We start from the raw sequence: 110256 nt of genomic DNA on the forward strand, positions 1-110256 counted from the left end.
CTTGCGCCGGGCGGGCCGGGCGGCGGGGACGGGGGGGGGGGGCCGCCGGGTGGGCCGGGCGGGGGGGGGGGGGCCGGGGGTGGTGGCCCCCCGGCCCCACCACGTCGACCCGGGCGGCCACTTCTCCGAGCATCCCGACTACCGGGACTCCTTCCCGGTGCACTGCGTGGCCGGCACCGAGGGCGGCGAGTTCCACCCCGACTTCCTGCCCGCCGTCGAGGCCGGCGCGGTCGACGAGGTCTTCTACAAGGGCGCCCGCTCCGCCTCCAAGAGCGGCTTCGAGGGCTTCACCGCCGACGGCACCCCGCTCGCCGACTGGCTGCACGACTGCGGCGTGGACGCCGTCGACGTCGTCGGCATCGCCACCGACCACTGCGTCAAGGCCACCGCGCTGGACGCCCGCCGGGCCGGCTTCGACGCCCGCGTCCTGCTCGACTACACGGCCGGCGTCGCCCCCGACACCACCGATGCCGCGCTCACCGAACTCCGCGACGCCGGGGTCGACCTCACCGGCGCCCCGGTGGTCCGCTCCTGACCCGCCGGCGCTCATAACGGAACGGTTGCGGAGCCCGCCCTTCGCTGCGCCAGGGGTTGACGGCGCGGGGAGGGCGGGCGTTTGCTGTGTTCCGCTCGTGCGAATCTGTTGAGTTGTGGTCTGTTTTGTTGTTTTGAACGTTCAAACTTGGCCGCCGAGCTCCACCACCCCCATGCCCCGCCTCCGTCCAGAGCCACCCATCGGGAGGAATGCAATGTCACACCTTTCCCGCCGCGACCTGCTCCGCGCCTCCGGCGCCGGCCTGCTGGTCCTCACGGCCGGCGGAGCCCTCGCGGCCTGCGGCGACCCGGGCTCGGGGAGCGCCTCCGGCGGGGACGCCGACACCGGCAAGGTCACCGTCTGGTCGTGGGCCACCGCGGCCGTCGCGCTGCGCGCCGTCGTCCCGGCCTTCGAGAAGGACAACCCGGGCATCACGGTGGACGTCCAGGACATCGGCAACCCCGCCATCTGGGACAAGATCACCGTCGGCCTGGCGGCCGGCGGCCAGGGCCTCGGCGACGTCCTGCACATCGGCTGCGACTACCTGCCCGGCTACCTGGAGAAGTTCCCCGGCGGCCTCGCCGACCTCTCGGCCTTCGGCGCCGACGCGCACAAGGAGAAGTTCGCCAAGGGCCTGTGGCCGGTCGTCACCGGCAAGGACGGCCACGCCTACGCCCTGCCCTGGGAGGCCAACCCGCTCGGCTTCTTCTACCGCAAGGACTACTTCGACAGGGCCGGCCTCGACCCCGCCTCCTTCGCCACCTGGGACGACCTCACGGCGGCCGCCGACCGCTTCAAGGCCGCCAACCCCGGCATCTCGCTGATCGGCATCAACAAGGCCGCCAACCCCAGCCCCGACCTGGACTTCGTGCAGTCCCTGATGCAGCTCCAGGGCGCCTTCTACTTCGACCTCGGGGGCCGGATCACCCTCGGCTCCGAGCCGGACGTCCGCGCCCTGGCCACCCTCAAGCACCTGGACGACGCCGGGCTGGTCGCCGACGCCCCCGGCGACCAGGGCTGGGCCACCCTGATGAAGGCCGGCAAGCTCGCCGTCGCCCCGATGCCCGCCTGGGCCGCGCACTACCTGGAGGCCAAGTTCGCCGACCAGCACGGCAACTGGCGCCTCGCCAAACCCCCGGCCGTCACCCCCGGCGGCAAGCGCACCGCCCTGGTGAACTCCACCCACCTCACCGTCGCCGCCTCCAGCCCGCGCCGCCGCGCCGCCTGGAAGTTCGTCGAGTACGCGCTCACCCGCCCCGCCTCGGTGAACGCCATGTTCGACGCCGGCGGGGTCTTCCCCGCACTCCTCGACGCCTACGGCGACCCGCTGTACGCCAGGCCCAGCGACTACTACGGCGGCCAGTCCCCGCTGCGGACCTTCGCCGACCTGGCCACCGACGGCGGCGACCCCACCAACTACTCCGGCGACTACGCCCGCGCCCTCAAGCTCGCGAGCGACGCCCAGACCAAGGTCCTCCTCAAGGGCGGCGACCCGGCCGGCGTCCTCCGGGCCGCCGCCCAGCAGCTCGCCCAGCAGACCGGACGCACCGTCGCATGACCGCCGCCACCGCACCCCCCGCCACCGGACGGACCCGCCCCGGCCGCCCCGCCGGCCCCGTCGGCCCGGCCGCGCGCGCCCACCGCCGGGCCCGGCTGCGCCGCACCGCCCTGCCGTACCTGCTGCTCGCCCCCGCCCTGATCACCTTCGGCGTGTTCAAGGCCTACCCGATCGTCGACTCGCTGCTGCTCTCCTTCACCACCGGCTCCGGCCCCGCCGCCCGCCCCGTCGGCCTCGCCAACTACCGGCGTCTGCTGGACGATCCGCTGTTCTGGACGGCCCTGCGCAACACCGGCGAGATCCTCGTCGTACAGGTCCCGCTGATGCTCGGGCTGGCCCTGCTGCTGGCCGTCGGCATCAACTCCACCCTGGTGCGCTGGCGGGCCGTCTGGCGGCTCGGCGTCTTCATGCCCGCCGTCACCGGCCTGGTCGCCACCGGCGTGATGTTCGCCTTCCTGCTCAAGCGCGACGACGGCGCGGTCAACTGGCTGCTGCACGCCGTCGGCCTGCCCGCCGTCGACTGGCTGGGGCAGCCGTTCTGGGCCCGGATGTCCGTCGTCCTGGTGCTGACCTGGCACTACACCGGCTACAACGCCGTCATCTACCTGGCCGGCCTGCAGTCCGTCCCGAAGGAGCTGTACGAGGCCGCGATGCTCGACGGCGCCGGTGCCGTCCGCCGCTTCACCGCGATCACCGTCCCGGCCCTGCGCCCGCTGCTGCTGTTCACCGTCGTGCTCTCCACCATCGGCACCCTCCAGCTCTTCGACGAGCCGTACGTGCTGACCGGCGGCGGCCCGGACAACGCGAGCCTGACCGTCTCCATGTACCTGTACCAGAACGGCTTCCGCTACTTCGACTTCGGCTACGCCTCCGCCATCGCCTACGCGCTCACCCTGCTGGTGGCCGTGCTGGGCGCGGTCCAGATGCGCCTGATGGGGGAGAAGGACGGATGAACCCCAGGAACCTCCGCGGCTGGCCGCTGACCTTCCTCCTGGCGGGCCTCACCGGCTTCTCGGTCGCCCCCTTCTACTGGCTGCTGGTCTCCGTCACCCGCAAGGACACCGAGATCTTCGACTGGCCGCCGCACCTGCTGCCCGGCGGGGGCCTCGGCGACAACCTCCACCGGCTGGACCAGCGGATCGGCCTGCTCCGGGTGCTCGGTAACTCCCTGCTGGTGGCCGGGATCCAGACCCTCGGCGCCCTGGTCGTCGCCCTGCTGGCCGGCTACGCCTTCGCCAAGTTCCGCTTCCGCGGCCGCACCCTGCTGTTCGCGCTGCTGCTCTCCACCCTGGTGGTGCCCGAACAGGTCATGCTGGTACCGCTGTTCACGATGATGACGGACTTCGGCCTGCTCGACTCCTACCAGGCGATCATCCTGCCCGGGCTGTGCGTGCCCTTCGCGGTCTTCCTGATGCGCCAGTCGCTGAGCAGCCTGCCGGACGAACTCCTGGACGCCGCCAGGGTCGACGGCGCGGGCGAGTTCCGGGTGCTGTGGAACGTCGTCGTCCCGGTGATGCGGCCGGTGCTCGCCGCGCTCTCGATCTTCCTCTTCCTGGGCTCCTGGAACCAGTTCGTCTGGCCGCTGATCGCCCTGCGCAGCCCCGGCATGCACACCCTGCCGGTCGCCCTGGCGACCCTGTACGGCAACCAGAGCACCACCGACTACGGCGCGATCCTCTCCGGGACCGCGCTCTCCACCCTGCCGATGATGGTCCTCTTCCTGGTCCTCCAACGGCAGTTCATCTCCGGCCTGCTGGCCGGCGCGACGAAGGGCTGAGCGGCATGACCGAGACCGACACCGCAGCGGGGACCGCGGCCGACACCGCAGCGGGGACTACGGCCGGGAGCACGGCCGAGGTCTGGGAGCCGCACGCCCCCGCCCCCGGAGCGCTCCACCCGCTGCCCCACGCCCGGGGCCTGGACCTGCGGGCGAGCGGCACCGCCACCGTCCGGGAGGTCGCCGACGGCGTGGTCGAGGTGAGCGCCGAGGGCCCGGCCGAGGTCCGGATCGAGTGGCGGGTGCCCTGCGTGGACGTCACCTCCTTCTGGACCCCGGAACCGCGCGGCACCGGCTGGCTGCCCGCCGCCTGGAGCGCCCCGCGCCGCACCGGCCCCGCCGCCGGCGCCCCGATCGCCGCGCTGGTCGGCACCGGGGACACCGCGGTCTGCGCCTTCGCGGCCGAGCAGACCGAGGTGCTGGTCGGGGCCGGAGTGGTCGAGGAGACCGGTGACTTCCGCTGCTGGGCCCAGGCCGCCGGCCGGATCACCGTCCGGATCGACACCTCGGGCCGGCACTTCGCCCGCTGCCTGGCCGACCTGACCGCCTGGTGGGGCGAGGGCCGTACCGTCGTCGTCCCGGAGGACGCCCGCCGCCCCGCCTACTCCACCTGGTACGCGATGCACCAGGACGTCTCGCCCGAGCGGATCGAGGCCCAGGCCGCGCTCGGCAAGGCCCTCGGGCTGGACGTGATCATCGTCGACGACGGCTGGATGACCGCCGACCGCACCCGCGGCTACGCCCACTGCGGCGACTGGGAGCCCGTCTCGCTGCCCGACACCGCCGAGCACGTCCGGCGCGTCCACGACCTCGGCGTCCGCTACCTGCTCTGGTACGCGCTGCCGTTCATCGGCAAGGACAGCGCCGCCTACCGGAAGATCGGCCGGCACGCCCTCGCCGACGTCCCCCACCTGGGCGCGGTGGTCGCCGACCCGCGCTACCCCGAGGTCCGCGAGTTCCTCACCGACCGGCTGGCCCGGGCCGTCGAGGAGTGGGGCATGGACGGGCTCAAGGTCGACTTCGTCGACTCCTTCGCCCGCGCCGCCGAGCGCCCCGACGCCCCCGGGCCCGGCCCCGAGGCGGACTGCGCCGAGGTGGCCGAGGGCGTGGAGCGGCTGCTCGCCGCGATCCGGGCCCGGACCACCGCCGCCCACCCGGACGCGATGATCGAGCACCGGCAGCCGTACGTCAGCCCCGCCCTGTGGCCGTACGCCACCATGATCCGGGCCACCGACTGCCCGCTCAGCCCGCAGGAGAACCGGCAGCGCACCGTCGACGTGCGGCTGGCCGCCGGGCCGGTGCCGGTGCACGCGGACATGCTGATGTGGCACCCGGCCGAGCCGCCCGAGCAGATCGCCTGCCACCTGGTCAACGTGCTCTTCTCGGTGCCCCAGATCTCCGTCGACCTCGCCGCGCAGGACCCCGGGCAGCGCGAGGCGATCGCCTTCTGGCTGGGGGTGTTCCGCGAGCACCTCGACACCCTGCAGCGCGGCGAACTGCTCCCCAGCCGGCCCGACCTCGGATACCCGCTGGTCACCGCCCGCGGGGAGGGGACGGTCGTGGTCGCCCGGTACGCGGCGCTCCCGGTGGACGTCTCGGCGGACGACTGGCACACCCTGCTGGTGGCCAACGCCGACGCCGACCCGGACGTCCGGCTGGTGGGCGGCAGCGGCAGGGCCACCGCCACCGTCCAGGACGCCCGGGGGCGTATCGTCCGGCAGGACGAGATCGACCTCGACTGGACGGACACCCTCGCGGTGCCGCGCGGCGGGCTGCTGTCGCTGCGCCGCCCCTGACCCAACGACCGGAGGACCCGCATGCCCGAGGGAGCGCGCCGACCGCGCCGTGGCGCCACCACCATCGAGGAGGTCGCCCGCGCGGCCGGGGTCTCCCGGCAGACCGTCTCCAACGCGCTCAACGCCCCGCACCGGGTCCGCGCCGAGACGCTGACCAGGGTCAGCACGGCGATCCGCGAACTCGGCTACCAGCCCGACCAGTCGGCCCGGTCGCTGCGCAGCGGCGCCCGGCGCACCATCGGCTACCTCGCGCCGGTGGACGACCCGCTCGACCCCAACCCGCTGATGGCCGGCTTCCTGGAGGCCCTGGTCGACGCGGCCGGGGAACGCGGGCAGCGGGTGCTGCTGTTCCGGCCCGCCCCGCCCGCGGCGGACCCGGTGGCGGCCATCGACGAACTGGTGGCGGCCCGGCAGGTCGACGGGCTGGTGCTGGCGGACGTCCTGACCGAGGACCGGCGGATCGCCCACGTCGCCGGGCTGGGCGTGCCCTTCGTCAGCTTCGGCCGGACCGGACCGGGCGAGCCGCAGCACTGGGCGGACATCGCCAACGACGCGGCGATGGCCGCGGTGGTGCGGCACCTCGCGGCGCGGGGTCACCGCCGGATCGGCTACCTCGGCGCCGCCGAGGACCTGCCCTGGATGGCGGCTCGGCGGGCGGGCTTCCTCGCCGAGACGCGCCGACTGGGCCTGACGGCGGTCGCCCCGTCGGAGGCGGCGCCGACGGCCGGGCCGGTGGCGGCCGTGCGGGAGCTGCTGCGCGGGCCCGACCGGCCGACGGCCGTCGCCGCGGGCAGCGACCTGCTGGCGCTGGACGCGTACGAGGCGATCCGGGCCGAGGGGTCGGCGGTCGGGCCCGCCGGGGTGGCGGTCACCGGGTTCTACGACTCACCGCTCTGCCGCCACCTGCACCCGCCGCTGACCTCGGTCCGGCTGCCGCTGCGGGCCCTGGCGGCCGGGCTGGTCACCCGGCTGCTGGACCAGGTGCACGGCGGGGCCGCGCCGACGGGCGGCCTGGAGCTGCCCACCGAACTGGTGGTGCGGGCGAGTTCGGCCTGACCGGCGGAGCCCTGAGCGGCGGAGCCCTGACCGGCGGGGCCCTGCCGACGGAGCCCTGAGCGGCCGGGCCCCGCTGCGGTGCCTCAGGCCCGGTGCGCCTCCGGGCGCTCCGGGGACGCCTCCGCGAGCGCCCGGGTGACCGCCGCCACCCCGGCGCGCAGCCCGTACACCGGCGTGGCCGGCTGCTGGCGCCAGGACTCGTCGATGCCGCCGGCGTCCACGGTGTCGAAGCCCAACTCGTCGACCAGCGCCCGCACCACGGCCTTCGCCGCCTCGTCGTCCGAGGAGACCGGCACGGCGAGGCGCTCCGGGTCGCCCGCCGGGCGCGGGCGGTCCAGCAGGTCCTGCGCGTAGGTGCCGTTGAACACCTTCACCACCGGGTGGCCCAGGTGCTGCTCCGTCCAGCGGCTCTCCGTCAGCCCGCCGTCCTCGATCGCGTCGATCCGGCCGTCGCGCTCCTTCGGGTAGTAGTTGCCGGTGTCGATCACCGCGAGCCCCTCGGCGGCGCCGTCGAACAGCCCCGCGGGCAGGCCCGGTACGTTTTTCAACGGCACCGTCACCACCACGACCTGGGCGCCGTGCGCCGCCTCCGCGGCCGTCACCGCCTTCGCGCCCGTCTCCTCGACCAGCGCCCGCAACGACTCCGGCCCGCGCGAGTTCGCCACCGAGACCTCGTGCCCGAGAGCCGTCAGCCGCCGCGTGAGGTTACCGCCGATGTTGCCCGCGCCGATGATGCCGATCTTCATGGGTAAGCCCCTTCGCGAGTGCCGTCCTTGGCCGTCGCCCTGCCCCAACCACACGCCGATCGGATCTGTTCCCCCACACCCGGGGTGGCCCTGCGCAACCCCGGGCCGACGCGTGCCTGGTCCAGCCCGGCCGAAACGCACCCACGCCCGTCCCGGCGGACCTGTTGAATGGCGGCCATGACGGACGGCACCGCACTGCAGCACCTGGTCACCGGTCTCCCCGAGGCGTTCTCGACCGCCCCGCGGCCGAGCCGCATCGACGCCTGCCCCTGCTGCGCCTCCCGGGCCGGGCTGGACCGCCTCCTGCGCACGCCCCGCGCGCAGTTGACGCCCGAGGAACTGGGACCCTACGCCGCCTCCGTGCTGAACACCGTCGGCTCGCCCGCCGACCTGCGCTACTTCGCGCCGCGCATCCTCCAGCTCGTCCTGACCGGCGAACTCGCCTGGCCCGACGTGCCGTTGGTCTGCCGCAAGCTGGCGCAGGCCGGCTGGCAGGACTGGCCGGAGGCGCCGTACCTGCGCCGGCTCCTCGACGCCCTGTGGCCGGACGTCCTGCACGACGCCCGGCAGTGCGGGGACACCGAGGCCGTGCTCAGTGGCCTGGGGGCCGCCGATCCGGACGGGACCGGCGGCCGGAGAGGGCCTAACAGAATGGGCCCGGCTCGCGAGCCCCGTGGCCGTGGAGCGCCTGTACGAGTTCGCCCTCGGCGGTGAGCTCGAACCGCGGGACGCCCTTTGGGACGAACGGGGAGCCGCGTACCGGACCTTCGCGGCCTGGCTGCGCGGGCCCGAGCTCCAACTGGCCGTCGAGGCGGCCTTCCTGCGGATCGATGACCCCACCCAACTCGATCAACTCATCACCGTCCATGACATCCTGGCGGCATGACCCACGACATGGTGCCGCCACTGCTCGCAGTCGCACTGCTCCTGCTCGTCATCAAACTGGCCCGTGAGCGGCGAAACGGCAAGCCCTCGCCGCTGATTCCGCAGTCGACTGCGGGGCGGGCGACGGCGCTGGCGGTCGCCGCCCTGGTGGCGGCCTCCGGGCCGGCGGGTGGTCAGCCGTGGGACGCGTCGCTGATCCCGGCGATCGCCCTCGGTGGGCTGGTGGGCTCGTTCGTGGACCTCCGCCACCGCTGAGCCGGGGGCAGCCGGGCGGCCGGGCCCCCCGGCCCCGGCCGCCGGGCCCTCACTCGAAGCGCGCGGTGTCGCCGGCCCCCCGGCGGGTGATCTCGGCCTCGCCGCTGGAGAAGTCGATGACCGTGGTCGGCTCGGTGCCGCAGTCGCCGGAGTCCACCACGGCGTCCAGCACGTGGTCGAGGCGTTCCTTGATCTCCCAGCCCTGGGTCATCGGCTCGTCCTCGCCGGGGAGGATCAGGGTGCTGGAGAGGAGGGGCTCGCCCAGTTCGGCGAGCAGCGCCCGGGTGACGGCGTGGTCGGGGATCCGCACCCCCACGGTCTTCTTCTTGGGGTGCATCAGCCGGCGCGGCACCTCCTTGGTGGCGGGGAGGATGAAGGTGTAGCTGCCCGGCGTCGCGGCCTTGACGGCCCGGAAGACGTTGTTGTCGAGCTGGACGAACTGCCCCAGCTGAGCGAAGTCCTCGCACACCAGGGTGAAGTGGTGGCGGTCGTCGAGGCGCCGGATGGACCGGATCCGCTCCAGCCCGTCGCGGTTGTCCAGGCGGCAGCCGAGCGCGAAGCAGGAGTCGGTCGGGTACGCGATGAGGGCTCCGGAGCGGAGGCTGTCGGCCACGGTGCTGATGGTGCGCGGCTGGGGGGATTCGGGGTGCACGTCGAAGTACTTGGCCATTGGCCGACCTTACGGGATCCCACCGGTTGATCGCCGCAACCGCGACGCAGTACGGTCGGTCACCGTGGCACTGGACCAGGCGCGGGTGAACCGGATCTTCCTGCCCGGGACGTACGCCGAGGGCGTTCCGTACGGGCTGTTCCGCGAGCTGCGGGCCGAGGCCCCGGTCTGCTGGGTGGAGGAGCCGGCGGTGGGGGACTGGCCGGCCGGGCCGGGCTACTGGGCGGTGCTGCGGCACGCGGACGTGAAGCACGTGCTGCGCAGCCCGGAGCTGTTCTCCTCACACCTCGGGGCGACCCAGATCCGCGACCCGGACACCCCCGCCGACCTGGCCTTCGTCCGCACCATGATGCTCAACCAGGACCCGCCGGACCACGCCCGGCTGCGCCGGATCGTCACCGCCGCGTTCACCCCGCGGGCGCTGCACCGGCTGACCGCCGCCATCGAGGGGCGCGCGGCCGAACTGGTCGCCGCGATCCGCCCCCTGGGCGAAGCCGACTTCGTGCCGCTCGCCGCCGATCTGCCCGTGTGGACGCTGGCCCTGGTCCTGGGCGTGCCCGAGCAGGACCGGCAGCTGCTGGTCGACTGGTCGAACCGGGTGATCGGCTACCAGGACCCGGAGTACGCCCGGTCCAGTACCGCCGACCCGTCCCGGCTCACCGCCGTGGGCCGCGCCGCGCTCGACCACCAGCCGACCACTCCCACGGCCCCTGACGCCCGCCCGCTCAACCCGCGCTCCCGCGCGGCCCTCGCCGACATGTTCGCCTACGCCCACGCGCTCGCCCGACAGCCGCCGCCGGGCAGCATCGTCGCCCGCATGCGGGACGCCGGCCTGAGCGCCGCCGAGTTCGAGACGATGTTCTTCCTCTTCGCCGTCGCCGGGAACGAGACCGTGCGCAACGGCCTGCCGGGCGGCCTGCACACCCTGCTCAGCCATCCGGACCAGTACCGACTCCTGTGCGAGCGGCCGGAGTTGGTCCCGTCGGCGGTGGAGGAGATGCTGCGCTGCTGGCCGCCCGTGGTGCACTTCCGCCGCACCGCGACCCGGGACACCCGGATCGCCGGGCAGCCGGTCCGCCGGGGCGACAAGGTGGTGGTCCACCACGCCTCGGCGAACCGGGACGAGGCCGTGTTCCCGGAGCCGGACCGCTTCGACGTCTCCCGCACCCCGAACGACCACGTGAGCTTCGGGTACGGCCCGCACTTCTGCGTCGGCGCCCGGCTCGCCCGCCTGCAGCTGCGGTCCGCCCTGCGCCACCTGCTCGACCGCCTCCCGGACCTGGAGCTCGACCCGGACCGGCCGCCGCGGCGCCTGGTGTCCAACTTCCAGAACGGCCTCAAGAGCCTGCCGGTGCGCTGGACGGTTCCGGGGTGACGGCGCGCTCCGCCGGTGGGCCGGCTCAGCCCGCGCAGGCCGGGCAGAGGCCCCGGTAGGTGACCTCGGCGCCCGAGACGGCGAAGCCGAACCGCTGCTCCGCCGGGAGGTCGGCGAGCGGGTCGCCCAGGGGGTGGACGTCCCGGATGGCGCCGCAGCCGGTGCAGACCAGGTGCTGGTGCGGGTGGTGGGCGTTGGGGTCGTAGCGCTTGGCGCGCCCGTCCGTGGACACCTCGATGACCTCACCGAGGGTGACCAGCTCGCCGAGGGTGTTGTACACCGTCGCGCGGGAGATCTCCGGGAGGCGCTCGGCCGCGCGGGCGTGCACCTCGTCGGCGGTCAGGTGCACGTGCTCGCCGTCCAGGACCTCGGCCACGACACGCCGCTGGGAGGTGAGGCGCCAGCCGCGCTCGCGCAGCCGCTCCAGCAGGTCACTCATCACGGTTCACCTATTCAGGTCATGGGGGAAGACCGGAGTTTACCAATGCCGGTCCTGAGGCCTCCGACCTCGGCCGGACGGGGGTTTGGTGTCTTTCTTGACTTGGACTACGTCCATCGTAGGATCGGCTCCGGCGCTAGCCTGGGTAACGGCAGTGCCGAATAGCAGCAGTAGGTGCCGTAGGTAGCAGATAGACACCGTGATCCGCCTTGTACGGAAGGATTCCCATGTCTGAGAACCACGATGCAACCGGTGTAGAGGCGAGCGCGGGCGGCTGCCCGGTCAACCACGGGCGCGCGCTCCACCCCACCCAGGGCGGCGGGAACCGCCAGTGGTGGCCGGAGCGGCTGAACCTCAAGATCCTCGCCAAGAACCCCGCCGTCGCCAACCCGCTCGGCGCGGACTTCGACTACGCCGCGGCGTTCAGCGCCCTGGACCTCGCCGCCGTCAAGCGGGACATCCAGGAGGTGCTCACCACCTCGCAGCCCTGGTGGCCGGCCGACTTCGGCCACTACGGTCCGTTCATGATCCGGATGGCCTGGCACAGCGCCGGCACCTACCGGATCAGCGACGGCCGCGGCGGCGCCGGCGGCGGCCAGCAGCGCTTCGCCCCGCTGAACAGCTGGCCGGACAACGCCAGCCTGGACAAGGCCCGCCGACTGCTGTGGCCGGTGAAGAAGAAGTACGGGCGCAGCCTGTCCTGGGCCGACCTGATCGTCCTGACCGGCAACGTCGCGCTGGAGGGCATGGGCTTCGAGACCTTCGGCTTCGGCGGCGGCCGGGTCGACGAGTGGGAGCCCGACGAGGACGTCTACTGGGGCCCCGAGACCACCTGGCTCGGCGACGAGCGCTACACCGGCGACCGCGAGCTGGAGAGCCCGCTGGCCGCCGTCCAGATGGGCCTGATCTACGTCAACCCCGAGGGCCCCAACGGCAACCCGGACCCGATCGCCGCCGCCCGCGACATCCGCGAGACCTTCTACCGGATGGCGATGAACGACGAGGAGACCGTCGCGCTGATCGCCGGCGGCCACACCTTCGGCAAGACCCACGGCGCCGGCCCGGCGGACAACGTCGGCCCGGACCCGGAGGCCGCGCCGATGGAGCAGCAGGGCCTCGGCTGGAAGAGCGGCTACGGCACCGGCGTCGGCGCCGACGCCATCACCAGCGGTCTCGAGGGCATCTGGACGGCCACCCCGATCACCTGGGACAACAGCTTCTTCGAGACCCTGTTCGGCTACGAGTGGGAGCTCACCGAGAGCCCGGCCGGCGCCCACCAGTGGAAGCCGAAGGATGGCGCCGGCGAGGGCACCGTGCCGGACGCCCACGACCCGGCCAAGCGGCACACCCCGATCATGCTCACCACCGACCTGTCGCTGCGCTTCGACCCGGTGTACGAGCCGATCTCGCGCCGCTTCCTGGAGAACCCGGCGGAGTTCGCCGACGCCTTCGCCCGCGCCTGGTACAAGCTGACCCACCGCGACATGGGCCCGGTCGTGCGCTACCTCGGCCCGGAGGTCCCGGCCGAGCACCTGCTCTGGCAGGACCCGCTGCCGGCCGTCTCGTACCAGCAGGTCGGTGCCGCGGACGTCGCCGACCTCAAGCGGCGGATCGCCGGGACCGGCCTGTCGGTCTCCGAGCTGGTCTCCGCGGCCTGGGCCGCGGCCTCCTCGTTCCGCGGCAGCGACAAGCGCGGCGGTGCCAACGGCGGCCGGATCCGGCTGCAGCCGCAGGCCGGCTGGGAGGTCAACGAGCCGGACCGGCTGGCCGGTGTCCTGCGGGCGCTGGAAGGCGTGCAGCGGGACTTCAACGCGCAGGCCGGCGACAAGCAGGTCTCGCTGGCCGACCTGGTGGTGCTGGGCGGCGGCGTCGGCGTCGAGCAGGCGGCCAAGGCGGCCGGGCTGGCCGTCGAGGTGCCGTTCGCGGCCGGCCGGGTGGACGCCCCGCAGGAGCTCACCGACACCGAGTCCTTCGCCGCGCTGGAGCCCAAGGCGGACGGCTTCCGCAACTGGGTCGGCAAGGGCAACCGGCTGCCGGCCGAGTTCCTGCTGCTGGACAAGGCGAACCTGCTGGGCCTGAGCGCGCCCGAACTGACCGTGCTGGTCGGCGGTCTGCGCGTGCTGGGCGCCAACCACCAGCAGTCCGCGCACGGTGTGCTGACCGAGACCCCGGGCGTGCTGACGAACGACTTCTTCGTCAACCTGCTGGACCTGGGCACCAGTTGGTCCTCCGCCTCGGGGGACGCCCACACCTTCGAGGGCCGGGACGCCTCCGGTGCGGTCAAGTGGACCGGCACCCGCGCCGACCTGGTGTTCGGCTCGAACTCCGAACTGCGCGCCATCGCCGAGGTGTACGCGGCCGACGACGCCAAGGAGAAGTTCGTGGAGGACTTCGTCGCGGCCTGGGTCAAGGTCATGAACGCGGACCGCTTCGACCTGGTGTGACGCGGTAGCCGATGACGGCGGGAGCCCGGGGGTTGTCAACCAACTCCCGGTCTCCCGTGCGTCGTTGCGGCGTTCCCCTCCGCCCCTACGCCCCTCCGCCCCTACGCCCTTCCGCCCTTACGGCGCGCCCGCGCTGACCAGCCCGGTCTCGTACGCCGCGACCACCACCTGGGCCCGGTCCCGCAGCCCCAACTTGCCCAGGATCCGGGCCACATGGGTCTTCACCGTCGCCTCGGAGAGCTGGAGCCGGCCGGCCAGCTCGGCGTTGCTGAGGCCACGGGCCAGCAGCCCCATCACCTCCAGCTCGCGCGGGGTGAGGGTGGCCAGTTCACGGTGCGGGGCGGCCGCCTCGGGGGCGGCCGGGCGGGCGAAGCGCTCGACCAGCCGGCGGGTGATCGCCGGGGCGAGCAGGGCGTCCCCGGTGCGGACCAGCCGGACGGCGGCGGCCAGGTGCTCCGGGGTGACGTCCTTGAGCAGGAAGCCGCTGGCCCCGGCGGCCATCGCGGCGTAGACGTAGTGGTCCAGGTCGAAGGTGGTCAGCATGATGATCCGCGGCGCGTCGGCGGCGCGGTCCGCCGGCCGGCCGGCCAGGATCCGCCGGGTGGCCTCCAGGCCGTCCAGGCCGGGCATCCGGATGTCCATCAGCACCACGTCCGGCCGGGTGCGGCGGACGGCGGCGACGGCCTGCTCGCCGTCCTCGGCCTCGGCGGCCACCTCGATCCCCTCGGACTCCAGGATCAGCCGGAAGCCGATCCGGACCAGGGCCTGGTCGTCGGCGACCACCACGCGGATCGGGTGCTGCTCCACGGTGTCAGTCAACTCTCAACTCTCCAGCGGTATCGAGGCCTTGACGCGGTAGCCACCGCGCGGCCGGGGGCCGGTGTGCAGGGTGCCGCCGTAGACGGCGAGGCGTTCGCGCAGACCGAGCAGGCCGCGCCCGTTGCCGGTGGCGGCGGCGCCGGTGGGGCGGCCGCCGGTGTCGGTGACCTCCACCGTGAGGTGGTCGGCGGCGTAGTCGACGGTCACCGCGGCGGCGGCGCCGCCCGCGTGCTTGACGGTGTTGGTGAGCGCCTCCTGGACGACCCGGTAGGCGGCCAGTTCGACCCCGGGCGGGACGGTCCGGCGCTCCCCGCGCACCATCAGCTCCACCGGCAGGCCGGCCCGGCGCACGCCCTCCACCAGGGAGTCGAGCCGGCCGAGGCCGGGCTGCGGGCTGAGGTCGGCGGTGGTCGCGGGATCGCCGCCGGTCTCCGAGTCGATGGTCAACAGCCCCATCACCTGGCGCAGTTCGGTCATCGCCGCGCGCCCGCCGGCCTCCACCGCGGCCATCGCCTCGCGGGCCCTGTCCGGAGCGGTGTCCAGGATCTTGCGGGCGGCCCCGGCCTGGATCGTCATCATGCTCACGTTGTGGGTGACCACGTCGTGCAACTCCCGGGCGATGCGGGCCCGTTCCAGGTCCACCGCGCGGTCCAGCGCGGTCAGCTGCTCGCGCTCCAGGGCGGTCAGCCGCTCCCGGCCCTCCTCCACCCGGCGCCGCCACATCCGCAGTTCGTAGGCGACGGCCAGCACCGGCACCAGCACCAGCACGGCGATCACCCAGTTCTGGAAGTGCGGCAGCAGGGCGTGGTCGAAGAGCACCACCAGGGCCGCGGTGGCGGCCGCCAGGCCGAGCAGCACGGCCTTCGGGCGGCGCCCGTAGGCGGCCGCGCCGTAAGCGGCGACGATCACCACCACGCCCGCCCAGAACGCGATGTCCTCGTGCTGCGACCGCACCAGCAGGGCGGCCGCCAGCACCGTCCACAGCACCGCCAGCGGGTGGCGCCGGCGCAGCACCAGCGGCAGCGGGACGACGGGGACCAGCAGCAGCATCCCGTGCCAGGGCGATCCGTGCCCGCCCGGACCGTACTGGCCGTGCGCGTGGGCCGCGACGACGGCGTAGCGGCCGCAGACGGAGGCCAGGAACAGGGCCAGGGCGAGGTCGAAGGCCTGGCCGCGCCGGGTGGGCCGGGGCGGGGGCGGCGCGTCGTCGGCGCCGCCGTCCAGCAGCCGCCGCACGGTGGGGTGGTTGATCACCGGGTCATTGTGGCGGTCGGCCGCCGTCGGGGACAGCCCCGCGAGCGGCGGCAGCCGCTGCACCTGACGACTACCCCGCAAGGATGACGCCGGAGCCCGTACGCCCGGCGCGGTACGGAAGTTGCGGCGGGCGGCGGACGCGCTGCGGGCGGAGTGAGCCCCCGGGCGGGCCGGGGGGCTCAGGACTCCTCGTCCGCCCGGCCCTCCTCGGCCTTCCGGCTCTCCTCGGCCTTCCGCTCCGCAGCCCGGACCTGCTCGGTGAAGGCGTGCTCGTCGATCCGCTCGACGCTCGCCCCGTGCTTCGCGGCCAGCTCGTCCGCCGGGCCGGGCGAGGCCTCCCGCACCTCCACGGCGACCAGCGCCCCGCCGTCCGGCACCCGGGGCGACAGCACGATCAGCGCGGCGCCGCCCTCCGAGGCCGCGCGCTCCTCGGCCGCGTTGCCGAGCGCCGCGCCCGCCGCGAAGCCGAGCAGCACGCCCACGGGCCCGCCGAGCAGCCCCACCAGGCCGCCCAGCACCCCCGACCCGACCGTGGCCACCCCGGCTCCCCGGGTGAAGGTGTCCTTGATCTCCAGCAGGCCGTCGGCACTGCGCTCCATCGCCGCCGCGTACCGCAGCCCCGGCAGGTGCTGCGCCTCGTCGAACGCGGGACGCCAGGCGCCGCCGTCGGGAAAGGTCAGCAGGACGACGTTGTGCTGCTCGCTCATCGCACTCCGATCGGGCTGGGGGCGGCTCGGGCCTCCATCGTGACCTTCGGCGCGCCACCCGGCCACAGGAAGCGTCCCGCCGACCCGGAGCGGGTGGGGTGGCCGTCCGATGAGCGGATGAGCCGCCGCCGGTCCGCCCGAGCCCGCCGCGAATCGAACATCGCGGAGCGTCCCGGTGATCGACATCCACCAACTCGCCGTCGCCGACACGGAATCGCCCGGATCGGGTGAGAGCGGGCGGGACACGCCGGACGGGCCCATCGGCCGCTGCCAGGATCGGGGTCCGCACCGGCAGCCCGACCTCCGCAGCGTGCCCTCCGGCACCGCTGCCGACCCACCGCGCCCACCCCGCGGTGAGGGCTGCCCGCGTGCGGGACCGCTGCGGCCGTCGGCCGCCGTACCTGGGAGGAACACCGTGTCGAAACAGGTCGTGAAGCCCACGAAGCCCCTGGCCGAGAAGTCCCCGGCCGGGGCCGAGCACGACGAGGAGCTGCACCTGCGCTTCCCCGGCGACCGCCGCGCCGAGGCGGGCGCGTCGATGTCCACCGGCGCGATGCTGCGCCGCCTGCCCCACCTGGTCCGCCGGGCGCTGGCGCTGGCCTGGGCGGCGGACCGCACGTCCACCGTGCTGCTGCTGGTCTGCCAGGCGCTGGCCGGGGTGGCGGGGGCGCTCGCGCTGTACGCCACCACCGGCACCCTGGGCGCCCTGCTCGTGCCCGGGCCGGTGGCCGAGCACCTGCGCACCGCCACGCCCTCCCTGCTCCTGCTGACCGCCTCGGCCGGGCTGCGGGCCGTCCTGGGCATCGCGGTGGTGGGCCTGTCCGGCCGGGTGTCGCCCCGGATCACCCGGGAGGCGGAGCTGGCGCTGATCGCCGCCGGGTGCGCCGCCGAGCTGGAGGCGTACGACGAACCCGCCTACAACGAGCAGTGGGAGGCCGCCGACCGGGGCGCCTCGACCACGCCCGACCTGCTCTCCAACGCCCAGGACGTGATCGCCTCCACCGTCTCGCTGGCCGCCGCCGCGGGCGTGCTGGCGACGCTGCACCCCTGGCTGGTGCCGCTGCTGCTGCTCGGTTCGGTGCCGACCGCCGTCGCCGCCGTGCGCACCGCCCGGATCCACTACCTGGCCGCGGTGGTCACCAACGAGGACCGCGGCGCGCTGCGCGTCTACCGCTGGTTCCTGATCGACAAGACCCGCGCCGACCAGGTCCGTTCGGACCAGGTCACGCCCTTCCTGATGGCCAAGTACCGCCGCGCCGAGGCCAAGATCGTCGCCGCCACCGACCGGGCCACCCGGCAGGCGGCCAAGGTCTCGCTGCTGGCCGCGCTCGGCACCGGGGCCGGCAGCGCGCTGATCTGGGGCACCCTGCTCTACCTGGTGGCCTCCGGCCGGATCGACCTGGCCGCCGCCGGCACCGCCACCTTCGCGCTGCGCACCGCCTCCTCCGGGCTGCAGGGCCTGGTCGGCAACGGCGCCCGGCTGTACCGGATGGGCCTCTACCTGGACGACTACTTCACCTTCCTGGACGAGGCCGGCGGCCACCGCATCGACCGCGGCGAACTGGTGCCGGGAGCACCGCAGTTGGTCGAGGTGACCGGGCTGAGCCACGCCTACCCGGGCGAGTAGCAGGAGCCGGCCCTGCGCGGGGTCAGCCTGACCCTGCGGGCCGGCGAGGTGGTGGCCGTGATCGGGCAGAACGGCAGCGGCAAGTCGACCCTGCTCAAGCTGCTCTCCGGCCTCTACCTGCCGCAGTCCGGCCGGATCACCTGGGACGGCGTGCCGGTGGAGGAGTTGGACGCGGACGGCATGTGGTCCCGGGTCGCCCGGGTGCCGCAGGAGTTCGCCCGCTGGCCGCTCGGCGCCGCCGAGAACGTCCACCTGGGCCACCTCACCGAGCGGTGGATGGCGGACGTGGTGGAGGCCGCGGCCCGGACCGGCTTCGACGAGACGGTCGGCCGGCTGCGTTCGGGCTGGCGCACCCTGCTCGCCCAGGGGTGGTGGGGCGGCGCCGAGCTGTCCGGCGGCGGCTGGCAGCGCGCGGCCGTCGCCCGGGCCCTGTACCGCACGGTGCGCAGCCCCGGGCTGCTGATCCTGGACGAGCCCACCTCGGACCTCGACCCGCGCGCCGAGCACCGCATCCTGCACGCCCTGCGCGGCCTCGCCGAGGGCCGGATCACCCTGCTGGTGACCCACAACATCGCCAACGCGGCGGTCGCCGACCGGGTGATCGTGATGGACCAGGGCAGCATCGTCCAGACCGGCACCTGGGCCGAACTCGCCGCCCGCCCGGACGGCCTGTTCCGCGAGCTGCTGGACCTCCAGCGCGACCGCGCCGTCCCCGCCCAGCGGTCGGCGGCGGACCGGCCCCGGCCGGCCGGGGGCCGGGCCGGGGCGTGACCCCGGGACCGGGCCGGGGCCCGGCCCGGTGACCCCGTCGGGCGGGCGGCTGCCCACCGCCCGCCCGGCGGGCCGGAATTCGGGCGACGGACGGGCCCGGATGCACGACGATGACGGCATGCTGAACAACGGGGAACCCGAACCGGACGCGACGGACGAGGACGAGCTGCTGCAGCTCCTGGTCGGCGAAGTGTGGGTGAACGTCTACCGGTTCGGCGGCATGGGCGTCGTCGACTTCGGCGGGACGGTCTCCTGGCCGCGGGGCGACGGCGGGGAGGTGTCGACGGGCAGCCGGTACGCCGTGCACGCCCAGTGCCCGTTCCGGATCGTCCAGTGCGGGGAGGTGTACCTCGGCTCCGACGACCTGGTGCCGGCCGGGGGCGGCGACCGCCTCGCCTACGACGCCGGGGCCGACGCGCTGCGGGAGTTCCTGGAGCGGCGCTCGCCCCGGGTGCTGGCGGTGGAGCGGGCGCCGGAGGGCGACCTGCGGATCACCCTGGAGCACGAGCTCAGGATCGACGTCCTGCCGACGAGCGCGAAGGTCGAGGAGTGCTGGCGGTTCCTGGTCCGGGACGGGGAGCACCTCGTCTTCCCGCCCGTCGACTGACCTGCCGGGCCACCAAAACGGCCCGGCAGGTCGGCGCCGATCCCAGGCCGCGGGGCTGGCCCCGCAGGTCGGCCGACGGCTCAGCGCCCGTTGCGGGCCACGGCCCGCAGCCGCCGCCAGGTGCGCCCGGCCGGCCCGCCCGCGGGGGCCTCGTCCGCCCAGTCCCGGGCCGTCCCGGCGAAGCTGTCGGTGCCCGTCGCGGCCGGTGGCCGGGCCCGGCCCGTCCGGGCGGCGCGCAGCAGCTGCTCCGAGGTGATGCCGCCGAGCCGGGCCCGGGCGTGGTCCAGCAGGGTGGCGCCGGCGGCGGCGATCGCGGGCTCGCCCAGCGGGCGGGTCGGCAGCGCCAGCCCTTCGGCGAGCAGCTGGTCCAGGGCCGTGCGCAGGTCCGGGACGGAGAGGTCGCGAACGGTCAGCGACAGGTGGCCGGACAGTCCCTCGGCGCCCACCGCGCGGTGGGCGAAGGCGCGCGGGACGTAGAGCACGTCGCCGGGCCCGAGGACGGTGTGCAGGCGCTGCGCCGAGCGTTCGTCGTCGGGGAGTTCGCCCAGCGACCACTCGGCGGCGGCCGGCGCGTCGTGGACGTACCAGGTCTTGCGTCCGGCGACCTGGAGGACGAACACGTCGGCGTCGTCGCGGTGCACCGCGAGGCCCTGGCCGCCGACCGGGGTGAGGAAGAAGAACGCTTCCACCCGCCGGTCCAGTTCCTCGGAGAGCCGGGCCACCAGGTCCCCGGTCGGGCCGTGCCACTGGTCGACGCAGCGAAGCAGCAGCGTCGCCCCGGTGCGCAGCAGGGCGAGCACCTTGGCGCGGTCGGCGAAGCCGTGGTGGGTGGTGCCGTTGACGGTGCGGGAGGTGGTGAAGGCCTCGGCCGGGAGGACCACCTTGTCGGAGCGGACCATCTCCAGGTACGGGGTGCGCAGCAGCCCGCTGTCGAAGGCGGCGTCCAGCGCGTCGAGGTCGAACGGCGAGGCGGGCCGGGCGGGGGTGAAGACGGCGGGTTCGCGCTGCCACCGGTGGTCGGCGAAGCCTGCGAGGTCGCCGACCCAGTCGGCGAGCGTGGGCGATTCCATGGTGTGTCCAGTGCTGTCGGGAGGGCCGGCCGGTTCAGCTGCCGACGGAGGCCTCGAACCGTACGGAGAGCAGGGAGCGCAGCGGGACGGGCGCGTCCTGCCGGGGGCCGCGGATGGTGAGGCCGTGGTCGAGGGCGACGGTGAGCAGGCGTTCGGCCAGCGGGACGACCAGGTGCTTGGCCCAGCAGCGGGCGCCGTCGAAGCCGAACGGCATGAACCCGGGGGTCTTCTCCGGGTCGGCGACCGCCTCCCACCGCTGCGGCCGGAACTCCAGCGGGTCGGCCCAGTAGTCCGGGTGGCGGTGCATCAGCAGGGGGAGCAGCGCGACGTTGTCCTCGGGGCGGATCTCCGGGTGCAGTCCGGCGTAGGCGTCCCCGCCGTTGCGGTAGAGCATCCACGCGGGCGGGAGCAGGCGCAGGGTCTCCCACAGGACGGTGGTGAGGTCCTGGTGCGGTTCGGGCGCCGTCCGCATCAGCCACAGGGCGTTGCCGGCCAGGGCGGCCACGCCGTCGCAGAGGGTGGCGGAGGCGCGCCGGTACATGGCGACGGCCTGCTTGCGTTCCAGTGGGTCGTCGGCGCCGCGGATCAGTCCGGCCATGGCGGTGGGCGTTCCGGGACCGTTCCCGTTCCGGTTCCCGTTCCCGTTCCCGCCCGCGCCGCCCGGCCAGGTGGTGACGGCCCGGTCGACGAGCCGGGAGAGGGTGTCGGAGCGGGTGATGCCGCGCTTGGCCAGCAGGGAGACCGGCAGCGGGTCGGATCCGAACAGCCACCGGCGCAGGTAGGAGGTGGGCGCGTACGGCCAGGCGCCGTTCAGCCCGCGGGCCGGGGGCGGTGGCGTGCGGATGCCCGCCATGACGTCCTGCCCCAGGGCGCGGATCGTCCGGGTCGCGCTGTCGTGGGGGATGTCGGCGCCCGCGGCGGGCTTGTAGACGGAGCGCTCGGTCTGGAGCACCGGGCGGGCCGCCACGATCTCGGCCATCAGGCGGGCGTCGGAGACGCCGACGGTGCGGGCGTCGACGCGGAACACCTTCGCGTCCCGGGCCAATAGGTCCTGAATTCGCGGGGCGTAGACGACGGAATGTTCGCGGACCGTTTCCGGCGCCATTTCTTGCACGAGGATCCCGCCTCCGTGGGAATACCGATGAAATACGGCGCCGGTGGGGCGGCGGTACCGCCGCCGCCCCACCGGCCGTGGTGCGTCAGATGACGTGCAGCACCCACGCGTGGTTGGCGAGGTCCTCGTCACGCTTGAACTTCTTCACGATCGCCTTGATCATCTTCATGGTTTTCCCCTTTCCGGGAATACGGGTGCGACGAATAGGTGTGGCCGCACCGGTGATGAGGTCCGGCATTCCGGTCCGGAAGGCCGAACTGCTCAACTGACTCAGGACCTTAACCGAACGGCGGCGATCATGACACCCCTTCGACAACCGGAGTTCGATTTCTACGGGGTATTGACAGCCCATTCGAATGCCGAATCGTTATAACCTTTTCCGGTGGGGGCATTCGCTCCCGCATTCGCCGGTCAGTTGTACGTGGTGGTGACGGTCACGCCGTCGAAGCCCTGCTGGGCGTACAGGCTGAAGTACACCCAGCCGGACGGCGGGTCGGCGACGGTCAGGGTCTCGCCGTTCCCGGCGGCGGTGGACTTCGCCCGGTACGACGAAGTGGTCGCCCAGGAAGGGCCGTTGTAGTACAGGTCGGCGTTGCCGGTGCCGCCGGCGGTGGTGATGGTCAGCTGCTTCACCCCGGCCGGCAGGTACAGGAAGCTGTAGCCGTAGTTGCCGGTGGTGGCGGCCACGCCGTCGCGGCGGCAGTTCCGGTCGTACTGCCGGGTGTCGGCGGCCGCGCACAGCGGGGCCCGGTCGGCGGGCAGGCTGCCGCAGTCGTCGGCGGCGCAGGCCTTGAGCCAGGTCGCGAAGTCGGCGTCGTAGCGGGTGCCGATGGTGGTCTTGAGCAGGGTGCGGGCGCCGTTCCAGTCACCGGTGCGGTACGCGGCGAGCAGGGCGTCGACGTCCTGGGGGTGCGACTGGAGCATGTAACGCACCGCCAGGTAGCCCCAGTTGTAGACCCGGGTGGAGTCGGCGTTGTCGTAGGTGGTGTCGAAGAGCGTGCTCAGCGGGTAGCTGCCCTTGCCGGCCTGGGTGACGGCGTCGTCGTAGTGGACGCCCCGGTAGCCGTACGAGACGTACTCGGCCAGGCCCTCGACCCACCAGACGGTCGGGGTGGTCATGCCCGCCTCGAAGTCGCCGTACATGTCGTAGCGGCCGTCGAGGTAGTGGGTGTACTCGTGGTTGAGGTTCCAGATCTGGAAGCTCGGGCGCAGCCAGTCGGCCTGGTGGGCGATGAAGCGGGCCTGGTTGCCGGGGGTGGCCGGGTTGCCCTCCTCGTACATGCCGCCGTTGTCGACGGCGATGTGGTACATCTCCCAGGCGTAGAGGCTGTAGTTGTAGTAGTCGTCGAAGACGACGACCTCCAGGCCGGTGTTGTGGTCGTCGGCGACCGGGCCGTTGTCCTTGGCCACCCGGTGGAAGTACGCGTCCTGGCCGACCAGGCTGGTGCAGGTGTCGGCGTTCTGCCGGTCGGTCATGCTCTGGGAGCGGATCCGCAGGTTCGGGTTGCAGGTGTGGTCGCTCCTGAGCACCAGCGGGACGAGCTTGGCGGGCACGTCGCAGGTGCCGTAGTAGGAGCAGTTGCCGGCGTCCTTCTGCTCCGCGAACCAGAGCAGGTTCATGGTGAGCGGGGCGGTGGCGCCGACCAGCGGGTAGCGGTTGACCAGGTCCTTGACGATCGGCCGGCCCTGCGCCCGGAGGCCGTCGACGGCGACCAGGTTGCCGATCTGGATGCCGATCCGGGTCACCGGGTCGGAGCCGGTGAGCTGGGCGCTGTTGCGGGTGACGAAGGAGGCCATGGTGGTGGCGAAGGACGGGTCGGCCTGGAGGGCGGCGGTGAACTCGGGGAGCTCGAAGCCGCGTTCGACGACGGTCCCGGTGTTGCCGACGGCGGCGGCCATCGAGCCGGTCCACCCGCCGGTGTAACCGTCGAGCAGGCGCTTGACCACGCCGGTGTAGCGGGCGTTCTCCCGGGCGCTGTCGATCAGCGTGACGGCCTCGGCCAGGGTGGCGCCGTTGGCCTCGGTGACGTCCTTGCTGTGCGGGGCGGCGAAGAAGGCGTCCAGCGCGCCGCGGATCGCGGTCCGCAGGCCGTCGCCGTACGGGCCGACGGCGTCGGGGTGGTACCACTGCACGTAGTAGCCGGCGCGCAGGAACAGCACCAACTGCCCGGCGGAGGTGGAGTTGTCGCCCGGGTAGCCGGCGGCGGCGGTGTCGCGCAGGGCGTCGGCGACGGTCACCATCTTGGCCTCGGCGAAGGCGCCCTTGGCGTCGTCGCCGGTGAGAGTGAACAGTGTGTTGACGCAGTCGAGGCCGGCCGCCTTGACCCGCTGGACCAGCGGGGCGCCGGACGTGCCGGTGAACGCCGCGGTGTCGCAGGCGGTCAGCTGCCGAGCCGTCCGGCCGGTGCCGACGGCACCGGCCGCGGTCGGGGCGGTGGGCCTGCCGTGGCTCTCGGCGGCGAGCGGGCGGGGGTCCTGGGGCGTGTCGGGCGACTTCGGCACCGGGATCGCGCGCGGGGCGACGGGTGCGGCGACGCGTGGGGCGGCCGGGTGGGCGGCCGGTGCGGCCGCCGGTGCGGTCGGCGTCGGGGTGCGGTCGGCCGCGTGCGCCTGCGGGGTGAACAGGCCGGCTGCGAGGAGGAAGGCGACGCCGAGCGCGGGCAGTCTGCGCGCGTTCGCCTTCGATATCCGGAAGGGACGCATGGGGTGGGGGCCTCCGGGACCGTGAGGGGGCCGTGCGGTGGGGGCGCACGGACGGGGTCTGATGTGTGACATGTAAAATGGCACACTCATTCAGGTAAAGGGAAGACCCGGGAGCCGGGGTTCCGGTCGACGAGACCGAACCGTGCCCTTCCGTGCGCCGCGCCTCGCCTGACGGTCCGTCAGACCAGCGACCGTGCCCGGGGGGTGAGCGCCGCGAACTCCAGCGGCGCCGACGGGTCCACCGACACGTCCGCCGGGGCCGGCTCGGCCCCGGCCCGGACGAGGAGGTCGCCGACGGCCGCGACCATCGCGCCGTTGTCCGTGCACAGCCGCAGCGGCGGCACCCGCAGGGCGATCCCGGCCTCGGCGCACCGCTCCTCGGCGAGCGCCCGCACCCGCGAGTTGGCGGCGACCCCGCCGACCACCACCAGGGTGTCGATCCCGTGGTCGGTGCAGGCCCGCACCGCCTTGCGGGTGAGCACGTCCGCGATCGCCTCCTGGAGGGCGGCCGCCGCGTCCGGGACGTGCGGCTTGCCGCCGGCCGTGCGCCGTGCCTCGACCCAGCGGGCGGCGGCGGTCTTGAGGCCGGAGAAGGAGAAGGCGTACGGGTCGTCCCGCGGCCCGGTCAGCGGGCGCGGCAGCCGTACCGCCGCCGGGTCCCCGTCGCGCGCGGCGCGGTCGACGGCCGGCCCGCCGGGGTAGGGCAGGCCCAGGATCCGGGCGACCTTGTCGAAGCACTCGCCGGCCGCGTCGTCCAGGGTGTCGCCGAGGTGGACGATCCGGCCCCGGGCGAGGTCGCGGACCAGCAGCAGCGAGGTGTGCCCGCCGGAGACGATCAGCACGATGCACGGGTCGGGCAGCGGCCCGCCGTCCAGGGTCGCGGCGGCGACGTGCCCGGCGAGGTGGTGCACCCCGTACAGCGGGACGCCGAGCGAGAAGGCGTACCCCTTGGCGGCGGCGACCCCGACCTGGAGGGCGCCGGACAGGCCGGGGCCGGTGGTGACGGCGACGGCCCCCACGTCCCGCAGCGTCAGCCCGGCGCGGTCCAGGGCCTCCTGCACCACCGGGGCCATCGCGTGGACGTGGGCCCGGGCGGCGATCTCCGGCACCACCCCGCCGTAGCGGGCGTGCTCGTCCATCGAGGAGGCCACCGCCTGCCCGAGTAGCACGCCGTCCCGGACCAGACCGGCACCGGTCTCGTCGCAGGAGGACTCGATGCCCAGCACGACCACCGGCGACCCTGTCACAGTCACTCACCCTCTTCACTCATTACACGTGCGGGTGACCATTGTGCCCGATGTGAACGGTGGAATAAGCAGGAGCCCATGCTTCGTTCCTGCAACTCATACGCAATAGTGTTGTCCCGGCACGATCGTCATCGCTCAACCCGCCGAAAGGGGCCGTGTCCTGATGGGCACCTACTCGCTTCCCGACCTGCCGTACGACTACTCCGCGCTCGAGCGGGCCATGTCCGCCGAGATCCTGGAGCTGCACCACTCCAAGCACCACGCCGCCTACGTGAAGGGGGCGAACGACACCCTGGAGCAGCTCGCCGAGGCGCGCGACAAGGAGCAGTTCGGCGGCCTGGTCGGCCTGCAGAAGACCTTCGCCTTCCACCTCTCCGGCCACGTGCTGCACTCGCTGTTCTGGCAGAACCTGTCCCCGGAGGGCGGCGACCGCCCCGAGGGCGAGCTGGCCGACGCCATCACCGAGCACTTCGGCAGCTTCGAGGCCTTCAAGAAGCAGCTCACCACCGCCACCACCGGCGTCCAGGGCTCCGGTTGGGGCATCCTGTCCTGGGAGCCGCTCGGGCAGCGCCTGATCGTCGAGCAGGTCTACGACCACCACGGCAACGTCGGGCAGAACACCACCCCGCTGCTGGCCTTCGACGCCTGGGAGCACGCCTACTACCTGCAGTACCGCAACGTCCGCCCCGACTACGTCACCCGTCTGTGGGACGTCGTCAACTGGCAGGACGTCTCCTCCCGCTTCGCCGCCGTCAAGGGCGCCTGAGCACCGAGCGAGCAGGAGGGCCCCGGACCGGTCGGGCGGTCCGGGGCCCTCCCCCTGTTCTCCCCCCGTGTTCCCCCTGTTCCCGCCGTGGTTCCCCGCCACGGCCGTCGACCCCCGTCACGTCAGCCACACCGAACCGAACGCCCTCCGCCACCCGTTGTTCGCCCGTGAACGGCGCGCGGTCGCTACGCTCGGGACACCGCCGGTCACCGGCGGTCGGCGGCCGACCGGCCGACCGGCCCGTCCGCTCCTGAGCGAAAGGCCGTCCGATGGCCCCTCGTCTGTCCGTCGTCGTCCCGATCTACAACGTCGAGCGCTACCTCGCGGAGTGCCTGGACTCGATCGCGGCCCAGACCTTCACGGACTTCGAGTGCGTGCTGGTCGACGACGGCTCGACCGACGACGGCCCGATGATCGCCAAGGAGTACGCCGCCCGGGACCGGCGCTTCCGGCTGGTCCAGCAGGAGAACAAGGGCCTCGGCGCCGCCCGCAACACCGGCTGGCGCCACCTCGCCCCCGGCACCCAGTACCTGACCTTCGTCGACAGCGACGACACCCTGCCGCCGCACGCCTACCAGTTGATGATCAGCACGCTCGACCAGACCGGTTCCGACTTCGCCACCGGCAACGCGATGCGCCTGCGCACCACCGGCCTCACCCCCTCGCACGCCCACCGCCGCCCCTTCCGCGAGACCCGGCTGCGCACCCACGTCAGCGAACTGCCCGCCCTGGTCACCGACCGCACCGCCTGGAACAAGGTCTACCGGCGCACCTTCTTCGACGCCGCGGGCATCCGCTACCCCGAGGGCATCCTGTACGAGGACGCCCCGGTCAGCGTCCCCCACCACTTCCTCGCCGAACGGGTCGACGTGCTCTCCGAGCCGATCTACCACTGGCGGGTCCGCGAGGACGGCAACCTCTCCATCACCCAGAAGAAGACCGACCCGCGCGGACTGATCGACCGGGTCCGCTCGATGGAACTCGTCCGGGAATGGCTGCTCGCCCGCCCCGAAGCCCTCTTCGCCGAGCAGTACCTGCGCGCCTACGACCGGAACTGCCTGGCCGAGGAGATCCCGATGTTCTTCTGGTCCATCCCGGACGGCGACCGCAACTACTGGGAGGTCTACCAGCGGCACGTCAGCCGCCTGCTGCAGGCCATCGGCCCCGAGCGGATCGCCGGCCTCAACGGCCAGTTGCGGCTCAAGTACCGCCTCACCCAGGCCGACGCGATGAACCGCTTCATCGCCGTCCAGCGCGTCCACCGCACCGTCCGGCGCGCCCGCCAGGCCGCCCAGGCCGTGCGCCGGGGCTGACCGGGGGTCGGCGGCGGCGGGCGCCGTCAGCCGACCGCAGGTGCCGTCAGCCGGCGGACCAGGGTGACCAGGGCCGCCCGGTCCGTCGTCCGGTCCGCCGTACCGGCGAGCAGCAGGCGGACCATCTGCGGCAGCGTGAACCACGCGTTCACCAGGCCGATCACCGCGAACATCAGCCGTGCCGGATCCACCTCCCCGGCCACCCCGCCGCTGCGCTGCGCGGCGGCGACGGCGGCGACCTTCTCCGCGTAGTGCGCGGTGCGCTCCGGCCCGGCCGCCAACTCCTCGGCGTCCGAGCCGCGTTGCAGTCCCTCCCAGGCCAGCAGCCGGGAGAGGTGCGGGTGGGCCGAGTGGTAGTCGAAGACCCGGCCGGCGTAGTCGCCGAGGTCCAGTTCCGCCTCCGGGGCGAGCGGTACCGCCTCGGCGAGCTTGCCGAGCTCGGACGTCAGCACGGCGGAGAAGAGCTGCTCCTTGTTGCCGAAGTACTGGTAGATCCGCTCCTTGTTCACCCCGGCCCGGGTCGCCACCCGGGCGATCCGGGCCCCGTCCGGGCCGAACTCGGCGAACTCCTCGACCGCGGCGTCGAGGAGGAGCTGCTGCGTGCGTGCGGTGTCCCAGGCCATGGCCCAAGGGTATCCCAAATTTCCAACCCAATGGTTGGACTTCCGCGTCCGCGCGTGCCAAACTCCAACCGAAGGGTTGGAGATGAGGTCTCCGCCCGATCACCAAGGGGAGGACCCGCGCCATGACCACCGACACCATCACCCCAGCAGCCCCCGCCACCGTTCGGGCCACCGTCGCCCCGGCCACCCCCGCGGCCCCCTCGGTCCCGTCGGTCCACCGCCGCGCCGTGCTCACCTGGCTCGCCGTCTACCCGACCATCACCACCGCCTTCCTCCTCCTCGGCCCCCACCTCGGCAGCCTCCCCGTGCCGCTGCGCACCCTGGTGATGACCGCCCTCGTCGTCCCCGTCGTCGTCTACGCCCTGATGCCGCTCCTCCTCAAGGCGGAGACCAGGCTCGCCCGCCGGGCCGACGGCCGGAAGTAGCGGGCGACCCGGCCCCGGCCCTCCGTCGGCCGGGCGGAACCTACCGTCGGATCGAACTCTTAACGTGGATAGGGCGGTTGGGATGATTCTCTTCAACCAGAGTCGCCGTCGCCGCAGCTGCCGTAGCGCTGGCCCTCGTGGGCGCGACGGCCTCCACGGGGCAGGCGGCGGCCAGTGGCCACCGGCAGCTGTCCCAGAACGTCCGGTTCTACAACGCGGCGGTGGACGGGAACCTGGACGGCAAAGCCAACGGGACGTATCCCCTCACCTACCCGTCCAACGGCAGCCCCGTTCAGACCTGGACCCTGACCCCGACCGCCCAGGGGGCGTTCCAGATCATGAACGTCTACAAGAACCTCTGCCTCCAGGCGCCTGCCACCACCGGGGACCCGATCCCCCTGATCCGGTGCAACATCAGCAACCCGGCCCAGTGGTGGGACCTCGACGAGAGCGACAACAAGGTCGTCATCACCGAGTACCTCGACGGGGACTACGCCATCCAGTCCAACGGGAACTACACCACCGTGCTGAGCGCGTTCTCCGACCACAACAAGCTCCAGGAATGGGACGTGTTGCCCGCGTAGGGGAGCAGGCCCGTCGAGCCCCTGCCGCCCCCTCGGGCCGCAGGGGCTCGACGGGTCCGGCGTCCTGCCGGTGCGGGCCCCGGCACCGAACTCACCGCCGCCGCATCGGGGTGAAGCGGACCGGGGTGCCCGGGGCGGCCTGGGCGGCGGCGGCCAGCGCGGCGGCGGGGACGACGCCGATGACGGGGTAGCCGCCGGTGGTGGGGTGGTCCGCGAGGAAGACCACCGGGCGGCCGTCCGGCGGGACCTGGACGGAGCCCAGGACCATGCCCTCGCTGGGGAGTTCGCCTTCGCGGGCGCGCTCCAGGGGCGGGCCGTCCAGGCGCAGGCCGATCCGGTTGCTGGTGGGGGAGACGCGGTAGCCGGAAGCGGTCAGGACGGCGAGCGAGCCGGCCGTGAACCAGTCGTCGCGCGGGCCGAACAGCACCGGCAGGAGCAGCGGATCGGGCGGCGCCGGCGTCGGCACCACGTCCGCCCGGGCGGCCGGGCCGACCGGCTCGCCGAGTGGCAGGGCGTCACCCGGTGCCAGCGGAGCGGGGCCCAGCCCCGACAGCAGATCGGTCGAGCGGCTGCCGAGGACCGGGGCGGCGGCGACCCCGCCCGCGAAGGCCAGGTAGCTGCGCACGCCCCGCGTCGCGGGGCCCACGTCCAGCAGCGCCCCGGCGGGCAGCCGCACCGGGGCGCCCCAGGCGGCGGGCCGCCCGTCGACCCGTACGGCGCACGGTGCTCCGGTCACGGCGACCGTCACCGCGCGGTCCACGCGCAGCGCGCAGCCGAGCACGGTGGTCTCCAGGGTGGCCGCCGTCGCGGGGTTGCCGACCAGCCGGTTGGCCAGCCGGTGGGCGGGCTGGTCCAGCGCGCCGGACCGCGGCACGCCCAGGTGCGCGTGCCCGGGGCGGCCCAGGTCCTGGACGGTCGTCAGCAGGCCGGAGCGGGTGATGGTGACGGTCATGCTTCCTCCCTCCTGTTCCCTCGCTGATACGTCCCCGCTGAGGTTTCCCGGCTCATGCTTCCCGCTCATGCTTCCTCGATCACGAAGCGGACCCGGGCACCCGGGCTGAGCAGGGCCGCCGGTTCGCGGGACGGGTCCCACAGCACGGCGTCGGTGTGCCCGATCAGCTGCCAGCCGCCGGGGGAGGAGCGCGGGTAGGCGCCGGTGTAGCCGCCGGCGAGGGCGATCGCCCCGGGCGGGACGGCGGGACGCGGCGCGGCCCGCCGCGGCACCCGGTACCGCTCGGGCAGGCCGGTCAGGTAGCCGAAGCCGGGGGAGAAGCCGCTGAACGCGACCCGGAACTCGGTCGCGGAGTGGATCCGCGCGACCTCCCGCTCGGCGACGCCCCACAGCGCGGCGACCTCCGCCACGTCGGCGCCGTCGTAGCGCACCGGGACGGTCACGGTCGCGTCGGCGCTCGTCCGCAGCGGCGGGACGCGCCAGCCGGGCAGTTCGGCGGCCAGGGCGTCCGGATCGGCCACGCCGTCGAGCAGGACGGTGCGTTCGGCCGGCACGACCTCCGCGACGGACGGGAACCCGGACGCCGCGCGGCGGCGCTGGAGTTCGGCGTGGAAGGCGAACGTCTCGTCGGCGCCGTCGAGTTCGACCAGCAGCGCGTCCGGGCCGACCCGTAGGACTCGCAGGTTCATCCCGTTCATCTCGTAGCTCCGCCCGCCCGCTCCGGTACGGGCGTGAACGCCTCGACCCGGACCCCGGCCCGCCACAGCGCGGTCCGCACCCGCTGGGCCAGCTCGGCGGCCCCCGGGGTGTCGCCGTGCACGCACAGCGAGCGGGCCCGCAGCCGGATCCGTTCGCCGGTGCGGGCGGTGACCTCGCCGTCCCGGGCGATGGCGACCGAGCGGTCGACGACCGCGTCGGGATCGTGGACGACGGCGTCGGGTTCGCGGCGCGGCACGAGCGTGCCGTGCGCGGTGTAGGCGCGGTCGGCGAACGCCTCGGCGACCGCGGGCAGTCCGGCCCGCCGGGCCGCCTCGTGCAGCCGTGAACCGGGCAGCCCGAGCACGGGCAGGTCCTGCTCCCGGGTGGCGAGGCGGACGCCCCGGACGACCGCCTCCGCCTGCTCCTCGTCGTGCACCGTCCGGTTGTACAGCGCGCCGTGCGGTTTGACGTACGCCACGTCCGCTCCGGCCGCCCGGGCGAACACCTGCAACGCCCCGATCTGGTAGGCGACTTCGTGGGCCAGCTCGTCGGGCGGGACGTCCATCGCCCGGCGGCCGAACCCGGCGAGGTCCCGGTAGGAGACCTGGGCGCCGATCCGTACGCCCCGGGCCGCGGCCAGCTCGCAGACCCGCTGCATGGTGCTCGGGTCCCCGGCGTGGAAGCCGCAGGCGACGTTGGCGCTGGTGACCACGGACAGCAGGGCGTCGTCGTCGGTGAGCGTCCAGCGGCCGAAGCCCTCGCCGAGGTCGGCGTTGAGGTCGACGACCGTCGTGGGGGCGCCCTCGGTGCCTGCGGTGCCTGCGGTGGCTGCGGTGCCTTCGGTGGCTGCGGTGGCTTCGATGCCTTCGGTGCTTCCGGGCGGTGTCACGCCGCGCCGTCCGTCATCGCGCGGACGATCACCGCGCGCGCGTCGTTCAGGTACCTGGTCAGTTCCACCTCGGCGTCGTCGATCTCGCCCGCCTCCAGCAGCCCGGCGAGCGTCTGGTTGCGGCGCAGGAACGGCTCGTGGAGCCCGCTGGCCGAGGGGACGGCGGCGAAGGCCAGGCGCAGCTCGGCCATCAGCCGGGCCATGCACTCGTCGATCCGCCGGCTGCCGGCGAGCCCCGCGATGGCCTGGTGGAAGTGCAGGTCGGCGGTGCCGACGGTGACCCAGTCGCCGAACGCCTCGGCGTCCTCCGCGCGGGCCAGCGCGGTCCGCACCGCGGCCAGGCGCTCGGGCGTCGCGGCCCGCAGGGCCCGTACCCCGGCCGTCTCCAGCGCGAGGCGCAGGGTGTAGATGTCGGCGACGTCGGCCGGTTCGAGGATGCGGACGAACACGCCGCGGTTGAGCTCGTGCACGACCAGCCGCTGGTCGGCCAGCAGCCGGAACGCCTCGCGGAGCGTGTTGCGCGAGACGGTGAGCGCCTCGCCGAGCGCCTCCTCGGAGAGCCGGGTGCCCGGGGCGAGCCGGCCCTCGGTGATGTGCTCGCGCAGCACCTCGGCCACGCGTTGGGCGGCGCTGGCGCGTTCGATGCGACCCCGGTCGGCCGCGAGCGCGTCGAAAACTCCGGTCACGTTCCACCTCCTGAACTCTTGTCGGATTGTTCCACAATCCCCTAGCCTCTCGGCAACCCCCGAACGGTCGCGGTCCACCCAATCGCGACCGCCTCGGCCCCGGGGTGCCCAGGCGGCCACCCGTAGGGCGGAGGTCCTCTGAAAGGCGGTCAGGAACATGATCGTTCTTGTCGGCATCCTCGTCGTGGTGGCCGGGTTCGCCACCCGGCGCAATCCACTCCTCGTCGTCGGCGCCGCCGGCATCCTCACCGGACTGCTGGGCGGGATGAGCCCGCTGAAGGTCCTGGAGGCCTTCGGCACCGGCTTCGCCTCCAGCCGCTCGGTGACCCTCTTCGCGATCACCCTGCCGGTGATCGGCCTGCTGGAGCGCCACGGCCTCCAGGAGCAGGCGCGCACCCTGATGAACAAGCTCGCCAAGGCCAGTGCCGGACGCGTCCTCGCCGTCTACCTGGTGGTACGCCAGCTCACCGCCGCCTTCGGCCTCACCGGACTCGGCGGACCGGCCCAGGCGGTGCGCCCGATGGTCGCGCCGATGGCCGAGGCCGCCGCCGAACGCCGCCACGGCACCCTGACCGACAAGGCCCGCGAACGCCTGCGCTCCTTCGCCGCCAGCGCCGACAACGTCGGCCTGTTCTTCGGCGAGGACTGCTTCCTCGCCGTCGGCTCGATCCTCCTGATCACCGGCTTCGTCGACGCGACGTACCACACCGACCTGGAGCCGGTGCAGCTCGCGCTCTGGGCCATCCCCACCGCGGTCTGCGCCACCCTCATCCACGGCGCGCGCCTGCTGCGCCTGGACCGCACCCTCGCCCGGGACCTGCCCGCCGGGCCCTCCGCCGCTGCCGTCACCGCGCCTGTCGCCACCATCGCCACTGCGCCCGTCGCTACCACCGCCACCACGGCGCCCGCCGCTACCACCGCGCCCGCCACCACCGCCGACCGCACCGAGGAGACGACCAAGTGATCAAGGTCGAGTGGCTGTACTGGCTGGTCGGAGCCGTCTTCCTCGCGATGGCCGCGCAGATGGCCGCGGACCGCGGCAACCCCAAGCGCTACGGCAGCGCCGCCTTCTGGGGCCTGCTCGGCGCGAGCTTCGTCTACGGCTCCTGGGTCGCCGACAAGTCCGCCCCCGCCGCGCCGCTGGGCGTCGCCGTCCTGGCGATGATCTGCCTGGCCGGCTTCGGTTTCACCGGCCGCGGCACCCCCACGGCCGCCGCCCCCGAGCAGCGGGCCGCCTCCGCCGCACGCCTGGGCAACCGGCTGTTCATCCCGGCGCTGGCGCTCCCGCTGGTCGCGCTGGCCTGCGGCACGCTCCTCAAGGGCGTGCACCTGGGCGGCGGGGTGCTGCTGCAGACCGGCAGCGAGACGCTCCTCGGGCTCGGCATCGCCTCGCTCGTCGCCCTGGGCCTCGCCCTGCTGCTCACCCGCGAACGCAACCCCGCCGTCGCCCTGCGCTCGGGCCGCGGGCTGCTGGAGGCCATGGGCTGGGCCCTGCTGCTGCCCCAACTCCTCGCCGTCCTGGGCTCGATCTTCCAGAGCGCCGGCGTCGGCACCCAGGTGGGCAGGATCACCACCCACTTCCTCCCGGACGGCAGCAAGTACGCGGCGGTGGCGGTCTACTGCCTGGGCATGGCCCTGTTCACGATCATCATGGGCAACGCCTTCGCCGCCTTCCCGGTGATGACCGCGGCGATCGGCTGGCCGGTCCTGATCACCCAACTGCACGGCAGCCCGGGCGTCGTCCTGGCCGTCGGCATGCTGGCCGGCTTCTGCGGCACCCTGGTCACCCCGATGGCGGCCAACTTCAACCTCGTCCCGGCGGCCCTGCTCGAACTCAAGGACCAGTACGGGCCGATCAAGGCCCAACTCCCCACCGCGGGAGCACTGTTGGTCTGCAACATCGCCATCATGTCGCTCTTCGCGTTCTGACCCCTCCCGGAAAGGCAGCCCCCGTGACCAGAGTCCTGCTCACCGGCTTCGAACCGTTCGACGGCGCCGACGTCAACCCCTCCTGGGAGGTCGCCCGCCTCGTCGCCGACAACCCGCCCGACGGGCTCCTGGTCACCGCCACCCGGCTGAGCTGCGTCTTCGGACGGGCGGCCGAGGAACTGCGCACAGCGATCGCGGACTGCGCCCCCGACCTGGTCGTCTGCCTCGGCCAGGCGATCGGCCGACCGGACGTCACCGTCGAGCGCGTCGCCGTCAACGTGGACGACGCCCGCATCCCCGACAACGCCGGCCGACAGCCGGTCGACCGGCCCGTCGTCCCCGGCGGCCCCGCGGCCTACTTCGCCACCCTGCCCGTCAAGGCCTGCGTGGCCGCCGTCCGGGAGGCGGGCGCGCCGGCCTCCCTCTCCCACACCGCGGGGACCTTCGTCTGCAACCACGTCTTCTACGCCCTGATGCACACGCTCGCCACCGAACACCCCACCGCCAGCGGCGGGTTCGTGCACATCCCCGCCCTGCCCGAGCAGGTCCTCGACGGCTCCGCCCCCGCCCTGCCGGCCGACCTCGTCGCCCACGCGCTGCGCGCCCTGCTCACCACGGCCGCCACCCGTACGGTGGACCTCCGCGTCCCGGAGGGGGCGACCCACTGAGGCCGCCCGGACCCGCTGCGCCCCGCACTGCCCCGCCCCGCCCCGCCCTGCCCCGCCCCGGCGGACCGGCGGTGACGGCGGGCCGGCGACTCAGGCGTCGAGCACCTGACCGGGGCGCTTGACCACCGGGTCCTGCGCCGACCACGGGAACTCGATCCAGTCGTCGGTCCGCTTCCACACGTACTCGCACTTCACCAGGGAGTGCGACTTCTCGTAGATCACCGCGGACCGGACCTCGGCGACGTGGTCGAGGCAGAAGTCGTGCACCAGCTTCAAGGTCTTGCCGGTGTCGGCGACGTCGTCGGCGATCAGCACCTTCTTGTCGGTGAAGTCGATCGCGGCGGGGACGGGCGCCAGCATCACGGGCATGTCGAGGGTGGTGCCCACGCCCGTGTAGAACTCGACGTTCACCAGGTGGATGTTCTTGCAGTCCAGCGCATACGCCAGCCCACCCGCCACGAACACGCCACCCCGGGCGATGCTCAGGACGAGGTCGGGCTCGAACCCGTCGTCGGCGATCGTCTGCGCCAGCTCGCGCACCGCCCGGCCGAAGGTCTGGTAGTCCAGGATCTCTCGCACATCAGTCACGCTGTTCAGTTTCCTCGACACTCGGTCGGGCGGCGAATCCGGCCCCCTGGGCAGCCCACCGCGCGGACGGCGGCCACGCTCTCTCAGCGGCGCAGCAGCGCCTCCCGGTGCCCCCAGGCAAGCCGGAGCAGCGCCGCACCGGCGGGTTGCATCGGCTCGGTGGTGGTGAGGCGGTCCACCTGCTCGGCGGTGAACGGGATGCCGACCGAGCGGCCGGTCGCGTCGTCCAGGCCGACGCGGCGGCCCTCGTCGTTGGTGGAGACGATCCGCCGGAAGACCTCGTCGAACAGCTCGGCGTCGAAGACGGCCACCGTGAGCAGGTCGGTGACGTAGGTCAGCGGGTCCATCCCGAGGCCCAGCCAGAACATCCGCAGACTGCCGTCCTCCCGCGCTGCTCCGAGCGTCCGGTGCAGCGGCCAGGCCTCGTAGTCGATGGGTGCCTTGCTACTCCCGTACTCCTCACTGCCGCCGAGGAGCTCCTCGCTCAGCTCCCGCAGGACAGCCCGCCAGAGGTCGAAGTCGTTGGCCTCGTTCCAGGGCGCGTCGTGGGAGGCCTGGAACATCCCCACCGGCATCACCTGGAAGAGCCCGCCGCCGCTGGCCACCTTCGCGGGGTCGCGCCAGTGCAGCAGGAACTCGGCGTCGCCGGTGCGGCGATCGTGCCGGACGGTCAGCGTGGTGACGGCCGCCATGACCGGGCGGCGGGCGAGGTCGGTCGGATCGCCGACGGCGTCCCGGAACGGCGTGCGCCCGTCCGGGCCCGCCAGGACGGAGGCGGCGTACTCGTGGGCCGCCGCCTCGCAGATGTTGATCACATCGAAGTACCGCCCGCGCCCGAAGGTCAACGTCGGACCGGCCTCCGACACCTCCAACAGCCGGTAGCAGCCCCGGTCCTCGAACAGCCGGGGCCTGGCGAGCTCGCCGACCGCATCGGAGTAGTACCGGAACGCGGTGCCGTCCTCCCGCCGCGCCCGGACGTGATCGAGCTCGGGCTCCCCGCCGTCCAGCGCGGCCGGGGGCGTGTCCGCCTGCCACCGCAACCGGACCCGCTCCAGCGGCACCGGCTGCCCCGGAATCCAGTGCGGACGGGCCAACAGGGGCAACCCCGGGACCAGCCGCCCGGATGCGCCTTCGGCCAGCAGCTGCCCGGTCAACGCGAAGCGATGGTCATTCAGGAACGTCCGGACCCGCCGCCACTGCTCATCTGCCACCGGCTCACCCTAACGCCGCGCCCTCCGGCTCATCCCGAGGACCACGAGTTCGAGGGATCGTCGAGCCAGGCCCACTGGCCCTCGGGCGTCACGGTGAGGCCGAGGCGGTCCGGCCCCGGGCGATCGTTGTCGAGCCACCACCGGTGCGCGGCCTCGACCTCGGCCCAGAGCCGGCGGGGGCCGTGCTGCCACACGGTGTAGTGGTCGGCGCTGTCATTGCCGTCCCAGTCGACGGCGGCCCAGGAGCCGCCATCGGCCGTGGCCACCCAGAGGCGCGTGTCCACACCCTCGACGCCGGGGTCGTGGTCCCACGCGTACCAGAGGTCGCCGAGGCGGTGGCCCAGGGCGAACTGGGTCTCGATCGGGGAGTCGGCGACGGTCCACGGGTCGAGGGCGGTGGTGGACTCGGCCGGGACGTGGTCGTCCATGACCACGTCCCGGAAGAGCCGGAGACCGAGGCGCTGGGTTCGCATCAGCATGAACGCACTGTCGGCCGAGTAGCGGCCCGTGGCGGTTCCGTCGTCGTTCACCGTGAGGCGAAGCAGCCCGCAGTGGGTCCAGTCGTCGCACCAGGGAGTGAGGATGACGCCGCCGGGCCTCGACTGTTCGACCCAGGCGTAGGGAACCCGCCTCACCGCGCAGGTGGCCACCACCCGGTCGTACGGCGCCTGGGCGCCCCAGCCGAGGGCTCCGTCGCCGCAGACGACAGTGGGGGAGTAGCCCGTGGCCTTGAGGGCGTCGCGGGCGAGCTCGGCCACCGCGGGGTCGATCTCGATCGTGGTCACGTTGACGTCGCCCAGCCGGTGCGAGAGGAGTGCGGCGTTGTACCCGGTGCCCGCACCGATCTCCAGGACGCGCATTCCCGGTGCGAGGTCCAGGAGTTCGAGCATCCGGAAGACGATGGAGGGCGCGGAGGCGGAGGAGGACGGCAAGGCCTCGGAGAGGTCCGCCGGCTCCTGCCCGTCATTGACCTGAGTCACGACCGGTACGTCGCTGTAGGCCGCGGCGAACCACCGCTCGGGCTCACACTCGCGGTCACAGGCTGCCAGGACCTCGTCGTCACCGGAGAGCCAGACCCGGTCCGGAAGGAACCGGTGGCGCGGCGCCGCCTCGGCGGCCCCGCGCCACTCGGGGGCCACGTCATGGCCGAGGTACTGGGAGACGGTTTGGAGCAGACCGTCCACGGCGCTCTGCTCCAAGCCGGGCTGGTGAGTTGTCACTTGCTCTTGTCGCCGTCCTTGCCGTGCTTGCCGCTGGACTTTCCGGACTGGTGATCCTGGTTCTGCGGGGACTGGCCGAAGTCCTTCTTCCCCGCGTGCTTACCCTGTCCGCCGTCGTTGGATCCGCCGCTGCCGCCGGAGCTCCCGCCCTTGCCGGTACCCCATCCCATGGAGTTCTCCCACTTGATCGTGATGCTCGTCGTGGTGTCGGGGGCGCGCCGCTCACCGGGATCATCGGCCCGTCCCCGGCGGTTCCTTGGCCGGTTAGCGGGCGATCGAGCGGAATCGGGCGACGGCCACGTGTCCAGAATGAGGTGACTGACAGTCAATGCCGATATCCAGTCGGTAATCTCACTGTGGGATCGACCGACAAGGGGCGCGCCGCATGGGTACTGCACTCGAACCGATCAAACTGCCCGACCTTGCCTGGCAGAACGAGGAGGTCCGTCGTGCGTTGGGGGAGCGTGATGTCGCCGCTGTCTTCCGGTACGTGCAACACCACAGTGGGGCCAGCCAGGCTCGGATCGCTGTGCAGGTGGGAATGACTCAAGGCCGCGTCAACGAGATCATCAACGGTCGTCGGCTCGTGACGAAGATCGACGTCTTCGAACGCATCGCGGACGGGCTCAACCTTCCCGATGGGGCCCGACGTCTTCTCGGGCTGGCCCCGAGGTCGGACTGTCGCATGTCTGGATCGGCCTTCGACCTGGCGGCGTTCCCCGAGATCGTGCGCGTATACAGCGACCAGGCATCGGCTGCTGCCGAGATCCAACGGGCAGCAAGGTCGGCCGCAGAGCTGGACATCCTTGCCGTACGCGGGCTTGGGCTCCTGGCTCTGCGTGACTCGCTGCTGCGCCAGCACATGGACCGGGACGGAGATACCGCCCCGCGTCTGCGCGTGTTGCTCCTCGACCCGAACTCGCCGGCTGCCGAGTGGCGGGCTGCTGAGATCGGAGAGTCGACGGAGTCGCTGGCGGGCGGCATTCGGCTTGCGGAGGCTCGGTTGCGAGAACTTGCCAAGCACCGGCAGGTGGAGGTCTACCGGTACAGCACGGTGCCGGTGTGGCGGATCATCAGGCTGGATCGGACCGTCTTTGTCGGGTCCTTCGACGTGGATTGGGAAGGACACGAGTCGGCAACCTATAAGGTTCTGGCCACCCCGCACGGTCCCCTGTACCGGGGCTGGCGTCGACAGTTCGATGTGATGGTGGAAGACGCTGAGCGCGTGATCTGACGGAGGGAACAGGATGGCGATCGAGGCTGAGCTCAAGGCGGTCGTGCGCGACCCGGAAGGCGTGCTCAAGCAGCTGGAGGCGCGGTGCGGCGCCGGCCGGGCCGAGGTCTACCGCGACACGTACTACGACGCGCCGGACGGCAGCCTGATGGGTGCCGACCGGGAGTTGCGGATCCGCACCGTGCACGGCCCGGATGACACGCGGAGCGTCCTGACCTACAAGGGTGCGCGGGTGGACGAGGCCTCCGGCTCGAAGCCGGAGGCCGAGACCAGGGTCGAGGATGTCGCTGCCGCGCACGAGATCGTCCGGGGCTTGGGTTTCGTTCCGCGCATCGCGTTCGAGAAGCGATGCCGTAACTACGGGTTCGAGCGCGATGGCCGGCGGGTGCTGGTCACGCTCGTGCGCGTTCCCGAGCTGGACGACGCCACGTTCATCGAGGTCGAGACGATGGCGGCAACGGAGCACGAGCTAGGGTCGGCACTCGCTTTCGTCCGCGCCGTACTTGCGGAACTGGGGATCGGAGAGAGCGACTTGACCACGGACCTGTACACCGATGCGGTCGCGGCGGCGCGACCGGTGTGATCCGGACGGTTCAGCGGGCCCGCTGGCTCATCGCCGTGCTCCCTGTGGCCAGAGCACGACGACCGGCACGCTCCGGTGCCGTGCGTAGGCGACGACGTCGGCCGTGCCGCCGTAGCCGCGTGCCACTCGGCGACCGTGATCTCGCCCGCCTGGTGGGCATCGTCGATCGGCGCCAGATCTCGCCGGCCTCGCTCCTTCGCGCTTGCGATGTCCTCGGCGTCGTGACCGCCCGGAGGGCGCGCGATGGAGTCCATGTGCGCTCCTTCCCTGTTCGTCAACTCTGTTGCTGGTCCATGGTCCACCTGACGAAGCCGGGGTCCGTGACCTGCGGCGGGGTAACCCCAGTCAGCCCACATGCCCGGTCAGCGAGGAGAGGGGCAAGTTCTGGGTAGTACCCCCGATCAACAGCCTGGAGCATCTCTGCGAGAGCGATCAGCTGACCGACACGCCCGGCAGGAGTGTCGAGGATGTCGGCGAACTCCACGCGGACGCGGTCCGCGACCTCGGGCACGAGGAGGCTGCTGACCCACAGGACTGCGGGGTCGTAGCCGATCGGCACCAGGCCCCAGCGTTCCCAGTCGAGGATCTTGAGCGGCCCGGTGGTCAGGTTGGCCCACTGGAGGTCACCGTGCCCGGTGGTCCGCTCGACTTCGGCCGGGGCCGGGATGCCGAGGTACTTCGGGAAGACCTGTTCGACCCACGTCCGGCGCAGAGTGATCTTCGCGCTGGGTGCTTCCGCGATGCCGGCCAGCGCGTCCTTCAGTGCGCTCCACCAGCCGTCGTCCAGGCCAGGATCGTCGCGAAGATCCGGCGTGGAGGAGACCGCGGGACCTACCAGGTCGAAGACGTCGGCCTGGTAGAACCAGCCGGTCTCGGTCCAGTCCGCGATGTTGTGGAGCCGGGGTCGCGGGACGGAGGCGGGGATGAGCTGTTCCGCGCCGAGGGCTCCCTGACCGGTCGGCCGGGGCGCCCGGTGGCGGCTGCTTCTGGAGACGCGGAGCCAGATGCTCTCGGCTCGCCGGCCGATGGTGGTTCCGGAGGTGCCGAGGACCGCCGGTCCGGTGCACACGAGGCCGAGGAAGGCCGCCGCCTTTTCGTGCGCTGCCATCAGGTTGCGCCGGGTGTCATCATCCGGCTGAAAGGACATCGAGCACCGTCCTGAGTCGCTTGTCGGGGATCGGTTCGGCGAGGGCCGCTCTCGCATCGTCCCAGTGCCGGCGGGTGCTGGTCGAGGTGAGGACGACGTCCAGTGCCGGGCACGCTCCGATGACCTGGAACGCGGTGGCGTGCGGGGTCGATCCCGGCGCGAGGAGGTTCACCAGTTCGGGGGTCATCAGGCCCGGCAGTTCTGTTTCCGCGATTCGTGCCGTGTTGGCTGAACTCGGAATCGAGGAAGATGACTTGACCACCGAGCTGTACACCGACGCGGTTGCGGCAGTCCGCCCGGCATTGCCTCATCGGTGACATGCGGGAGACCAACTGCAGGAGGGACGGAGCCCGTTTGGTTACGCCAGTGCGCCGCCGCCCTCCACGAGAGGGCGGCGGCGACCCTATCCCCGAGCCCGGTAACCGAGGTCACCCTGTGGCATTTGCGCGCTTGGCGAGTTTCACCAGTTCCGCTGGTGCGCCACGGCCGGCGATGAGGATGAGTTCACGGATCGCCGTCCGGGCCGCTACGTGGGTTCGGACGCTCTCCGGCGCCACTTCCTCGGCGCGAAGGAGGCAATCGAGAGCTTCCCCGAGATTTCGTCGTTGAGCGTGAGCTCGTCCGAGGTCGATGAGGAGCCGGGACCTTCGCTCGGGCGAGAGCTGCGCGGCATCGATCCGTTGGCCCAGTTCCAGGGCCTCGCCCGCATCGCCGAGTTCGAGGGCGGTGGAGACCGCTTGAATCTCGACATTCGTCGGGCCGAACTCCAGATTGAAGTCGTTTCGGTCCGCTCCGAGCTGTGCGGCTATGTCTCGGGCGCAGCCGATTTCTTTCCGGGCCTGCTCGCGTTGACCGGCGCGAGCGGCGGTCAACGCGAGAACCAGGTGGAGCGATCCGAGGACTGACAGTGCTTCCGGCGACCGGTTGCTGGTCGAGGTGTGCACTCGCAGGGCGGAGACTGCACTCTGCGCCACGTGTTCTGCCTGGTCCAGCCGCTGTAGCCGGACGAACGCATGAGCCATCCGGAAGATGCCAGCGAACACGTGCAGTGGCTGGCCGGACTGCTCGGCGGCTCGAATGGAGCGATCGGCGGCAACCCAGGCCGCATCGGCTTCATCCTGCCGAACAAAGGCAGCTGCGAGTGCCTGGTAAGCCTGGCTGAGAAGCAGGTGGACCTTGCCGCGATCGTCCGTGTCAGCGGTCCGTGCAGCTCGCTCCAACCTTGGCAGAACGTCGGCGATGGCAGTACTCAGTTCGGCGAACTGATTGCTGTGGGTCAGTTGCCACAGCCGTTCGACGGCGTTGGCCAGTTCGGCAGGATCATCGGTGACCATTAGGTCCTGATCGGCGAGCAACCCATCGAGAGCTGGATGCCCCGAGAGCGACAGCCGGGCCAGGTCGAGGTCGTTGGGCTGATCCGAGGTTGCGGGTGTCGTGACAGCGGGAGACGGAGCATCAGGTCGCAGGGTTTGAACGGAAACGCCGAGGCCGTTCGCCAGCAGTTGGAGAACATCTAGGCGGACAACCGGCTGGACGCCCCGTTCGACCTGTGACACCCAGCTGGCGGTCCGGTTGATGGCCGCGGCAAGTTCATCCTGCCTCATACCGCGGCTCTTTCGGAGCTGAGCGACCCGAGCGCCGAAGGCCCGCCGTTCCTCTGGGCTCACTGGAGGGCCTGGGCGGCAGAGCCGCCCTTGCCGGAGATCTCATCCAGGAACGTGACCTCGAAGGAGTCGAGGTACTGGCCGCGTTCGGCTAGGAACCGGCGGACATGAGGCTGGCGCTCGTGCTCCTCGAAAGCTTCGCGGTCCGCGTACAGCTCGTAGAAGACCCGGACGCACGGTTCGTCCGCCACGGCGTGGTTGACGTAGACGAGAGTGCCGGGTTCCTTCGCGCGGATGCCGTTGAGCGCATCCTCTGCCAGAACATCGAAGGCTTGAGCGGCAGTTGCGTCGTGGGCGACGAAGCGAACGACAAGACCGAATCCCATGGTTCTCCCCTTCCTGGTTGGTTGAGTCTTGCATGACTCGGTGAAGAACTGCGAGTGGCAGAGCTTCTTGACTCGCAGAAACTCTGCGACTACTTTCAGTGTTGCCAGCGTGGCGGAGAGCTACGCATGGATCCCCTTTCGCTGCCGTCTGACTGTGACGGTCACTGCTTGCGGGTTGAGCCGGGTGTCGACTTCGGCCATTCGTCCACTCGCAGGGATGGAGGAGCAATGGCGTCGGATCTGATCGTCAGCCCACTCAACACCGCCCGGTTCCCGGTGCCTCTGGAGTGGGGTGTGCCGCCGGGGGCCGAGGCCGTGCCGGCGGCTCGGCGGCTGGTGGGGGCGATCCTGCGTGAGTGGGCGGTGCTGTTGACCGAAGACGGGTTCCAGGAGGTGGAGTTGTGTGCGAGCGAGGTCATCGCGAATGCGCTTCTGCACACGGGGGAGCGGTGTGTCGTGTCCGTCTACCGGCGTAGTGGGCGGGTGCGGGTGGAGGTTGCCGATCGGGGTGCGGAGCTTCCGTATCGGGAGCGGGATCCCGAAGCGACCACCGGGCGTGGGTTGTTGCTCGTCCAGGCTCTCGCCCACGCGTGGGGGTGGCGCCCGGCGGAGCGGGGCAAGGTGGTGTGGTTCGAGTACCAGGAGGATGCCGAAGCGCCGTGCCCCACGCACGGGTGGGGCACGGCGAACGACCTCCGCTCGCTCCGCGAGGTGGCGTGATGCCCGGGCGCTTCTGTCTGGTGCGTCTCGTGTGGTGGTCGCTCTTCTCCGCCGTCGTTGTGGCAGGGTTCGTGGCGGGCCGCCGCAAGCGGTGATCATCGATTCGGGGCGCCGTGCGGCGACAACCCTCGGGGCTCCTTCGATTGCCGGGGGAGTGGGCCGCCGACCTTCTTGCGGGAGGAACACCTTGACCGTCACGGACACCGACCGGGCCGCCGAGCTGCGGCGTCGGCTCGCTCGCCGACTCGCCGCCGCGGGGCACCTTCCGGATCCGCGCTGGCGTGAGGTCTTCGAACGTGTGCCCCGCCATGCGTTCGTTCCCGAGTTCTGGCAGGGCCCCGATCGTCGGGTCAGTCCCGCCGACCGGGACTGGCTCGACCTCGTCTACGCCGACGACGTCCTGGTCACTCAACTCACCGGCGGGGCAGCCACCTCCTCCTCCACCGCGCCCGCCCTGATGCTCGACATGCTGCACGCGCTGGATGTGCACGACGGCAACCGGGTGTTCGAGGTCGCGGCAGGAACGGGCTACAACCTCGCACTGCTCGCCGAGCGCCTCGGCCCCCGAAACGTCTCGGGGATCGAGGTGGACCGCTCCCTGGCCGGACTCGCCAGGGAGCGGTTGGAGGAGTGCGGCTACCCCGTCACCGTGTACGCGGGGGACGGCAGGGCCGGGCACCCCGGCGGGGAGATGTGTGACCGGTTGATCGCCACCTGTGGGTTCGCGTCCATCCCGGCGGCGTGGCTGCGACAGGTCCGGCCCGGCGGGGTCATCGTCGCGCCGATCGGGTGGGGAACCGTCCGCCTGGTCGTCGGCGAGGGAGGGGGCGCCTCGGGTCGGTTCCTGCCGTTCGCCTCGTACTTCATGACGGTTCGCGAGGAGGGGGCCAGCGGCACTCCCGCCTACCCCGGAACTCCGGCCGGCACCACCGGCCGGGCGGCCGACGTGGATCCGGGTGCCATCGGGAACGACTCGTTCCGGCACCTGCTGTCGATCGTTCTCCCGGGCTCGGGGCAGTCCACCGAGTGCGACAGCCAACAGCACATCACCGCATGCCAGTTGTGGGCCGACGACGGCTCCTGGGCCCGTGTCGAGGCGGGCACGGTCCGGCAGTGCGGCCCGCGACGGCTGTGGGACACGGTGGAAGAGGCCTACGCGGTCTGGGTCGAGCAGGACCGACCGGGTCGCGACCGGTACGGCATCACCGTGACGCCGGACAGCCAGCGGGTCTGGATCGGCGACCCGGGCGGGCCGAGCTGGCTCCTTCCTGCTGCGTAGCCAGGTGTGACCGTCAGCCGGCTTCCAAGGTCGCCTTCATGACCTGGGCGCCGCGGCTGACCCGCAGACGGACTTGTTCGGCCATCTCGTGAGGGAGCACGTCCGTCGTCCACAGCAGGCGGCAGCGGCCGTCGGCCACCGGGAGTACCTGGAAGGAGGCGTGGTGGTGGGTCAGCGGGAGCTTGAATCCCTCGACGGCGGAGTAGGCCAGCCTCCGCAGGCCGTCGTCCACGCTGACGATCAGCTCCCGGATCACCGCACCGCCGGGCATGGTCAGGTACCGGACGTCACCGTCCATCCGGGTGTCGAGGACGTAGCCCGGGATGAGGCGCTCGTGCACGGCGCCTACGTCCCGTACGGCGTCCCAGACGTGTTCGGCGTCGGCCTCGATCACGACGTCCTCGACGATGGTGGCGATGCCTCTCAACTCCCTCAAGCAGTACCGAAGAAGCTGTCCAGGATCCGTTGCGCGGCCAGCCCCGCCGGCAGCGTACCGGCCCGCACCTGCGCCTCCAGTTCCGGGGTGAGCCGCCGTACCTCCGGGTGCTCGTGCAGCCGCGCGTACAGCTGGTCGTGGACCATCGACCACGTCCACTCGACCTGCTGCTCCCGCCGCTTCGCGGCCAGCCCGCCCGTCGCGTCCAGTATCTTGCGGTGCTGCTGCAACCGCTCCCACAGGACGTCCAGGCCCGCCCCGTCGAGCCCGCTGCAGGTCAGCACCGGCGGCGTCCACGCCGCGTCCGGTGCCTGCAACAGCCGAAGTGCGCCCGCGAGTTCACGTGCGGCCGCCCTCGCGTCGCGCTCGTGCGGGCCGTCGGCCTTGTTGACGGCGATGACGTCCGCGAGCTCCAGCACGCCCTTCTTGATGCCCTGCAGCTGGTCGCCGGTCCGGGCCAGCGACAGCAGCAGGAAGGTGTCCACCATCCCGGCCACCGTCGTCTCCGACTGCCCGACCCCCACCGTCTCGATGAGGACGACGTCGTAGCCCGCCGCCTCCATCACGACCATCGACTCGCGGGTGGCCTTGGCGACGCCGCCCAGCGTTCCCGAGGTCGGCGACGGCCGCACGAAGGCGGCCGGGTCCACCGCGAGCCGCTCCATCCGGGTCTTGTCGCCCAGGATGGACCCGCCGGTGCGGCTCGACGTCGGGTCGACGGCGAGCACGGCGACCCGGTGGCCGAGCCCGGTGAGCATCGTCCCGAAGGAGTCGATGAAGGTCGATTTGCCGACACCGGGCACCCCGGTGATGCCGACCCGCACCGCCCCGCCCGCGTGCGGCAGCAGCCGCTGGAGCAGCTGCTGCGCGAGCGCGCGGTGGTCGGGGCGGGTGGATTCGACGAGGGTGACGGCGCGCGCGATCCAGGCGCGCGAGCCGTCCAGGACGCCCGTCACGTAGGCGTCGAGGTCGATCGTCCTCGGTGGCATCGGACTCAGCGGCTCACAGCTCGTGGCCGAGTTCGACGGCCAGCGCCGTCAGCAGGTCGAAGGCCGCGTCCGGGATCACCGTGCCCGGGCCGAAGACCGCCGCCGCGCCCGCCTCGTACAGGGCCTGGAAGTCCTGCGGCGGGATGACGCCGCCGACCACGATGGTGATGTCCTCCCGCCCGGCCGCGGCGAGTTCGGTGCGCAGCGCGGGCACCAGGGTGAGGTGCCCGGCGGCCAGCGAGGAGACGCCGACGATGTGGACGTCCGCCTCGACGGCCTGGCGGGCGACCTCGGCCGGGGTCTGGAACAGCGGGCCGACGTCGACGGTGAAGCCGAGGTCGGCGAAGGCGGTGGCGATCACCTTCTGGCCGCGGTCGTGGCCGTCCTGGCCCATCTTGGCGACCAGGATGCGCGGGCGACGGCCTTCGGCCTGCTCGAACCGCTCGACCAGGTCGCGGGTGCGCTGGAGGGGCGCCGACGGGCCCGCTTCGTCTCGGTACACACCGGAGATGGTACGGATCTGGCCGGAGTGGCGGCCGTACACCTTCTCCAGGGCGTCGGAGATCTCGCCGACCGTCGCCTTCGCCCGGGCCGCGTTGACGGCCAGGTGCAGCAGGTTGCCGTCCAGCGAGCCGCCGCGCTGCGGGCCGGCCTCGGCGGCCGCCGTCAGCGCGCGCAGGGCGTCCTGGCACTGCGCCTCGTCGCGCTCCTCCCGCAGCCGGCGCAGCTTCTCGATCTGCCGGGCCCGCACCGCCGAGTTGTCGACCTTGAGGACGTCGATCTGCTCGTCGTTCTCGACCCGGTACTTGTTGACGCCGATCACGGGCTGGCGGCCGGAGTCGATCCGGGCCTGGGTGCGGGCGGCGGCCTCCTCGACGCGCATCTTGGGGATGCCCGCGTCGATGGCCTTGGCCATGCCGCCGGCCGCCTCGACCTCCTGGATGTGCTGCCAGGCCCGGGCGGCGAGGTCCTGCGTCAGCTTCTCGACGTACGCGGAGCCGCCCCACGGGTCGATGACCCGGCAGGTGCCGGACTCCTGCTGGAGCAGCAGCTGGGTGTTGCGGGCGATCCGGGCGGAGAAGTCCGTCGGCAGGGCGAGCGCCTCGTCGAGGGCGTTGGTGTGCAGCGACTGGGTGTGGCCCTGGGTGGCGGCCATCGCCTCGACGCACGTGCGCGTCACGTTGTTGAACACGTCCTGGGCGGTCAGCGACCAGCCGGAGGTCTGCGAATGGGTGCGCAGCGAGAGGGACTTGGGGTTCTTCGGGTCGAACTGCTTGACCAGCTTGGCCCACAGCAGCCGGGCCGCGCGCAGCTTGGCGACCTCCATGAAGAAGTTCATGCCGATCGCCCAGAAGAACGACAGCCGCGGCGCGAAGGCGTCCACGTCCAGGCCCACGTCCAGGCCCGCGCGCAGGTACTCGACCCCGTCGGCCAGGGTGTAGGCGAGCTCCAGGTCGGCGGTGGCCCCGGCCTCCTGGATGTGGTAGCCGGAGATGGAGATCGAGTTGTACCGGGGCATCTTCTGCGAGGTGTACGCGAAGATGTCCGAGATGATCCGCATCGACGGCTGCGGCGGGTAGATGTAGGTGTTGCGGACCATGAACTCCTTGAGGATGTCGTTCTGGATGGTCCCGGCGAGCTTCTCCGGCGGCACCCCCTGCTCCTCGGCCGCGACGATGTACAGCGCGAGGACGGGCAGCACCGCGCCGTTCATGGTCATCGACACCGACATCTTGTCCAGCGGGATGCCGTCGAACAGCTGGCGCATGTCGTAGATCGAGTCGATGGCGACGCCCGCCATGCCGACGTCGCCGGTGACGCGCGGGTGGTCGCTGTCGTAGCCGCGGTGGGTCGGCAGGTCGAAGGCGACCGAGAGGCCCTTCTGGCCGGCCGCGAGGTTGCGGCGGTAGAAGGCGTTGGACTCCTCGGCGGTGGAGAAGCCCGCGTACTGGCGGACGGTCCACGGCTGGTTGACGTACATGGTCGGGTACGGCCCGCGCAGGTACGGGGCGATGCCGGGGTACGTCTCCAGGAAGTCCACGCCGTCGAGGTCGGCCGCGGTGTACAGCGGCTTGACGCCGATGCCCTCGGGGGTGTCCCAGACCAGCTCGTCGGGGGCCTTGCCGGTGGACCGCTGCCAGGCGGCCTGCCACTGGGCGTCGGTGACCTCTCCGGCAGCCGAGCCGGCAGCCGAGCCGGCAGCCGAGCCGGCAGCCGAGCCGGCAGCCGAGCCGGCAGAGGAACCGGCGGAGGAGTCATCCAGCCCGATTCCGGTGAAGTCGGGGATCATCGCGCCACTCCAATGAGGTCCAGCAGGGAGGTGAGGACGGCGATCGCGTCCCCGCCCGCGTAGATGAACTCGTCCACTCCGGCGGGTACTTCGGCCGGGCGGCCGGCCAGCAGCACGCGCTGGGCGCCCGCCTCCTTCAAGGCTACGGCGACGGCCGCGGCGTGCTCGCCGTACAGGGCGTCGCTGGAGCACAGGCAGGCGACGGAGGCACCGGACTCGCGGAACGCCGCGGCGAACGCGGCCGGGTCGACGCCCTCGGTGGACGCCGTCGCGATGCCGCCGGCCTGGAACAGGTTGGCGGCGAAGGTGGTGCGCCCGGTGTGCGCGGAGGCGGTGCCGATCGAGGCCAGGAACAGCGCCGGACGGGCGCCGGTGGCCGCCAGGTGGGCGTCCGAGCGGTCCCGCAGCGCCTCGTACGCCTCGGCGCGGCGCACCCGCGGCAGGCCGCCGGTGTGCCCGGCCGGAGCCGGTTCGCGGACCAGCGGCTGCTCGTCCAGGTGCGGGAACTCGCTGACACCGGTGACGGGTTCGCGCCGCTTGGCGAGCTTCGCGGACCGCTCCGCCCAGGTCGCGGCGATCCGGTCGCCGACCAGCCCGGACGCCAGCGCGGCCTGCTGGCCGCCCGCCCGTTCGATCTCCTGGAACCAGGCCCAGGCGGCCTGCGCCAGCTCCTCGCCGAGCTGCTCGACGTACCAGGAGCCGCCGGCCGGGTCGATCACCCGGGACAGGTGGGACTCCTCCAGCAGGATCGACTGGGTGTTGCGGGCGATCCGGCGGGCGAAGGCGTCGGGCAGGCCGAGGGCGCTGTCGAAGGGCAGCACGGTGACGGCGTCGGCGCCGCCGACCCCGGCGGCCAGGCAGGCCACCGTGGTGCGCAGCATGTTCACCCACGGGTCGCGGGCGGTCATCATCACCCGGGAGGTGACGGCGTGCTGGCGCTGCGCCGAGGCCTCGGCGGAGCCGCCGGACACCTCGGCGACGCGGGCCCAGAGGCGGCGCGCGGCGCGGAACTTGGCGATGGTCAGGAACTGGTCGGCGTCGGCGGCGTAGCGGAACTCCAGCTGGCCGAGCGCGGCGTCGACGGAGAGGCCGGCCGCGGTCAGCGCGCGCAGGTAGGCGACGCCGGTGGCGAGCGCGCAGCCCAGCTCCTGGGCGGGGGAGGCGCCGGCCTCGTGGTACGGCAGGGCGTCCACGGTGAGGGCCCTGACGTTCGGGTAGCCCTCGGCGCAGCGGGCGGCGAGCACGGCGGCCTCGGCGAGCAGGGCGTCGGTGCGGTCGGCGGAGCCGGTGCGGGCCTGGAGGCCGAGCGGGTCGGCGCCGAGGTTGCCGGCGGCGGAGGCGGGGGAGACCTCGCGCTCCTCGTACAGCCCGAACAGCCGCTCGGCGGCCTCGGTGAAGTCCGGTCCCGCGTCGAGGGCGACGGCGGCGAGGTCCAGGTACACCCCGTCGAGCGCCTCGGGCAGGGCGGCGACGGGCAGGCCCGCGTCGCCGAGCTCCAGCCAGAGCGAGCCGACGCCGTGCTCCAGGTCGGCCAGGACGGCCTCGTTGGCGCGCCGGCGGTCCGGGTCGGCGTGCCGCTGCCGTACGTCCCACCCGGCGACGGCGGAGCCCTGCGGCCGGCCGCCGCGGACGAACGGCGGGAAGCCCGGGTAGCCGGGCTCGACCGAGGTGTTCTCGGCGGTGTACAGCGGGCGGGCGCGCAGCCCGTCCTGGAGCGCGGTGGTGAGCGCCTGCTCGGCGGCGGCGCCGTCCTCGGGCCGGGCACCGGACTTGCGCAGCACGCCCTCGACGAGCTGCTGCCACTGCTCACGGTGCGCGGCCGGGAACTCGGCGGCGAGGGGGAGCCTTTCGGGCGGGACCTTCATGTCCGCAGGTTAGCGCCCGTTAGCGGAGCGGAAGGAGGGTCGTTAAGTGTGACCTTGTTCTCGATTTGGCGCGCTTTCGGCCCGTGGCCAGCACTCCGTCCGGCGGGGAGTGCCACGAGGCGGGGGCCGGGGCCCGGCGGAGGGTCGGCGGGCCGCCCGGAAGTGCCCTGGATCAGGGGGATTGCGGAACCCCGCCCCTCATCTATTAAGTTACTTCGAAGAAGGCGGGTGGGGACGGCATCCCCCGTACGGCCCCGCCCGTCCTTCGCCGTCCCCTGCGCGTCCCCCGGCGCGCCCTGCGGGTGTCCCGGCCGGTCGCCCCCCCGATCGGCCGAATGAACGTGCGAATGCCACTCGGACGTTCCTCCAGTGTCACCGCACGTCACCGCACCTCCCCGCCCGTCCCCCGAAGGAGTGCCACCTCGATGGGAAAGCGCCGTAAGCCCAGCCCCCCGAGCCGGGCCCGCATGGCGGTCCTCACCACGGCGATGGCCGGCGGTGCGGTGCTCGCCGCCGGCACCGCCCACGCCGAGCCGACCCCGAGCCTGGCCTCCGTCAAGGAGCAGGTGGACAAGCTCAACGAGGAGGCCGAGCAGTCCGTCGAGCAGTACAACGGCTTCCAGGAGAAGCAGCAGAAGCTCCAGGGCGAGGCCAACCGGATCCAGGAGAAGGTCGCCCGCGGCCAGGAGTCGATGAACGAGCTGCGCACCCGGCTCGGTGCCGTCGCCGCCGACCAGTACCGCAACGGCGGCATCGACCCCTCCGTCCAGCTGATGTTCGACTCCGACCCGGCCGGCTACCTGGAGCGCGCCTCGGCGCAGAACCAGGCCGCCGGCACCCAGACGGCCCTGCTCAAGCAGGCCCAGGACGAGCAGCGCAAGCTCGACCAGGACCGCGCTGAGGCCACCGCCACGCTCGCCCAGCTCGACTCGGTCGGCACCGAACTGACGGCGAAGAAGCAGCAGATCCAGGCCAAGCTGGCCCAGGCCCAGGCCACCCTCAACAAGCTGAGCGCCGAGGACCGCGCCAAGGTCAACGCCCAGCAGGCCGCCGACAAGGCCAAGGCCGAGGCCCAGCAGGCGGCCGCCGCCGACCGGGCCTCCCGCTCGGCCGCGCGCCCGGACATGAACACCCCGGCCCCGCCGCCGGCGGCCGCCAGCGGCCGGGCCGCGGCGATCGTCCAGTTCGCCTACGCCCAGCTCGGCAAGCCGTACCAGTGGAGCTCCACCGGCCCCAACAGCTTCGACTGCTCCGGCCTCACCGGCGCCGCCTACCGCGCGGCGAACGTCAAGCTCTCCCGGATCTCCCAGGACCAGTGGAACGACGGCCCGCGGGTCGCCCGCTCCGACCTCCAGCCCGGTGACCTGGTCTTCTTCTACCCGGACATCCACCACGTCGGGATCTACATCGGCGACGGCAAGATGATCCACGCCCCGCGCACCGGCAAGAACGTCGAGGTCCTGCCGATCTCCGCGATGCCTTACATGGGTGCCGTCCGCCCGTAACGGCCTCCGCCCGTAACGGCCTCCGCGCGCCGCACGCCTCCGGACGGATCGCCGACGACCCGTCCGGAGGCGTTCCGGTAGCTCGTCCGGAGGCGCCCCGCGGCCCGTCAGAGGCCGAGGACCTCCAGCTGGGCGTCGGTGTCGTTGGTGCCGCCGACGTACAGGGTGTGGCCGTCGGGGCCGACGGCGAGGCCGTCGAGTGCCGACTCCTGGGGGGCGAGGGAGTCGGCGGTGTCGACGGTGGCGGTCGCGGTGTCGACGGAGATGACCGCCGTGGTGCCGGAGGAGTCCTGCTGGAGCAGGTAGAACCGGCTGCCGTCGGCGCTCAGCCGCGGCGGGACGTCGCTGCGGACGGGGACGGTGCGGATGCTCCGGAGCAGGGTGTCCGTGGCGGGGTCGATCAGGTCGAGCGTGCCGCCCGAGTTGGGGCCGGTCGCGAAGAGCCGGCCGCCGTCCCGGGTGAAGGCGAGCCCGTTGTCGCCGTTGGTGGCCGTCCCGGGCACCGTCCGGACGAAGGTCAGCGTGCCGCCGGCCGCACTCACGTGGTACAGCCCGGCGCCGCCCCCGATGTACAGGTCCCGGCCGTTCGGGTGGAGCGCCGGGGCGCCGGTGTTCAGGGCGGGCAGCCCCACGGTGGGGCCGAACTGCCGCTGCGCGGTGCCGAAGGCGAGCACCCGGGCCTGCCCGCCCTGCCGCCAGGCCGACGGGCCTTGCTGGACGAGGTACACCTCGGAGCCGTCCGGGCCGACGACGAGGCCGCTGACCAGGCCCTGGGACCAGCCCGTCGGGCGTGGCTGGTCCGGCAGCGGGACGGTGGCGAGCACGGTCGGGCCGCCGGTGGCGACGACGCTGAGTTGCAGGCCGTTCACCACGTACAGGCGCGAGCCGTCCGGGCTGAGCGCCGACTGCGGGGAGCCCTGGGCGGCGCCGAGCGGGGCCGTGCCGGTCACCTGGCCGGACCGGGTGTCCACCGCCCGCACCACGAGGTTGCCGTCGGAGTCGGTCGTGACGACGTAGGCCGTGGCGCCGTCCGGGCTGACGGAGGGCAGCGCCTGGCCCGAGCCGACGGTGACGACGCCGGGGGTGCCGGACACCGGAGCGGACGCGGCCCGGGCGCTGCCGCCGGCGAGGACGAGGGCGGTGGTGGCGGCGAGCAGAGTGACCCGGCGGAGGGCCTTCGCGCGCTGACTGGCTGACATCAAGTCCCCTTGTTCGTCCGTGTGTTGAGATGGCGAGGGGCAGGCTAGCGGACTACGGTGGACGGGTGGTGGACAGTCAGGGGGCGAATCTTCCACCTGAGCTGTGGCGCCCCGCGCCCCGCGCCCGCCCCGCGCCCCGCGCCCGCTCCGGAAACCACTCCCGAGGAGACCAAGTGAGCCTGCCCGAGACCGTCGTCCGGCTGGACCCGAACCCCGAGGACTACGCCTACACCTTCGGTGGCCGAGCCCCGCTGGTGACCGTCCGGCCCGGCACCGTCGTCGAACTGACCACCGAGGACTGCTTCGGCGGCAAGGTGCGCGGCACCGGCGACCTGCCCAGCCAGGTCTGCGTCTTCCCGTACCTCAACCCCGTCACCGGCCCGATCGCGGTGGCCGGCGCCGAACCCGGCGACCTGCTCGCGGTGCACTTCGTCGAGATCACCCCGGCCCGGGAGCACGGCGTCTCCAGCACCTTCCCGCACTTCGGCGCGCTGACCGCCACCCACAGCACGGCGATGCTGCACGCCCCGCTGGAGGAGCGGGTCTGGGTCTACGACCTGGACGTCGCGGCCGGCCTCTGCCGCTTCCGGGCCCGCGCCGGCGAGTTCACGGTCGACCTGCCGCTGGACCCGATGCACGGCACGGTCGGCGTCGCCCCCGCGGCCGGCGAGGTGCTGGCCTCGATCACCCCTGGCGCCCACGGCGGCAACCTGGACACCCCCGAGATGCGGGCCGGCACCACCGCCTACTTCGGCGTCAACGTCGAGGGCGGCCTGCTCGCCATCGGCGACGGCCACGCCCGGCAGGGCGAGGGCGAGGTGTGCGGCACGGCCGTCGAGGCGGCGATGCGCACCACCGTGATCGTCGACCTGGTCAAGGGCGGCGGCCCGGCCTGGCCCCGGCTGGAGAACGACGACTTCCTGATCAGCACCGGCTCCGCCCGCCCGCTGGAGGACGCCTTCCGGATCAGCCAGCACGACCTGGTCGGCTGGACCGGCGGACTGCTCGGACTGGACCGGCTCGACGCCTACCAGCTGGTCAGCCAGGCCGGCCTGGCCCCGGCCGCGAACGTCTGCGACACCAACTACACGATGGTCGCCAAGCTGCCGAAGCGGGTCCTGGGCCGCGCCCGCGCCTACGACGGCCTGCACGACCGGCTCCGGGAGGCGGCGGCGGCGTACCTGCGGCACCGGTGAGGCGGCCGCGCGCCGCACCCCTTACGGGTGCGGCGCGCAGGCCAGCAGGTACGGCAGGGCCGGCACCGCCGGAAGCGTCAACACCCCGATCCGCCAGGACAGTTGGCGCCGCCGACCGCCGCCGGGCCGGGCCAGCCGGTGGACCCGGGCCAGCACGCCGGTGGAGGCGACTCCCCAGGTGCCACCGGGAGTTGTCCCCGAGACCGCCAACGCGCAGAGCGCCGAGGCCAGTTCGCTCCGGGACACCTCGGCCAGCGCCGCGTCGTCGGCTGCCATCTCCAGCAGCAGCGCCACCTCCGAGCGCCCCAGCCGGGCCAGCGGCAGGGGGCCCAGCAGCAGCGCGAAGGTGTCGACGGGCAGGCGGAAGAGGTGGTGGCGGCCGCGGATGTGCCCGTGCTCGTGGGCGACGGCCGCGGCCAACTGCCGCTCGTCCAGCAGCCGCAGCGCGCCGCGGGACAGCACCACCCGGGAGCGCCGTCCGGGCAGGCAGTAGATGGTCGGGTGGGCGTGCTCCAGCACCAGCGCGCCCCAGCGCCGGTCCCGTACGGCGACCACGTCCAGCACCGCCCGGTGCCGCCGCCGGGCCCGTCCGGTCCGGGCGCCGACGGCGGCCAGCAGCCCGGTGAGCAGGGCCCCGGCAGTGGCGAGCAGCCACCAGTCGTGGGTGTGCGGCAGCACCGGACCGGTCGGTTCGAGGTGCGGGAACAGGCCGATCAGCCCGGCCGGCTCGTGCGCGGCGGGCTCGAAGGCGTGGTGCGCCGCGAGCACCAGGGCGACCGTGAAGGAGGCCATCAGCGCCAGCCACAGCGCGACCCCGAGCAGGGGGCGGGTCTGGAGCCGGGCCTGGACCCGGGCCGAGCCGGCCAGTCGGCGGGGGAGCAGCACGCCGGTCGCGGCCAGGTAGAGGCCGAGCAGGGCGAGCGTCACTCGGCGTCCCGGGCCTTCACCAGTTCGAGGGCGGCGAGCAGGGCGGACGCCTCGTCCCCGCTCATCCGGTCGACGAAGTGCAGCAGGGCGCCGGCCCGGTCCGTGGTGGTCTCCAACGCCTGGTGCATCAGCTGGGCGGTGTACGCCTCCCGGGTGCAGGTCGGCTCGTACACCCACGCGCGGCCGACCTTGTCCCGGCGCAGCCAGCCCTTGGTGTGCAGGATGTCGGCGACGGTGGTCACGGTGGTGTACGCGACCGGGCGCTGCTGCTGGAGGTCGTCGACCACCTCGCGCACCGTGGCCGGGCGCTCCCAGTCCCACAGCCGGTCCATGATCTCGGCCTCGAGATCGCCGAAACCCCGTAGCACCGCCCTCGTCTCCCTCGCCGCACCGACCGCCGGCGCCCTTCGCCCGCTGGAACGCGGCCCATGCTACGGAACGCACCGGGCGCCCGCCCCCGGGTGAGGGGGGCGGGCGCCCACGGATTCCGGGCGGTGCCCGGGGGGTGCTCAGGTCGTGCTCGGCCGGTGGTCGAAAGGTGCCCGACGTGCCCGACGCGTGCCCGAACAGAGGAGCAGAGGAGCGGTAGGGACAGGCGAGCGAGCGGGACGGCTCAGGACAGCCGCCGCCCCAGCGGCACCTTGGAGCGGGTGAACAGCGCCGCGAGCAGCCCGGCCACCACCGGCAGCACCAGGACCACCAGCAGCAGCTCCCCCCAGGGCGCGGCGAGCAGCATCCCCTTCGAACCGAACCCGCTGGCCCGGGACTTCAACAGCCCCACCGCCGGGACGAAGCCGTTCACCGCCCCGAGCAGCGCCCCGAGCAGGGCGATCAGCGCGCACTGCAGTCCCGCCATGGTCCGGCGGATCCGCGGCGGTGCGCCGACCGCGGCCAGGGTGGCCTGGTCCTGCCGGGAGTCGGCGGCCGCGAGCCCGGTGGCGATCCCGGCCGCGCCGAGCACGACCAGCCCGGCGAAGCCGCTGAGCGCGAGGGTGAGCGCGTCGCCCTTGGGCTGGTAGCCGCGTTCGACGTCCAGCTCGGCGTAGTGGTCCAGCCGGGCGGCGGCGGCCGCGGCCCGCTGCTGCGCCTTGCGGTCGGGCGGGGTGGCCGGGCGCCAGACGGAGCCCTGGGGTGCCGAGGCGAGGCCGAGCCTGCTCAGTGCGGCGGTCGACAGCAGGCCCTGGGCGTAGCGGGCGGCGTCCGGGTTGTCGACCAGCACCGCGTCCACCGGGACCTCCTGGAGGTCGGGCTTGGGGACCTGCCCGGGCTGCAGCGGGGCGCCGCCGCCTCCGCGCAGCAGCAGTACGGCCTTGCCGTCGGCGCCGATCAGCGACCGGTCGAAGACCAGCAGCTTCCCGGCGGCCAGCGCCTGTTCGGCCGTGCGGTCCCGCACGTCGAAGAGGTTGTGCAGCAGGGTGGCGTCCCCGGTGGCGAGGTGCGGGATGGCCGCGAGGTGGCGCATCTCCACCGGGCCCTTGAGGGTGACGGTGCTGGAGCAGTTGTCGCAGAACTTGTAGACGGCCTGGCCGACGTCGGCGCGCGGGCCGAGCCCGGACAGCTGCTTCTCCACCTCGGCCGGCAGCTGGGCGGCCTGCGGGCCCTCCCGGTGGCTGATCAGCTGGACGGCGCCGTACGGGGCCTCCGGCCGGTAGTCGCGCCGGTTCTCGGCGTCGGTGCTGGTGCTGTACACCCCGATCGCGACGGCCCCGGCCACGGCGGCCATCACCGCGGCGACGGCCGGTGCGGTGCGGGAGCGGTTGCGGGCGGAGTCGCGCAGCGCCAGCCGGGGGCCGAGCGGCAGCCGCCCGGCGAACCGGCCGAACAGGGCGACCAGCAGGGGGGTGCAGGCGAGCAGTCCGAGTTCGGCGAAGACCGAGCCGAGCAGCACGGTGAGGGTGCGGGCGTCGTAGGTGCTGACCACGGGCGCGCCGTGCTGGACGGCGCCCGCGCCGTACATCGCGATCGCGCCGCCGCCGAGGAGCAGCGCCACGCCGAGCACGGTGACCAGGCGGTTGGGCGCCCGGACGGTGTCCCGGCCGGTGAGGCCGGCGGTGACGCTGCGCCGGGCGGCCTGCCAGGCCGGCAGCGCGGCCGCGAGCAGGGCGGTGATCACACCGATCCCGGCGATGGCGAGCAGGTCCACCGGGGGGAGGGCGAAGTGGCCGAAGCGGGCACCGCCGACCTCCTCGATCACCGACCGCAGCGCGGCGACCAGCCCGGTGCCGACGGTCACCCCGAGGACCGCCCCGGCCAGGCCGAGCACCAGGCCGCCGCCGAGCACCACCGCGCCGATGTGGGTGCGCCGGCCGCCCGCGGCGCCGAGCAGCGCGAGCTGGCGGCGGGAGCGGCGGGCGCCGACCGCGAAGGCGGGCCCGGCGAGCAGGGCGACCTCCAGCAGCCCCATGCCGGTGACGGTGGCGACCACGACCTTGGTGCTGTTGCCGCCGGCGGGGTCGCGGTAGACGGTGGAGTCCCGGTAGTAGGGGACGGCGCCGTACGGCGGCGGGTCGAGCGCGACGGCCCGCGCGGTGAGGGTGTAGCCGTGGGCGTTGAACGACTGGACCGTGGCCCAGTCGAGGGCGGCCCCGCCCGGGAGGTGCACCAGCCAGGAGCCGCGGTTGGTGCGGCCCTGCCCGGGGGCGGGCTGCCCGGGCTCCGCCGCGGCGGCCAGCTGGTCGAGCAACTCGCCCGGGCGGGCGATGAGTTCGACCCGCTTGAGGTCGTCCGGGTGCTCCACCAGGCCGGTGATGCGGAAGGTGGTCCGCTCCAGTCCCTGGACGGTGGTGTCGCTGCCGAGCCGGAGCCCGGAGTTGTCCAGGAAGGCCTGGGTGACGGCGACTTCGTGCGGCGCGCCGGGCGTGCGGCCCTCGACCAGGTCGGCCCGGCCGCGCCAGACCGGGTCGCCCAGGTCGGCCTCGGCGGTGAGGGTGCGGACCAGGCCCTCGGGCGAGCTCGCACCGGTCTCCGGTCCGGTCCGGACGGGGGTGAGCGCGCTGCCGGGCGGCAGCAGCGAGCCGACCAGGGCGGTCGGGTCGGTGCTCGCGCCCTTGAGCTGCTCGGGTGTGGGCTGTTGGCCGGGCCGCGGCTGGACGGCGAACGCGCCGTCCTCGGCGACCGGGGCCTGTTCGACGGCCTGGCCCGGGCTGAGCGCGGTGACCAGCGCGTCCGCGCCGCCCACCACCCGCTCGACCCGTTCGGCGGGGGACAGCTGGCCGCTGCGGTGGACCACGTCGGCGCCGGTGACGCCGAGCACGGGCAGGGCGATCATGGCCACGATCAGGGCGCTGCGCCCCTTGGCCCGCAGGGCGTCGCGCCGGGCCATCCGCAGCGCGACCTTCCACGCTCCGAACCTCATCGGGCCACCTCGCCGAAGGAGTTGGCGGTGGAGTCGTCGAGGGGCTGGGAGCGGTGGACGGCGGCCCGGCCGCTGCCGGAGCGGCGTCCGACGCTCTCGGAGGCGACCGAGCCGTCCCGCAGGTGGACCACCCGGTCGGCCCAACTGGCGTGTGAGGCCTCGTGGGTGACCATCATGGCGGCCGCCCCGGCGTCGCAGCGGGCGCGCAGTACGGCGAGCACGGCGTCGCCGGTGGCGGAGTCGAGCGCCCCGGTGGGTTCGTCGGCGAGGACGAGCCGGCGCTCGCCGATCAGGGCGCGGGCGATGGCGACGCGCTGCTGCTGTCCGCCGGACATGTCGTCGGGGAAGCGGTCGGCGAGCTCGCCGATGCCCATTTCCTCCAGGGCGGCGAGGGCCTCCCGGCGGGCGGTGCGTCCGGAGACGCCGTCGAGCTCGCGCGGCAGGGCGATGTTCTCGGCGGCGGTGAGGGCCGGGATCAGGTTGTAGTCCTGGAAGACGTAGCCGACGGAGCGCCGCCGCAGGTCGGCGAGCTTGCCCCGGCCGAGGCCGCCGAGGGTGACGCCCTCGACCAGCACCTCGCCGCCGCTGGGCAGGTCCAGCCCGCCGGCCAGGGTGAGCAGGGTCGACTTGCCCGAGCCGGAGGGCCCCATCACGGCGACGAACTCGCCGGCGTGGACGGTCAGGTCGACCTCGCGCAGGGCGTGCACCTCGGCGGCGCCGCGGCCGTGCACCCGGGAGACCCCGGCCAGCTGCAGGACGGGCGCGGGTCGGCTCGGATCGATGTGGGACATGGTTCCCCCTCGTGAGCTGTTCAGCTGCATATGTCGGTGAACTATATATGCCGGTGGAGGATGAGCAAGTCGCGGCGGATTTGGTCAAGGTTCTACAAAGCTGTCGAAGATCGGCCGAAAAGGTGACTCGGGGTCGCCGCGCCGGGTCTATGCTTTGGGAGGTTTGAAAAGGCACCTCGTTCGGTGAGGCGTCTTCACGGACACAGGCCACTGACCCGACGACGTCGAGAGACGCCCAGGTTCAGGACAGGTCTTCCCGAGTTAAGGGTTGACCCCAAGTGGCTTCCGGCCGATCCGGCTGGACACGCCGTGGAGTGCCAAAGCTCTGACGAGTTGGGGTGTACCGGTCCTCGAAGACCGGTGTGCTCCTTGCCGTGTCGTGATGCGGCGCACAGACGGTGCGCCCCCGACCGGGAGGAGGCGAGAGACATGGACTGCGATAGTCCGGGCCACAGTAGCCCCTGCCCCCGCATGCTCTCGAACACCTCCGGCACGCGGTAACAACCTTCCCTGCGCGTTCACCCGAAGCTTCGTCCTGCGCTCAACCATGCCCGGACGCAAGCCGCTTGACGCGTCGTCAGCATCATCGTGCCCGCACGGCCGCCGCCGCTCAGCGTCGCCGTACGGCGTGGATGCCGTGCGCCCGCAGGGAGGTCCGCCGCTGCGTGCCCCCTGACGCCCCCTCAAGGTAGGGGGAGGGAGGCCCCGCCATGACCAACGTGATGCTGGACCCGAAGATCCCCACGGTCCCCACCGCTCCCGCCGCCACCGCTGCGACCGCCGCCGCCAGGTCCGCCGTCCTGGACGACGCCCATGTCGGCGACATCAAGGGTGCGCTCGGCACCATCCGGCTCGACGACACCACCCCCCGCCACGGACTCTCCGCCCGGCTCAAGACCCTGCTGGCGATCGTCGGCCCCGGCCTGATCGTGATGGTCGGCGACAACGACGCGGGCGCCTTCTCCACCTACGGCCAGGCCGGCCAGAACTACGGCACCCAGCTGCTGTGGACGCTGCTCCTGCTCGTCCCGGTGCTGTACGTCAACCAGGAGATGGTGCTGCGCCTGGGCGCGGTCACCGGTGTCGGCCACGCCCGACTGATCCTGGAGCGCTTCGGCAAGTTCTGGGGCGCGTTCAGCGTCATTGACCTCTTCCTGCTCAACGCCCTCACCCTGGTCACCGAGTTCATCGGCGTCACCATGGCGGCCGGGTACCTGGGCCTGCCCAAGGTCCTCTCCGTGGTGCTGGCGGCGGCGATCATCATCGCCTCGGCCTTCACCGGCTCCTTCCAGCGCTTCGAGCGGGTCGCCATCACGCTCTGCGTCGGCTCGCTGCTGCTGGTGCCGATCTACTTCATGGTCCACCCGAAGACCTCGCAGATGGCCCACGACTTCGTGGTGCCGCAGATGCCCGGCGGCGCCGGCCAGCTCGCGGCCGTCATGATGGTCATCATCTCGATCGTCGGCACCACCGTCGCCCCCTGGCAGCTGTTCTTCCAGCAGTCGTACGTCATCGACAAGCGGATCACCCCGCGTTTCATGAAGTACGAGAAGGTCGACCTGTGGATCGGCATCGCGATCGTGATCATCGGCGCGGCCGCGCTGATCGGCCTCACGGCGGCGGCGTTCGCGGGCACCGACGGCTTCGGCCAGTTCTCCGACACGGCCGCCGTCGCCAAGGGCATCGAGGACAAGGCCGGCCACCTCGCGGGCGTGCTGTTCGCCATCGCCCTGCTGGACGCCTCGATCATCGGCGCCTTCGCCGTCTCGCTCTCCACCGCCTACGCCATCGGCGACGTCTTCGGCATCAAGCACTCGCTGCACCGCGGGGTCAAGGGCGCCAAGGGCTTCTACGCCGTGTACGCCGGACTGGTGGCCGTCGCCGCGACGATCACCCTGCTGTCCAACGGCTACACCCAGGGCCTGATCACCCAGTTCGTCCAGGTGCTGGCCGGGGTGCTGCTGCCCTCCGCCACCGTCTTCCTGCTGCTGCTCTGCAACGACAGGGCCGTGCTCGGCCCCTGGGCCAACGGGCCCCGGACCAACGCCTTCACCTCCACGGTGGTCGGCGTGCTGGTGATGCTCTCGCTGATCCTGACCGCCTCGGTGGTCTGGCCGGACATCAGCTCGGACGCGATCCTGTGGATCATGGGCGGCTGCGGCGTGATCGGGGTCCTGGTCGCGGGCTACTTCTTCACGGCCGGCCGCACCGGCACCAAGGAGGACCCGATCGACCGCACCGGCCGGGAGGACTGGCGGATGCCCCCGCTGGAGACCCTGGGCCGGCCGGTGATGTCCACCGCCCGCAAGGTCGGCATGGGCGCCCTGCGCGCCTACCTGCTGATCGCGATGGTCATGGTCATCATCAAGGTCGTCCAGACCGCGCTCAACCACTGAGCCGCCGAGCGGAGCCCGTACGGACGGGTGGCGGGCAGCGGCTCGCCACCCGTCCGTTCCTTTGCCCGCGATCCCCCGGCCCGCGTTGCCCGTGTTCCCCGTGTGCTCCGTACGGCCCGTACTACCCGTGTTGCCCCGTTTCCCCGTGAATCCTCTGGAGGAGGTGCCGTCGTGCACACCCTGACCACCGTCGAGTTCCTGGTCCGGCTCGCCACCGGCGTCGCCTGCGGCGCGCTGATCGGCATCGAGCGCCAGTGGCGGGCCCGGATGGCCGGCCTGCGGACCAACGCCCTGGTCGCCGCCGGTGCCACCCTGTTCGTCCTGTACAGCGAGGCGGTCGGCGACACCGGCAGCCCCACCCGGGTCGCCTCCTACGTGGTCTCCGGTATCGGCTTCCTCGGCGGTGGCGTGATCCTGCGCGACGGGGCCGGCGTCCGCGGCCTCAACACCGCCGCCACGCTGTGGTGTTCGGCCGCGGTCGGGGTGCTGGCGGCCTCCGGCAAGCTGGAGCTGGCCGCGCTCGGCACCTTCGCGGTGCTCGCCGTCCACCTGGTGCTGCGCCCGGCCGGCCGACTGCTCGACCGGTCCCCGCAGTCCGGCAGCGACCCGGACTCCACCACCCGGGCCACCGTCCACGTGGAGTGCGACCGCAAGTCCGAGACCCACATCCGGGCCCTGCTGCTCCAGGCCCTGACCGCCTCCGGCCTGGCCCCGACCGGCCTGCGCGCCCGCCGCACCGAGCAGGGCGACGCCACCAGCCTGCGGGCCACCGTGGCGATCACGGGCCAGGTGGCCCCGGCGCTGGAGCAGGTCGTCAGCCGGCTCTCGCTGGAGCCGGGCGTCCGGGACCTGCACTGGCACCTGGACGACGAGTCGGACGAACCGGGCAGCCCCGCGCTCGCCTGAGCACGCCTGAGCACGCCGGGGGAGCCGAGGTAGTAGAACGGAGGGACCGTCACGCGTACCCTCCGGAGGCCGTCCGATGCTGAGAGCCGACCCCGAGCACGGGCCGTTGGTGCCGATGCTGCTGGTGCTGACCCTCGTGACCGGGGTGGTGGACGCGGTCAGCTACCTGGAGCTCGGACACGTCTTCGTCGCCAACATGACCGGCAACGTGGTGTTCCTCGGCTTCGCCCTGGCCGGCGCCCCCGGCCTGTCCGCCACCGCCTCGCTGGCCGCCCTGGCCGCCTTCGTGCTCGGCGCCCTGGCGGGCGGCCACCTGGCCCGCCGCCTGCCCGGCCACCGGGGGCACCTGCTGACCGCCGCCGTCGCCGGCCAGGCGGTGCTCGTCGCCACGAGCACCGTCCTGGCGGCCGTGCTCGGCCACGGCTCCGAGCCCGCCCGTTACACCCTGATCGGGCTGCTCGCCCTCGCCATGGGCGGCCAGAACGCGGTGGTCCGCTCGCTCAAGGTCCCCGACCTCACCACCACCGTGCTCACCATGACCATCACCGCCCTCGCCGCGGACCGCACCGGCCCGCGCCGGCTCGCCTCGACGGTGTGGATGTTCGCCGGCGCCCTCCTCGGCGCCGTCCTGGTCCTGCACGCCGCCGTCCCGGTCGCCCTGGGCCTGGCGCTCGCCCTGCTGGTCGCGGTCGCCGCCCTCACCCACCACGCCGCCGGGCCCGTCCCGGCCCCGGCCTGGACGGCGCGCCGCTGAGGCCGCGGCAGCTCCCCCGGTCTGCCTGCCGCCGGACCGGTCCGGCCGTTCCCGTCCGGATCCTGCTGCCCACCTCCCCGGACGGACGGACAGACGGACGGTCGCGTTCGAGGCCGGGCCCCTTTCACTCCTCCCGGCGGTGCCCGGCGCGGCCGCTCCAGAGCGGCTCCAGCCGGGCCCACTCGGCGGTCCAGCCGGTCTCGGCCCGGCGGTTGAGCGCGCTCAGGCGCAGCCGCAGCGCGAAGGCGATCAGGGCGGACAGGGCGAGCAGTGCACCGGCGCCGGTGCAGGCCGCGGAGACGGCGAGGGCGGTGCGGTCGAGCGGCGGATCGGTGGCGTTGCCGGCCGGATCGACCCAGACCTGGACGACGCCGCCGACGGTTGGTGGGCCGGAGGCCTCGACGGTGCCGGTGTGCGGGGTGGCCCCGGGGTAGGTCCAGGCGGCCTCGACCTCGATCCGGTTGCCGTAGCCGCCGGAGAACCGGCTGGTGGGAGCCGTGCTGCGGTTGGGTTCGGCGGTCACCACGGCGTCGATCCGGTGCAGCCGGGTCAGGTCGGTGTCGGCCTGCGGGGCGGTGGCGCGGAAGAGCAGCAGTGCGCCGCCGACGGAGAGGGCGGTGGCCAGCAGCCCGCCGACGACGGTGAGCAGCCAGGCGCGGGCGCGGGACCGGTCGAGCGGGCGGGCCAACGGTTCGTGCCGGGCACCGAAGGCCCGCCGCAGCTGACGGCCGGTTCGCTGCGGGAGCGACGCCGACCTGGCCGGGCGGGGTGTGCTGGACACGCGGGATCTCCTCAAGGACGCGGGCGCGTACGGGGTTTCGTTACCCAATCTCCACCCGACCGCCCCCCTCGCACAAGACCGGGGTTCGCTCCTGGTGCCGGCCGTCCCGGTTCGACCCGATTCGCCCTGGCCGGGCCCGGTCCACCCGGGACGTTCGGCCCTCGGCAGCGACCGCCGGGCCGGGCAGGCTGGAGTCCGGCCGCGCCCTCCGTGCCTGGGTGCGGCCCCGGTCCGGTGACCGTGGGGGTGCCGGGCCGTGGTGCGGCGCAGGGGGCGGTCGTGGGGCCGCCTCCTGCCCGCCCCTGTCGAGGAGTTGACGTTCCACCAGGTCAGCGGCTTGTTCTCGCCGGATATACACTCGGTGTATATCCGGGGTGTATGGTCCTCCGCATGAGTGTTCCTTTGACCCTCCTCGGCCTGCTGGAGCGGGAGCCGAGCCACGGCTACGACCTCAAGCGCGACTACGACTCCTTCTTCGGCCGGGGCAAGCCCCTCCCGTACGGCCAGGTCTACGCGACCCTCGGCCGACTGGCCCGCGACGGCAAGGTGATGGCCGGTGAGGCCGAGCCGGGCGACGGGCCCGAGCGCAAGCGCTACGTCATCACCGAGACCGGGGCGACCGAGTTCGAGACCTGGCTCCAGGAGCCGGTCGCCCCCGAACCCACCCTGCAGTCCGTGCTGTTCACCAAGGTGGTGCTGGCCCTGCTGCTCGGCCGCGACGCCGAGCTGTACCTGGACACCCAGCGCAGCGCCCACCTGCGCCGGATGCGCGAACTCACCGAACTGCGCCGCACCGGCGCCCTGGTGGACGCCCTGCTCGCCGACCACGGCCTGTTCCACCTGGAGGCCGACCTGCGCTGGATCGACCTCACCGCCGCCCGGCTGGACGCGCTCGCCGCGGAGGTGCGCGGATGACCGCGGTCATCGAGGCCCGCGACCTCGCCCTCGCCTTCGGTGAGACGCCCGCCCTGCGCGGGGCGAGCCTGTCCGTCGGGGCCGGCGAGGTGCTCGCCGTCATGGGCCCCAGCGGCTCGGGCAAGTCGACGTTACTCCACTGCCTGGCCGGCATCCTGGTGCCCGACGCCGGCGAGGTGCTGTTCGAGGGGCAGCGCCTGGACCGCATGAACGAGGCACAGCGCAGTGCCCTGCGCCGCGACACGTTCGGCTTCGTCTTCCAGTTCGGCCAGCTGGTACCGGAGTTGACGGCCGAGGAGAACGTGGCCCTGCCGCTGCTGCTGAACGGCGTCCGCCGTGGCGCGGCGCTGGCCCAGGCCCGCCCCTGGTTCGCCCGGCTCGGCCTGGACGGCCTGGAGCAGCGCCGCTCCGGTGAGCTCTCCGGCGGCCAGGCCCAACGCGTGGCGCTGGCCCGGGGGTTGGTGGCCCGACCGCGGGTGCTGTTCGCCGACGAGCCGACCGGCGCGCTGGACTCGCTGACCGGCGAGCAGGTGATGGAACTGATGGTCGGCGCGGCCCGCGAGCAGGGCACCACCGTCATCCTGGTCACCCACGAACCGCGGGTCGCCGCCTACGCCGACCGCGAGGCGATCGTCCGCGACGGCCAGGCCCGTACGCTCTCCGCCGGGCCGGTGGCCCCGTGATCCGCTTCGCGCTCCGACTGGCCGTCAGCGGCGGCCGGGAGGCCGTGGCCCGGCTGCTGATGATCGCGGCGGCGGTGGCGATCGGGGTCGGGCTGCTGCTGTCGGTGCTCTCCAGCATCAACGCGATCGACCGCACCAACGCCCGGCAGGCCTGGATGAACACGGGTGCCAAGGGGGCGACCGCGGCGGCCCCGGCGGACCCGCTCTGGTGGCACGCGCGGATGGACTACTACCGGGGGGCGAGCGTCTTCCGGGCCGAACTCGCCCCGACCGGTCCCCACCCGCCGCTGGTGCCCGGACTGAGCCGGCTTCCCGCGCCGGGCGAGTACTACGCCTCCCCGGCGCTCGCGAAGCTGCTGCGCGAGACCCCGGCCGTCGAACTGGGCGACCGCTTCCCGGGCCGCCAGGTCGGCACCCTCGGCGAGGACGCGCTGCCCTCCCCGGACACCCTCGCGGTGGTCATCGGCCGCACCGCCGACGAGGTCCGGGCGATGCCCCGGGCCACCACCGTCACCAGCATCGCCACCACGCTGCCCACCGACTGCGAGTACGACTGCTACGGCGCGGGTGTGCACGGCGACGCACTCGTCCTGGTGCTCACCGTGGTGGCCGCCGCGCTGATCTTCCCGGTGCTGATCTTCATCGGCACCGCCACCCGGCTGTCCGCCGCCACCCGCGAGCAGCGCTACGCCGCGATGCGGCTGGTGGGGGCCACGCCGGGCCAGGTGTCGGTGATCTCGGCGGTGGAGTCCGCGGTGGCGGCGGCGGCCGGCACGGTGCTCGGGTTCGGCCTGTACTTCGCGTTGAAGCCGCTGGTGGCCGACGTGCCGTTCACCGGTGACCGGTTCTTCGCCGCCGATCTCTCCCTGAGCCTGCCGCAGGCCGTCGGTGCGGCGGTGGGTGTGCCGCTGGCGGCCGCGCTCGCCGCCCGGTTCGCCCTGCGCCGGGTCACCGTCTCGCCGCTCGGGGTCTCCCGCCGGGTCACCCCGAAGCCGCCGAGCCCGTGGCGGCTGGCACCGCTGGTGGCCGGTCTCGCCGAGCTGGGCTACTTCGTCGGCGACCATCCGAAGACCACTGACGGCCAGTCGCTGGCGTACCTGAGCGGCTTCGTCCTGGTCATGCTCGGCCTGGTGATCGCCGGTCCCTGGCTCACCATGGCGACCGCCCGGGCGGTGGCCCGGCGGACGGGTCGGCCCGCCTCGCTGATCGCGATGCGCCGTCTGTCGGACGACCCGAGGGCGGGCTTCCGCTCGGTCGCCGGCCTGGTGCTGGCGCTGTTCGTGACCACCGCGACCCTGGGCATCATGAGCACCATCAACGTGAACCGGGGCTCGCTCGACGGCGCTCCCGAGGTCCGCAAGGCGGTCGTGGCCACCCCGCTGCTCGGCCCGGAGCGATCCGCCGCGCTCCCCTCGGTGCCCGACGGGGTGCTCGCGCGGGCCCGGGCCGTCCCGGGCTTCGAGGGGATGGCACTGCTGCACGACAACCCCGCCGGGATCGGCGCGTCGCAGTACGGCCGGGAACGGATCGTGCCCGTCCTGGTCCGCTGCTCGGAACTGGCGCAGATCCCCGCCGTCGGCCACTGCGCCCCCGGGGCCGTGGTCGCGGCCGTCGACCGGAACGGCGTCCTGGACCTCCAGGCGCACCCGGAGAAGGAGTGGCCGGCGGCGCCGCTCTCCGCCGAGGAGGCCGCCGCCCTCCCGGTGTTCATCGTCTACGCGACCACCGACGACTCCCCGGCGGCCAAGGAGCAGCTGCGGACCCTGTTCACCGAGGCGTTCCCGGCGTACGTGACCAGGATGGCCGACGACTTCTCCGCCGAAGGGCAGAAGAAGCTCCAGGGCTGGCGGCAGCTGGCGAACGTGGTGCTGCTGACCACCCTGCCGGTCGCCGGGTGCAGCCTCGCGGTGAGCGTGGTCGCCGGACTGTCCGACCGCAGAAGGCCGTTCGCGATGCTCCGGCTGAGCGGCGCGCCGCTGCGGCTGCTGCGCCGGGTGGTCGGACTGGAGAGCGCGCTGCCGCTGCTGGTGGTCTCGGCGCTCGCGATCGGGACGGGCTTCGCGGCGGCGGCGATGTTCCTCAAGTCCCAGATGGACTACGCCCTGGTCTCGCCGGGCCTGACGTACTACGGACTGACCGGCTTCGGCCTGGCCGCCTCGCTGGGCATCATCGCCTCGACCCTGCCGCTGCTGCGGCGGATCACCGGACCGGAGGCCGCCCGCAACGGCTGAGCGCCGTCGGCGAGTTGACCATCCCGCCGGTGGCCCTTCTGCGCTGTTGCCCCGTCGTCCGCGCTCTCAGCGGGCGACGGGGTAGCCGTGCGTCGCGGCCCGCACCGCCGGGGCGTACCGCGGCAGCCAGCTGCCGAGCACCAGCGCGGACGGGTAGAACATCGGCTCCGGCAGCGCGTCCACCGGGAAGCGCTCCCACCCGGCGCACGCGTGCGGCTCGGTGACCACGGCCTCGGCCAGGCTCGGCGGCGCCAGCACGGCGGCGGTCAGCCGGGGCCGGCCGAGCTCGTGGTCCAGGTGTACGGCGAGCACCCGCATGTGCTCGGCCGGCAGCACGATCCCGGTCTCCTCGGCCAGTTCGCGGGCCGCGGTCCGCTCGAAGGACTCGCCCGGGTCGACCTTGCCGCCGGGCAGGCTCCAGGTCGGCGGCTCACCGGCCGTGGTGCGGCGGCCGATCAGCACCCGGCCGTCGCCGGTGGGCACGATGACCCCGGCGCCCAGCATCGGTGCGACGGGTCCGGTGGGTACGACGGGTCCGGTGGGTGCGGTGGTCAACTCGCGTCCTCCCTCGTGGTGCCTGCCGATGTCGGGCCTGCCGGTGTCGGGCCTGCCGTCGTGGTGCCCACCCGTGCGGGGCCTACCAGTTGCCGCGCTCGTAGTCCTTGAGGAAGCAGCCGTACAGGTCCTCGCCGGCCTCGCCGCGCACGATCGGGTCGTACACCCGGGCCGCGCCGTCGACCAGGTCGAGCGGGGCGTGGAAGCCCTCGTCCGCGAGGCGCATCTTGTCCGGGTGCGGCCGCTCGTCGGTGATCCAGCCGGTGTCGACGGCGGTCATCAGGATGCCGTCGGACTCGAACATCTCCTGGGCGCTGGTGCGGGTCAGCATGTTCAGCGCGGCCTTGGCCATGTTGGTGTGCGGGTGGCCGGCGCCCTTGTAGCCGCGCTGGAACACGCCCTCCATGGCGGAGACGTTGACCACGTACTTGCGGCGGGACGCGGAGGCGGCCATCGCCGGGCGCAGTCGGCTGATCAGGATGAACGGCGCGGTGGAGTTGCAGAGCTGGACCTCCAGCAGCTCGACCGGGCCCACCTCGCTGACGGTCTGCACCCAGCTGTTGGTGGGCGCGAGGTCGGGCACCAGGCCGCCGGCGTCGATCGCCGTTCCGGCCTCGATCCGGGCCGGGGTGGCGGAGCCGGTGACCAGCGCGAGCGAGGTGACGTCCTCGGCGGCCAGCCGCTGCTCGCCGCCGCCCGCCTGCTGGGGGAGGGCGGGCAGGTCGACGCTGCCGCTGTTGAAGCGGCCGATCGTGGTGGCCTGCGGCAGTGCGCCGGCGGGCAGCGGCGCGGACTCGGCGTTGACCAGCTCGCGGTAGGACTCCGGCGGGCGGCGGACGGTCTGCGCGGCGTTGTTGATCAGGATGTCCAGCGGGCCGTCGGCGGCGACCTCGTCGGCCAGGGCCATCACCTGGGCGGGGTCGCGCAGGTCGATGCCGATGATCTTGAGCCGGTGGATCCAGTCGGCGCTGTCCGGCATCGCCGTGAAGCGGCGGATCGCGTCGTTGGGGAAGCGGGTGGTGATGGTGGTGTGGGCGCCGTCGCGCAGCAGCATCAGCGCGATGTACATCCCGATCTTGGCCCGGCCGCCGGTGAGCAGCGCGCGCTTGCCGGTGAGGTCGGCCCGGGCGTCCCGGCGGGACCGGTTCAGGAGGGCGCACTTCTGGCACAGGTTGTGGTAGAACGCGTCGACCTCGACGTACCGGGTCTTGCAGGTGTAGCAGGAGCGCGGGCGCTCCAGGATGCCGGCGATCTCGGTCGTGGTGACGGTGGTCAGGCCGAAGGCGCCGGCCGTCTCGTCGTCGATCCGGGTCGGTGCGCCGGTGGCGGTGCGGGCGGTGACCTCGCGGTCGTTGGCCGTCTTGCGGGCCCGGGTCTCCTGGCGGCGGCGCTGCTTGAGCGTCCGGAATATGCCGCCGACGGCCTGGCGCACGGTGATCGCGTCCGGGTGGTCGACGTGCAGCTCGTCGAGCTCGGCGAGCACCTCCAGGCAGAGCCGCAGCCGCTCGGGGGCGAGGCCCGGACCGTAGTCGATCTCCTCCTCGCCTTGACCCTGCTCGATGTCCATCTGCTCGATGCTCACGCCCGCTGCTTTCCCGATCGCCCCGCCGTTACCGCCTGAATGCTACGGGAGTGGCCCCGGCCGGGGCGAAAGCCGGAAGCGGGAGCCCGGCCCCGCCGGGCTTTGGAGGATCGCACATGTCTACGCGCGGAGCATTGATCATGCTTTGTGTGCACACCCAGCAATGGTGTTCGAACTGGCTTTTGTCCCCACCCTCACGGAGAATCGAATGCTGGGTGCCGGGCGCCCGAGTGCGCCCCGGCGGCATCGCCGCAACCGCACCCGAGGTGTACCTTCCCCCAGCCGGAGAGCCCCCTTCATGCGCTTCCTGAACGACCTCAAGCCCTCGTACGACCTGACGTACGACGACGTCTTCATGGTCCCCAGCCGTTCCTCCGTGGGCTCCCGGCAGGCCGTCGACCTCTCCTCGAACGACGGCACCGGCACCACCATCCCGCTGGTCGTCGCCAACATGACCGCCATCGCCGGCCGCCGGATGGCCGAGACCGTCGCCCGCCGCGGCGGCCTGGTCGCCATCCCCCAGGACATCCCCACCGAGGTCATCGCCGAGGTCATCTCCTGGGTCAAGCAGCGCCACCTGGTGGTCGACACCGCGATCACCCTCGCGCCCGGCGCCACCGTCGCCGAGGCCCTCTCGCTGCTGCCCAAGCGCGCCCACGGCGCCCTCGTGGTGGTCGAGGACGGCAAGCCCGTCGGCGTGGTCACCGACTCCGACTGCCAGGGCGTCGACCGCTTCACCAGCCTCGCCGACGTGATGTCCCGCGACCTGCTGCTGCTCGACGAGGGCCTCGACCCGCGCACCGCCTTCGACAAGCTCACCGAGGCGCACCGCAAGCTCGCCCCCGTCGTCGACGGCGAGGGCAAGCTGGTCGGCCTGCTGACCCGCAGGAACGCGCTGCGCGCCACCCTGTACACCCCGGCCGTCGACGCGAACGGCAAGCTGCGGATCGCCGCCACCGTCGGCATCAACGGCGACGTCGCGGGCAAGGCCAAGGCGCTCATCGACGCCGGCGCCGACGTGCTCGTCGTCGACACCGCGCACGGCCACCAGGAGAGCATGATCAGCGCGCTGCGCGCCGTGCGCGGCCTGGACCCGCAGATCCCGATCGTGGCCGGCAACGTGGTCTCCGCCGCCGGTGTCCGCGACCTGGTCGAGGCGGGCGCGGACATCCTCAAGGTCGGTGTCGGCCCCGGCGCGATGTGCACCACCCGGATGATGACCGGCGTCGGCCGGCCGCAGTTCTCCGCCGTCCTGGAGTGCGCCGCCGAGGCCCGCCGGCTCGGCAAGCACGTCTGGGCCGACGGCGGCGTGCGCCACCCGCGCGACGTCGCCATGGCGCTGGCCGCCGGCGCCTCCAACGTGATGATCGGCTCCTGGTTCGCCGGGACCTACGAGTCCCCGGGCGACCTCCAGACCGCCGCCGACGGCCGCCAGTACAAGGAGAGCTTCGGCATGGCCTCGGCCCGCGCGGTCAGCAACCGCACCGCCCAGGACTCCTCCTACGACCGGGCCCGCAAGGCGCTGTTCGAGGAGGGCATCTCGCACTCCCGGATGTTCCTCGACCCGGCCCGCCCGGGCGTCGAGGACCTGATCGACTCGATCGTGGCCGGCGTGCGCAGCTCCTGCACCTACGCGGGCGCCAACACCCTGGAGGAGTTCCACGAGAAGGCGATCGTGGGCATCCAGAGCGCGGCCGGCTACGCCGAGGGCAAGCCGCTGCACTCCAGCTGGGCCTGATCCGGCTGCCCGGTCTCGCCCGGCTGCCCGGCCTGGTCAGCCTGCGGCGCCCGCTGGGCTGATCGGCCCGGCGGGTTCGCCGAGCCGGTTGGGCCCGTCCGCGTCCGTACCGTCGGCCGTCCGGTTCCTCGCTTCGGGGAGCCGGGCGGCCGCGGCCGTTCCGGGGCCCGCCCCGCCCTCGTGCCGCTCGGCGTCCGCTGCGAGCGCGGTGCGTCCGGCACGGTCGTGGGCGCTGCGGTCGCCGTGGTCGCCGTAATCGCCGTACGGCACCAGCGGGAGCAGCAGCGCGTGGCCGAGCAGCCCGACGGAGCCGTCCAGCATGGTGGCGAAGGCCTGGGCGGCGGTCGGGAGCCCGCGCAGTTCCCAGAGCGCCTGGACGGCGGACCAGGCCCCTTCCCGGGCGGCCTCGACCGACCAGGCGCCGAGCAGGTGGGTGAGCGGTTCGGCGCACCCGGGCAGCTCGGACCCGGGCAGCAGCTGCTCCCGGACCACCGCCTCCACCTCGGCCAGCACCCCGTTGATCCGGTGGTAGTCCTGCTCGACCCCGGCCGGTGCGCAGTCCCGGCGGCGGCACAGCTCCACCACCGCGAGCGGCAGGTCGTGCTGGATGTGGGCGTTCATCCCGGCCAGCGCGAACTGCAGCGGGTGCACGCCCGGGTGGGCGCGCAGCGCGAACAGCGGCCGCCAGCAGGCGGGCGGCTCCTGCCCGGCCGCGTCGGCGGCCACAGCCAGCAGGTACCGCCCGGCGAACAGCGCGTCCAGCTCGGCCACCGCGGGCGGGTCGGTGAAGTACCCGTCCGCGAGCCGGTCGCGGACCGCCTCCGTGACGGTGAGGTAGAGGCGGTTGAACACCGCCACCCCGTCCGCCAGGGGCAGGGCCGCCGCGATCTCCCGCAGCCGTCCGGCCACCTCCTCGACCGACGCCGGCGTGCGGGCCGCCATCGTGGCCGCCGTTGCTGCAGAGCCTGTTGCGGTACCGGGCATGTGCCACCCTCTGATGCCGATCGTGCACTGATCGCATCATCGTGACAGCGTGGAGGTAGGCCCGGTGGTCGCGGCGCGCGTCCGCGGAGCCCGTGTCACACGTTCAGGCCGCCCCCGCCGCAATCGGGTGCAGACTTGATCGTTGCTTTGCGTCGACTTTACCGATGCCCCACCTCCTGTCATGATCCCGAACGTGATCAACCGTCGTACCCTGATCGCCGCGCTCGCCGCGGCCCCGGCCCTCAGCACCCTCGGCGCCGCCGTGGGCAGCACCCCCGCGAGCGCCGCCGACCAGTACCCCTCCAACACCGCGCTGTACGCCGACCCCAGCCTGGTCGAGGGCGTCGACTACGGCCGCCGCTACCGCCGGCACCTGATCGACGACCAGAGCCCGCAGGGCCGTCCGGCCTTCATCCGGACCACCGTCGTCGCCCCGCACGGCGGCGGCATCGAGGGCGGCACCTCCGAGCTGTGCCTGGCCGTCGCCGGCTACCACCCCGCCGACCTCGCCCCGATCCCGGCCGCCGGGCCGGTCCACGACTTCTGGATGTTCGAGGGCCTGCGCCCCTCCAACAACAGCGCGCTGCACGTCACCTCGACTCACTGCGACGACACCGTGGTCCGGGCGATGTGCTCCGGCAGCCTCAACGTGCTCTCGCTGCACGGCTGCACCACCGGCCAGGCAGGTCTGGAGGCGGGTGCCCGGGCCGTGCTGGTCGGCGGGCTGAACTCCACCTTCCGCCAGTACCTGATGGAGGAGTTCGGCGCAGCGGGCATCCGCGCCGTCACCGCCTCGGGCGAGGAGGAGATCGCCGGCATCTCCCCGGAGAACATCTGCAACCGCAGCATGCTCGGCGCGGGCGCCCAGTTGGAGCTGACCACCGAGCTGCGGGTCGCGATGTTCGCCCCCGGCAAGAACACCCGGGCCGACCGGGCGGCCAACACGCTGCCCTTGTTCTGGAGCTTCGCGACGGCCGTCCGGACCGCGATCCAGCGCCTGGAGGCGACCCAGCCCATCCTCTGAGCGGACACGGGGCCGGACCGCACCGGCCCCGACCCCGACTGTCACCGGTCCGGGCCGGTGCGCCGGCCGTCAGCCCAGCTCGTAGGCCAGCACGTAGGTGTGGGCGCCGGACGCGTCGACGGCCAGCCGGAACTCGCCGGTGATCCCGGCGAGCTCGCCCGCCCCCGTGCCCGGCACCACGCGTATCGTCACACCGGTGGCATCCCAGGCCGCGTGCTGCAGCACGAACGAGCCCTTGCGTCCGTCCAGTTCGCCCGTCACGTGCTCCACCGCGACGTACGAGGCCGGCCCGCCCGAAGCGTCGCCGACGGACAGCATCCGCACCTCGCCGCGACCGCTCAGCCCACCCGTGAAGGTCTTGGCGATCCGCACCCGCCCGAACGCCGCGCCCTCGCGCTGCTCCGTCTCCACCGGCTCGAACGCCGTCACCTCGAACGACCCGCTCGCCTCGGCCATGGCACGCTCCCCTCGTCGGTCCTCACACGCCGTCGACACGCGCCGCCCGGCACGTACTCCGACCCGTACGGTCGACTTCCGGCGACCGTGTGTGAAGCGTTGCACACGGCACTGACAATCGCGTCCGCCAGCGGCCTCCCGCGCTCCCGTACTTCCGGCGCCCGTGCCTCAGTGGTCCCAGCGCAGCGCCAGCAGCGCCGCGTCGTCCGCCAGCCCGGCGTCCCCGACCCAGCCCCGGACGTCCGCCAGCACGGCGTCCAGCAGGTCGGCGGGGCTGCTGCCGTGCAGTCCGGGCAGCCGCTCCGCCAGCGGGTAGAACCGGCCCCCGGAGTCCCGGGCCTCGGACACCCCGTCGGTGTGCAGCAGCAACAGGTCGCCCGGGCCCGGTTCGAAGCGGCTGGCCGAGTAGTCCTCCCCGGTCAGCTCGCGCAGGCCCAACGGCGGCGCGGGGACGGTCGGCGCCAGCTCCTCGACCCGGCCCGCCCGGCGCAGCAGCGGGGGCGGGTGGCCGCAGTTCACCACCCGCACCGGTTCCCGGCCGGCCGGCACGTCCAGCAGCAGCGCGGTGGCGAACCGGCCGTCGCCCGGCCGCGCGGTGAGCGCCGCGTCCAGCCGCTCGGCGAGCCGCCCGGGGTCGGGCTCGGTGCGGGCCGCCTCCCGGAACACCCCCAGCACGTCGGCGGCCGTCTCCACCGCCGGGAGCCCGTGGCCCTGGACGTCGCCCAGCAGGATCCGCACTCCGAAGCGGGTCTCCACCACGGCGTACAGGTCCCCGCCGATCCGGGCCTCGGCGGTCGCCGCGACGTACCGCACGGCCAGCCGCAGCGGCCCGATCCGTTCGGCGGGCGGCCGCAGCAGGGCCCGCTGGGCGGCCTCGGCCACCGTCCGGACCTGGTACAGCTGCCGCTCCCGGGCCGCCACCAGCACCACGCTGGCGGCACTGGCCAGGGTCGCCGCCAGCACCGTGACCGGCACGCTGATCCGCACCGAGAGCGGCAGCTGGGTGTTGTCGGACTCCAGCGCGCCGACCGCCAGCAGCGCCGCCGCGCCGACCAGCAGCGGCACCCGGGCCTTGCGGGTGGTGGCCCCGAAGAGCACCGGGGCCACCGCGAGCAACGGGGACAGGGTCGCTCCGGGGCCGAGGGCCAGGGCGGCCACCACCGCGGCGACCAGCAGGACGAGGGCGCCGTACAGCAGCAGCCGGGTCCGCCGTGGCAGGTGCAGCGGCGGAAGCCCGTCCGGGCCGTCGGCGCTCACGCGTTCTCCTCCAGTGGTCGGGAAGCTCCAGGCCCCAGGGCCTGTCCCCTGGATCCTTTGGATCCTTTGGATCCTTGCCGGGTCCGCCGGAATCCAGGAGACAGGCCCGAGGGCCTTCGAACCACTTTCCCCGCCCTGCCCCGGGTCAGCACCTCGGCGCGGGGGCGCACCGGCGGCGTGCCGGTGCTCGGACCCTCCCGGCACCTCACCGCCGGGGCGGACGGGGCGCGCACCGGGCCCTGTCCGGCAGGGCCTAGGCTGGGCCGGGAGATGAGACGCAAGAACCGCCGCCCGGCCTCCCCCCTCCCGCAGCGCCTTGGCGTGGACCCGGTGCACCTGCGGCTGCCCCTGGAGGGCGACTGGCCGACCGTCCGGGAGCACCTGGTCGAGCGGCTGCCCGCGGTGGCGGCGGCGCGGATCGACGCGGCGCTGCGCGCGGGCGAGATCGTCGGCGAGCAGGGCCCGATCGCCCCCGACGAACCGTTTCGTCCCGGCGCGCACCTGTGGTTCTACCGGGACCTCCCGGCGGAGGTGCCCGTCCCCTTCGAGCTGGTGGTGCTGCACCGCGACGAGCACCTGGTGGTGGTCGACAAGCCGCACTTCCTGGCCACCACCCCGCGCGGCCGGCACGTCATCGAGACGGCGCTCTGCCGGTTGCGGCACGCCCTCGACCTGCCCGCGCTCAGCCCCGCCCACCGGATCGACCGGCTCACCGCGGGCCTGGCCATGTTCGTGGTCCGCCCCGAGGACCGCGGCGCCTACCAGACGCTCTTCCGCGACCGGCAGGTGCGCAAGGAGTACCGGGCGATCGCGCCGTACGACCCGGACCTGGCACTGCCGCGCACGGTGCGCAGCCACATCGTCAAGGAGCGCGGGGTGATCGCCGCCCGGGAGCTCGACGCGCCGCCGAACAGCGAGAGCCGGATCGAGCTGCTGGAGCGCCGCGACGGCCTCGCCTGCTACGGGCTGCAGCCGCTCAGCGGGCGCACCCACCAGCTGCGGCTGCACATGAGCGGCCTCGGAGTGCCGATCCTCGGTGACCCGGTGTACCCGGTGGTGCTGCCCGAACCGGCCCCGGACGACTTCCGCCGACCACTGCAACTGCTGGCCTCGACGGTCGAGTTCACCGACCCGCTGACCGGTCGGGAGCGCCGCTTCGAGAGCCGCCGCACGCTCGCCGCCTGGGACGACCCGTCCGGCTGGGCGGCCGGGGGCTGACCTCCCGCCGGGGGTGCAGGCCACCCTGGCCGATCTCCCGTCGGGGGGAGGGGGAGGGGGAGTGGGCCCCCGGGTCCCGGTCCTAGGTCCGGCCGGCGGTCTAGGACGAACGGAGGGCCCGGCCCCGGTTCCAGGGCCGATCCGCCGCCCGCCCGGTGGCGCGATGGTTGGGCCATGAACGCAGCGCAGCACACCGATTCCGCTCCCGTCGCCCTGGTCACCGGTGCCTCCCGCGGCCTCGGGCTGGCCCTCGCCCGCGCCCTCGCCGCCGAGGGCTGGCGGCTGGTGGTCACCGCCCGGGGCGCGACCGCACTCGCCGGGGCCGCGGCCGAACTGTCCGCCCTGACCGAGGTCGTCGCCCTGCCGGGTTCGATCGTCGACGACGACCACCGGGCCCACCTCGCCGCGGCCGCCGACCGCCTCGGCGGCGCGAGCCTCCTGATCAACAACGCCGGTTCGCTCAACGGCGCCACCGCGCCCGGCGCCGAACCGCTGCCCCGGATGGCCGACTTCCCGCTGCCGGACCTGCTGGAACTCTTCGAGGTCAACGCGCTTGCCCCGCTCGCCCTCACCCAGCTCGTCCTGCCGCAACTGCGCACCCACGCCGGGGCCGTGCTGAACATCAGCTCGGACGCCGCCGTGGAGCCCTACCTCGGTTGGGGCGGCTACGGTGCCAGCAAGGCGGCGCTCGACCAGGCCACCGCCGTACTCGCCCGGGAGGAGCCGGAGTTGCGGGTCTGGGCGGTCGACCCGGGCAGCATGCGCACCGCGATGCTGCAGGAGGCCAGTCCCGGTGAGGACATCTCCGGCGAGCCGCTGCCCGAACAGGTCGCCCCGCTGCTGCTCGGCCTGCTGCACCACCGCACGCCGTCCGGCCGCTACCGCGCCGAGGACCTGGCCGCCGTCCCCGCCCCTGCCCTCGGTCGGAGCGGGCGATGACCACCCTGGCCGCGCTGGGCCTCGATGTGACCGTCCCGCCCGAACTCTCCGCCCGCGAACCGGCGGAGGCCCGCGGCACGGCCCGGGACGGCGTGCGGATGCTGGTCGGCCGGCGCGACACCGGCGCCGTCGAGCACCACCGCTTCACCGAGCTGCCCGAGGTGCTGCGCCCGGGGGACCTCCTGGTGGTGAACAACTCGGCCACCGTCCCGGCCGCCCTCCCCGGCCGACTGCCCGACGGCACCCCGGTCGCGCTGCACCTGTCCTCCGCCCAGCCCGACCGACGGGGCTCCTACCTGGTCGAGTTGCGTCGGTCCGTGCCCGGTGCGGCCGCGGCCTACTACCCGCCGGAGGAGTCCCCGGCCCGCCCGGGCCTGTGCGTCGCCCTGCCGGCGGGCGGCGGGGCCGTCCTGGTGCAGCCCTTCACCGCCCGCCTCTGGTACGCCGAACTGTCCCTGCCCGAGCCCCTGTTGTCGTACCTGGACAGGCACGGCCGGGCGATCCGGTACGGCTACGTGGACCGCGACTGGCCGATCGAGGCCTACCGGACGGTCTTCGCGACCGTCCCCGGCAGCAGCGAAATGCCCAGCGCCGCACGCCCGTTCACGCCGGACTCGGTGGCGCGGCTGGCCGGTCGGGGCGTGCTGGTCGCTCCGGTCACCCTGCACACCGGGGTGGCCTCGCCGGAGGCGCACGAGGCCCCGTACGCGGAGCGATTCCACGTCCCGGCGGCCACCGCCCGGCTGGTCGGTCACGTCCGGGCCGAGGGCGGCCGGGTGATCGCCGTCGGCACCACCGTGGTCCGCGCCCTGGAGTCGGCGGTCGCGCCGGACGGCACGCTCCAGGAGGCGGACGGCTGGACGGAGTTGGTGATCACCCCGGAACGCGGCGTGCGCGCGGTGGACGGCCTGCTCACCGGCTGGCACGAGCCGCGCGCCTCGCACCTGCTGATGCTGGCCGCCGTCGCGGGCCGTCCACTGCTGGCGGCCTGCTACCGCGCGGCCGTGCAACAGCGCTACCTGTGGCACGAGTTCGGGGACGTCAACCTGCTGCTGCCGGACTGAGCCGGTGCCGCGGCCGACTGTCGGTCGCCCGGCCGGCAGGGGCTCAGGCCAGCAGGGTCCGCGCCACGTGGTGGGTGTCCAGGTACTCGCGGACGGCGGTGATCAGCCCGTTCTCGACGGTGAACACGCCCAGGCAGTGGTTCTCGTAGCGGGCACCGTTGGCGGCCGTCCCGACGGCGGTCCACTCGGCCACCGCCTGCGGGCCGTCGGCGAGGACGCCGGTGAGGGTGAGGCTCGGCAGGCCGTCGGAGGCGAAGAGGGTGCCGACCTGGCCGAGGAAGTCGCCGAAGATCTCCTGCTTGCCTCGCCAGGTACGGGAGAGCGCCAGGTCGCCCGGGTAGGTCCAGGTGGCGTCCTCGGCGAACAGGGCGACGGCGGCGTCGAGTTCGCCTGCGGCCAGCCGGGTGACGTACTCGGTGACGACGGTGCGGGCATCGCTCTGCGGCATGGTGGGCTCCTGTGGCTCGTCGTTCCGTCCGGTCGGGCTGCCGGCCGTGGCACCAGCAAAGCCCGGCGGCCGCCCCGGGGGCCAACAACGCCCGCCCCGGGCCGACAACCCGTGGTTGTTCACGCAGGCGGCGGGTAGTCCGGCGGCAGTTCCAGCTCGAACCAGACCACCTTGCCGTCCGTGGTCCGGCGGCTGCCCCAGCGGTGCGCCAGCTCGTTGACCAGGTGGATGCCGCGGCCGCCCTCGTCCTCGCTGCGGGCGCGCCGGATCCGGGGCGTCTCGCTCTCCCGGTCCGCGACCTCGACGGTGAGCACCCGGTTGCAGAACAGCCTTAGCTGGACGGGCGATCCGGCGTGCACCAGGGCGTTGGTGATCAGCTCGCTGGTGAGCAGCTCGGCCCAGTCGGTGAGCGAGGCCAGGCCCCAGGCGGTGAGCGTCTCGCGGGTGAAGCGCCGGGAGTGGGCGACCATCGCGTGGTCGCCGGTGAGCGGCAGGACGGCGATCCGGTCGGCGCCGGCCGGGCGGACCTGCGCCATGATGACGGCGATGTCGTCCTCCTGGGTGCGCCCGGTGAGCCGGGTCAGGACGGCGTCGCAGGTCTGCTCCAGCGAGCGGCGCCGGTCGGCGACCGTGCGGCAGAGCAACTCCAGCCCCTCGTCCAGGTCGTGGCCCCGGCGCTCGACCAGTCCGTCGGTGTAGAGGGTCAGGATGGCCTGCTCGGGGAGGGTGAACTCGACGCTCTCGAACGGGACTCCACCCACGCCCAGCGGAGCGCCGGGCGGCAGTTCGACCAGGTGGGCGTTGCCCTCGGTGTCGGCGACGACGGGCGGCAGGTGGCCGGCGCAGGCGGCGGTGCAGCTGCGGTCCGCCGGGTCGTAGACCACGCAGACGCAGGTCGCGAACTGTCCCTCGCCGAGCGCCGAGGTGGCCTCGTCCAGTCGGTGCAGGACTCGTACCGGGTTGAGCTCCAGGGTGATCAACGTCCGTGCCACCGTCCGTAGTTGGCCCATGGTGGCGGCGGCCCGGATGCCGTGGCCCATCACGTCGCCGACGATCAGGGCGACCCGGCCGGAGGACAGCGGCACCACGTCGAACCAGTCGCCGCCGACCTCGCTCACCACGCTGCTCGGCAGGTATCGGTAGGCCAGCTCCAGGCCGAGGGTGCGGTGGATCTCCTGCGGCAGCAGGCTGCGCTGGAGGGTCAGAGCGGTGTCCCGCTCCCGGCGGTAGAGCCGGGCGTTGTCGATCGCCAGTGCGGTGCGGGCGGCCAGCTCCTCGGCCAGCGAACGGTCCGCCGGTCCGAACGGCGCCGGATTGTGGGTGCGGACGAACTCCGCGCCGCCGAGCACCAGTCCGCGCGCCACCAGCGGCACCATCAGGTAGGAGTGCACCCCGGCGGCCAGCCCCGGCTCCACCCGGTCGGGGGAGGCGACGATCCGCCGCAGTTCCTGCTCCGTCACCTCGGAGACCAGGATCGAGCGCCGGGTCCGCAGGCTCTGCGCGTACACCTCGGCCGACTGCGAGGTCTCGCCGACCTGGTCCGCGGCCGCCGTCATGCTGCCGTCCGGCGCCGACTCGCCGACCGCCACCGCCCGCATCAGCACCGGCCCGTCCCTCGGCACCGGCCCGGGCTCCTCGCCGCCGAGCACCGCGTCGCGCAGGTCCACCGTCACGAAGTCGGCGAAGCGCGGGATCACCACCTCCACCAACTCCCGTGCGGTGCGGTGCAGATCGAGCGTGGTGCCGATCCGGTTGCTGGCCTCGTTCAACAGGCCCAGCCGCTGCTGGGCGGCCCAGGCCTCGTCCAGCGCCCGCTGCCGGGCCGCGGCCGCGTCCCGCTCCCGGGTGAACAGCAGCGCGTTGTCGATCGACACCGCCGCGCGTACGGCCAACTCCCCGGCCAGCGCCAGGTCCTCCTCCTCGTACGGGCGCTCCACCAGCGTCCGGTAGAAGCCCGCGACACCGACCGGATTGCCGCGCGCGATCAGCGGGACGACCATGAACGAGCGCACGTTCTGCTCCCGCACCGCGGCCGTGCGCACCGGATCGTCGGCGAACCAGGCCAGCCCCTCCTCGTCCATCCGCGGCACCAGCACCGGCCTGCGGTGCGCCAGGCTCCACGCGTACGGCGAACCGGGCTGGAACCGGTGCACCCCGCCCAGTCGGGCGATCGGCGCCAGGGTGGAACCGCGCACCGAGTGGAACGCCATCCGCCGCAGCAGCGCCGAACCGTCCGCCGGGGCGCGCGGCTCGCGCTCGCCCCGCACCAGCTCCTCCAGCACCTCCACCACCACCGTGTCCGCCAGCCGGGGCGTCGCCACCTCGGCCAACTCGTGGGCGGTGCGGTCGAGATCGAGCGTGGTCCCGATCCGGGCGGAGGCCGTGTTCACCAGCGCCAGCCGCTCCTGCGCGGCCTTCGCCTCGCGCAACGCCTGCTGCCGGGCCAGCACCGTCTGGTGCTGGCGCAGGTACAGCCGGGCGTTGTCGATCGCGACGGCCGCGCGCGAGGCCAATTCGTCGCCGAGCGTGATGTCCGCCTCCGCGAAGGACTCCCGCTCGCCGCGCCGCGAGTAGACCACCATGCCGAGCGTCGTGCCCCGCGCCACCAGCGGGGTGATCCGCACCGAGCGCGGCCGGTCGCCCAGGAACGCCCGGCGACGGCTCTCGCTGAGCGCGTCGGCCAGCGGCGACAGCTCCCAGGACGGCACCACCACCGTCCGCCCGGTGATCAGCGCCCGGGCGTACGGGGAGTCCGCGGTCAGCTCGTACACCGAGTCCACCGGCAACGCGTCGGCCGGGTACAGCGGATCCGTGGTGGCCAGCGCCAGCCGGCGCACCAGCTGGGCCGCGTCCGGGGCGGGCGGCTCGACGTTGCGCCCGGCGATCAGCGCCTCCAGCGCGAACACCCCGCTGATGTCGGCGACCCGGGGCACCATCGCGTCCGCCAGCTCCCGGGCCGTCTGCCGCAGGTCCAGCGTGGTGCCGATCGAGGCGGTCGCGTCGACCAGCAGCGACAGCCGCTCCTGCGCCCTCGCCGCCCGGGCATCGGCCCGGTAGCGCTCGGTGACGTCGATGATGGTCGCGCTCACCCCGAGCACCCGCCCGCTCCGGTCCGCCAGCCGGAAGTACGAGGCGGACCAGGCCCGGTCCCGCTGCGGATCCCCCGGCGTACGGCCCTGGGTACGGAAGTCCACCACCGGCCGGCCGGTCGACAGCACCTGCCGCATCACCGCCTCGGCCTCGTCCCCGTTGATCCCGGGCAGCACCTCGGTGAGCCGGCGGCCCAGGTGCTCGGGCACGGCCAGACCGTTCGCCACCGCCAGGGCCTCGTTCAGCCGCACGTAGCGCAGACCGGTGTCGAACACCGCCATGCCGACCGGGGACTGGGTGAAGAAACCGTCCAGCACGGCCAGGTCCGCCTGGATCCGGCGCAGCGTCGTCACCTCCGACGCCACCGCCAGCACCAGCGGCTCCCCGCCGGGCCCCCGGACCGGATGGGTCCGGAACTCCAGGTTCACCAGGTGCCCGTCCCGGTGCCGCACCGGGAACACCCCGGACCACTCGCGGCCCGCCAGGATCTCCCGGAACAGCTCCAGCACCTCCGGCCGGTGCTCGTCCGAGGTCAGCAGCCGGGCGGCCTTCGCCCCCACGGCCTCGTCCGCACGGTAACCGAGCAGTGCCTCCGCGTCGCCGCTCCAGTGCAGGATCCGCCCGTCGGCCTCGATCAGCGCCGTGGCGATCGGCACCATCAGCAGGGCGCCGTGCTGCGGCTCCCCCCGGCGTTGCGCGTCATCGTCCACCATGGCCAGAGAACCGCCCGGAGATCGTTCCCACCAGCCCTGCCATCCTCGCACGCAGCCCCCGCGCGCCGCCCCTCGTGGCCGCCGCCGACCCGTGCGAGCGGGCTGTACCCGATCCGGCACCGGGCGTCACCCGCACCCCTGGCTCCCCGCTCACCCGCGGCAACGCTCCGGCAGCCGAACGAAGTTGGGCAGACGTCTGTCGGAGCCCGGGGAACCCCTGCGATCCTCGGACCGAGCCCGCTCACCCACACGCCCCGACGACCTGGAGGAGTCCCCATGCCCGACTTCGGCGGAGGATTCACCGACCCCGACGAGCCCACCGATGACCAGCCCGAAGACCTCTCCGACGAGCCCCCCACCGAGGAAGCCCCCACCCCCAACGACTGACCCCCCATGGCAGGCCCCGACCCCGCACAGGAAGTCAGCCGGTTCGACTTCCTGCGCGGCCTGCGTTCCGGTCGGGCTGCTGTAGTCGCCGTGGGCAGGAGTTGCCCCGTGCCTGTCTGGTGGGTGTGCGTGGGAAGTCGGCGGGTTCGACTTCCTGTGTCGGCCGCGGGACCAGATGGCCTTGCGGCCGAGGGCGGTCGGCTGGTTCGCGTCGGGGCGTCGGCGCGTATGGAAAGTCGGCCGGGTCGACTTCTTGTGTTGGTTGTGGCGGGGCCAAGCGGCCTTCCCGTTCCAGGTGGCTGGTTGGTCTGCGTAGGAGGTCAGCCGGATCGACTTCCTGCGCGGCCTGCGTTCCGGCCGGGCTGCTGTAGTCGCCGTGGGCAGGAGTTGCCCGGCGCCTGTCCGGTGGGTGTGCGTGGGAAGTCGGCGGGTTCGACTTCCTGTGTCGGCCGTGCGGCGGGGCCAGGCGGTTCTTGCAGCCGAGGGCGGTCGGCTGGCTCGCGTTGGGACGTCGGCGCGCATGGAAAGTCGGCCGGGGCGACTTTCCATGGGCCTTGGCCCTGGCGGAGTGTGCATTCGGCGGCTGTGTCCGGGAGGTCGGCGGTTTCGACTTCTTGGGCCGGTTGTAGCGGGGCCAAGCTGCCTTACCTACTCCAGGTGGCTAGGTGGTGTGAGTGGGAAGTCGGCGGGGCCAGGTGGTTCTTGCAGCCGAGGGCGGTTGGCTGGCTCCTGTTGGGGCGTCGGCGCGCATGGAAAGTCGGCCGGGTCGAGTTCTTGTGTTGGTTGTGGCGGGGCAAGGCGGCCGGGTGGGCTGTGTGGGAAGTCGGCGGGGCCGACTTCCTGTGTGGGCGCCCGGTCATGGGGTCTGGGCTCCGGCCTGGGTGCGGCGTTCGGCGTGGCGGGCGGTGAGGGCGAGGGTTGCGCCGAGGAGGCAGAGGGTGGCGGCGAGCAGGACCGCGCGGTCGGTGCCGGTGGCGAGGGCCTGGGCGGCGGCCTCGGGGCCGGGGGTGTGGGGGTGGGCGGAGGAGGCGACGGCGACCGTCGCGGCGACGCCGAGGGCGGAGCCGAGGTAGCGGGAGGTGTTGTTGGCGCCCGAGCCCATGGCCGCGCGGTGGGCGGGGACGCTGCTGACCGCCAGCCGGGCGAGGGCCGCGTTGAGGACGCCGCTGCCGAGACCGGCCACGGCCAGGCCGGGGGCCAGCCGGAGCCAGGAGGAGTCGGGCCCGAGGCCGTACAGTCCTGCCTCGCCGAGCCCGCAGACGAGCAGACCGAGGGCGACCTGGGTGGTGGCCGACAGGTGGGCGGCCAGGCGGCGGGCCTGGAGGGCGGCGACCACGGACAGGCCGGACCACAGGGCGAGTACGCCGCCCGCGGCCAGGCCGGAGAGGCCGAGCACGCCCTGGAGCAGGGTGGGCAGGTAGCTCATGAAGCCGACCAGGGAGAGCCCGGTGAACAGGGCGCCGCCGGTTGCGGCGAGGAAGCCGGGGCTGCGGAACAGGGCCGGGTCGAGCATCGGCTCGCGGACCTTCGTCTCGACCACCGCGAAGGCGGCGAGCAGCAGCACCCCGCCGACCAGCAGTGTCACCACCGGGGCCCGCCCCCAGCCGTCGCGGCCCTCCGCGAGTCCGGCGATGAGCAGGGTGGTTCCGGTGGCGAGGGTGAGCACGCCGTACGGGTCCAGGGCGCGGGGCCGTTCGGCCCGGGACTCGGTGAGGAGGACGGCGGCGCAGGCGGCGACGACGGCCGAGACGACGGCGAGTCCGCCGCCGACCGCCCGCCAGCCCGCCCATTGCTGGATGAGCGCGCCGTAGACCGGTCCGACCGCGATGCCGAGGCCGACGGCCGCGCCCCAGACGCCGAGCGCCCGGATCCGTTGCGGCCCGGCCGGGTGGGCATGGCTGATCAGGCCGAGTGCGGGCGCGAGGACGGCGGCGCAGGCGGCGCCGAGCAGGATCCGGGCGGCCAGGTAGACGGTGCCGTCGGGGGCGAGTGCGGCCAGGGCCTCGGCGGCGGCGAACAGCAGGACGCCGGAGGTGAAGACCCGTTTGCGGCCGTGGTCGTCGGCGGCGCTGCCGGCCGTGAGCAGGAGGGCCGAGATGCCGACGAGGGTGCCGGTGAGGATCCAGGTGCGGCCGGTGGCGCCGAGGTGGGCGGCCTGGGCGGTGGCCGCGAGCGAGGCGGTGGGGGCGGTGTACGCGACGGTGACCAGGGCGGTGGCGGCCGCCGTGACGGCCAGGGTGGCACCGGGCCGGACCGGCCGGACGGGCCAGCGGCCCCGGACGAGCGGGCCAGGCAGTGTGGAAGGGGCAGGCGGTGCGGGGGACATGGGTGTTCCCTCCGGAGGGCGGCCAATGGGTCTGGTGAATGAACCTTCGTCTTGAGTGGGACGCTACCACCGAAAGTCTGTTCATTGAACCCGCATCGGCCGTGGACTACGCTGGCCCGCATGGCGCTGGGAACGGACTACGAACTGCAGGACTGCGCACTGGCCCGCGCCCTGGAGGTGGTCGGCGAGCGCTGGAGCCTGTTGATCGTCCGCGACGCGTTCTACGGCGTGCAGCGCTTCAACGACTTCCTCGTCCACCTGGGCATCCCGCGAGCCGTCCTCACCGCGCGACTCAACGCCCTGGTCGCGGCGGGGGTGCTGCGCAAGGAGCCGTACCAGCAGGCGCCGCTGCGCCACGGCTACCTGCTCACCGAGACCGGCCTCGAACTCTGGGGCCCGCTCTACCAGTTGAGCCGCTGGGGCGGCCGGCACGCGACCCCGGGCGGCCCGCACCACCTGTTCGCGCACCGCGCCTGCGGCACCGACCTCGACCTCATCGGCGCCTGCCCCGGCTGCGGCGGCGGGCCCGTCCCCCCGGCCGAGGTCACCATGCGCCCCAACCCGGCCCAGGCCGACGGTCACCGCGAGGACGCGGTCTCCCGCGCCCTGGTCCGCCCGCACCCGCTGCTCGAACCGATCGCCTCGGCAGCCGCCGCCTCCGCCGCGTAGCGGAGCCCCCCGGGCCCCCGGGCGGTGGGCACAGAGCCGAAGGGGCCGCCGGCAGCGTGCCGACGGCCCCTCGGGTGCGCCCGGATGCTGAACGGAAAATCGAACCTCAGCAGGGCAGGCGGCAGCGTCCGGGCCGCGAAGCGGAGCGGACGAACGCGTGAGCGGGTTGGGTCAGGCCGCCGTGGGTGCGAGGGTGACTTGGTGGCCGAGGCTTTGGAGCTGGCGGACGAGGTCCCGGGTTTGGCGGGCGGTGTTCAGGTGGCGTTGGTGCCAGTCGGCGCCGAGGTCCTGGTAGCGGGCGTCGGAGTCGTTGATCAGGTGCCAGGCGATGACGAGGATCGAACGGGCGACGGCGACCAGCGCCTTTGCGTGGCCTCGGCGTTTGACGAGACGTCGGTATCGGGCGCCGAGGAAGGTGTCCGTGCGGGCGGCGGCGTTCGCGGCTTCGCCCAGCGCACCCTTGAGCCAGGGATTGCCCCGGCCGGAGGGACCGGTGGTGTTCTTGGCCCCGGACTGGATGGTCCTGGGGCACAGCTTCGCCCAGGAGACCAGGTGCTCCGGGGTGGGGAACCGGCTCATGTCCAGGCCGATCTCGGCGAGGATGATCTGCGCGGTCGTCGCCCCGACGCCGGGGATCGCGTCCAGGCACCCGATCATGTCACGGGCTGGCCGTCCTGAGCCGACGGTCAGGGCGCTTTCGTGGCCACGAACCTTGCCGTCGTCACCTGGCGGGCCGGTCATCTCGGCGAGGAGCGCGCTGATGCGCCGGTCGAGTTCACCGAGCTGCTGGGTGAAGTGGTCGACCGTGCCGAGCAGCACGCTGAGGAGGTGGCCGTGGTGGTCCTCGAACTGCCCGGTCAGGGCCTCGACGAGGGCTTCGCGCTTCTTGACCATGCTGCCCCTGGCCAGCTCGGCCAGGGTGCCGAACGAGCGCAGCCACGCCAGGAGTAGGGCGTATCCCTCGGCGTTGGCTTCGAACTGCTCGGATCCCAGCGGGCGTCCGGCCGAGTCGATGGCGGCGGCGGTGTGGGTGTCCTTGTGGGTGTCGACGCCGCCGGTGATCTCGCGGTCCTGGTGTGCGATGGTGGACATCGCCGTCCTCTCCATTGATCCGGGTGGGGCGGCAGCCGCCGGTCCGGCGGGCGGACAGGACAGTGAAGGGGCCTCTGGCCAGGCTCTTATGAAGTCACGCAAGCCGGGCCGGCGGATGCTCACGAGCGGCTCCCGGACGAGGCCGACAGATCCGGTTGAGGACCCGAGGTCAGTCAGAGGTTGAGTCAGACCTGCCCGGGAACCGCTCATGAACATCCTCACTGTCAGGAGTGGAAGCGGACCTCCGGGTCGGCGGCGGTCGGTCCGTCGAGCAGCGGCTGGTCGATGCCCTTCAACTGGAGGTCGAAGAACGCCCCGACGTACCGGCGGGTGAGCTCGACGGCGCGCTGCCCCGTGATGGTGGTCCCCGGAGGCTGGGGCGCGCCGAGCGCCTTGAGGAAGAGCGGGTAGTCGGTGAAGCTGCCGTGGTCGGTGCCGTCGACGGTCAGCCACCGCTTCCAGCCGTCGAGCCGGGGCCAGCTGTCGGTCCAGCTGGTGTCCTCGGCACCGTCGGGCAGCGGGTGGCCGATCATCAGGTAGGGCTTGCCGCCGATTCCGGACTCGGGCACCTCGTAGTCCATGCTGCCGTCCAGATCCACCCCCGCCCGGATCCGGTCGTCGGTCACCAGCGCCGGGACGCTGGCCGCGCCACCGGCGGAGTGCCCGGCCATGCCGATCCGGTCGCGGTCGATCATGCGGGCGTAGCGCCAGGCCGGGTGGGGGCGGGCGGTCAGCTGGTCGATGACGAAGGAGGCGTCCTTCGCCCGGCTCTCGTCCAGGCCTTTCCAGGCCTCGGGGGTGGTGAGCCGGCCGCACTCCACGCAGGGCAGCGTCTGCCCGTCCGGGAAGGTGGTGCCGGTGTTCTCGTAGGTGTGGTCGACCAGGGCCACCACGTAGCCGCGGCTGCCCAGGTCCTCGGCGAGGCTGCTGAGCGAGGCGCGCGGCATGGTGAAGCCGGGGGAGAGGACCACCAGCGGGTAGTGGCCGCCCTGGGGGCGGGCGTCCGTCCTGGACCAGGTCCGGGTGTCGGCCACCGCCTCGGCCGGGACGGTGTTGCCCGGGAGCTTGGCGTCCAGCAGCAGCCGGGCGGCCGCGGCGGTCATGTACGGGGCCGGGCTGCCCGTCCCGGCGTGGGCGGGGTAGTACATCGTGACCATCAGTTGGCGCGGCCCGGCGGAGGGCACCCATGGGTCCGGGCGGTTCTCGTCGACCAGGTGCAGGACCTCCTGCCCGACCGCGAACGGCCCGGTCGGGCGCGGGAGTTCGAGGTGGACGGCGCTCGCCGTGCCGGCGGTGCCAGCAGTGGCGGCGACCGGCGCGGCGGGTGCGGCCAGGGCCGGTGCCGCCGCTGCGACGGACAGGGGCACCGCGACCAGCAGGGCCGCGACCGCGGCGGTGGTGCGAAGTCGGCTCGTGTGTCGGCTCATACGAGCGACGGTAGGTCGCGGGCAGGCGAACTGACGTCCACTCAGCGATGTACTGATCCCTTGCGGGACGGACCCCCGGTAGCCCCTAGGGGATGATCGGTCGGGCCCGCACGAGCCCGCCGGATCCGCCCGGTGCCGGTCTGCGCCAGCCGACCGCCTCCAGGGTAGACCTAGGCGTCCGCCAAGGTGACCCGGGCCCCGGCCCGGACGGCCTCCAGGAAGTCCGCCGCCGCACGGGCGTTGGGCACCGGGAGGGTGAGCGGCAGGCCCGCCGACCGTGTCCGGAGTTCCAGCTCGCCGAGGCCTGACGCCCGGGCCGAGTGCACCTCCGCCCACCGGTACGCCTCCGCCGCGACCAGGGGGTGCGGAGGTCGGTGCACCAGCCCGCCGGCCGTCACCGTCAGCCGCCCCCGGGCGAACCGGACGCTCCCCTCGCTGCGCAGCGCCTCGTGCAGTGCGGCCCGGAGGTGCGGGGACAGGAACTCGTCCGCCTCCCGCGCCAAGCCCTCCAGCCCGTGCAGGTGGGCCAGCACCAGGGGCTCGGCCGCGCCGACGGGCCATATTCGGATCCGCTCGGGCTCCCGCCGCCGCCCGCCGGGGAAGCCGGGGAACCTGGCGGAGGCGGGGGAGTGCTCGACGGCTTCGATGCCCGCCCACGGCAGCAGCCGCTCGCCGGCGCCCGCCCCGACCAGTGCCAGCCCGCCCTCATGGACCCGTACGGCGCGTAGCCCGGGCGCGGACCGTAGGGCGCCGTACCCGTTCGCGGCCAGCACCGCCGCGGCCGCCACCACGGGGGCCGGCCACCACTCGCCGAACGCCAGGCAGACCACCAGTGCCAGGACCGCCGCCACGGTGTCCAGCCATGTCCGCGCCCGCCACGGGACCGGCCGGAACGCCCGGTGCACCTGCACCACCGGCCCGAGCGGACCGGCCGACCTGCGACGGCCCTGTCCGTTCTCCACGAACGGCCACGCCCACCCGGGCGACCACAGCATCGCCACTTCGCCCTCCTCGCCCTCGACGGTCTCCCCAACCGGAACTACGACTCCCGGATGTCGGACCACCAGGATCGATCGCCCACCACCCTCCGGAACAGTGCCAATCGACACCCTTTGGCCCGAAACAGCCGGAGCGTGTCCGGCAGCAGGGGGTGCCGTTCGGCAGGGGCGACCGAAGCGCCGGTCGGCGGGGGAGGCGAGGTGCAGGAGGCGGCAGGAGGCGGTCGCGGCAGCGGGGGAGGCCCCGCCCGTCAGCGCCCGCCCGTGCCGAGCCCGCCCGTCAGCGCCCGCCCGTGCCGAGCCCCACCTGCAGCCGCCGCAGCAGCGCCGTGCCCGCCTCGTCCACCGACCGCCGGGAGTTGGCCAGCACCACCACCCCCACCTGCCGCTCCGGGTCGAACGCGAGGAAGGAGGCGGATCCACCCGTCCCCCCGTTGTGCCACAACTGCAGGTGCCTGCCCTGCTGGGCGTGCAGCCGGTGGCCGAGCCAGCCGAGGTGCGTCCAGGCGGACGGGTTGACCCGGTGCCTGGTCTCCCGGGCGAGCAGCATCGCCGGCGCCAGCGGTGCGTCCGGCTCGCCCTCGGCCGCCAACTGCGCCCGCAGGAACGCCGCGAGGTCGGCCGCCGTCGAGCGGAGCCCGCCCATGCCGGGGAGCGCCGCGAACTCCCAGGACGGCACCGGGCGCCCGGTCGGCGCGTGGCCGGACGCCAGCCGGGCGGACTGGTCGGCGTCCGGCCGCAGGCAGGTGTCCGTCAGCCCCAGCGGTGCGCAGACCTCGCGGTCCACCAGCTCCCCGTACGTGGTGCCGGCCCGGTGGGCGAGGGCCAGCCCGAGCAGCCCGGCGCCGAGGTTGGAGTAGCGGAAGTTGCGCCCGGGGGCGGAACGCAACCGGGTCCGCCCGAGCCCGGAGAGTATTCGCTCGGCGGTGCAATGGGCGTACGGGTCCGCCCGGTCGGGCCGCAGCAGCGCGCGCAGCAGCACGCCCCGGGGCAGCCGGGGGAGCCCTGAGGTGTGGGTGGCGAGGTGCCGGAGCGTGATCGCCTCCCCGCCCCGGGACGGGACGGCCGTAGAGCGGGGCAGTACCTCCGCGAGCGGCTCGTCGAGGCGCACCGTGCCGTCGAGCGCCAGCCGCGCGAGCGCGAGCGCGGTGAACACCTTGGTGACGGAGCCGACGTCGAACAACGTCCGGGCCCCGGGCACTTCGCCCCCCGGACCCGTCCGCCCGGCACCGCGGATCTCCACGGCGCCACCGGCCACCCCGGCGACCACCACACCGACGCACCGCCCCGCCACCCGGTCGGAGGTCTGCTGCACGAGGCGCGCGAGTTCGTTCATGCCCCGACCTTAGGGCCCGGCTTCGAGCTCCCGCCCTCCGGGCGGACGACGGGAGTTCGAGGACGGACCCAGGGCCCGTCAGCAGCTCAGGTTGCCCCCGGGCACGGTGCCGAGGATCTGGACGAAGCTCTGGTACAGGCTGATCCGGTGCTGCATCTGCGCGGTGTTGTTGCCGTTGCACTCCAGCGCGCCGTTGATGCTGCGGATCGTCTCGCCGAAGCCCCGCCCGTTGACCATCGCGTCGTGCGCGGTCATGGTGCCGGGACCGTTCTGGGTGTTCCAGTACCAGAGGCCGGTCTTCCAGGCCACCGCCGGGTCGGTCTGCACCAGGTCCGGGTTGTGCAGCAGGTCGATGCCGAGAGCGTCGCCCGCCGCCTTGTAGTTGAAGTTCCAGCTGAGCTGGATCGGTCCGCGCCCGTAGTACGCGGACTGCCCGGCCGGGCACCCGTACGGCTGCGAAGTGTCGCAGTAGTGCGGGTAGTTGGAGGTGTCCTGCTCGACCACGTAGACCAGCCCGCCGGTCTCGTGGCTGACGTTGGCGAGGAAGGCCGCGGCCTCCTGGTTCCGTACGGTGTCGCTGCCGGTGGCCGCGAAGCCGGGGTAGGCGCTGGTGGCGTCGAGCAGGCCCTGGTAGGTGTAGAAGGGGTTCCGGTTCGGGAACATCCGGTCGAACTGGGCCTGGCTGACCGGGAATCCGCCCGGGTTCGGGGTCGGTGTGGGGGTCGGGCCGGGGTCGGTGGGGCCGCCGCAGGGGCCCTGGTCGGACCAGACCCCGGAGCCCCCGGTGCTCGGCGGTTCGTTCTGGGTCCACCACTTGGCGGTCCAGTTGTGGCTGTTGTACGAGACGGCGGCGCCGCCGGTGTACACGGCGGTCGCGCTCCACGCGGTGCCGCAGGCGGCGGCGCTGGCGGAGGCCGGGAGGAGCACCGCGAGCGCGAGCGCCGTGACCACGGCGGACAGCAGCGCGAGCAGGCGTTTGACTGACACGTCATCACCCCTTGTGCGGTGGGGGCCGCACGTCGTCGGGACCGGGACCTGGTGGGGCAGGGGAGCCGTGGCCCGTGCGGGGGCGCGTCGTGGGGGACGGCCGACCGGGGTGCGGGCCGGTACGGGGCCGACACCGACTCAAGCGGAGTGGTCTATACCTGTCAAGAGGTCCGGCCGAAGTGCCCGACAGAAGTGCCCGACAGAAGAGCCCGGTCGAAGTGCCCGGTCGAACGCCGAAATCCCCCGCCGCCCCTACCCCCCGCCGCCCCTACCCCCCGCCGCCCCTACCCCCCCGCCGCCCCTACCCCTCCTCCAGCGCCGCCCGCAGCCGCGCCGCCACCTCCGCCGCCCCCGCCTCGTCCGGGTACTTCCCCCGCGGCCAGAAGAACCCGCGCAGCCCGTCCTTGGGATTGCGCGGCACCACGTGGACGTGCAGGTGCGGCACCGACTGGCTGATCCGGTTGTTCGCCGCCACGAAGCTGCCCGCCGCGCCCAGCCCCCGCTCCACCGCCGCCGCCACCCGCTGCACCCGCAGGAAGAACGGCCCGACCTCCTCGGGCGGCAGGTCCGCCAGGGTCCGGTGGTGGGCGCGCGGCACGACCAGCACGTGACCGGGGAACAGCGGCCGGCGGTCCAGGAAGGCCACCGCCGCCGCGTCGTCCAGCACCCGGTGCGCCGGTTCCTCGCCCGCCACCACCGCACAGAACACGCAGTCCATCCGTCCATTCAAACCACCGGCGGCCTCCCCGGCACCCCCGCAAACCCGGGTCGGCCCGGCGTCACCCGTCCGGCGGCCGACCGGGTGCGCCCGTGCCCGCACCGGGCGCACGGTACTGCGAGGGGGAGGGGGACGGATCGACGCGGCGCACCCGTGCCGCACGAGGAGGTGGCCCGGATGTCGGGCAAGTTCGAGGTCTACGAGGACACCGGCGGCAAGTACCGGTTCCGGCTCAAGGCGGGCAACGGCGAGATCGTCGCGACCGGCCAGGGCTACGTCAGCAAGGACGCCGCCCACAAGGGCGTCGAGGCCGTCCAACGGGCCGCCGACGGCGCGGCGGTGGTCGACGTCCCGAAGGCCGCCTGACCCGGGCCGGGGCGAGCGAGGGCCCCGCGGCCGGTCCACCCGGACCGGTGGCGGGGCCCACCGGCGCCCGCGCCCACTCGTACCGGCGCCCACTCGTACCCGCGCCGCGCCACTCGTACCGGCGCCGCGCCTACTCGTACCGGTATAGGAGCGCCTCCCGCTCCGTCTGCTCGATCATGTCGATGGTCAGCGAGTCGTCCCTCAGGTGCGACAGCGTGACCTCCGCCGACGTCGGCTGGGCGTCCTTCGCCAGCCAGTTCTCCGGCTTCCAGGCCGAGCCCCGCATGAGCGACTTCGGGCAGTGCGCGTACACCTCCTCCACGGCCACCACGATCGCGCTGCGCGGGGGCTTGCCGACGGCCGTCAGCTGCCGCAGCAGCTCCGGGTCGGTGGAGATGCAGGCCCGCCCGTTGACCCGCAGCGTGGTGTCCCGCCCCGGGACGACGAAGAGCAGTCCGACCCGGCCGTTCTCCAGGATGTTGTGCAGGGTGTCCAGGCGTTTGTTGCCGGTGGCGTCCGGAATGGCCAGGGTGTGCTCGTCGAGCACCGAGACGACCCCGGCCGGGCCGCCGCGCGGGGAGACGTCGCAGCGGCCGGCCGCGTCGGAGCTGGCCACGAACACCAGCGAGGCGCAGGCGATGAGGCGCTGGGCGACCTCGTGGAGGTGGTCCACCTGCTTGCGGCGCGCGTGGTCGCCGGGCTGCTCGTAGACCTCACGCAGCTGGGCCGGCTCGGTGAGGGCACGCGCGCTGAGGGCGGCGAACAGGCTGTTCGGCGCGTCCGGAGCGGGGGTTGACGGTGCGGGAGCTTCCGGTGTGAGGGTCATACCGGGAATCTAACGGAGGGCTCTTCCCGCGCCCCGTCTCCCGGCTTCCTCAACTCTCCGTGAAAGAGTCGCTCCATCCCTCCCCACCAGCGGTTTTCCGCTGATAATGGGGCCAGGGACTCCAGCCAGCCGGAGGTGGTGGCCGTGATCATCAGAATTTGGGCCGGGCAGGTCACGGCCGATCGCATCGAGGAGTTCTGCGCGCACCTGGTCGGCCAGGTGATCCCGCAGTTGGGGCGGACGGACGGGTGCCTCGGCGGTGAGCTGTTGCGCTCGGTGACCGAGGACGGGCACCGGGTGCTCGTGGTCAGCCGCTGGCGCGATGAGGAGGCCCTGCGGGGGTACGCCGGGCCGATGTGGCGGATCCGGCCGGTCTGGTCGGAGGGCGAGTTGCACTACCTCGTGCACCCCCCGGAGGTCACCCACTTCACGCCGATCGCCGCACCCGCCACGCTCTGAGCCCGGCCGGGGCCGAAGGCCCCGGAACGCTCACACCGAGACGGTCATACCGGACGGTCACACCGAGAACGGCACCGAGTGGATCTCGGCCGCCGGGTGCCCGGTCCGTTCGTGGACCCGCTGCACCGCCTCCCTGGACGGCGCCTCGGACAGGCAGTACACCGTGCCGGACTCGGGGTCCGCCCAGGCCTGCTCGAAGTGCACGCCCTCCTCGCCCTCGACCGCCAGGTCGGCCGTGTGGGCCGCCCTGAGCTGCTCCGGCGTGATCCCGACCATCCCGTGGTGGACGTCCATGAACTTCATCGTGCTCGCCTCCGTACCTTGCGAACTCCGCGAACCCCGCGAACTTTCAGAACCTTCCGAACGCTGCGAGTCCTGCGAACCGCGCGGATCCCGCGAACTCCGCAGACCCCGCCGGCCTTCCGGCCCCACCACCAGGGTCACCCTGCGCGCACGGCGGCGCCACCGGCGCCGTACCGGACCCACCGCGCATTCCCCGCGGGGCCGTGAAACAGGCCACAGCGGAACCCTCTCCCTCGGCTCGCGCCCCGCGTGGCACAATGACGTCATCAGCAGTGACGTTCAGCGCACTCCGGGGTCGGTGAAAATCCGAACCGGCGGTTACAGTCCGCGACCCGTCCGCAGCCAGCGGCCGGTTGACCAGGTGAAATTCCTGGACCGACGGTTAAAGTCCGGATGGGAGGCGTGCGCGGGCGGACGAAGAGCAGTACCCGTGGTCCATCACGAACCGGACCGGACCACGGTCAGGTGAACGGCGGGAGAGGTGTCTCCCGGGTCGGGTGAGCGATCTCCCGGCGGTTCCGGCATCCCGGCGACGGGTCGTGTCGGCAGCCCCGTGCACCGGTGCCCGTCCGTTTGTCATCTCCCTCTGCCGCCCCGGAGTCCGCGCCCCAAGCGCGAGGAGACCCGGGTGTTCACCGGCATCATCGAAGAGCTCGGCGAGGTCGTGTCGATCGAGGAGATCGGCGACTCCTCGCGAATCCGCCTCCGTGGCCCGGTGGTTCGTGTCGGTGCGCGTCACGGCGACTCCATCGCGGTCAACGGCGTCTGTCTGACCGTGGTCGACAGTGCCGAGGAACTGGCCGCCGAGACGGGCGAGTTCAGCGCCGACGTGATGGCCGAGACGCTGCACCGTTCCAGCCTGGGCGAGTTGAAGCCCGGCTCCCCGGTCAACCTGGAGCGCGCGATGGCGCTCGGCGCCAGGCTCGGCGGGCACCTGGTCCAGGGCCATGTCGACGCCACCGGGCGGCTGTTGAGCCGCGAGCCCGGCGAGCGCGACGCGGCCGGCAACCTGCGCTGGGAGGTGCTGCGCTTCTCGCTGCCGGAGTCCATCTCCCGCTATCTGGTGGAGAAGGGCTCGATCACGGTCGACGGCGTCAGCCTCACCGTGGTGGAGGCGGCCCGCGACAGCTTCACCGTCAGCCTCATCCCGGCCACCCTCGCACTGACCACGCTCGGCGCCAAGACCCTCGGGGAGAGCGTCAACCTCGAGGTGGACGTGCTCGCCAAGTACGTGGAGCGGCTGCTCGAATCGCGCACCCTCCCGAACCTTCCGCACACCGCACCGGCCGCACGGGCCACGCACGCCGCGGACACCACAGACACCGCGGACACCGCGGACACCGCGGACACCGCACACATCACGCACAGCACGGGGGACAAGGAATGAGCTGGCTCAGCGGAGAGGCGTTCACCGTCCTCGGTGAACACGTGAAGTGGGCCGACATGATCGGCAACCTGTTCGGCTTCGGCGGCCTGGCGCTCGGCTGGCGCCGTTCGGTGTGGAGCTGGCCGGTCCAACTCCTGTCCGGCGTCGTGCTGATCGCCGCCTACCTCGGGGGCCACGTCCCCGGTCTGATCGGCAAGCAGCTGATCGTCATCGTCACCGCCGCCTGGGGTTGGGCGCAGTGGCGGCGCGGGCGCCGTGACACCGGCACCATCTCGGTGCGGTTCGCCAGTTGGCCCGAGCGGGCCGCCCTGGTGGCCGGCACCGCGGTCGGCACGGTCGCCCTGGCACTGCTGTTCACGGCCTACCCCGAACTGTCCTGGAGCCCCTGGTCGGACGCCTACATCTTCGTCGGCACGCTCGCCGCGATGGTGGCCCAGGCACGCGGCTGGCTGGAGTTCTGGTTCGCCTGGATCGCGGTCGACGCGGTCGGCGTCCCGTTCGCCTTCAACAGCGGTTACACCTTCTCGGGCCTCACCTACTCCGTCTACTTCGTCCTGGTGCTGCTCGGCCTGCGGTCCTGGTGGCTGAGCACCCGTGAGCCGCGAGCCACCTCCGCCAACGTCCCGCAGGGAGTCACGGCATGACCGAGAACCAGATCCGGCCCGGCGACGAGCCCGGCACCCGACCCGGCATCGACGGCGGCAGCGGCGCCGAGGAGTTCGTCCTCGACCCGGTCGAGCGGGCGATCGCCGACATCGCGGCCGGCCGCGCGGTGATCGTGGTCGACGACGAGGACCGCGAGAACGAGGGCGACTTCATCTTCGCCGCCTCCGCCGCGACCCCCGAGCTGATGGCCTTCACCATCCGCTACAGCTCCGGCGTGATCTGCACCCCGATGACCGGTGAGGAGCTGGACCGCCTCAAGCTCCCGCCGATGACCCAGGTCAACGAGGACCGCAAGGGCACCGCCTACACCGTCTCGGTGGACGCCCGCGAGGGCGTGGACACCGGCATCTCCGCCGCCGACCGCGCCCGCACCGTCCGCCTGCTGGCCTCGCCCGGCACCGAGCCGGGGGACCTGACCCGCCCGGGCCACGTCTTCCCGCTGCGCGCCGTCGACGGCGGCGTGCTGGTCCGCCCCGGGCACACCGAGGCCACCGTCGACCTGGCCCGGCTCGCCGGGCTGCCGCAGGCCGGCGTGTGCGTCGAGGTGGTCAACGACGACGGCACCATGGCCCGGCTGCCCGAGCTGGTCGCCTTCGCCCGCGAGCACGGCCTGGCGATCATCTCCATCGAGGACCTGATCGCCTACCGCCGCCGCACCGAGCTGCACGTCGACCGGGCCGCGACCACCGCCCTGCCCACCGTGCACGGCGAGTTCACCGCGGTCGGCTACCGGGGCACCCTCGACGGCGTCGAGCACATCGCGCTGGTGGCCGGCGGCCTCGGCGAGGACGGCCGACTGCCGGACGGTGAGGACGTGCTGGTGCGGGTGCACTCCGAGTGCCTGACCGGCGACGTCCTCGGCTCGCTGCGCTGCGACTGCGGTCCGCAGCTGGAGGCCTCGCTCCGGCGGGTCGCCGAGTCCGGCCGCGGCGTGGTGCTCTACCTGCGCGGCCACGAGGGCCGGGGGATCGGCCTGGCCCACAAGCTGCGCGCGTACGAGCTGCAGGAGCAGGGGCGCGACACCGTCGACGCCAACCTGGACCTGGGGCTGCCCGCGGACGCCCGCGACTACAGCATCGCGGCGCAGATGCTGGTGGACCTCGGGGTCCGCTCGCTCACCCTGATGACCAACAACCCGCGGAAGCAGACCGCGCTCACCGACCACGGGCTCAAGGTCAAGGGGCGCGAGGCGGTCGAGATCGCGCCCGGTGAGCACAACCTTCGCTACCTGCGTACCAAGCGCGACCGGATGGGCCACGACCTGCCCGGGCTCGGCTCCTGAACCACTGAACCACCCACCGACCACAGGAAGTAGGAAGACATGAGCGGCCACGGAGCCCCCGAGCTGACCATCGACGGCGCCGCCGACCTCAAGGTCGCGGTCATCGCCGCCCAGTGGCACGACAAGGTGATGAACGGCCTGCTGGACGGCGCCCACCGGGCGCTCAAGGAGCTGGGCGTCGCCGAGCCGACCGTGCTGCGCGTCCCGGGCACCTTCGAGCTGCCGGTCGCGGCCAAGCGCCTCGCCGACCGCGGCTACGACGCCGTGATCGCCCTCGGCGTGGTGATCCGCGGCGGCACCCCGCACTTCGACTACGTCTGCCAGGCGGCCACCGTCGGCCTGACCCAGGTCAGCGTGGACACCGGCGTCCCGGTCGGCTTCGGCGTGCTGACCTGCGACAACGAGGAGCAGGCGCTGGACCGGGCCGGTCTGCCGGGCTCCGCCGAGGACAAGGGCCACGAGGCCGTCACCGCCGCCGTCGCCACCGCCGTCGCCCTGCGCGACGCCCGCTGACGGCAGGCCGTCCGGTCCCGGAGCGTGGACGTCCACAGGACTGTCCACGCTCCGGGACCGTTTACCGTCCGCCACCCCGCACGCCGTATGGTGAGTCCCATCATGGCTTCGAAGACATTCGAGGAGCTCTTCTCCGAGCTCCAGCAGAAGGCCGCCACCGGCGACCCCTCGTCCTCCCGTACCGCGCAGCTCGTCCAGCAGGGCGTCCATGCGATCGGCAAGAAGGTCGTCGAGGAGGCCGCCGAGGTCTGGATGGCCGCCGAGTTCCAGTCGGACGAGCAGACGGCGGAGGAGATCTCGCAACTCCTCTACCACCTTCAGGTGATGATGATCGCCCGTGGGCTGACGCTCGACGACGTGTACAAGTACCTCTGAACCGCTCCCGACAGCACCCCTCCACCGAACAGGTAAGGAACCGACTTCCCATGCTGCGCATCGCCGTCCCCAACAAGGGTTCGCTCTCGGGTCCCGCGGCGGAGATGCTCCATGAGGCCGGCTACCGCCAGCGGAAGGACCCGAAGGAGCTCGTCCTCGTCGACCCGGCCAACGAGGTCGAGTTCTTCTTCCTCCGCCCGCGCGACATCGCCGTGTACGTCGGCTCCGGCCGCCTCGACGTCGGCATCACCGGCCGCGACCTGCTGCTGGACTCGCACTCCAACGCGGAGGAGGTGCTCGCCCTCGGCTTCGCCGGGTCGACCTTCCGCTTCGCCCGCCCCGAGGGCGTGGACGTCAAGGACGTGCAGGGCCTGGAGGGGCTGCGGATCGCGACCTCCTACACCGGCCTGGTCGAGCAGCACCTGGCGGACCACGGCGTGACGGCGACGGTCACCAAGCTGGACGGCGCGGTCGAGACCGCCGTGCAGCTGGGCGTCGCCGACGTGATCGCCGACGTGGTGGAGACCGGGACCAGCCTGCGCAACGCCGGCCTGGAGGTCTTCGGCGAGCCGATCCTGATCTCGGACTCCGTGGTGATCCGCCCCAAGGGCGCGGGCGAGGATGCCCGGGTGGAGCAGTTCCTGCGCCGTCTCCAGGGCGTGCTGGTGGCCCGCCGCTACGTGCTGATGGACTACGACATCCGGGCCGAGAAGGTCGGCGCCGCCGTGGCGCTCACCCCCGGTCTGGAGTCGCCGACCGTCTCCCCGCTGCACACCGAGGGCTGGGTGGCCGTCCGGTCGATGGTGCTCCGCAAGGAGGCCCAGCAGATCATGGACGACCTGTGGGGCATCGGCGCCCGGGCGATCCTGGTCACCAACATCCACGCCTGCCGCCTCTGACCTGCTTGCACGCCAGAGAGTAAAGAACGGTTCAATAGGGGCGGGGACGCCGGTCGGCGTCCCCGCCCCTTCGCCGTCCCGGCGGTCCCCACCGTCCCGCCGCCATGACAGCCATGACTGCCACGACCGCCACGACCGCCACGATCCAGAGCCACCGGAGACCCCACGTGTCCACGCCGCCCGTCGAGTTCCCCGTCACCTGGGCGCCCCGGCGCACCCGCGCGGTGCTGCTGCCGGTCTGCGCCGTGCTCGTGGCCCTGTTCGTGGTGCTGGCCGTGCTGCTCCCGGCGAACTGGCAGCTCAACGACCGGATCATGATGGTCGCCAGCGGCGTGCTGTTCGCCGCCGTCGGCCTGATGCTGGCCCGCCCCCGGGTGAGCGCGGACGCCGAGGGCGTGACGGTGGTCAACTTCGTCCGCAGCCGTCGGCTGGCCTGGCCGGAGATCGTCCGGGTCAACTTCCGCCAGGGCGACCCGTGGGCCACCCTCGACCTCGCCGACGGCACCTCGCTGGCCGCGGTCGGCATCCAGTCCGGCGTCGGCAAGGACCGGGCGATCGCGGACGCCCGTGCGCTGCGCGACCTGGTCGAGCACCACGCCCGGGCCTGACCCCGCGACGCCCGCACCCCCGGGGTCCAGGCCCCCCGAACCCCGGCCCGGGGCCCCGGCGGGTCCGAACACGCTTCCTACCGTCGCGCCGATATGGTCTACGCTGGTAAAAGTGGGGCAAAACTTCATCCTGCCCCCGGCACGACCTGTACCGCACCGACCAGAGGAGTGACACTCCCCCTCGATGGACGATCCGTCCGGTAGTACCTGCGCCGCCTCGCTTCCGACCTCCGGAAGGCAGGCGGCACTGTGATCACCGCCTGGCTGCTGTTGCTCGCGGCCCTGCTCCTGATCCTCGCCAACGGCCTCTTCGTGGCCGCCGAGTTCGCCTTCGTGACCGCCGACCGCGGCGCGGTGGAACGTTCCGCCGAAGCCGGCGACGTCAAGTCCCGCCGGGTCTCCCGGGCCCTGCGGCACCTGTCCTTCGAACTCTCCGGCGCCCAGCTGGGCATCACCGTCACCTCGCTGGTGGTCGGCATGCTCGCCGAGCCGGCGCTGTCGACCCTGCTCTCGCCCGTGATGTCGGGCATCGGGGTGCCGGACTCGGCCGCCCGCGGTGTCGCCGTGGTGGTCGGCATGGTGCTGGCCACCGTCGTGCAGATGGTGATCGGCGAGCTGGTCCCCAAGAACTGGGCGATCTCCCGCCCGCTCCAGGTGGCCCGCGCGGTCGCCGCCCCGCACATGGCCTTCTCCTTCGCCTGCCGCCCGCTGATCAGCTTCCTGAACGGCGCCGCGGACCGCACCGTCCGGGCCTTCGGCATCGAGCCGCAGGAGGAGCTGGAGCACGCCCGCACCCCGGCCGAGCTGGTCTCGCTGGCCCGGCACTCGGCCAAGGCCGGCGCCATAGACGAGGAGTCGGCGACCCTGTTCGTCCGCACCCTCGGCCTCGGCGAGCTCACCGCCGAGTCCGTGATGACCCCGCGGATCGACGTCGCCGCCCTCCAGCGCGACGCCACCGCCTCCGACGTCATCAACCTGACCCGGGCCACCGGCCTGTCCCGCTTCCCCGTCTACACCGACACCGTGGACGAGATCACCGGCATCGTGACGCTCAAGGACGCCCTCGCCGTCCCGGCCGCCCGCCGCGGCCTGGTCCGGGTCGCCGAGCTGGCCTCGCCGCCGCTGCTGGTGCCCGAGACCCTGCCCGCCGAGCGGCTGCTGGACCAGCTGCGCCGCCTCCAGCCGATGGCCATCGTGGTCGACGAGTACGGCGGCACCGCCGGGGTCGTCACCGTCGAGGACATCGTCGAGGAGATCGTCGGCGAGGTGCAGGACGAGCACGACCCGGAGGACCACCCCGACCTGCTCCAGCTGCCGGCCGTCGACGGCCTGCCCGTCTGGGAGGCGGACGGCCGCGCCCGGCTCGACCAGCTGGAGGCGATCGGCCTGAACGCCCCGGACGGCCCGTACGAGACCCTGGCGGGCCTGGTCTCCGACCTGCTCGGCAAGCTCCCCGAGGTGGGTGAGCAGGCCGAACTGCCCGGCTGGCGGTTCACCGTGACCGGTGTCGACCGGCACCGCACCAGCCAGGTCCGGGTGGAGCGCACCAGCGCGCCCGGCCGGTTCGGCGAGAACGGGGAGGGCGTCCGATGACCGTGCTCCAACTCGCCGTCGCCGTCGTGCTCCTGCTCGGCAACGCGTTCTTCGTCGGCGCGGAGTTCGCCGTCGTCTCGGTGCGCCGCAGCCAGATCGAGCCGCTCGCCGAGGCCGGGCACAAGCGCGCCCGGACGGTGCTGCACGCGCTGTCGAACGTCTCCGCGATGCTGGCCGCCGCCCAACTCGGCATCACCGTCTGCTCGCTGGGCCTCGGTGCGCTCGCCGAACCGACCATCGCCTCCCTGCTGGAGGGCCCGTTCCACGCGATCGGCGTCCCGTCCGGCCTGATGCACCCGCTCTCGTACGGGATCTCGCTGGCCCTCGTGGTCTTCCTGCACATGGTGATCGGCGAGATGGTGCCGAAGAACATGGCGATGGCCGGCCCGGAGCGGGCCGCGCTGCTGCTCGGCCCGCCGCTGGACCGGCTGGCCCGCTGGCTCGCCCCGGTGATCCGGGCGCTCAACGCCTGCGCCAACGGCGTGCTGCGGCTGTTCCGGGTGGAGGCCAAGGACGAGGTCGAGTCGGTGTTCACCACCGAGCAGCTGATGTACCTGCTGGTCGACTCCCGGGACGCCGGCCTGCTCGACGAGGACCGCCAGGAACGCCTGGAGGACGCCCTGGAGCTGGGCCGCCGCCCGGTCACCGACGTCCTGCTGCGGCCCGAGCAGCTGGTCACCGTGGACCCGAAGGCGACCGCCGCCGAGGTCGAGGAGCTCGCCCTGCGCACCGGCTTCTCGCGCTTCCCGGTCACCGACGGGGACCCGGCCGGCCACGGCTACCTGGGCTACCTCCACCTCAAGGACATCCTCGACGTGGACGACCCGTCGGCGCCCGTCCCGGCCCGGCTGTGGCGGCCGATCACGGTGCTGCGCGGCAGCCTCCCGCTGGACGACGCCCTCGGCGCGATGCGCCGGGCCACCTGCCACCTGGCCGCCGTGCTGGACCAGGACGGCCGCACGGTCGGCGTGGTGATGCTGGAGGACGTCCTGGAGGAACTGGTCGGCGAGATGCACGACCCGGACCACCGGACGACCGCCTAGCCTCGGGAAGCACCCGAAGGCCCCCATCCGGCGACGCCTGTCCGCCGAGGGCGAATCTGCCCACAGCAGGCAACGGTTCCCCTGCCGGCCACCCTCGGAGGAGGGTGGTCGGCATGAGACTCCTGCTGCTGGGTGGAACGAAGTTCGTCGGACGGGCCGTCGCCGAGGAGGCGCTGGCCAGGGGCTGGGAGGTGACGGCCCTCAACCGCGGCACGCAGCCCGCGCCCGAGGGCGTCCGGGTGCTGCGGGGCGACCGCACCGCCGAGGACGGCCTCGCCGCGCTCGGCACGGGGGAGTGGGACGCGGTGGTGGACACCTGGTCCTGGGCCCCGGCGGCGGTGCGCGACAGCGCCCGGCGGCTGAACGGCCGGGTCGGCCACTACGCGTACGTCTCCAGCCGCTCGGTGTACGACCACCCGCTGCGCGCCGGGGCCGACGAGAGCGCACCGGTGGTCGACTCAGCCCCGGACCTCACCGGTGAGGTGGGCTACGCGGAGGCCAAGCGCGGCGCCGAACTGGCCCTGGAGGCGGAGTACGGCGGGCGCGCCCTGCTGGTCCGCGCCGGACTGATCCTCGGCCCGTACGAGGACATCGGCCGGCTGCCCTGGTGGCTGAACCGGATCGCCCGGGGCGGCCCGGTGCTCGCTCCCGGCCCGCGCGAGCTGCCGCTGCAGTACATCGACGGCCGCGACCTCGCCGCCTGGACCCTGGACGCGGTGGCGGCCCGGCTGGGCGGGCCGTACAACGTGGTCAGCCCGGCCGGCCACACCACCATGGGCGGGCTGCTGGAGGCCTGCGTCGGGGCCACCGGCTCGGACGCCGAGCTGCGCTGGACCGACCCGGAGCGGATCCTGGCGGCCGGTGTGCAGCCCTGGACGGAGCTGCCGGTCTGGCTGGCGCCCGGTGAGCTCTACGACTTCCTGCACGGCGCCTCGGTCGCCCGCGCCGTCGACGCCGGGCTGCGCTGCCGCCCGGTCGCCGAGACGGTCGAGGACACCTGGGCCTGGCTGCGGTCGATCGGCGGCGAGGCCCCGCAGCGCGCCGACCGGCCGAGGGTCGGCCTCGACCCGGAGCGCGAGGCGGAGCTGCTCAGGGGCTGAGGCCCGGTGGGGGAGCCGGTCGTCAGCCCCGGCCGTCGATCAGCTCCCCGTACGCCTGCACCAGGTCCGGCAGCCGCAGCGTCGCCAGGTCCTCCCGGCCCGGCGCCACGCGCAGCAGCGAGAGCCGCAGGTCCCGGTAGGCGCAGGACTTCTCGTACAGGGTGCGGATGAACCGGCCGTTGCCCAGCTCGTCGATCCAGCCCTCGCGCACCACGTGGGTGCAGATGCTGGCCAGCTCCTCGGCCGCGTCCTCGTCCCAGCCGTCGCCGTCCCGGCCGGCCAGCGCCGCGCCGATCGCGGTCAGTTCGTTCGGCCGGTAGCTGGGGAAGTCGACCCGGGTGGTGAAGCGGGAGTTGAGGCCGGGGTTGGTGGCGAGCAGCCGGTTCATCCCCTCCGGGTAGCCGGCCAGGATCACCACCAGCCGGTCCCGGTTGTCCTCGGCCCGCTTGAGCAGCACCTGGAGCGCCTCGTCGCCATAGGCGTCGCCCTTGGTGTAGCCGGAGTTGGAGAGGCTGTACGCCTCGTCGATGAACAGCACGCCGTCCAGCGCGGAGTCGATCAGCTCGTTCGCCTTGACGGCGGTCTGGCCGAGGAACTCGCCCACCAGGTCCGCGCGTTGGGCCTCCACCAGGTGGTCGCCGGAGAGCAGTCCGAGGGCGTGGAAGACCCGGCCGAGGATCCGTGCCACGGTGGTCTTGCCGGTGCCGGACGGGCCGGAGAAGACGAAGTGCCGCTTCGGCGGCTGGACCGGCAGCCCCTGCTCGGCCCGCAGCCTCGACATCCTCAACTGGGCCGAGAGCGCCCTGACTTGGCGCTTGACCGGCTCCAGGCCGACCATCAGCGAGAGTTCGGCCAGGGCCGCGTCCAACTCCCGTTCGTTGCCGGCGGTCCGGGGCGGCGGAGCGGCGGCGGTGCGGGGCTGGGCCTCGCCGCGCACCGGCAGCGGCGGTGCGGCGGGGCCGGCCGGGGCGCCCGAACCCGAGCGTTCGCCGGCCGCCTGGGGTGCGCCGCCCGCGGCGGCGGGGTCCGGTTCCGGCGCGGTGAGCGGGCCGTCCACGAGGGTCGCGTCCACCGCGGGCCCGCCGCCGACCGGGGCGCCGCCGACCGGGGCGGTGCCGGTGCCGAACTCGGCGTCGTAGAGCGGCCCTTCGGCGTAGCCGGGGTCCTCCTGGTAGCCCGTCCCACCGCCCGCCCCGGCTCCCTCCGGACCCACGCCGTCGAGGCCGCTCCCGTCCAGCCCGGCCCCGTCGAGCCCGCCCCCGTCGAGCCCGCCCCCGTCGAGCCCGCCCCCGTCGAGCCCGCCCCCGTCCGGGCCGAACCCGTCCAGCCCGCCGGAGCGCCCGTCCGCGAGCAGCCCGTCCGCGAGCGCGTCCTCGGCCGAGATGGCCGTCAGCCGGGCCGAGGTGTCCATGAACGCCGGGTCCGCCCGGTGCACCGCCCGGTAGAGCGGCAGCGCCGCGGCGCTGCGCCCGGCCCCCTCGTAGGCCCGGGCCAGCCAGTAGCGCAGCTCCTTGCGCTGCGGCTGCTCGGAGCGGCAGCGGGCCAGTGAGGCGGCCAGCGGGGCCTGCGCCTGGGCGCACATGTCCAGCCGCACCCGGGCCATGCCGGCGAAGAGCCCGGCCTCGATGCCCAGCAGCGGGTCGTCCAGCAGCCGGTCGGTGTCCCGGATCAACTGCTCCCAGTCCTTGAGCAGGTAGGACCGGCAGGCGTACAGGAACTGCGCGGACGGGTCCTCGCTGGGGGCCGGGCACTGCTCCAACGCCCGGTCCAGCTCGGCCAGGTGGCGGCCGTCCAGCCAGTGCGAGGCGTGCGCCAGCGCGAGGTCGCGGGCGTCCTCCAGCACCGGCTGCACCCACCACCCCAGCCAGTACCAGGAGCTGAGCGGGCGGCGGTGCAGCCGCCGCTGCTCGCCGAAGCGGTTCTGGTTGCGGTACATGGCGAGCAGGGCGGCCGAGGTGTCGCTGCGCAGCGCGTGCAGGCCGAGCCAGGCGTCGGCCATGCCGGGGTCCAGCCGGACGGCCGCCCGGAACTCCTCCTCGGCCCGGGCGTAGGCACCGGCGGTGTAGGCGTCCATGGCCCGCAGCCAGGCCCGGTCGGCGAGCCGGTCCGGGCCGCCCGCCGTGCTGTCGGAACTGTCGACCGTCGTCACTCACGCCCCCCGCGGTGTGGCCCGGGGCTCGGCCGGCGGATCGCCTGTACGCAGCCGGGCCGGTGGTCGTCGAGCCCCCGGGGCGCATATGCGCCTACCGGGAATCGTACCGGCGCGGGGCTGATCCGGAAGGGTGCCGCACAGAGTCAAATGCGATCGCGCACACGGTGGTTGGGCGGCCGGATGGCCGAAAAACCGCTGACCGGGGGGCTGGGGGAGGGGACCGGACGGCGCTCCCGGCTCACGGGGGAACAAGTCGGGAGCGCCGGGTCCGAAGCGGCCGGAACGGTGGGTTCCGGCGACTGAGGAGAACCTAAGTCCTGGTGATGTCGCAGGTCAAGGGCTTAGTTGAAGGTTCACCGACGGTGCTCGGCACGATCCGCCCGGTCACCCCGTCGACCCTGGTGGCGGCGTGCGGACGGCTCGGGTCGGCGGCGAAGTGCGCCGCCTCCGCGCGGGCCCAACCCGCCCAGAACGCGGCGAGTTCCGGCCCGTCCCGCTCCTCGCCGCGCCGACGGGCCGCAGCGGCCTCCAGCTCCATCCAGATCACCCGGGCCAGCCACGGCCGTACCTCGCGGCGCCCCGCGCCGACCCCCTCCACCAGCACCACCGGGGCGAGCGGCACCCGGGCGGTGCCGGCGAAACGGCGCAGCGTCCAGTCGTACACCCGGTGCTCGGCGTCGCGGCCGGCCGCCAGCGGCTCCAGCACCTGCTCGCGCAGCCGCCCGGTCCAGTCGAAGAGCTCGGTGTGGGTGGCCAGGTCGTCGAGGTGGACCACCGGTGCGCCGCCGAGCGCTGCCGCCAGCCGCCCGGCGAAGGTCGTCTTGCCGGAGCCCGCGTGCCCGTCCACCGCGACCAGCCGCACCGGCCCGCAGGAGGGCGGCAGCGCCCGCAGCTCCCGGACCAGCCCGGTCAGCGGGTCGGCGGGAGCGGGCGGACGGGAGGAGGGGGCGGTTCCGGATGCAGCCACAACGTCAACCCTACGGTGCCGTAGCCCACCACTGCGGACAGATCATCTGTGCAGGTCGTGACGGCAGCGCGGGTTTCGGGCATACTCGCCTTCGCCACGCCTGTGAACGGCCGTTCACCGCAACCCGGTGCCGGTCGGGCCGACCTGCCACACCCGCGCCGGACCACCCGCCACCCCGGGCCGGCGCCCGATCGAGGAGGCGACCCTCGCCATGACCCCGTCCCCCGTGAAAGCCGTGGAGCGCCAGCTGCCCAGCGAGGAGGCCCGCGAGCTGCTGAGCCTCACCCGGGACCTGGTCCAGCGCGAGCTCCAGCCGCGCGCGGCGGAGGACGAGGCCGCGGACCGCTTCCCCCGGGAGGTCTTCCGCACCCTCGGCGAGGCCGGCCTGCTCTCCCTCCCGTACGACGAGAAGTACGGCGGCGGCGAGCAGCCCTACGAGGTGTACCTCCAGGTCCTGGAGGAGCTCGCCGCGGGCTGGCTGGCGGTGGGCCTCGGCGTCAGCGTGCACACCCTGTCCTGCCACGCGCTGGCCACCTTCGGCAGCGACGAGCAGCGCGAGACGTGGCTGCCCGGCATGCTCTCCGGCGAACAGCTCGGCGCCTACTGCCTCTCCGAGCCGCAGTCCGGCTCCGACGCGGCGGCCCTGCGCACCCGCGCCGACCTCGACGGGGACGAGTACGTCGTCAACGGCACCAAGGCGTGGATCACCCACGGCGGCCAGGCCGACTTCTACAGTGCCCTGGTGCGCACCGGGGTGGACGGCCCCAAGGGCATCAGCTGCCTGCTCGTGCCCGGCGCCCAGCAGGGCCTGTCGGCCGCGCCGCCGGAGCACAAGATGGGCATGCGTTCCTCGCCGACCGCCCAGCTGCACTTCGACGGTGCCCGGGTGCCCCGCGAGCGGCTGGTCGGGGAGGAGGGCCAGGGCTTCCAGATCGCGCTCGCCGCGCTGGACTCCGGCCGCCTCGGCATCGCCGCCTGTGCCGTCGGCGTCGCCCAGGCCGCGCTCGACCTCGCCGTCGACTACGCCCGCACCCGGCGCCAGTTCGGCCGCCCGATCGCGGACTTCCAGGGCCTGTCCTTCATGCTCGCCGACATGGCCACCCAGATCGAGGCCGGGCGGTCGCTCTACCTCGCCGCCGCGCGGCTGCGGGACGCGGGCCGGCCGTTCTCCAAGGAGGCGGCGATGGCCAAGCTGTTCTGCACCGACGCCGCGATGCGGGTGACCACCGACGCCGTCCAGGTGCTCGGCGGCTACGGCTACACCCAGGACTTCCCGGCCGAGCGCTACATGCGCGAGGCCAAGGTGCTGCAGATCGTCGAGGGCACCAACCAGATCCAGCGCCTGGTGATCGGCCGCCACCTCACCAAGGGCTGAGCCGAGGCGGGCCCGGAGCCCGGCCCGGTGCCGAAGCCCGGCTCGGGGGCCGCGGCCTCCCCGATACGGCCCCCGGCCGTCACTCCAGGGTGCGGAGTGACGACCGGGGGCAATTCTCCGATCAGGCGTCAACTCGCCTGCTGCCGCAGCGAATCAGCGCCGCGCGAGCCGCCGGCGCTGCTCCGGGATGGTGGCGAGCGGGACGGCCGAGGCGACCGCCCGCCCGGCCTTGGCCGGGGCGGCGACACCGCCGCCCGCGCTGCGCACCGGGCGGTGCACCGGTGCGTGCGAGAACGGCTGGGTGCGCCAGTCGAGCCCGCTCGGCAGCTTGCACAGCGCCTCGAACCCGGTCGGTTCGGCGTCCTCCCGGGTCTCCGCCTCGGCCAGGTCGTCGGTCAGGGTGCCCGAGCCGGGGCAGATCGCGGGGGCGAAGGGGTTCCAGGCCGTCGGCAGCAGTGCGTGCTGCGGCAGTTGCTCCTCGTCCGCCACCAGGGCGATCGGGCGGCGGCACTCGGGGCAGTGGACCCGGAAGATGTCCCAGGTCTCGGCGTCGCCGGGGTCGGTGCCCGGCGCGTGGTCGACCGCGAGGTCGTCGCGGCCGGACAGATCGTCGGTCTCGTCGAGAGCCAGCACGCGCTGGTCGGTAGCAGGCATGGAGATCCCCCTAGGATCGGGCCCGGCGTGGTCGCTCTGGGGCCACAACCAGCACTTCCCTGCGACTCGGGCTCATAACCCTGCGGACTTGCGCACCGTGATGCACCGGGTGTGTCCTTGGCCACACCGCCCGCCACATTCACCAGGCACATGCCCGTGCGACACCTGCGGTCCGACCCCGTGCAACCACCGTGCGCCCCCCGTGCTCCCCGAGCGGGTAGGTTTGCGCACCGTGGAGGATCTCGACCAACGCATCGTCCAGCTGCTCCTAGAGGACGGCCGGATGAGCTACACGGACCTGGGCAAGGCCACCGGCCTGTCCACCTCGGCGGTGCACCAGCGGGTGCGCCGCCTCGAACAGCGCGGGGTGATCCGCGGCTACACCGCGATCGTCGACCCCGACGCCGTCGACCTGGCGCTGACCGCGTTCATCTCGGTCAAGCCCTTCGACCCCAGCGCCCCGGACGACACCCCGGAGAGACTGGCCGGCCTGCCCGAGA

At 73.4% G+C, this 110256-nt stretch carries 105 protein-coding genes, 2 pseudogenes and 2 riboswitches (1 of these 109 running past the window's edge); of the genes and pseudogenes, 54 read left to right on the forward strand and 53 right to left on the reverse strand.

What is annotated here, in order from left to right; all coding sequences use genetic code 11:
• From ACFXPX_RS01720 to ACFXPX_RS01745, 6 genes are all read left to right on the forward strand, one after another.
• A partial coding sequence (locus ACFXPX_RS01720; protein ID WP_380639165.1) for an isochorismatase family protein occupies window positions 1-535 on the forward strand: 535 nt, incomplete at its 5' end.
• A 214-nt stretch (window positions 536-749) separates the two neighbouring features.
• The gene (locus ACFXPX_RS01725) at window positions 750-2093 is read left to right on the forward strand and encodes an ABC transporter substrate-binding protein (protein WP_380639167.1); all 1344 of its coding nucleotides are present in this window, start codon (window positions 750-752) and stop codon (window positions 2091-2093) included.
• Window positions 2090-3046: a carbohydrate ABC transporter permease gene (locus tag ACFXPX_RS01730; RefSeq protein ID WP_380639169.1), complete on the forward strand. Its 957-nt coding sequence runs from the start codon at window positions 2090-2092 to the stop codon at window positions 3044-3046. Before ACFXPX_RS01725 ends, ACFXPX_RS01730 begins: the two co-directional genes overlap by 4 nt.
• Entirely contained in the window at window positions 3043-3870 is an 828-nt protein-coding gene (locus tag ACFXPX_RS01735) for a carbohydrate ABC transporter permease (protein WP_375883718.1), read from the forward strand. Before ACFXPX_RS01730 ends, ACFXPX_RS01735 begins: the two co-directional genes overlap by 4 nt.
• 5 nt (window positions 3871-3875) lie before the next feature.
• Window positions 3876-5666, forward strand: a complete 1791-nt coding sequence (locus ACFXPX_RS01740; RefSeq protein ID WP_380521547.1) for a glycoside hydrolase family 36 protein — start codon at window positions 3876-3878, stop codon at window positions 5664-5666.
• Between the two features lie 21 nt (window positions 5667-5687).
• Window positions 5688-6722, forward strand: a complete 1035-nt coding sequence (locus ACFXPX_RS01745; RefSeq protein WP_380639171.1) for a LacI family DNA-binding transcriptional regulator — start codon at window positions 5688-5690, stop codon at window positions 6720-6722.
• Window positions 6723-6805: 83 nt separating this feature from the next.
• Here ACFXPX_RS01745 and ACFXPX_RS01750 read toward each other — a convergent pair whose 3' ends face one another.
• On the reverse strand, window positions 6806-7468 hold the full coding sequence (locus tag ACFXPX_RS01750; protein WP_380521543.1) for an NADPH-dependent F420 reductase: 663 nt from the start codon (window positions 7466-7468) through the stop codon (window positions 6806-6808).
• A gap of 177 nt (window positions 7469-7645) precedes the next feature.
• On the opposite strand from ACFXPX_RS01750, the gene ACFXPX_RS01755 reads away from it, so the two are divergent.
• The 3 genes from ACFXPX_RS01755 to ACFXPX_RS01765 are packed head-to-tail and all read left to right on the forward strand — an operon-like array spanning window position 7646 to window position 8608.
• Entirely contained in the window at window positions 7646-8182 is a 537-nt protein-coding gene (locus ACFXPX_RS01755; RefSeq protein ID WP_380639173.1) for a hypothetical protein, read from the forward strand.
• On the forward strand, window positions 8148-8354 hold the full coding sequence (locus ACFXPX_RS01760) for a hypothetical protein (RefSeq protein ID WP_375883731.1): 207 nt from the start codon (window positions 8148-8150) through the stop codon (window positions 8352-8354). The genes ACFXPX_RS01755 and ACFXPX_RS01760 overlap by 35 nt, the downstream gene beginning before the upstream one ends.
• A complete protein-coding gene (locus ACFXPX_RS01765; protein ID WP_375883734.1) occupies window positions 8351-8608 on the forward strand; it encodes a hypothetical protein in 258 nt (85 codons plus the stop codon). Before ACFXPX_RS01760 ends, ACFXPX_RS01765 begins: the two co-directional genes overlap by 4 nt.
• A gap of 49 nt (window positions 8609-8657) precedes the next feature.
• Here the strand turns inward: ACFXPX_RS01765 and ACFXPX_RS01770 are convergent, their stop codons facing one another.
• The gene (locus tag ACFXPX_RS01770) at window positions 8658-9278 is read right to left on the reverse strand and encodes an L-threonylcarbamoyladenylate synthase (protein WP_375883736.1); all 621 of its coding nucleotides are present in this window, start codon (window positions 9276-9278) and stop codon (window positions 8658-8660) included.
• A gap of 64 nt (window positions 9279-9342) precedes the next feature.
• Here ACFXPX_RS01770 and ACFXPX_RS01775 point away from each other — a divergent pair, with 64 nt between their 5' ends.
• A complete protein-coding gene (locus ACFXPX_RS01775; RefSeq protein ID WP_380639175.1) occupies window positions 9343-10653 on the forward strand; it encodes a cytochrome P450 in 1311 nt (436 codons plus the stop codon).
• Between the two features lie 25 nt (window positions 10654-10678).
• Here ACFXPX_RS01775 and ACFXPX_RS01780 read toward each other — a convergent pair whose 3' ends face one another.
• Window positions 10679-11092 (reverse strand): Fur family transcriptional regulator, encoded by a 414-nt coding sequence (locus tag ACFXPX_RS01780; RefSeq protein WP_360238584.1) that lies wholly within the window; start codon window positions 11090-11092, stop codon window positions 10679-10681.
• Between the two features lie 227 nt (window positions 11093-11319).
• Between ACFXPX_RS01780 and katG the strand changes: the two genes are divergently transcribed.
• Window positions 11320-13536 carry a catalase/peroxidase HPI gene (gene katG, locus ACFXPX_RS01785; protein WP_380639177.1) on the forward strand — a complete coding sequence of 739 codons (2217 nt, stop codon included), beginning with the start codon at window positions 11320-11322 and terminating at the stop codon, window positions 13534-13536.
• 117 nt (window positions 13537-13653) lie between these two features.
• On the opposite strand, the gene ACFXPX_RS01790 is transcribed toward katG, so the two are convergent.
• The 3 genes from ACFXPX_RS01790 to ACFXPX_RS01800 form a co-directional block, all read right to left on the reverse strand.
• The gene (locus ACFXPX_RS01790) at window positions 13654-14355 is read right to left on the reverse strand and encodes a response regulator (protein ID WP_380639179.1); all 702 of its coding nucleotides are present in this window, start codon (window positions 14353-14355) and stop codon (window positions 13654-13656) included.
• Window positions 14356-14358: 3 nt separating this feature from the next.
• Window positions 14359-15609, reverse strand: coding sequence for a sensor histidine kinase (locus ACFXPX_RS01795; RefSeq protein ID WP_380639181.1), 1251 nt, complete (start codon window positions 15607-15609; stop codon window positions 14359-14361).
• Window positions 15610-15788: 179 nt separating this feature from the next.
• Window positions 15789-16316 carry a histidine kinase gene (locus tag ACFXPX_RS01800; protein ID WP_380590064.1) on the reverse strand — a complete coding sequence of 176 codons (528 nt, stop codon included), beginning with the start codon at window positions 16314-16316 and terminating at the stop codon, window positions 15789-15791.
• A 430-nt stretch (window positions 16317-16746) separates the two neighbouring features.
• Here ACFXPX_RS01800 and ACFXPX_RS01805 point away from each other — a divergent pair, with 430 nt between their 5' ends.
• The 3 genes from ACFXPX_RS01805 to ACFXPX_RS01815 all read left to right on the forward strand — a co-directional run bounded on the left by ACFXPX_RS01805 (window position 16747) and on the right by ACFXPX_RS01815 (window position 19321).
• On the forward strand, window positions 16747-17943 hold the full coding sequence (locus tag ACFXPX_RS01805; protein WP_380639183.1) for a hypothetical protein: 1197 nt from the start codon (window positions 16747-16749) through the stop codon (window positions 17941-17943).
• Between the two features lie 12 nt (window positions 17944-17955).
• A complete protein-coding gene (locus ACFXPX_RS01810) occupies window positions 17956-18714 on the forward strand; it encodes an ATP-binding cassette domain-containing protein (protein ID WP_380639298.1) in 759 nt (252 codons plus the stop codon).
• A gap of 100 nt (window positions 18715-18814) precedes the next feature.
• Complete coding sequence (locus ACFXPX_RS01815) at window positions 18815-19321, forward strand: hypothetical protein (RefSeq protein ID WP_380521526.1); 507 nt, start codon at window positions 18815-18817, stop codon at window positions 19319-19321.
• An 80-nt stretch (window positions 19322-19401) separates the two neighbouring features.
• Here ACFXPX_RS01815 and ACFXPX_RS01820 read toward each other — a convergent pair whose 3' ends face one another.
• From ACFXPX_RS01820 to tsaD, 5 genes are all read right to left on the reverse strand, one after another.
• Complete coding sequence (locus ACFXPX_RS01820; RefSeq protein ID WP_380595090.1) at window positions 19402-20391, reverse strand: JmjC domain-containing protein; 990 nt, start codon at window positions 20389-20391, stop codon at window positions 19402-19404.
• A 34-nt stretch (window positions 20392-20425) separates the two neighbouring features.
• Complete coding sequence (locus ACFXPX_RS01825; protein ID WP_380639185.1) at window positions 20426-21418, reverse strand: cytochrome P450; 993 nt, start codon at window positions 21416-21418, stop codon at window positions 20426-20428.
• Between the two features lie 172 nt (window positions 21419-21590).
• Entirely contained in the window at window positions 21591-21770 is a 180-nt protein-coding gene (locus ACFXPX_RS01830) for a hypothetical protein (RefSeq protein WP_375883760.1), read from the reverse strand.
• Window positions 21771-21916: 146 nt separating this feature from the next.
• On the reverse strand, window positions 21917-24208 hold the full coding sequence (locus tag ACFXPX_RS01835) for a M9 family metallopeptidase (protein WP_380639187.1): 2292 nt from the start codon (window positions 24206-24208) through the stop codon (window positions 21917-21919).
• A gap of 179 nt (window positions 24209-24387) precedes the next feature.
• Entirely contained in the window at window positions 24388-25461 is a 1074-nt protein-coding gene (tsaD, locus tag ACFXPX_RS01840; RefSeq protein WP_380595094.1) for a tRNA (adenosine(37)-N6)-threonylcarbamoyltransferase complex transferase subunit TsaD, read from the reverse strand.
• A gap of 157 nt (window positions 25462-25618) precedes the next feature.
• On the opposite strand from tsaD, the gene ACFXPX_RS01845 reads away from it, so the two are divergent.
• Both ACFXPX_RS01845 and ACFXPX_RS01850 read left to right on the forward strand, forming a co-directional pair.
• A complete protein-coding gene (locus tag ACFXPX_RS01845) occupies window positions 25619-26221 on the forward strand; it encodes a superoxide dismutase (RefSeq protein WP_375883767.1) in 603 nt (200 codons plus the stop codon).
• A gap of 269 nt (window positions 26222-26490) precedes the next feature.
• On the forward strand, window positions 26491-27534 hold the full coding sequence (locus ACFXPX_RS01850) for a glycosyltransferase family 2 protein (RefSeq protein ID WP_380595096.1): 1044 nt from the start codon (window positions 26491-26493) through the stop codon (window positions 27532-27534).
• Between the two features lie 26 nt (window positions 27535-27560).
• Here the strand turns inward: ACFXPX_RS01850 and ACFXPX_RS01855 are convergent, their stop codons facing one another.
• Window positions 27561-28157, reverse strand: a complete 597-nt coding sequence (locus ACFXPX_RS01855; RefSeq protein ID WP_375883773.1) for a TetR family transcriptional regulator — start codon at window positions 28155-28157, stop codon at window positions 27561-27563.
• A 122-nt stretch (window positions 28158-28279) separates the two neighbouring features.
• Here ACFXPX_RS01855 and ACFXPX_RS01860 point away from each other — a divergent pair, with 122 nt between their 5' ends.
• Together ACFXPX_RS01860 and ACFXPX_RS01865 are read left to right on the forward strand one after the other, a co-directional pair.
• The gene (locus ACFXPX_RS01860) at window positions 28280-28582 is read left to right on the forward strand and encodes a hypothetical protein (protein WP_380521508.1); all 303 of its coding nucleotides are present in this window, start codon (window positions 28280-28282) and stop codon (window positions 28580-28582) included.
• Window positions 28583-28719: 137 nt separating this feature from the next.
• Window positions 28720-29166 carry an RICIN domain-containing protein gene (locus ACFXPX_RS01865; protein WP_380521507.1) on the forward strand — a complete coding sequence of 149 codons (447 nt, stop codon included), beginning with the start codon at window positions 28720-28722 and terminating at the stop codon, window positions 29164-29166.
• Window positions 29167-29257: 91 nt separating this feature from the next.
• Here the strand turns inward: ACFXPX_RS01865 and ACFXPX_RS01870 are convergent, their stop codons facing one another.
• The 4 genes from ACFXPX_RS01870 to ACFXPX_RS01885 form a co-directional block, all read right to left on the reverse strand.
• Window positions 29258-30118 carry a biotin-dependent carboxyltransferase family protein gene (locus ACFXPX_RS01870; protein ID WP_380521505.1) on the reverse strand — a complete coding sequence of 287 codons (861 nt, stop codon included), beginning with the start codon at window positions 30116-30118 and terminating at the stop codon, window positions 29258-29260.
• 65 nt (window positions 30119-30183) lie between these two features.
• Window positions 30184-30807, reverse strand: a complete 624-nt coding sequence (locus ACFXPX_RS01875) for an allophanate hydrolase subunit 1 (RefSeq protein WP_380639300.1) — start codon at window positions 30805-30807, stop codon at window positions 30184-30186.
• Window positions 30808-30812: 5 nt separating this feature from the next.
• Window positions 30813-31706: a LamB/YcsF family protein gene (locus ACFXPX_RS01880; RefSeq protein WP_380639189.1), complete on the reverse strand. Its 894-nt coding sequence runs from the start codon at window positions 31704-31706 to the stop codon at window positions 30813-30815.
• Window positions 31703-32392 carry a GntR family transcriptional regulator gene (locus ACFXPX_RS01885; RefSeq protein WP_375883785.1) on the reverse strand — a complete coding sequence of 230 codons (690 nt, stop codon included), beginning with the start codon at window positions 32390-32392 and terminating at the stop codon, window positions 31703-31705. Before ACFXPX_RS01885 ends, ACFXPX_RS01880 begins: the two co-directional genes overlap by 4 nt.
• Before the next feature lie 157 nt (window positions 32393-32549).
• On the opposite strand from ACFXPX_RS01885, the gene ACFXPX_RS01890 reads away from it, so the two are divergent.
• The 3 genes from ACFXPX_RS01890 to pcp are packed head-to-tail and all read left to right on the forward strand — an operon-like array spanning window position 32550 to window position 34989.
• On the forward strand, window positions 32550-33356 hold the full coding sequence (locus ACFXPX_RS01890) for a DUF969 domain-containing protein (protein WP_380639191.1): 807 nt from the start codon (window positions 32550-32552) through the stop codon (window positions 33354-33356).
• Window positions 33353-34321: a DUF979 domain-containing protein gene (locus ACFXPX_RS01895; protein WP_380521501.1), complete on the forward strand. Its 969-nt coding sequence runs from the start codon at window positions 33353-33355 to the stop codon at window positions 34319-34321. The genes ACFXPX_RS01890 and ACFXPX_RS01895 overlap by 4 nt, the downstream gene beginning before the upstream one ends.
• 23 nt (window positions 34322-34344) lie before the next feature.
• Window positions 34345-34989, forward strand: a complete 645-nt coding sequence (gene pcp, locus ACFXPX_RS01900) for a pyroglutamyl-peptidase I (protein ID WP_375883792.1) — start codon at window positions 34345-34347, stop codon at window positions 34987-34989.
• A 90-nt stretch (window positions 34990-35079) separates the two neighbouring features.
• Here the strand turns inward: pcp and ACFXPX_RS01905 are convergent, their stop codons facing one another.
• The 4 genes from ACFXPX_RS01905 to ACFXPX_RS01920 form a co-directional block, all read right to left on the reverse strand.
• A complete protein-coding gene (locus ACFXPX_RS01905) occupies window positions 35080-35577 on the reverse strand; it encodes a phosphoribosyltransferase (RefSeq protein ID WP_360238628.1) in 498 nt (165 codons plus the stop codon).
• A gap of 83 nt (window positions 35578-35660) precedes the next feature.
• Window positions 35661-36788 (reverse strand): hypothetical protein, encoded by a 1128-nt coding sequence (locus ACFXPX_RS01910; protein WP_380639193.1) that lies wholly within the window; start codon window positions 36786-36788, stop codon window positions 35661-35663.
• A 29-nt stretch (window positions 36789-36817) separates the two neighbouring features.
• The gene (locus tag ACFXPX_RS01915) at window positions 36818-38008 is read right to left on the reverse strand and encodes a methyltransferase domain-containing protein (RefSeq protein WP_380639195.1); all 1191 of its coding nucleotides are present in this window, start codon (window positions 38006-38008) and stop codon (window positions 36818-36820) included.
• Complete coding sequence (locus ACFXPX_RS01920) at window positions 38005-38178, reverse strand: hypothetical protein (protein ID WP_380639197.1); 174 nt, start codon at window positions 38176-38178, stop codon at window positions 38005-38007. The genes ACFXPX_RS01915 and ACFXPX_RS01920 overlap by 4 nt, the downstream gene beginning before the upstream one ends.
• A 215-nt stretch (window positions 38179-38393) precedes the next feature.
• Here ACFXPX_RS01920 and ACFXPX_RS01925 point away from each other — a divergent pair, with 215 nt between their 5' ends.
• Window positions 38394-39242 carry a helix-turn-helix domain-containing protein gene (locus ACFXPX_RS01925; protein WP_380639199.1) on the forward strand — a complete coding sequence of 283 codons (849 nt, stop codon included), beginning with the start codon at window positions 38394-38396 and terminating at the stop codon, window positions 39240-39242.
• Between the two features lie 13 nt (window positions 39243-39255).
• Window positions 39256-39825 carry a class IV adenylate cyclase gene (gene cyaB / locus ACFXPX_RS01930; RefSeq protein ID WP_380639201.1) on the forward strand — a complete coding sequence of 190 codons (570 nt, stop codon included), beginning with the start codon at window positions 39256-39258 and terminating at the stop codon, window positions 39823-39825.
• 274 nt (window positions 39826-40099) lie between these two features.
• Here the strand turns inward: cyaB and ACFXPX_RS01935 are convergent, their stop codons facing one another.
• The 4 genes from ACFXPX_RS01935 to ACFXPX_RS01950 all read right to left on the reverse strand — a co-directional run bounded on the left by ACFXPX_RS01935 (window position 40100) and on the right by ACFXPX_RS01950 (window position 42962).
• Window positions 40100-40933, reverse strand: a complete 834-nt coding sequence (locus ACFXPX_RS01935; protein WP_380639203.1) for a hypothetical protein — start codon at window positions 40931-40933, stop codon at window positions 40100-40102.
• A 19-nt stretch (window positions 40934-40952) separates the two neighbouring features.
• Window positions 40953-41246: a hypothetical protein gene (locus ACFXPX_RS01940; RefSeq protein WP_380639205.1), complete on the reverse strand. Its 294-nt coding sequence runs from the start codon at window positions 41244-41246 to the stop codon at window positions 40953-40955.
• A 154-nt stretch (window positions 41247-41400) separates the two neighbouring features.
• On the reverse strand, window positions 41401-42639 hold the full coding sequence (locus tag ACFXPX_RS01945) for a helix-turn-helix domain-containing protein (RefSeq protein WP_380639207.1): 1239 nt from the start codon (window positions 42637-42639) through the stop codon (window positions 41401-41403).
• The gene (locus tag ACFXPX_RS01950; RefSeq protein ID WP_380401244.1) at window positions 42636-42962 is read right to left on the reverse strand and encodes a putative quinol monooxygenase; all 327 of its coding nucleotides are present in this window, start codon (window positions 42960-42962) and stop codon (window positions 42636-42638) included. Before ACFXPX_RS01950 ends, ACFXPX_RS01945 begins: the two co-directional genes overlap by 4 nt.
• 228 nt (window positions 42963-43190) lie before the next feature.
• Between ACFXPX_RS01950 and ACFXPX_RS01955 the strand changes: the two genes are divergently transcribed.
• The gene (locus ACFXPX_RS01955) at window positions 43191-43682 is read left to right on the forward strand and encodes an ATP-binding protein (RefSeq protein WP_380521472.1); all 492 of its coding nucleotides are present in this window, start codon (window positions 43191-43193) and stop codon (window positions 43680-43682) included.
• Window positions 43683-43869: 187 nt separating this feature from the next.
• A complete protein-coding gene (locus ACFXPX_RS01960) occupies window positions 43870-44961 on the forward strand; it encodes a methyltransferase domain-containing protein (protein WP_380639209.1) in 1092 nt (363 codons plus the stop codon).
• Window positions 44962-44974: 13 nt separating this feature from the next.
• Here ACFXPX_RS01960 and ACFXPX_RS01965 read toward each other — a convergent pair whose 3' ends face one another.
• The 3 genes and pseudogenes from ACFXPX_RS01965 to scpA all read right to left on the reverse strand — a co-directional run.
• Window positions 44975-45397, reverse strand: a complete 423-nt coding sequence (locus ACFXPX_RS01965; RefSeq protein ID WP_380639211.1) for an SRPBCC family protein — start codon at window positions 45395-45397, stop codon at window positions 44975-44977.
• Window positions 45394-46386, reverse strand: a complete 993-nt coding sequence (gene meaB, locus ACFXPX_RS01970) for a methylmalonyl Co-A mutase-associated GTPase MeaB (protein WP_380401249.1) — start codon at window positions 46384-46386, stop codon at window positions 45394-45396. Before meaB ends, ACFXPX_RS01965 begins: the two co-directional genes overlap by 4 nt.
• 13 nt (window positions 46387-46399) lie before the next feature.
• Window positions 46400-48556, reverse strand: a pseudogene (gene scpA, locus ACFXPX_RS01975) (methylmalonyl-CoA mutase); the annotation flags it as partial.
• A gap of 29 nt (window positions 48557-48585) precedes the next feature.
• Between scpA and ACFXPX_RS01980 the strand changes: the two are divergent.
• Window positions 48586-48663 (forward strand): annotated as a pseudogene (locus ACFXPX_RS01980) (hypothetical protein); the annotation flags it as partial.
• A gap of 9 nt (window positions 48664-48672) precedes the next feature.
• On the opposite strand, the gene ACFXPX_RS01985 reads toward ACFXPX_RS01980, so the two are convergent.
• Window positions 48673-50541, reverse strand: a complete 1869-nt coding sequence (locus ACFXPX_RS01985) for a methylmalonyl-CoA mutase family protein (RefSeq protein WP_380639213.1) — start codon at window positions 50539-50541, stop codon at window positions 48673-48675.
• Between the two features lie 425 nt (window positions 50542-50966).
• Here ACFXPX_RS01985 and ACFXPX_RS01990 point away from each other — a divergent pair, with 425 nt between their 5' ends.
• On the forward strand, window positions 50967-52046 hold the full coding sequence (locus ACFXPX_RS01990) for an NlpC/P60 family protein (protein ID WP_380639215.1): 1080 nt from the start codon (window positions 50967-50969) through the stop codon (window positions 52044-52046).
• Between the two features lie 107 nt (window positions 52047-52153).
• On the opposite strand, the gene ACFXPX_RS01995 is transcribed toward ACFXPX_RS01990, so the two are convergent.
• Entirely contained in the window at window positions 52154-53245 is a 1092-nt protein-coding gene (locus ACFXPX_RS01995) for a hypothetical protein (protein WP_380521461.1), read from the reverse strand.
• Between the two features lie 173 nt (window positions 53246-53418).
• On the opposite strand from ACFXPX_RS01995, the gene ACFXPX_RS02000 reads away from it, so the two are divergent.
• Window positions 53419-54441, forward strand: a complete 1023-nt coding sequence (locus tag ACFXPX_RS02000) for an acetamidase/formamidase family protein (RefSeq protein WP_380639217.1) — start codon at window positions 53419-53421, stop codon at window positions 54439-54441.
• Between the two features lie 21 nt (window positions 54442-54462).
• Here the strand turns inward: ACFXPX_RS02000 and ACFXPX_RS02005 are convergent, their stop codons facing one another.
• The 4 genes from ACFXPX_RS02005 to ACFXPX_RS02020 form a co-directional block, all read right to left on the reverse strand.
• Window positions 54463-55368: a M56 family metallopeptidase gene (locus tag ACFXPX_RS02005; protein WP_380639219.1), complete on the reverse strand. Its 906-nt coding sequence runs from the start codon at window positions 55366-55368 to the stop codon at window positions 54463-54465.
• The gene (locus ACFXPX_RS02010; RefSeq protein WP_380639302.1) at window positions 55365-55700 is read right to left on the reverse strand and encodes a BlaI/MecI/CopY family transcriptional regulator; all 336 of its coding nucleotides are present in this window, start codon (window positions 55698-55700) and stop codon (window positions 55365-55367) included. Before ACFXPX_RS02010 ends, ACFXPX_RS02005 begins: the two co-directional genes overlap by 4 nt.
• A gap of 281 nt (window positions 55701-55981) precedes the next feature.
• Window positions 55982-58723 (reverse strand): FtsX-like permease family protein, encoded by a 2742-nt coding sequence (locus ACFXPX_RS02015; protein ID WP_380639221.1) that lies wholly within the window; start codon window positions 58721-58723, stop codon window positions 55982-55984.
• Complete coding sequence (locus ACFXPX_RS02020) at window positions 58720-59514, reverse strand: ABC transporter ATP-binding protein (protein ID WP_380639223.1); 795 nt, start codon at window positions 59512-59514, stop codon at window positions 58720-58722. The genes ACFXPX_RS02015 and ACFXPX_RS02020 overlap by 4 nt, the downstream gene beginning before the upstream one ends.
• 168 nt (window positions 59515-59682) lie before the next feature.
• A riboswitch (M-box (ykoK) riboswitch) is annotated at window positions 59683-59859 on the forward strand.
• 365 nt (window positions 59860-60224) lie between these two features.
• On the opposite strand from ACFXPX_RS02020, the gene ACFXPX_RS02025 reads away from it, so the two are divergent.
• The 3 genes from ACFXPX_RS02025 to ACFXPX_RS02035 all read left to right on the forward strand — a co-directional run bounded on the left by ACFXPX_RS02025 (window position 60225) and on the right by ACFXPX_RS02035 (window position 63570).
• Window positions 60225-61910, forward strand: coding sequence for an NRAMP family divalent metal transporter (locus tag ACFXPX_RS02025; protein ID WP_380639225.1), 1686 nt, complete (start codon window positions 60225-60227; stop codon window positions 61908-61910).
• Window positions 61911-62081: 171 nt separating this feature from the next.
• Window positions 62082-62816 (forward strand): MgtC/SapB family protein, encoded by a 735-nt coding sequence (locus ACFXPX_RS02030; protein WP_375883840.1) that lies wholly within the window; start codon window positions 62082-62084, stop codon window positions 62814-62816.
• A 76-nt stretch (window positions 62817-62892) separates the two neighbouring features.
• The gene (locus tag ACFXPX_RS02035; RefSeq protein ID WP_380639227.1) at window positions 62893-63570 is read left to right on the forward strand and encodes a YoaK family protein; all 678 of its coding nucleotides are present in this window, start codon (window positions 62893-62895) and stop codon (window positions 63568-63570) included.
• A 124-nt stretch (window positions 63571-63694) separates the two neighbouring features.
• Here ACFXPX_RS02035 and ACFXPX_RS02040 read toward each other — a convergent pair whose 3' ends face one another.
• A complete protein-coding gene (locus tag ACFXPX_RS02040) occupies window positions 63695-64351 on the reverse strand; it encodes a hypothetical protein (protein WP_380639229.1) in 657 nt (218 codons plus the stop codon).
• A gap of 390 nt (window positions 64352-64741) precedes the next feature.
• Between ACFXPX_RS02040 and ACFXPX_RS02045 the strand changes: the two genes are divergently transcribed.
• From ACFXPX_RS02045 to ACFXPX_RS02055, 3 genes are read left to right on the forward strand one after another with little or no spacing between them, the layout of a single operon-like run.
• Complete coding sequence (locus ACFXPX_RS02045; RefSeq protein ID WP_375883847.1) at window positions 64742-65266, forward strand: helix-turn-helix transcriptional regulator; 525 nt, start codon at window positions 64742-64744, stop codon at window positions 65264-65266.
• Window positions 65263-65949 carry an ABC transporter ATP-binding protein gene (locus ACFXPX_RS02050; protein WP_375883850.1) on the forward strand — a complete coding sequence of 229 codons (687 nt, stop codon included), beginning with the start codon at window positions 65263-65265 and terminating at the stop codon, window positions 65947-65949. Before ACFXPX_RS02045 ends, ACFXPX_RS02050 begins: the two co-directional genes overlap by 4 nt.
• Window positions 65946-68180, forward strand: coding sequence for an FtsX-like permease family protein (locus tag ACFXPX_RS02055; protein WP_380521443.1), 2235 nt, complete (start codon window positions 65946-65948; stop codon window positions 68178-68180). Before ACFXPX_RS02050 ends, ACFXPX_RS02055 begins: the two co-directional genes overlap by 4 nt.
• 66 nt (window positions 68181-68246) lie before the next feature.
• Here the strand turns inward: ACFXPX_RS02055 and ACFXPX_RS02060 are convergent, their stop codons facing one another.
• Together ACFXPX_RS02060 and ACFXPX_RS02065 are read right to left on the reverse strand one after the other, a co-directional pair.
• Window positions 68247-68735, reverse strand: a complete 489-nt coding sequence (locus tag ACFXPX_RS02060) for an NUDIX hydrolase (RefSeq protein WP_375883855.1) — start codon at window positions 68733-68735, stop codon at window positions 68247-68249.
• Between the two features lie 82 nt (window positions 68736-68817).
• Entirely contained in the window at window positions 68818-70302 is a 1485-nt protein-coding gene (locus tag ACFXPX_RS02065) for an SDR family NAD(P)-dependent oxidoreductase (RefSeq protein ID WP_375884028.1), read from the reverse strand.
• A 313-nt stretch (window positions 70303-70615) separates the two neighbouring features.
• Between ACFXPX_RS02065 and ACFXPX_RS02070 the strand changes: the two genes are divergently transcribed.
• A complete protein-coding gene (locus ACFXPX_RS02070; protein WP_380521440.1) occupies window positions 70616-72055 on the forward strand; it encodes a GuaB1 family IMP dehydrogenase-related protein in 1440 nt (479 codons plus the stop codon).
• 36 nt (window positions 72056-72091) lie between these two features.
• On the opposite strand, the gene ACFXPX_RS02075 is transcribed toward ACFXPX_RS02070, so the two are convergent.
• On the reverse strand, window positions 72092-72997 hold the full coding sequence (locus tag ACFXPX_RS02075) for a DUF5995 family protein (protein WP_380639231.1): 906 nt from the start codon (window positions 72995-72997) through the stop codon (window positions 72092-72094).
• Between the two features lie 223 nt (window positions 72998-73220).
• Between ACFXPX_RS02075 and ACFXPX_RS02080 the strand changes: the two genes are divergently transcribed.
• Window positions 73221-74063 (forward strand): poly-gamma-glutamate hydrolase family protein, encoded by an 843-nt coding sequence (locus ACFXPX_RS02080; protein WP_380587924.1) that lies wholly within the window; start codon window positions 73221-73223, stop codon window positions 74061-74063.
• Window positions 74064-74132: 69 nt separating this feature from the next.
• Here ACFXPX_RS02080 and ACFXPX_RS02085 read toward each other — a convergent pair whose 3' ends face one another.
• A complete protein-coding gene (locus tag ACFXPX_RS02085) occupies window positions 74133-74519 on the reverse strand; it encodes a DUF3224 domain-containing protein (RefSeq protein WP_380639232.1) in 387 nt (128 codons plus the stop codon).
• A 168-nt stretch (window positions 74520-74687) separates the two neighbouring features.
• The gene (locus ACFXPX_RS02090) at window positions 74688-75776 is read right to left on the reverse strand and encodes a PP2C family protein-serine/threonine phosphatase (protein WP_375883867.1); all 1089 of its coding nucleotides are present in this window, start codon (window positions 75774-75776) and stop codon (window positions 74688-74690) included.
• Window positions 75777-76046: 270 nt separating this feature from the next.
• On the opposite strand from ACFXPX_RS02090, the gene ACFXPX_RS02095 reads away from it, so the two are divergent.
• The 3 genes from ACFXPX_RS02095 (at window position 76047) to ACFXPX_RS02105 (ending at window position 78997) form a co-directional block, all read left to right on the forward strand.
• Window positions 76047-76994 carry an RluA family pseudouridine synthase gene (locus ACFXPX_RS02095; RefSeq protein WP_380639234.1) on the forward strand — a complete coding sequence of 316 codons (948 nt, stop codon included), beginning with the start codon at window positions 76047-76049 and terminating at the stop codon, window positions 76992-76994.
• A gap of 174 nt (window positions 76995-77168) precedes the next feature.
• On the forward strand, window positions 77169-77933 hold the full coding sequence (locus ACFXPX_RS02100) for an SDR family NAD(P)-dependent oxidoreductase (protein ID WP_380521429.1): 765 nt from the start codon (window positions 77169-77171) through the stop codon (window positions 77931-77933).
• Complete coding sequence (locus tag ACFXPX_RS02105; RefSeq protein ID WP_380639236.1) at window positions 77930-78997, forward strand: S-adenosylmethionine:tRNA ribosyltransferase-isomerase; 1068 nt, start codon at window positions 77930-77932, stop codon at window positions 78995-78997. The genes ACFXPX_RS02100 and ACFXPX_RS02105 overlap by 4 nt, the downstream gene beginning before the upstream one ends.
• A gap of 43 nt (window positions 78998-79040) precedes the next feature.
• Here the strand turns inward: ACFXPX_RS02105 and ACFXPX_RS02110 are convergent, their stop codons facing one another.
• From ACFXPX_RS02110 to ACFXPX_RS02120, 3 genes are all read right to left on the reverse strand, one after another.
• Window positions 79041-79445, reverse strand: a complete 405-nt coding sequence (locus tag ACFXPX_RS02110) for a nuclear transport factor 2 family protein (protein ID WP_380521425.1) — start codon at window positions 79443-79445, stop codon at window positions 79041-79043.
• A gap of 119 nt (window positions 79446-79564) precedes the next feature.
• Complete coding sequence (locus ACFXPX_RS02115; protein WP_380639238.1) at window positions 79565-83248, reverse strand: SpoIIE family protein phosphatase; 3684 nt, start codon at window positions 83246-83248, stop codon at window positions 79565-79567.
• A gap of 1243 nt (window positions 83249-84491) precedes the next feature.
• Window positions 84492-85961 carry an MFS transporter gene (locus ACFXPX_RS02120; RefSeq protein WP_380639240.1) on the reverse strand — a complete coding sequence of 490 codons (1470 nt, stop codon included), beginning with the start codon at window positions 85959-85961 and terminating at the stop codon, window positions 84492-84494.
• 120 nt (window positions 85962-86081) lie between these two features.
• On the opposite strand from ACFXPX_RS02120, the gene ACFXPX_RS02125 reads away from it, so the two are divergent.
• Window positions 86082-86630: a winged helix-turn-helix transcriptional regulator gene (locus ACFXPX_RS02125; RefSeq protein WP_380587907.1), complete on the forward strand. Its 549-nt coding sequence runs from the start codon at window positions 86082-86084 to the stop codon at window positions 86628-86630.
• 171 nt (window positions 86631-86801) lie between these two features.
• Here the strand turns inward: ACFXPX_RS02125 and ACFXPX_RS02130 are convergent, their stop codons facing one another.
• From ACFXPX_RS02130 to ACFXPX_RS02155, 6 genes are all read right to left on the reverse strand, one after another.
• Window positions 86802-87722, reverse strand: coding sequence for a transposase (locus ACFXPX_RS02130; protein WP_380639242.1), 921 nt, complete (start codon window positions 87720-87722; stop codon window positions 86802-86804).
• A gap of 224 nt (window positions 87723-87946) precedes the next feature.
• On the reverse strand, window positions 87947-89149 hold the full coding sequence (locus ACFXPX_RS02135) for an alpha/beta hydrolase family protein (RefSeq protein WP_380639244.1): 1203 nt from the start codon (window positions 89147-89149) through the stop codon (window positions 87947-87949).
• A gap of 170 nt (window positions 89150-89319) precedes the next feature.
• Window positions 89320-90150: a hypothetical protein gene (locus ACFXPX_RS02140; protein ID WP_380521414.1), complete on the reverse strand. Its 831-nt coding sequence runs from the start codon at window positions 90148-90150 to the stop codon at window positions 89320-89322.
• 277 nt (window positions 90151-90427) lie between these two features.
• Entirely contained in the window at window positions 90428-91483 is a 1056-nt protein-coding gene (locus ACFXPX_RS02145; protein WP_380521412.1) for a serine hydrolase domain-containing protein, read from the reverse strand.
• Between the two features lie 78 nt (window positions 91484-91561).
• The gene (locus tag ACFXPX_RS02150) at window positions 91562-92470 is read right to left on the reverse strand and encodes a glycoside hydrolase family 19 protein (protein WP_380639246.1); all 909 of its coding nucleotides are present in this window, start codon (window positions 92468-92470) and stop codon (window positions 91562-91564) included.
• 301 nt (window positions 92471-92771) lie between these two features.
• A complete protein-coding gene (locus tag ACFXPX_RS02155; protein WP_380521409.1) occupies window positions 92772-93188 on the reverse strand; it encodes an HIT family protein in 417 nt (138 codons plus the stop codon).
• Window positions 93189-93365: 177 nt separating this feature from the next.
• Between ACFXPX_RS02155 and ACFXPX_RS02160 the strand changes: the two genes are divergently transcribed.
• Entirely contained in the window at window positions 93366-93554 is a 189-nt protein-coding gene (locus ACFXPX_RS02160) for a YegP family protein (RefSeq protein WP_375883894.1), read from the forward strand.
• Between the two features lie 130 nt (window positions 93555-93684).
• Here ACFXPX_RS02160 and ACFXPX_RS02165 read toward each other — a convergent pair whose 3' ends face one another.
• Window positions 93685-94380 carry an MSMEG_1061 family FMN-dependent PPOX-type flavoprotein gene (locus tag ACFXPX_RS02165; RefSeq protein WP_380521405.1) on the reverse strand — a complete coding sequence of 232 codons (696 nt, stop codon included), beginning with the start codon at window positions 94378-94380 and terminating at the stop codon, window positions 93685-93687.
• Window positions 94381-94524: 144 nt separating this feature from the next.
• On the opposite strand from ACFXPX_RS02165, the gene ACFXPX_RS02170 reads away from it, so the two are divergent.
• The gene (locus ACFXPX_RS02170; protein WP_375883900.1) at window positions 94525-94839 is read left to right on the forward strand and encodes an antibiotic biosynthesis monooxygenase family protein; all 315 of its coding nucleotides are present in this window, start codon (window positions 94525-94527) and stop codon (window positions 94837-94839) included.
• Between the two features lie 57 nt (window positions 94840-94896).
• On the opposite strand, the gene ACFXPX_RS02175 is transcribed toward ACFXPX_RS02170, so the two are convergent.
• The gene (locus ACFXPX_RS02175) at window positions 94897-95142 is read right to left on the reverse strand and encodes an SCO4226 family nickel-binding protein (protein ID WP_375883903.1); all 246 of its coding nucleotides are present in this window, start codon (window positions 95140-95142) and stop codon (window positions 94897-94899) included.
• 281 nt (window positions 95143-95423) lie between these two features.
• Window positions 95424-95551: riboswitch (FMN riboswitch) on the forward strand.
• 219 nt (window positions 95552-95770) lie between these two features.
• Between ACFXPX_RS02175 and ACFXPX_RS02180 the strand changes: the two genes are divergently transcribed.
• The 10 genes from ACFXPX_RS02180 to ACFXPX_RS02225 all read left to right on the forward strand — a co-directional run bounded on the left by ACFXPX_RS02180 (window position 95771) and on the right by ACFXPX_RS02225 (window position 104608).
• Window positions 95771-96529 (forward strand): riboflavin synthase, encoded by a 759-nt coding sequence (locus ACFXPX_RS02180; protein WP_380639248.1) that lies wholly within the window; start codon window positions 95771-95773, stop codon window positions 96527-96529.
• Complete coding sequence (locus ACFXPX_RS02185) at window positions 96526-97173, forward strand: nicotinamide riboside transporter PnuC (RefSeq protein ID WP_375883906.1); 648 nt, start codon at window positions 96526-96528, stop codon at window positions 97171-97173. Before ACFXPX_RS02180 ends, ACFXPX_RS02185 begins: the two co-directional genes overlap by 4 nt.
• Window positions 97170-98477: a bifunctional 3,4-dihydroxy-2-butanone-4-phosphate synthase/GTP cyclohydrolase II gene (locus ACFXPX_RS02190; RefSeq protein ID WP_380639250.1), complete on the forward strand. Its 1308-nt coding sequence runs from the start codon at window positions 97170-97172 to the stop codon at window positions 98475-98477. Before ACFXPX_RS02185 ends, ACFXPX_RS02190 begins: the two co-directional genes overlap by 4 nt.
• A 39-nt stretch (window positions 98478-98516) precedes the next feature.
• Complete coding sequence (gene ribH, locus ACFXPX_RS02195; protein WP_375883911.1) at window positions 98517-98990, forward strand: 6,7-dimethyl-8-ribityllumazine synthase; 474 nt, start codon at window positions 98517-98519, stop codon at window positions 98988-98990.
• Window positions 98991-99092: 102 nt separating this feature from the next.
• Entirely contained in the window at window positions 99093-99365 is a 273-nt protein-coding gene (locus tag ACFXPX_RS02200; RefSeq protein WP_363567577.1) for a phosphoribosyl-ATP diphosphatase, read from the forward strand.
• 50 nt (window positions 99366-99415) lie between these two features.
• The gene (gene hisG / locus ACFXPX_RS02205) at window positions 99416-100264 is read left to right on the forward strand and encodes an ATP phosphoribosyltransferase (RefSeq protein ID WP_375883914.1); all 849 of its coding nucleotides are present in this window, start codon (window positions 99416-99418) and stop codon (window positions 100262-100264) included.
• Window positions 100265-100431: 167 nt separating this feature from the next.
• Window positions 100432-100872, forward strand: a complete 441-nt coding sequence (locus ACFXPX_RS02210; RefSeq protein ID WP_380521394.1) for a PH domain-containing protein — start codon at window positions 100432-100434, stop codon at window positions 100870-100872.
• Window positions 100873-101121: 249 nt separating this feature from the next.
• A complete protein-coding gene (locus ACFXPX_RS02215; protein ID WP_375883919.1) occupies window positions 101122-102465 on the forward strand; it encodes a hemolysin family protein in 1344 nt (447 codons plus the stop codon).
• Window positions 102462-103508 carry a hemolysin family protein gene (locus ACFXPX_RS02220; protein WP_375883921.1) on the forward strand — a complete coding sequence of 349 codons (1047 nt, stop codon included), beginning with the start codon at window positions 102462-102464 and terminating at the stop codon, window positions 103506-103508. The genes ACFXPX_RS02215 and ACFXPX_RS02220 overlap by 4 nt, the downstream gene beginning before the upstream one ends.
• Window positions 103509-103621: 113 nt before the next feature.
• The gene (locus ACFXPX_RS02225) at window positions 103622-104608 is read left to right on the forward strand and encodes an NAD-dependent epimerase/dehydratase family protein (protein WP_380639252.1); all 987 of its coding nucleotides are present in this window, start codon (window positions 103622-103624) and stop codon (window positions 104606-104608) included.
• Between the two features lie 22 nt (window positions 104609-104630).
• On the opposite strand, the gene ACFXPX_RS02230 is transcribed toward ACFXPX_RS02225, so the two are convergent.
• Window positions 104631-106682 (reverse strand): AAA family ATPase, encoded by a 2052-nt coding sequence (locus ACFXPX_RS02230; protein ID WP_380639304.1) that lies wholly within the window; start codon window positions 106680-106682, stop codon window positions 104631-104633.
• A gap of 388 nt (window positions 106683-107070) precedes the next feature.
• Window positions 107071-107727 (reverse strand): uridine kinase, encoded by a 657-nt coding sequence (locus ACFXPX_RS02235; protein WP_375883927.1) that lies wholly within the window; start codon window positions 107725-107727, stop codon window positions 107071-107073.
• Window positions 107728-107938: 211 nt separating this feature from the next.
• Here ACFXPX_RS02235 and ACFXPX_RS02240 point away from each other — a divergent pair, with 211 nt between their 5' ends.
• Window positions 107939-109102: an acyl-CoA dehydrogenase family protein gene (locus tag ACFXPX_RS02240; RefSeq protein WP_375883928.1), complete on the forward strand. Its 1164-nt coding sequence runs from the start codon at window positions 107939-107941 to the stop codon at window positions 109100-109102.
• Between the two features lie 153 nt (window positions 109103-109255).
• Here the strand turns inward: ACFXPX_RS02240 and ACFXPX_RS02245 are convergent, their stop codons facing one another.
• Entirely contained in the window at window positions 109256-109756 is a 501-nt protein-coding gene (locus tag ACFXPX_RS02245) for a hypothetical protein (protein WP_375883930.1), read from the reverse strand.
• A gap of 232 nt (window positions 109757-109988) precedes the next feature.
• Between ACFXPX_RS02245 and ACFXPX_RS02250 the strand changes: the two genes are divergently transcribed.
• Window positions 109989-110256, forward strand: the 5' portion of a protein-coding gene (locus ACFXPX_RS02250; protein WP_218200145.1) for an Lrp/AsnC family transcriptional regulator. It continues 173 nt past the right edge of the window; only the first 268 of its 441 coding nucleotides appear in the window; the start codon lies at window positions 109989-109991; its stop codon lies off the right edge, out of view.

This window comes from Kitasatospora sp. NPDC059146 (genome assembly GCF_042786665.1).
In the GTDB taxonomy this organism is placed as follows: Bacteria; Actinomycetota; Actinomycetes; order Streptomycetales; family Streptomycetaceae; genus Kitasatospora.

What these genes read in the sequence shown, in the direction of transcription:
- ACFXPX_RS01725 (WP_380639167.1), top strand. Translation starts at nt 750, where the DNA reads ATGTCACACCTTTCCCGCCGCGACCTGCTCCGCGCCTCCGGCGCCGGC.
- ACFXPX_RS01730 (WP_380639169.1), top strand. Translation starts at nt 2,090, where the DNA reads ATGACCGCCGCCACCGCACCCCCCGCCACCGGACGGACCCGCCCCGGC.
- ACFXPX_RS01735 (WP_375883718.1), top strand. Translation starts at nt 3,043, where the DNA reads ATGAACCCCAGGAACCTCCGCGGCTGGCCGCTGACCTTCCTCCTGGCG.
- ACFXPX_RS01740 (WP_380521547.1), top strand. Translation starts at nt 3,876, where the DNA reads ATGACCGAGACCGACACCGCAGCGGGGACCGCGGCCGACACCGCAGCG.
- ACFXPX_RS01745 (WP_380639171.1), top strand. Translation starts at nt 5,688, where the DNA reads ATGCCCGAGGGAGCGCGCCGACCGCGCCGTGGCGCCACCACCATCGAG.
- ACFXPX_RS01750 (WP_380521543.1), bottom strand. Translation starts at nt 7,468, where the DNA reads ATGAAGATCGGCATCATCGGCGCGGGCAACATCGGCGGTAACCTCACG.
- ACFXPX_RS01755 (WP_380639173.1), top strand. Translation starts at nt 7,646, where the DNA reads ATGACGGACGGCACCGCACTGCAGCACCTGGTCACCGGTCTCCCCGAG.
- ACFXPX_RS01765 (WP_375883734.1), top strand. Translation starts at nt 8,351, where the DNA reads ATGACCCACGACATGGTGCCGCCACTGCTCGCAGTCGCACTGCTCCTG.
- ACFXPX_RS01770 (WP_375883736.1), bottom strand. Translation starts at nt 9,278, where the DNA reads ATGGCCAAGTACTTCGACGTGCACCCCGAATCCCCCCAGCCGCGCACC.
- ACFXPX_RS01780 (WP_360238584.1), bottom strand. Translation starts at nt 11,092, where the DNA reads ATGAGTGACCTGCTGGAGCGGCTGCGCGAGCGCGGCTGGCGCCTCACC.
- katG (WP_380639177.1), top strand. Translation starts at nt 11,320, where the DNA reads ATGTCTGAGAACCACGATGCAACCGGTGTAGAGGCGAGCGCGGGCGGC.
- ACFXPX_RS01800 (WP_380590064.1), bottom strand. Translation starts at nt 16,316, where the DNA reads ATGAGCGAGCAGCACAACGTCGTCCTGCTGACCTTTCCCGACGGCGGC.
- ACFXPX_RS01815 (WP_380521526.1), top strand. Translation starts at nt 18,815, where the DNA reads ATGCACGACGATGACGGCATGCTGAACAACGGGGAACCCGAACCGGAC.
- ACFXPX_RS01820 (WP_380595090.1), bottom strand. Translation starts at nt 20,391, where the DNA reads ATGGAATCGCCCACGCTCGCCGACTGGGTCGGCGACCTCGCAGGCTTC.
- ACFXPX_RS01835 (WP_380639187.1), bottom strand. Translation starts at nt 24,208, where the DNA reads ATGCGTCCCTTCCGGATATCGAAGGCGAACGCGCGCAGACTGCCCGCG.
- ACFXPX_RS01845 (WP_375883767.1), top strand. Translation starts at nt 25,619, where the DNA reads ATGGGCACCTACTCGCTTCCCGACCTGCCGTACGACTACTCCGCGCTC.
- ACFXPX_RS01850 (WP_380595096.1), top strand. Translation starts at nt 26,491, where the DNA reads ATGGCCCCTCGTCTGTCCGTCGTCGTCCCGATCTACAACGTCGAGCGC.
- ACFXPX_RS01855 (WP_375883773.1), bottom strand. Translation starts at nt 28,157, where the DNA reads ATGGCCTGGGACACCGCACGCACGCAGCAGCTCCTCCTCGACGCCGCG.
- ACFXPX_RS01860 (WP_380521508.1), top strand. Translation starts at nt 28,280, where the DNA reads ATGACCACCGACACCATCACCCCAGCAGCCCCCGCCACCGTTCGGGCC.
- ACFXPX_RS01870 (WP_380521505.1), bottom strand. Translation starts at nt 30,118, where the DNA reads ATGACCGTCACCATCACCCGCTCCGGCCTGCTGACGACCGTCCAGGAC.
- ACFXPX_RS01875 (WP_380639300.1), bottom strand. Translation starts at nt 30,807, where the DNA reads ATGAACCTGCGAGTCCTACGGGTCGGCCCGGACGCGCTGCTGGTCGAA.
- ACFXPX_RS01890 (WP_380639191.1), top strand. Translation starts at nt 32,550, where the DNA reads ATGATCGTTCTTGTCGGCATCCTCGTCGTGGTGGCCGGGTTCGCCACC.
- ACFXPX_RS01920 (WP_380639197.1), bottom strand. Translation starts at nt 38,178, where the DNA reads ATGGGATGGGGTACCGGCAAGGGCGGGAGCTCCGGCGGCAGCGGCGGA.
- ACFXPX_RS01925 (WP_380639199.1), top strand. Translation starts at nt 38,394, where the DNA reads ATGGGTACTGCACTCGAACCGATCAAACTGCCCGACCTTGCCTGGCAG.
- cyaB (WP_380639201.1), top strand. Translation starts at nt 39,256, where the DNA reads ATGGCGATCGAGGCTGAGCTCAAGGCGGTCGTGCGCGACCCGGAAGGC.
- ACFXPX_RS01935 (WP_380639203.1), bottom strand. Translation starts at nt 40,933, where the DNA reads ATGGCAGCGCACGAAAAGGCGGCGGCCTTCCTCGGCCTCGTGTGCACC.
- ACFXPX_RS01950 (WP_380401244.1), bottom strand. Translation starts at nt 42,962, where the DNA reads ATGGGATTCGGTCTTGTCGTTCGCTTCGTCGCCCACGACGCAACTGCC.
- ACFXPX_RS01955 (WP_380521472.1), top strand. Translation starts at nt 43,191, where the DNA reads ATGGCGTCGGATCTGATCGTCAGCCCACTCAACACCGCCCGGTTCCCG.
- meaB (WP_380401249.1), bottom strand. Translation starts at nt 46,386, where the DNA reads ATGCCACCGAGGACGATCGACCTCGACGCCTACGTGACGGGCGTCCTG.
- ACFXPX_RS01985 (WP_380639213.1), bottom strand. Translation starts at nt 50,541, where the DNA reads ATGAAGGTCCCGCCCGAAAGGCTCCCCCTCGCCGCCGAGTTCCCGGCC.
- ACFXPX_RS01990 (WP_380639215.1), top strand. Translation starts at nt 50,967, where the DNA reads ATGGGAAAGCGCCGTAAGCCCAGCCCCCCGAGCCGGGCCCGCATGGCG.
- ACFXPX_RS01995 (WP_380521461.1), bottom strand. Translation starts at nt 53,245, where the DNA reads ATGTCAGCCAGTCAGCGCGCGAAGGCCCTCCGCCGGGTCACTCTGCTC.
- ACFXPX_RS02010 (WP_380639302.1), bottom strand. Translation starts at nt 55,700, where the DNA reads ATGGACCGGCTGTGGGACTGGGAGCGCCCGGCCACGGTGCGCGAGGTG.
- ACFXPX_RS02015 (WP_380639221.1), bottom strand. Translation starts at nt 58,723, where the DNA reads ATGAGGTTCGGAGCGTGGAAGGTCGCGCTGCGGATGGCCCGGCGCGAC.
- ACFXPX_RS02020 (WP_380639223.1), bottom strand. Translation starts at nt 59,514, where the DNA reads ATGTCCCACATCGATCCGAGCCGACCCGCGCCCGTCCTGCAGCTGGCC.
- ACFXPX_RS02025 (WP_380639225.1), top strand. Translation starts at nt 60,225, where the DNA reads ATGACCAACGTGATGCTGGACCCGAAGATCCCCACGGTCCCCACCGCT.
- ACFXPX_RS02035 (WP_380639227.1), top strand. Translation starts at nt 62,893, where the DNA reads ATGCTGAGAGCCGACCCCGAGCACGGGCCGTTGGTGCCGATGCTGCTG.
- ACFXPX_RS02045 (WP_375883847.1), top strand. Translation starts at nt 64,742, where the DNA reads ATGAGTGTTCCTTTGACCCTCCTCGGCCTGCTGGAGCGGGAGCCGAGC.
- ACFXPX_RS02050 (WP_375883850.1), top strand. Translation starts at nt 65,263, where the DNA reads ATGACCGCGGTCATCGAGGCCCGCGACCTCGCCCTCGCCTTCGGTGAG.
- ACFXPX_RS02065 (WP_375884028.1), bottom strand. Translation starts at nt 70,302, where the DNA reads ATGGACATCGAGCAGGGTCAAGGCGAGGAGGAGATCGACTACGGTCCG.
- ACFXPX_RS02070 (WP_380521440.1), top strand. Translation starts at nt 70,616, where the DNA reads ATGCGCTTCCTGAACGACCTCAAGCCCTCGTACGACCTGACGTACGAC.
- ACFXPX_RS02075 (WP_380639231.1), bottom strand. Translation starts at nt 72,997, where the DNA reads ATGGCGGCCCGCACGCCGGCGTCGGTCGAGGAGGTGGCCGGACGGCTG.
- ACFXPX_RS02080 (WP_380587924.1), top strand. Translation starts at nt 73,221, where the DNA reads ATGATCCCGAACGTGATCAACCGTCGTACCCTGATCGCCGCGCTCGCC.
- ACFXPX_RS02085 (WP_380639232.1), bottom strand. Translation starts at nt 74,519, where the DNA reads ATGGCCGAGGCGAGCGGGTCGTTCGAGGTGACGGCGTTCGAGCCGGTG.
- ACFXPX_RS02095 (WP_380639234.1), top strand. Translation starts at nt 76,047, where the DNA reads ATGAGACGCAAGAACCGCCGCCCGGCCTCCCCCCTCCCGCAGCGCCTT.
- ACFXPX_RS02100 (WP_380521429.1), top strand. Translation starts at nt 77,169, where the DNA reads ATGAACGCAGCGCAGCACACCGATTCCGCTCCCGTCGCCCTGGTCACC.
- ACFXPX_RS02105 (WP_380639236.1), top strand. Translation starts at nt 77,930, where the DNA reads ATGACCACCCTGGCCGCGCTGGGCCTCGATGTGACCGTCCCGCCCGAA.
- ACFXPX_RS02110 (WP_380521425.1), bottom strand. Translation starts at nt 79,445, where the DNA reads ATGCCGCAGAGCGATGCCCGCACCGTCGTCACCGAGTACGTCACCCGG.
- ACFXPX_RS02115 (WP_380639238.1), bottom strand. Translation starts at nt 83,248, where the DNA reads ATGGTGGACGATGACGCGCAACGCCGGGGGGAGCCGCAGCACGGCGCC.
- ACFXPX_RS02120 (WP_380639240.1), bottom strand. Translation starts at nt 85,961, where the DNA reads ATGTCCCCCGCACCGCCTGCCCCTTCCACACTGCCTGGCCCGCTCGTC.
- ACFXPX_RS02125 (WP_380587907.1), top strand. Translation starts at nt 86,082, where the DNA reads ATGGCGCTGGGAACGGACTACGAACTGCAGGACTGCGCACTGGCCCGC.
- ACFXPX_RS02130 (WP_380639242.1), bottom strand. Translation starts at nt 87,722, where the DNA reads ATGTCCACCATCGCACACCAGGACCGCGAGATCACCGGCGGCGTCGAC.
- ACFXPX_RS02135 (WP_380639244.1), bottom strand. Translation starts at nt 89,149, where the DNA reads ATGAGCCGACACACGAGCCGACTTCGCACCACCGCCGCGGTCGCGGCC.
- ACFXPX_RS02145 (WP_380521412.1), bottom strand. Translation starts at nt 91,483, where the DNA reads ATGAACGAACTCGCGCGCCTCGTGCAGCAGACCTCCGACCGGGTGGCG.
- ACFXPX_RS02155 (WP_380521409.1), bottom strand. Translation starts at nt 93,188, where the DNA reads ATGGACTGCGTGTTCTGTGCGGTGGTGGCGGGCGAGGAACCGGCGCAC.
- ACFXPX_RS02160 (WP_375883894.1), top strand. Translation starts at nt 93,366, where the DNA reads ATGTCGGGCAAGTTCGAGGTCTACGAGGACACCGGCGGCAAGTACCGG.
- ACFXPX_RS02165 (WP_380521405.1), bottom strand. Translation starts at nt 94,380, where the DNA reads ATGACCCTCACACCGGAAGCTCCCGCACCGTCAACCCCCGCTCCGGAC.
- ACFXPX_RS02175 (WP_375883903.1), bottom strand. Translation starts at nt 95,142, where the DNA reads ATGAAGTTCATGGACGTCCACCACGGGATGGTCGGGATCACGCCGGAG.
- ACFXPX_RS02185 (WP_375883906.1), top strand. Translation starts at nt 96,526, where the DNA reads ATGAGCTGGCTCAGCGGAGAGGCGTTCACCGTCCTCGGTGAACACGTG.
- ACFXPX_RS02190 (WP_380639250.1), top strand. Translation starts at nt 97,170, where the DNA reads ATGACCGAGAACCAGATCCGGCCCGGCGACGAGCCCGGCACCCGACCC.
- ribH (WP_375883911.1), top strand. Translation starts at nt 98,517, where the DNA reads ATGAGCGGCCACGGAGCCCCCGAGCTGACCATCGACGGCGCCGCCGAC.
- ACFXPX_RS02200 (WP_363567577.1), top strand. Translation starts at nt 99,093, where the DNA reads ATGGCTTCGAAGACATTCGAGGAGCTCTTCTCCGAGCTCCAGCAGAAG.
- hisG (WP_375883914.1), top strand. Translation starts at nt 99,416, where the DNA reads ATGCTGCGCATCGCCGTCCCCAACAAGGGTTCGCTCTCGGGTCCCGCG.
- ACFXPX_RS02220 (WP_375883921.1), top strand. Translation starts at nt 102,462, where the DNA reads ATGACCGTGCTCCAACTCGCCGTCGCCGTCGTGCTCCTGCTCGGCAAC.
- ACFXPX_RS02225 (WP_380639252.1), top strand. Translation starts at nt 103,622, where the DNA reads ATGAGACTCCTGCTGCTGGGTGGAACGAAGTTCGTCGGACGGGCCGTC.
- ACFXPX_RS02230 (WP_380639304.1), bottom strand. Translation starts at nt 106,682, where the DNA reads ATGGACGCCTACACCGCCGGTGCCTACGCCCGGGCCGAGGAGGAGTTC.
- ACFXPX_RS02240 (WP_375883928.1), top strand. Translation starts at nt 107,939, where the DNA reads ATGACCCCGTCCCCCGTGAAAGCCGTGGAGCGCCAGCTGCCCAGCGAG.
- ACFXPX_RS02245 (WP_375883930.1), bottom strand. Translation starts at nt 109,756, where the DNA reads ATGCCTGCTACCGACCAGCGCGTGCTGGCTCTCGACGAGACCGACGAT.